Here is a 115,343-nt window from a genome sequence, read left to right as displayed (position 1 = left end):
CTATGGCCGGTCTTCCGGCTTCTGTATCGACCCCATTGAAAAGAAACCCTTAAACCACTACCTGCCTGGCACCCCTGTACTCTCATTCGGCACCGCTGGCTGCAATTTGGCCTGCAAATTCTGTCAGAACTGGGATATGAGCAAATCACGCGAAATGGACACCCTTGCCGATAGCGCCATGCCTGTCGCACTCGCCGCCAAAGCAGCAGCAACCGGCTGCCGTAGCGTCGCTTATACCTATAACGACCCGGTTATCTTCATGGAATATGCCATTGATGTTGCCAAAGAGTGTCGAAAACACGACATCAAAAACATCGCTGTGACGGCCGGATATATCTGCCCGGAACCCCGTAAAGCATTCTTTAACTATATGGATGCCGCCAACATCGACCTGAAAGGGTTTACTGAAGGCTTTTACTACAAGCTTTGTGGCGGCCACCTAAAAGATGTGCTGGACACCCTGCTCTATCTGAAACACGAAACCGACGTTTGGTTTGAAATCACGACTTTGCTCATCCCTGATCAAAACGATGCTTCAGAAGAGATCGAGAAAATGTCGAAGTGGATTGTCGATAATCTGGGGCATGATATTCCATTGCATTTTTCTGCATTTCACCCTGACTGGAAAATGAGAGACATACCGCCTACCCCGCCCCATACCTTGACCCGCGCAAGAGATATCGCCATGAGCAATGGAATGCGGTATGTTTACACAGGCAATGTGCACGATACAGCAGGCAGCAGCACTTACTGCAATTCATGTGGCCAACGGCTGATTGAACGCGACTGGTATCAGTTGGGCGAGTGGAACCTCGACGCACACCAGAGCTGCAACCAATGCGGCACCCGGCTACCCGGTTTATTTGAAGCTAAACCCGGCACATGGGGAGCCAATAGAATGGGGGTGGCGATTGATTCATAGGTTTGATTAGTTAATAGAGCCCGCCGACCTCAATGCCCATTATTTTAGTTTGTTTAGGATAAAGCATGACCGCTTCGTTATTTGATGATGCATTACTTGAAGCACCCGCAGATAAACGCGACCTGCCTATCGAAGAAGGACAGCTCGCACTCTGGTACCCGTTATTTACGTCGAGTGAAGCAGATACGCTTTTTACACGCCTATCTGAAACATTAGCGTGGACACAAGATGAAATGAAAATAGCCGGTAAAGTGATACCCATTCCAAGATTACAAGCCTGGTATGGTGACGATAATAGCCACTATGGCTATTCGGGTATATCACTCCCCCCTATCAACTGGACAGAAGAGCTTCGGTATATCAAACAGAAAATTGAAGCCATCACCCAACAGCCATACAACAGTGTGCTGGCAAACTACTACCGTGACGGAAACGATAGTGTTTCCTGGCACCAGGACAACGAACCCGAGTTAGGTCACAACCCTGTTATCGCATCACTTTCGCTCGGTGCAACACGACAGTTTCAACTTCGGCACATAGCCCGAAAGCACTCAACAATAAAGCTCAACCTGCCCCACAATGCCCTGTTACTCATGTCTGGCGAGACACAGAAAAACTGGCAGCACCAGATTCCAAAAACAAAAAAGGCGGTTGGCCCACGCATTAACCTGACCTTCCGCCTTATCTATTCCTAATCTGTACTATCTATTCCTAATCTATCTTACGACTTTTCTGACCCCTGCTCACCCTCATCCTCTTCTTCCTCTTCTCTCAGTTCATCAAGCAACGTCTGGATTTTTCCGTAAATAGAGTCGCCGGGGAAGTTGCCATCCGCATCCTCTTCTCCACTGGGTAGCCCGGTCAGTAGCAGCAATGCTTCTGCAATGGTTGCCACCGCATAAATACGGAAGTCACCTTTTCTAATCGACTTAAGCACCTCTTTGCCCAGCATCAGATTGTGAACATTGGTAGTTGGAATGATGACCCCTTGGGTGCCGGTAAAGCCATGTATTTGGCACGCTTTATGGAAGCCTTCTATCTTCTCATTTAGCCCACCCACCGGCTGAACAAAACCAAACTGGTTAACCGAACCGGTCATTGCCAAATCCTGACGAATCGGCACCTCAGATAGTGAAGAGATAAGCGCACAGAGTTCAGCCAGTGAGGCACTATCGCCATCGACTTCACCGTATGACTGCTCAAAGGTAATACTGGCCGACAAGTGCATTGGCTCGCGCTTGGCAAACACCGATGCCAGATAAGACGAGAGTATCAACACCCCTTTAGAGTGAATGGTGCCGCCCAGCTTGGCGTCTCGCTCAATATCAATCACATCGCCATCACCATAACGGCAGGTGGCGGTAATGCGGTTTGGCATACCGAACTCATGCCCGCCTGTCGAGAGTACAGACAGGGCATTGATCTGTCCAACCACAGAGCCCGACGTATCCAGCAGCGTAGTACGATTCTCTATCGACTCAAACATACTGTCTTTGATTCGGCTGCTGCGGTGCTCTTCACTGTCCAGCGCCTTTTCGACATGCCCCAGGCGGATCATATTGGCATTGGCCTGACGCGCCCAGTAATTTGACTCTCTGAGGAGGTTAGCGATATCTGCCGCGTGCAACGACAACTTGTTCTGGTCTTCCGCTTGGCGTGAGCTGTATTCGATAATTCGCGCCACCGCTTTCTGGTCGCAGTGCAAAAGGCCTTTATCGTGAACCAGGCTGGAAATAAACTTAGCGTACTGAAGTTCTGTCTCCGCGGTGCGAGGCATTTCATTCTCAAAGTCAGCAGTAACCTTAAACAGCTCCTTAAATTCAGGGTCATAATGCTGGAGCAGCAGCAACGTTTCACGATCTCCAAACAGGATAATTTTTAAATCCATCGGGATCGGCTCTGGCTCAATGGAGATCGTACCCGACAAGGTGACCTCCCGTTCCAACGAACTAATATTCATCGCTTTCGCACGCAGTGCCCGTTTTAAGCCATCCCATACATAGGGCTGCTCAAGCACCTTGTTTGCATCCATCAACAAAAAGCCACCGTTCGCTTTATGCAGGCTACCGGGGCGAATCAGCGAGAAATCGGTAAAGACCGTGCCTTTGTAGGTGACATTTTCAACATAACCAAACAAGGCGTGATAATTGGGGCTCTCTTCCACCACAATGGGGGCAGAGCGGTCCTTATGATGAACCAGCACATTAACCTGATAGCGCCGGGGCATTTTCTTATCCAGCGCGGCATACGCAAAAGCAGCCTGCTCTTCGCTGTCTTCCAGAAAAATATCCAGATTATCAATAATGTCTTTTTGCAGCGCAGACAGATGCCCTACCACAATTTGGTGCACTTCGTATTTCTCTTTCAGCGCGTCAATCAAGTGGCTCGATACGCCCAGCGTCACCTCTTCGTTCAGCTTGGCCTGCTTGTCGGCGTAATCTTGCTCCCAGTTAGACAGTTTACGAAGCGTGCCCCTGAGCTTCAGCTCCATTTTACCGATCACTTCTTCAAAGTAAGCCTGCTCTTCTTTCGACAACTCAGCAAAACTGTCTGATGTGTGAGGGTTCTCACCATTTAACGCAGCCAACCGATACCCACCCGGGGTCGATATAGTTAAACTGACCTTTTTCCGTTTGGCTTGCTTGGCCAGCTTTTGCAGCATCTGCTCCTGCTTCTCGGCCAGCTCATTTTTCAGTTTTTCAGAGCGCTCAAAGTATGAATCGTTATCAAAGGCTACCGGGATCGTTTTAACCAGCCTTTCCATCAACTTTTCAATATCTTTCTTAAGCTGCTGACCAATACCCGCCGGGAGTTTTAACACTCTTGGCACACGGGGTTCATCGAAATTGGCAACATAACACCAGTCAAACGTATGCTGGCCATCACCCGCGTGTCGATTCAGGTACCGCAACATCATGGTTCGCTTACCCAGCCCGTTTCGACCAACCGCATATACGTTATAGCCGCTATCATGCATCGACATGGCAAAACGAACGGCTTCCTGAGCACGCTCCTGCCCGACGATATCGGTTAATGGTTTAAGAGCTTTGGTCGACCTGAACGGCAGATCTTCTGGCTTTGCAACTCGGTACAACGTTTCAATCGCTAGAGGCTTCAAAATGGATTCCGTAAAATGAGAGGTAGATGTAGAAAAGCGTTCATCTGCATTAATATAATGAACTGACCATCAATGCACTAAGTGTAGCGTTTACCAAATACGCCTGACAAACAATTTCAGCCATAAAGCAGCGTTGCATCTGCACAGCGCCGCTAAAGTTTTGGCCATAAACGCCGCTAAACTGCATAGGAAAGCACAAAAATGGAGAACAACGTGTTACAAAGGAGCACCGCAGAGCAATGATATTTTTACCGATTGATCACCGGCCGGACTACAAAAACCGGACAACCACAGCCACATCTAAAGATGTCAGGCACGTAGACCACTCAGAAACGACGCAGCAGATTCGCCGTGAGCGCGCGAGTGAACGTCGCCGCATGCCTGACCGAAGGAAAAAACAAGCCCCGCTAGCAGGCAAAGAAAGACGACGCGTTAATGATCGTCGCAGCCCTCTGCTATTGAATGCCCACTCAGCCAAACCAGAAGCGCTGCACTCACGCAAGGGCGCAACCATTAACACAAAAGCATAAGCAAAGCCAAAGACCTTCGCCTTTGAACCTGTTTGAAAATTCTGCTGATAAAATCAACTATTGAGTAATCACACTAATTAGAGATAGAATATTTGGCACCGAAAAATAAATATAATTCTCGGAAGCTTTAGATATATGAAAGACGGAACTTCAAATAATCAACCGGATAGACGGATAAAAGAGCGGCACTCCGCGCCCTGCCTTCAAGTAACCATTCGCCCTTCCGGCTTTCGTAAGTGGCTAAAAAGTGCGGTTGATGTGAAGTGCATCGACATAAACCGGTATGGCATGGCGGTTGAATCCCCCATTAACTTCAGACCGAAAGAGAAAATCACCCTCGACTTTAAAGGCAAATACATCACTGAATCTAATATCTGTGCGGTAGTCACTGGCAGTGAAAAGCATTCAGGGCAGTACCGTTTAGGTATCACGTTCAGTTATTCAACCTGCAACAGACATTACTCCCGCAAAATTGACAATGCGCTCTCTCGCATAGAGCGGCTCTACAACGAGCGTTACGGAATGGCGAGAAAAGCAGGATAACTAAAAACCTGCCTCTCGTCAGACCAACATGACATCCACCTGCCCCACACTTCCTTTATTAAAACATCCCCGGTAACCCAAAAACTTCTCGATAGCAATGAACAGGTGAAAAATATAGGGCTTGCAGTAAGGCTGGCATACAAAGGCTCATCCCCGTGGGCACGGGGAACACCTAGACCTGCCGATAAGAGCAGAGGATAAGTGCGGTTCATCCCCGTGGGCACGGGGAACACCTCTGCTATTTTGATCACGTCATTCTGAATAGCGGTTCATCCCCGTGGGCACGGGGAACACTCACGAACTGATTCAGAATGGTGCACTCACACCGGTTCATCCCCGTGGGCACGGGGAACACTAGTTAGCGTGTTCCAATTCTAACTTGGTTAGCGGTTCATCCCCGTGGGCACGGGGAACACTAGTTAGCGTGTTCCAATTCTAACTTGGTTAGCGGTTCATCCCCGTGGGCACGGGGAACACCTTAACACCTGTAACTGACATAATTATAATTCCGGTTCATCCCCGTGGGCACGGGGAACACTATATGAGTGATAAACCGATTCTTCATTTGTTCGGTTCATCCCCGTGGGCACGGGGAACACGTCGCAATATCAAGAAGCTGTCCTGATGAGTCCGTTTCATCCCCGTGGGCACGGGGAACACGGGCATTATTCAACACTCCATACTATTTCAGGCGGTTCATCCCCGTGGGCACGGGGAACACCTGGAAGTTAATGAAGAGAATACGGATAGGGCCGGTTCATCCCCGTGGGCACGGGGAACACAGATTATAAGTATTATTTAGATCAGTCCATTCCGGTTCATCCCCGTGGGCACGGGGAACACTCAATCGTTACGCCTAACTCCTCGGCTATGATCGGTTCATCCCCGTGGGCACGGGGAACACTGTCTGGCATGCACCGCAGGTCACGCCGTTCGCGGTTCATCCCCGTGGGCACGGGGAACACATCTGGCATAGCTTCCGTCACTATCCTTGCAGCGGTTCATCCCCGTGGGCACGGGGAACACATAAACCCATCTGAAAAAGGCGCAGAACTGGTCGGTTCATCCCCGTGGGCACGGGGAACACGCAGCTATGGTATCTTGACGAAGCGCAAGTCGCGGTTCATCCCCGTGGGCACGGGGAACACTATTTGCAGTGAATATAACGTTGAAGAGATCGCGGTTCATCCCCGTGGGCACGGGGAACACTGCTTTGTCAGCCCGTTCATTGGCTCTCGTTACGGTTCATCCCCGTGGGCACGGGGAACACAGCTCTGCGCTGCGGTGACATTTCACTAAGCCCGGTTCATCCCCGTGGGCACGGGGAACACGTTCGCTGCTGTTGTTTACCTCCTTTTGTTTGCGGTTCATCCCCGTGGGCACGGGGAACACCCCCATTCACTGGGGCGATATTGCCACTACACCGGTTCATCCCCGTGGGCACGGGGAACACTTTCTTGTAAAAACGTTCCTGCGCATCTCTGCCGGTTCATCCCCGTGGGCACGGGGAACACGTTTTCTATCGTTTGCTTTAGCAGTGCATTTTCGGTTCATCCCCGTGGGCACGGGGAACACATCAGAGAAATTATTTTTAGAATTCGCCAAGGCGGTTCATCCCCGTGGGCACGGGGAACACGACCTGCACACTAGTTAATGCTATCAAATAATCGGTTCATCCCCGTGGGCACGGGGAACACGCAGACAAGCTCATGCAACAGGGTAAAGAGAACGGTTCATCCCCGTGGGCACGGGGAACACCATTTCAACTCTCGCTATATGGTTGATTTACGCGGTTCATCCCCGTGGGCACGGGGAACACGTTATATCAAAATCAACTATAGAGCCGACATTCGGTTCATCCCCGTGGGCACGGGGAACACTAGTGAAGTTTCTTTACTGACATCTCAGTGAGCGGTTCATCCCCGTGGGCACGGGGAACACCCACCAGCAGCAGGGTCAGTGATGTTAAGTGACGGTTCATCCCCGTGGGCACGGGGAACACCATGTTTATGATTGCGGATGGATTGTACAGAGCGGTTCATCCCCGTGGGCACGGGGAACACATCAATAGCTGCGTCACCTCTCCCCTGGATGTCGGTTCATCCCCGTGGGCACGGGGAACACCCTTTCTTATCCCAAGCGGTTACCTGATATTTCGGTTCATCCCCGTGGGCACGGGGAACACAGGTTTGCAATTAATTCTAATATGTTATCACTCGGTTCATCCCCGTGGGCACGGGGAACACCTATCTTCAGAGCTGATTACCGATCAGGTGCACGGTTCATCCCCGTGGGCACGGGGAACACTCATTTTCAGTAGCGCCGTTTTCCATTGCCCACGGTTCATCCCCGTGGGCACGGGGAACACATCCAGATGAATGCGTGAACCAGCGCTCTCGACGGTTCATCCCCGTGGGCACGGGGAACACATTGCCACCAAGCGGCCACCAGGCTTAACAAACGGTTCATCCCCGTGGGCACGGGGAACACATTTGAACGATCTTGCCGCTTTGAGTAGTACGCGGTTCATCCCCGTGGGCACGGGGAACACAGCTTTTCACTAACAGCACTCTTCGCCTTAACCGGTTCATCCCCGTGGGCACGGGGAACACATCGGAATTGCCAACTAAGGCGTTAAGCTCTGCGGTTCATCCCCGTGGGCACGGGGAACACATCTAGGGGCTTACCGCTGTTTAAATACTTATCGGTTCATCCCCGTGGGCACGGGGAACACTATGCAACTTCCGGTGATTGCATCAAACACTACGGTTCATCCCCGTGGGCACGGGGAACACGTCGCCCCCCATTAAAAAAGCTTTGGAAAAAACGGTTCATCCCCGTGGGCACGGGGAACACACGATAAAGCTTTTGAGTTGACTAAAAACCACCGGTTCATCCCCGTGGGCACGGGGAACACGGTTTTTCTGTCTGCATTAAGAACATCGTTCGCGGTTCATCCCCGTGGGCACGGGGAACACCTCTTCAAATGAGGGCTTTTAAGAACCATCTGCGGTTCATCCCCGTGGGCACGGGGAACACGGCATTACGGAATAATGCAGCTAAGATTTGTACGGTTCATCCCCGTGGGCACGGGGAACACTTTGAGGACTATGTTGAACAGCAAAAGGCGCACGGTTCATCCCCGTGGGCACGGGGAACACTCCTTAATGAAATAACCCATTTCTCTTGAACGCGGTTCATCCCCGTGGGCACGGGGAACACTTCAATTACGTGCTTGTGTTGCTTGCTAAATGCGGTTCATCCCCGTGGGCACGGGGAACACTCGTTTAGATCGTGATCTTGGGCAATTGTCAGCGGTTCATCCCCGTGGGCACGGGGAACACCCTTAAATAATAGCTGCTCTTTCGACGCTTTGCGGTTCATCCCCGTGGGCACGGGGAACACTCAAGCGACAAATCCGCAAACTTTACCGCATACGGTTCATCCCCGTGGGCACGGGGAACACTCCTGGTCGCCTTCTTCATTGGCCGCTAACGCCGGTTCATCCCCGTGGGCACGGGGAACACCAATGGATGGTAACCCATCACGATTTAATAGACGGTTCATCCCCGTGGGCACGGGGAACACTCAAGGATGTTGAAGCAGTTTTTACAGAATATCGGTTCATCCCCGTGGGCACGGGGAACACCAAACGACCTTTTAACTCGAATATCAAAAACGCGGTTCATCCCCGTGGGCACGGGGAACACATATTATTCTAAATATGTCCGTATACCACATACGGTTCATCCCCGTGGGCACGGGGAACACTCTTTATGGCATCGTTATATTGTCTCGAAAGGCGGTTCATCCCCGTGGGCACGGGGAACACCAGATTTCTGTCCTGCAAGGCTGTCCTAATCTCGGTTCATCCCCGTGGGCACGGGGAACACGATAAGGCGCGCAGTGTTATTGATTCCCATGCGGGTTCATCCCCGTGGGCACGGGGAACACTACCGACTGAGACTCAGTGAGCATTGTCAAGCCGGTTCATCCCCGTGGGCACGGGGAACACTCAATACAGCTCACCTGTTGTTATTTAACAATCGGTTCATCCCCGTGGGCACGGGGAACACTAAAGCAAGATGCTGAAAAGAATAGAATAGAGCGGTTCATCCCCGTGGGCACGGGGAACACTTACATTCGTCTTTATGTGGCTCGCAAACGTGCGGTTCATCCCCGTGGGCACGGGGAACACTCTGAGCAATGCTATCAAGATCAGGGTTGTAACGGTTCATCCCCGTGGGCACGGGGAACACTTAGCTATAGGTTGTCAGTTTGGCGCGGCAAGCGGTTCATCCCCGTGGGCACGGGGAACACGACGCTCAGACTAAGGGCATTAAAACAGCTTGCGGTTCATCCCCGTGGGCACGGGGAACACACTCGCAATTTCTAAAAGTTTAAGCTGATATTCGGTTCATCCCCGTGGGCACGGGGAACACATCTCTAACCTGCTCCATAATACCGGCCAAGCCGGTTCATCCCCGTGGGCACGGGGAACACTCAAATGATTTGCTTGTCAACGGTAAGACGGCCGGTTCATCCCCGTGGGCACGGGGAACACCCCTCGCTGCCTGAGCCGATTAAGTTTTAGTTCGGTTCATCCCCGTGGGCACGGGGAACACCCCTCGCTGCCTGAGCCGATTAAGTTTTAGTTCGGTTCATCCCCGTGGGCACGGGGAACACATTCATCTAGAGCGACTATTGATGGAGTCTCACGGTTCATCCCCGTGGGCACGGGGAACACACCAGGGCAGACGAATCTTTCAAGGGGTAGAGCGGTTCATCCCCGTGGGCACGGGGAACACATTATCACCGACTTTGATAAACCAGTATGTATCGGTTCATCCCCGTGGGCACGGGGAACACAGCCTCTTGCTGTTTGCGGAGCTCTGCGCGCTCGGTTCATCCCCGTGGGCACGGGGAACACTATGATTCATCTTGCTACTGGGTTACCTGGCTCGGTTCATCCCCGTGGGCACGGGGAACACAGCTATTTAGGATGGGTGGGTGATACAGTAGCTGGTTCATCCCCGTGGGCACGGGGAACACCCAAGTGTCAGAAGAGATTGAATATATATTGACGGTTCATCCCCGTGGGCACGGGGAACACCGGTTCGTATCTTTTCGGCCATGCCGCCAGCACGGTTCATCCCCGTGGGCACGGGGAACACCATCACATCCGTACCCATAGGTGGGGGGTTATCGGTTCATCCCCGTGGGCACGGGGAACACTGGATGTGAACATTGGCGTTGGCCCATCTAGGCGGTTCATCCCCGTGGGCACGGGGAACACACGTCCTTAGCGTTCTCTGGCCGCACAACTTCCTGGTTCATCCCCGTGGGCACGGGGAACACAGCGGGGTGTCAGCATGCCCTAGATCAGAGTTCGGTTCATCCCCGTGGGCACGGGGAACACTCGGCAAATGTAAACCGATTTCTCATTGCTAGCGGTTCATCCCCGTGGGCACGGGGAACACTTTGTTAGTGTTAGTGGCTGACTCAGTATCGTCGGTTCATCCCCGTGGGCACGGGGAACACGGCTTTTCAAGGCGAAGCCTTGTCCTGATTAACGGTTCATCCCCGTGGGCACGGGGAACACTCGACAGAAGCTAAACAGCGAAGGCATAGAGCCGGTTCATCCCCGTGGGCACGGGGAACACCTAGGTTGGCGTTATCAGCGCACTGGTTATGGCGGTTCATCCCCGTGGGCACGGGGAACACGTTCAAATACACGATCAGCCAACACGACAGCACGGTTCATCCCCGTGGGCACGGGGAACACATGGGTAGAAAGCGCCAGTTAAAAACAGCTGGCGGTTCATCCCCGTGGGCACGGGGAACACATATTTAACCTATTGATAGTACAGGTTAAGTGCGGTTCATCCCCGTGGGCACGGGGAACACATTAACTAAAACAAATTTCTCTGGCCGTTGTGCGGTTCATCCCCGTGGGCACGGGGAACACTATTTCGCTTTTATGCTTAGCGTCTAATAGCTCGGTTCATCCCCGTGGGCACGGGGAACACTCAGCAGCGCTAGCCCTAGATAATCCTGAACTCGGTTCATCCCCGTGGGCACGGGGAACACTCGCATCATTACGTGTTAACGACTGTATAGAGCGGTTCATCCCCGTGGGCACGGGGAACACTCGCGACTGTGGATATTTGAACGATTTTTCCGCGGTTCATCCCCGTGGGCACGGGGAACACTCCAGAAGGCGCCTTCTAACACCCCGCGAATATCGGTTCATCCCCGTGGGCACGGGGAACACCAATCGAATCCTCTTAGGTCTTGGTCTCCCAGCGGTTCATCCCCGTGGGCACGGGGAACACCTAATATCACCCGCTTTGAACGTGTTAATAGCCGGTTCATCCCCGTGGGCACGGGGAACACTCAATCCCTCTGTGGCCGTGCTGTGTCACAAACGGTTCATCCCCGTGGGCACGGGGAACACAAGAATTTGGTATCTGCTGCTGTGTTGTTCGTCGGTTCATCCCCGTGGGCACGGGGAACACAAGTAGAGAAAACCGTGCAAGAAGCGAATGAGCGGTTCATCCCCGTGGGCACGGGGAACACTTTCTAATCGTTTTGTGTAGAAGTCCTAGCGCCGGTTCATCCCCGTGGGCACGGGGAACACATTATGAATTTCGAAGTCATCTGTTTTGTGAACGGTTCATCCCCGTGGGCACGGGGAACACCATTTTAAAGTCTTGTGCAACCATTGAGTAACCGGTTCATCCCCGTGGGCACGGGGAACACTGATTTAATAGCTGCCTCGGCTTCAACGATACCGGTTCATCCCCGTGGGCACGGGGAACACATACGTATATTGAGTTAGGCATAAGACATCCACGGTTCATCCCCGTGGGCACGGGGAACACTCAGGAGGCTGTTTCCAACCTCCTGTCAGCCCCGGTTCATCCCCGTGGGCACGGGGAACACAAATACATCCGCCCAGTCCTGACCAAAACAAACGGTTCATCCCCGTGGGCACGGGGAACACATTGGGTTTGAGTTTTTTTGAATTATTTTTTGCGGTTCATCCCCGTGGGCACGGGGAACACTTTATGATTGGATTTGGAACGGTATGGCTAATCGGTTCATCCCCGTGGGCACGGGGAACACTCAGTCAATGTCCCGCTCCAAACTTCCCAAACCGGTTCATCCCCGTGGGCACGGGGAACACTTTATTGTTGATCGGGTTGTGGACGGCTTTTACGGTTCATCCCCGTGGGCACGGGGAACACGAAAAAGAATATTTCAGAGGGCATAAACACGGCGGTTCATCCCCGTGGGCACGGGGAACACCGTCTAACGCTCGACTGATGTACATTTTTAACCGGTTCATCCCCGTGGGCACGGGGAACACTCTAATAGGTATGATCTTGCAACTAAAATAGGCGGTTCATCCCCGTGGGCACGGGGAACACTTAGTCAATGTCCCGCTCCAAACTTCCCAAACCGGTTCATCCCCGTGGGCACGGGGAACACACTTTGATTGATACCCGAAGTGGGGGGTTTTTCGGTTCATCCCCGTGGGCACGGGGAACACTTTTTATAGTGTCTTTATCTAAATTAAACGGACGGTTCATCCCCGTGGGCACGGGGAACACATGTGTGAATTCGAGCAATAAAAAAAGGGACACGGTTCATCCCCGTGGGCACGGGGAACACTAACTGACTATCAAAAAAGAAAATTGAGAGCGCGGTTCATCCCCGTGGGCACGGGGAACACGGTGGAATAGTAATGTTTTTACAACGTCAGCTGCGGTTCATCCCCGTGGGCACGGGGAACACCCAATAGTAAATAAGCGAAAATTTAAAAGGGGCGGTTCATCCCCGTGGGCACGGGGAACACTCATTCTGTTTCGACGTCAACACCTTTTTCCGCGGTTCATCCCCGTGGGCACGGGGAACACATTCTCTGCACAAATTCAACACCCCCATTCAGCGGTTCATCCCCGTGGGCACGGGGAACACTCCACGTTTAATTTTGCCCCACCAAAAACAAACGGTTCATCCCCGTGGGCACGGGGAACACAGCGAAAGTTTCACCCGTAATAAGATTTGTTGCGGTTCATCCCCGTGGGCACGGGGAACACTCTGAAAGTGAGGCTAAGCTAGACATCCCAGGCGGTTCATCCCCGTGGGCACGGGGAACACTCTGCCGCGCTAGCCCTAGATAATCCTGAATTCGGTTCATCCCCGTGGGCACGGGGAACACGATGGTTTTGCAGCGAATTGGTTGCTGCTGCACGGTTCATCCCCGTGGGCACGGGGAACACTAAACAAAGAGGTTGGCGGAATATCTTCAGCGCGGTTCATCCCCGTGGGCACGGGGAACACCGACGAACCCCAGCCAATGAGCGCGGCCCACCCGGTTCATCCCCGTGGGCACGGGGAACACATTTTCTTTTCCGGGATAAGCAACCTGGTTAACGGTTCATCCCCGTGGGCACGGGGAACACTAGCGACGACTAAAAAGGGCGGACGTTCATTGCGGTTCATCCCCGTGGGCACGGGGAACACACCAACTCTTTCGCTGTTTCACCTACCGAATGCGGTTCATCCCCGTGGGCACGGGGAACACCTCTTGGCTCTGGTAATGTTGATACATCACGCCGGTTCATCCCCGTGGGCACGGGGAACACAACTGGAACGCGAGGTTGAGTAGTTGCAGGCACGGTTCATCCCCGTGGGCACGGGGAACACTAACTGACTATCAAAAAAGAAAATTGAGAGCGCGGTTCATCCCCGTGGGCACGGGGAACACGTATTTTTCGGTCTATCATAGTAGTCAGAAATTGCGGTTCATCCCCGTGGGCACGGGGAACACATTTTTCGGTCTATCATAGTAGTCAGAAATTGCGGTTCATCCCCGTGGGCACGGGGAACACCGTGTTTCCAAACCTCGTCTATAAATACCTCACGGTTCATCCCCGTGGGCACGGGGAACACTTGGTCGCCATTTTCGGCGCGTTTTTCACGCTCGGTTCATCCCCGTGGGCACGGGGAACACATTAATCAATTTTTCTTTTTCTGAGTCGCCATCGGTTCATCCCCGTGGGCACGGGGAACACACCTATAACTAAATAACCAGCATTTTCAAAATCGGTTCATCCCCGTGGGCACGGGGAACACGTCAAAAGCAAAGTCGAACCGCATTTGAATAAACGGTTCATCCCCGTGGGCACGGGGAACACACTATGGTGAGGGTGAAATATGGAAGCGTCCACGGTTCATCCCCGTGGGCACGGGGAACACTGATAACCTGAATGATGACGTGCAATCGATCGCGGTTCATCCCCGTGGGCACGGGGAACACGCTCGCATCTGGGTGTGTGGCAGGGGCTACATCGGTTCATCCCCGTGGGCACGGGGAACACTGATTTTGAGAAAAGCATTACCAGTATAAATCCGGTTCATCCCCGTGGGCACGGGGAACACTGCTCGAAGCGATTATAAACGCAGATAACCCGCGGTTCATCCCCGTGGGCACGGGGAACACTGACAACTTCAAAAATGAAGCGGAAAGACTCGCGGTTCATCCCCGTGGGCACGGGGAACACATCAGACTCAAATACTTTATAGTCTATCGCGTCGGTTCATCCCCGTGGGCACGGGGAACACTCCACGTTTAATTTTGCCCCACCAAAAACAAACGGTTCATCCCCGTGGGCACGGGGAACACGGGATAATAGCGAATGAATCGCGTAACATGTGCGGTTCATCCCCGTGGGCACGGGGAACACTCCACGTTTAATTTTGCCCCACCAAAAACAAACGGTTCATCCCCGTGGGCACGGGGAACACGGCTTTCGTTTCCGGTGTTAGTCCTGCGAGTGCGGTTCATCCCCGTGGGCACGGGGAACACAGTCCCAATGGGCGTTGGCGTTTCTTTCATCGCGGTTCATCCCCGTGGGCACGGGGAACACCACGTCAACACCGAATTCGTTTTTTATGTAAACGGTTCATCCCCGTGGGCACGGGGAACACTCGCGCGTGTTGCCGGTGTCGAACCCGATCAACGGTTCATCCCCGTGGGCACGGGGAACACTGACAACTTCAAAAATGAAGCGGAAAGACTCGCGGTTCATCCCCGTGGGCACGGGGAACACAACTATCCGACCGTTGATTATTCGCGGTTGTCCGGTTCATCCCCGTGGGCACGGGGAACACTTTTCTTTTGACACGTTTACGTCTTTTATTTTCGGTTCATCCCCGTGGGCACGGGGAACACTTGGCGATTAAAAAGCTAATGGAATTTCATCCCGGTTCATCCCCGTGGGCACGGGGAACACCCCATTTTATAAGGGTATCGGTCGTGCGTTCGCGGTTCATCCCCGTGGGCACGGGGAACACACGTTCTCATGTTAGTTTACCACGCGGGCTAACGGTTCATCCCCGTGGGCACGGGGAACACGATGAAATTGATCTTGAGTCCATTATGAATATCGGTTCATCCCCGTGGGCACGGGGAACACACCTGCTATATAGTTAGAATGAATTGATTTACCGGTTCATCCCCGTGGGCACGGGGAACACTCAACGGAAAATACTGCCATTGCTGATGCAATGCGGTTCATCCCCGTGGGCACGGGGAACACAGGCTTTGTAATGATGCGAGGTAAGTAATGGACGGTTCATCCCCGTGGGCACGGGGAACACTATCGTGGGTCTGATCAATAATTCCTGTAGGCCGGTTCATCCCCGTGGGCACGGGGAACACACTATGGTGAGGGTGAAATATGGAAGCGCCCACGGTTCATCCCCGTGGGCACGGGGAACACTTAGGAAGTGGCAGTTCACCAATGATCTGAACCGGTTCATCCCCGTGGGCACGGGGAACACAGATAAGCAATCCTCACTCTCGTTCGGAATTACGGTTCATCCCCGTGGGCACGGGGAACACTCGCGCGTGTTGCCGGTGTCGAACCCGATCAACGGTTCATCCCCGTGGGCACGGGGAACACAATGAGTATGCCAATGGGGAAACCATATTTAACGGTTCATCCCCGTGGGCACGGGGAACACTAACGAATCGTCATTATTTTGCTCTATCGCATCGGTTCATCCCCGTGGGCACGGGGAACACTCTAAGCATACATGTTTGTTTTATAAAGAGAAATATCGCTTTATAAAATCTACCAAATTGTTAAAGAACATTTCCCTTATTTATTTCTGATCAGGCAAGAACTTGACTAAACGCAAGCCATCAAAATCGACAGGCATTCGTCGGTTTTCTCCGTAGGTAATAAAGTCGAACCCTGACTCTGTATTCGTCGCCCAAGCCATAACGACGTTTCCTCCCTCCGCTAGCTCATTTATCTGTTCCCACACCATTTCACGAATACGACGTGACACATCTCCTACGTAGACCCCTGCCCTCACTTCTAATAACCAGACAGCTAATCGCCCTCTCAATCTTGGGGGCACCGCTTCCGTAACGACCACTAACATGCTCATACTTATTTACTCCTGTGGCCTTCGTCCCCAATAGATTCTGGCTCTGGAATTGCTGGAGGTTGAGCATCTTTAGGAGGTTTAGGTGGCTCTATTTCACCAGCAGAAAGTACTTCTTCTATCAGTGGAATTAAACGCTTCAACACTTTATTAGTTCGAAACACTTCTCGGCAAGCTACACGAACCTCTCGATCAGGCTGATAGGGCTTTTTTGATGCTACTTTAAACGCAATAGGAACAACCGTTTCAAATTTTATGATATCGGCTATATCGTAAACAAATGATAAAGGCTTTCCTGAATGAATAAACCCAATAGCAGGTGCATAACCGGCTGCAAGGATTGCAGCTTCTGTCACTCCGTATAAGCACGATGTTGCAGCGCTGATGCATTGATTTACAACATCACCTTTTCCCCAGTCTTTAGGGTCGTATCGGCGGCCATGCCAATCCACACCATATTGTTTTGCTAATAACTCATAGGTTTTACGAACCCTTGCTCCTTCAATTCCTCTCAACTGATCAACGCTTCTTCGCTCCGGTGCGGGCTCATCAAATCTTAACTCAAACATTTTTCGAACGACTTTTAAACGCAAGTCAGCATCTAAGGCGAGTTGTGCTTGATAGAGTAACTTATCTGACCTTGCCCCTCCTGGCTGACCAGCAGAATATAAACGAACACCCGCTTCACCCACCCATATCAGTAATGTCCCAGTCAATGAAGCTAGTTTTACCGCTGCATGGCTGACTCTAGTGCCTGGCTCAAGCATCAAACAGGCAATAGACCCAACAGGAATATGCATTCTTTCACCATTAACATCATCAATAACAACAAAGGCACCATCTTTTACATCAATGCGCCCCATTCCAATGAATATCATGGAGTTACGGTCTTTAAGCGGTATTGGCTTTAGGGGAACGAAGGCCATAAATTACTCTTCCACATTTAATTGCTTTACCGTCGCATTTTGAACCAGAACACTCATCTGACGAATAGCAAGATTATTAAGCTGCTCTAATCGCTGGGACTGTGGTATTTTTTGATCTATAAAATGAGCATTGAGGGATTCCATATTGGCGAGACACACTAGCTGGTAAACATTTGCATGATCACGCATATTTCCTTTCAACGCAGGGTTTTCATCTCGCCATTGTTTTGCTGTTATTCCGAATAAAGCCATATTGAGTAAGTCGGCTTCACTGGCATAAACAAAACTGATTTGTTGGCGAGTCAACTTGTCAGGTAGAAGGTTTTCTTTAATTGCATCGGTATGGATATGGTAGTTTACTTTGGCTAGATTTCGCCTGATATCCCAACCTAGCTGCTGAAACTCTGTTTCTTTGAGACGTTGGAATTCTTTGATTAGGTAGAGCTTGAATTCAACTGAGATCCAGCTTGCGAACTCAAAGGCTATATCTTTTTGAGCGTAGGTGCCACCATAACGCCCCTGTTTTGAAATTAGTCCGATGGCATTTGTAGATTCAATCCACTGCTTGGGTGTAAGTGTAAAGCTATTTAGACCTGCCTCTTTTTTAAACCCGTCGAATTCGACGGGTTTAAAATCTGGATTATTCAATTGCTCCCATATTCCAAGGAATTCAATCGTGTTTCGATTACGCAGCCAATTTCTAATAAGATCGTCAGTCCTGTCGGATTTTTTATATCGTGCAATATCGGTAATACAGATATATTCGATACCGTCCTTGGTGATCGTTGAAATACCTTGATCTAACACTTGTAGTTTTGATTTCATTTTTCATCCTTGATTTGATTTTAGTTACACGCGTCGAATTAGCATTAAACCACAGCCCAATGCCTTAGCCCTACCAAACCCATTAGCGTATTGACTCATAAATATACTCGGGTCCTTAACCGTTAAAAGACCTTGAAAATCAACACTAGAAAACTGCAATTGATTTCCTGACTTTTTTTGACTCCGATGTTGGGTATAACGTTCTATTTCAGGGATTGCATCTAACTGTATTCCCCATCGTTGCAATCGCTGCTCATCAGATATCCATGCTTGCGCCGCCTGTTCCATCAGCGCTTGAACTTTTTGTAAATCTTGACCACCTGCTTTTTTGGCCTGATATTTAGCATGCATCAACACGTCGTGACGTTTACTTTTACCATTATCACCTTTCACGCAAATAGTTGGGTTCACCCGTAGCTTATATCCCAAGCGCTGCCCCTCTGCTATCTTCGGTTGAAAGACTTTGGTTTGAACATTAAACAAAGCATGATTGTTTTCAGGTTGCACCTTTGACAGTACAAAAAACTGAGGTAACCCATTCGGACTCATTTCTTCACGAAATAGAAAGTTACGCTGCTCTTCATCCGTAAATAATTGCCATAACAACTGATGTGAGGCATATGCGCCATTAGCCCCAATTTTTATAAGTTCTCTAGCGGCTTGAGTAGATTGCAAAAGCGATATTTTAGATAGAAACATGTGCATCCTCCTCCGCCGATAACTGGTGCATTTCTCGCTGCTTAAATTGCCAACGCCCTCTATGTACAGGCTCGTCCCATGGATGGGTTGTTACCACACTGGAATGTTCCATCGCTGCCTTATCACCTTCCCAAAAGTAAGTAACACGGTCATTAGAACCTAACCACAAAGCATCTTCATTGAGTGAACGTGTTATAGCCGGGAACTCGGTGTCTAATGCATCTTTCAACTTTTCGTACATGACTATTTGTGGTTGCACTGGCAATGCCAATGGGCAAGACTTCCGGCCGAGACTCAGCACGAACACTGGTTTATGTAGCGCACCTTTCAACTGTCCCAGGCTTATTTCGGCCTGCTCAGTTAATGAAACGGCAATGATCCAAAGTCCATCACAGCGATAATCGCGGCTCGACAAAATAGTGTTGAGTTTGTCTTCGCTCAGTTCACTTTTACGGCTGCGGTGCACAATCTTGTTGTTATGTGAAGGCACTTGCGTGGTGTGATAGTCGCGTATTAATGAACTCGGCACACATTGTTTAACTGCAACCAAAATGCTTTGCTGCAAAGCCTGCAATGCCGACTCATCATCTCGTTTAATGCCAAGCGCCGCGCCTAACAAGCCAATTATCGCTGAGCGCGTAGGTTGCATATCTGTGGGGCGATCCCCCCCCACTGCTGCTTGCCCCCAACTGGCCATAGGGCCATATAAACGAAAGACCAAATATTCTTTCATGTTATCCGCCTAAGTTAGTCAAATTAGAAAGCTATTGGGCAACAAATTCTAATAGCTCAGTAAAAGTGCCTTCGCCGGCAATCGCATTTATGGCATAACGTGAGTCAGCACATGCACCGTACACTTTGTCGAAATTATCAACTTGGGTGGTTAATGCATTTATTGCTGCATTTGCATGGTCTTCGTCGTTTACAGGTTTTAAGAAAGCAACTGATAATGAGCGTGGTTGCTGTTCACCTTTTTCGGCCAGGACATAACTGGCGTAAGCACGTGACGCAAAGCTATTTTGCTTGCCTTTAGGCGCTACTTTCACTGCGGCTTCAGTTAATGCTTGTATGGCTTTATTGGCTAAGTTTTCATCGCCATCCAGATTTTCAACAAGTTGAGTTTTATTTATACAGATATTGCTATAAAACAATGCGGCTGCAAATCCAGACTCACCTATATGAGCAGAGCCTGCATCTTCTTTTCCGTCGTTAAGGTCATCTACTGCGGTAAAGTAGTCGTCTTCAACAACAACGCTATGCACACTCAGAGCATGCGCAACTTGGCAGGATGCCTCGACATTAAACGCAGGGCTAGAAGCCAGCATGCGACCGAACAAAGCAATATCTACTGCCGTTTGATCTGCTTTTAATAGGTTTAGCTCTTCTTGCGTTGGCGCACGATCTTCGGCAGCCAGCACGGCTGCCAGTGTCATTGCAGCATCTTGTTCGGCTGGGCTAATATGAGCCAGCTGCTCAATTTCTAGCGCATCTTTTTTGCTTTTCCCGAAAACACCGGCAATGGAGGTCGCCCACTCTTTTGCTGATTTTTCTTTAACGCCAGCTTTAATGAGTGCGTCAAATACTGATACCCCGAAACGCTTGGTTCGAATACCAATATGGCCTGACATGGCTTGTTCAAACAGTTCAGATACACGCCAGTTACGTTTTAAACTTTGTGAACTGACACGAAGGCGATCAAAGCCACCCATTTTTGCTGTTTTAGGACGCCCTAAATCGTCACGATTTAAATTGGATGGAGCGTAAGAGGTTAGTATATGCAGTTGAATAAATTGGCTCATGGTAAATTCCTTAAATTATAATCCGTAAAATTGCGTTATTTTCTTTTTCCAGAGGCGGCACGGTAGTAGTCCATGGCCCACTGTACACTAATGCGTTTATCTGCTTTTCTGGGCCGTAACTGGCCATATTCAGAAAACCACTTCTGAATATCTATCGCTAAATCAACGGCAGAAACATCGCCCTTTACTTGCTGCACAACTCTACGTAGACGACGCAAGAAGTCTTCAGGTGTTTTGGCATTTTGTAGCTGCGAAAATCTCAATTCACTCACTACCGATTTATCGCCCTCCCCCTTTTTCCCTGCTGCGACCGCCAGCTTGTTTTTGCTTTCACTTTTAACATGAACTAAGACGGCAGCAATGGTGGCCCAGCATTCAATATTTCTTGAGTTATCTTGATTGATAATTTCATCACTTAAATTCAGCCAGAGTGCTCTAAAACCATCGGTTAACATGGCGTCATCAGCCGACTCACAACGCTTAAGTTGCGCTTTGTAAGAAGTGGGCGCAGGTTGAATATGCAGGCTACTTAGTTGTGCTGGTGGCGACATCATGCTTTGCCACCAGCGTAATACTACTTTTTTGGAATGGTCATCCATTACACAACCTCCTTCAGTTGTTCAATTTTATGGTTAGCTATAAATGTCTTGATGTCTTTGCCACCGTATAACCAGCCGGTCAACAATTGGCGAGCTTTAATACGTTTCGCCATCGACCGTTCTGAACCTAATTCAGATAATGCATATTCATCAAATAAATCAGTTGCGGTATTACGGAGTGCTTTTAGCCAAGTATTGGCCTGTGTAGCCACGAGATAAGGATCACCTTGAACGGCATTACCTATTAAATGCTGAACGGCGTTATAAAAAGCGGCTTCGCTACGTTGCCAAAAGGCGAGGTCGATAAAAGACATATCGCCTTTTGCGTCGCCAGGCTTGTCAAACCACGCCGTTTTGATTTGAGTTCGACATTGCCACAACGAGTCGGCTGCCAATTTTTGCAGGCTTTTCACTTCATTCAATATTTCTTCTTGCTGCTCTGTCGATACTGAAAACAATGGAAATGATACCGAATACCAACCTCGGGCTTTCATGTTGTCCATATCGTAACCGAACACCCATAGCCTTGGCACTTGGCTTTGTATGTCTGCAAAGCCTTCACACAGTGAATAGTAGTGGTTTACTACTTGAGCACATTGCTGCCCATTTTCATTGCTGGTTAAGGTTAAGGCATCCCATATCTTGTAAGTAATGCCACCTTGCTGACCTTTAGCCGACAAATGTTCTTCTTCGGGCTTTTTCGGATTCCATTTATAAGGAGTTAAAGGATGCTGCCATGAGCCTGAATAATTGCCACCAAAGTTTTGAGTGCGATACTCTGTAACCGTTTGCATTGCTAATTTACCCGTGATCTGACATATCGCTTCACCTTGTTGTACCTCTAAGCAAATACGTCGAGGCATCGCCCAAAACATGTGCAGAGGATGAATATCAGACGCGTATATTTCAGTGCCTTTTTTGTCGCTGCTTTTTGTTTTTGCTAACCATGGAAAAACCAACCCACTGTGTAAATCGGGATCTTCGTAACGCCACTTATCTCTATTAATAACGTTCAGCCAAAGTTTCTGCCATAACGATGAATTTGAATGCTGTGGCAACACCAGAGTCGTCAATGGCCCACCACCACGCAACCCGGTTCGATGACCCTGCCCCCCACTTGGCGCATTGATTTGCAAAGTAAACAGCGCAATATTTGCCATCTCTAATGACATGACTGAACCGATTCCACGTTTGATAAAGTGGTCAGTATTTAATTTGAGGCCATTGGCCCCTGGAGCTTCAATCAGCAAACCCGCCACCGTTGTTGGCTTAGCGGCATCAAGTTCATCAAAATCCTGCATAAACAACGGGCCATCACCTGTGGCACAAAACGCATGAGCGGCTTTATCAAAAGCCTGCTGCAATACCTCAGGTTCTGGTGCTTGCTCGTAAATATCATGCCACAGGTATTTATCATCAGGCGCAAAGACGGTCTGCAACAAGCCAATTGCAAATTGATAGGCGGCTCCTTGAAAATCCGCGCGTGGCAATGCGAAATCTATGACATTTGGGTCGCATATTGCTGTCATTGGCAAAACCCGCTCTGATCCATTTCGCAATCGGAACGGAAGCCAAGGGTCTTGAACTAAATTCATAACATCTCCTGTTTTTGCTGCTCACAAAAACCTGTTGTTGAGTGATAAGTAAAATTAATATCTTGATCCGGTAGCCAGCACTGCAAATATTTTGCTTGTGGATTTTGTTGTTTAAATACTTCTACTGCTTGTTCCAAATGCACAGGTATAACCGCCAACTTATCGGCATATTTGTTTTTAGATAACTTGACGACGCTCAGTTGAACGGCGAATTGTGGCGCATTCACCCAAGGGGTTAATTGCCCTGTATCGGATTGCCTCAATAACAACACGTCCACTGTTTCAATATCGCTGTAACGAGTACTGATGTCAGTGTTGTCATCGTACCAAGCACTAGCGCTGCGATCGCAATAACCGTACTGCTCCCATTTCAGCAGTTGTGATTTTGCTTTCGCCGCTTTACTTCGCTCTTCTCCAATTAATTCATTCTCTTGGTGCTTCAAGGCACCCGGGATTTGCTCATAAGCTTCATCACTATATACGGCTTCAATCAATTGCCTTGCTTCGCCAGGCATTCGTATTGCCTCTAGTTTTATCAACTCGCGCATACCCAGCCATAAGCGACCGGGCGAACGATACACATAGTGCGTATTCCTGAAATTGGCACTTAGCCAGTCCGATTCGGGCTGCTCACTCCATTCTGGTGCATGAACCCATAACTGTGGAGCGGTGCGAGTATCGGTAATGTCGCGTTGGTAAGCTCCATTGATATCTCGCGTATGACGATGTAAGCGGCCCGCTCGCTGAATGAGGTCATCAATGGGGCAAATATCGGAGATCATGACATCTACATCTGCATCTAGACTTTCTTGGAACACTTGGGTGGCAATCAGTACCTTGCCACTACGAATTGCAGCATTACTGGATTTGCCAAAGAGTGTTAGTACACGATCTTCAATCACTTTTCTGTCTTGCAATACAAAGCGACTATGGAATAGCAAGCAGTCTTCGGGGTTTTCCATCTGACTTTGAATAGCCTGGTAGGCCGCCAAGGCATCATCAACAGAGTTTCGCACCCACACTACGCACTGGTCTTGAGCAACCGCTGCTAACACTTTGTCGACACAAGCTTCAATACTATCCAGGAAACTAACCTTCACATTCCGACTAACACCCACTCGACTTGGTAGTGCCTGCTCCAATAATGGCTTTTCATAATTTAGTGAAATTCTAGTGGCTAACGGGAAATCCGTCTTTTGTAGATGTTGCGGTGTTATCCCTCCAGCACTGTGCCAAATCTCGGCTAAGCGCGCTCGCTGTTTTAGTGACAGGGTTGCAGTGAGCAAAATGGCGCAGCCTCCCTGATGAAGGTGCAGCGCCAATAAGCTTTCAAGCAACTCGAACATAAACTCATCAGCAGCATGTACTTCATCAAATATTAGTATTTTTCGATTTAAACCGAGTAACCGAAGCGATTGATGCCGACGCGGTAACACGGCCAATAACGCTTGATCTATTGTGCCAACGCCTACAGGGGCCAGTAGGGCTTTTTTGCGAGAATCGGCCAACCACTGATTGCATTGAGCAGTGGCCGTTGAGTCGGTGGCATGGTAGTCGCTGTCAGGTGCACCAGATGCAAGTATCGCTTCACGAAACAGCTCATTCATTTCTCGAGCACCATGGGCCAACACAATGCTTGGCTGCTTACCACTACCGGATAACATCTGCTGGTAGTGCTTTGCCACTCGGCTAAACATGGCATTGGACGTGGCCATAGTAGGTAAACCAAAATAAAAGCCATCGGCTGAGCCTGCCTCCATAAGGCGGTGGGTCAATGCCAGTGCAGCCTCTGTTTTACCAGCGCCAGTGACGTCTTCTAAAATAAATAGTTGGGGAGAGTCATCCAGTACTACGGTTTCAGCCCATCGCTGCAAGGGGGTTGGTTCAAATCCGTAATGATCTCGAATAGATTTAAACGGACGAACATTTGGGGCTTTATTTAGGTCAGTGGCGGCTAATGCCTTTATTGCTGTTGCCTGTGCATGCGACCAATAATCAGTTAACGGCATAGGTTTAGATTGATACAGAAAATGACTATTATCCGACCCCACCCAATCGGCCAATACTGCGATACCAGCTAGTTGCCAACTCACTTGCTCCAGGCAACGTCGCCAGTCTCTCGATCTAAATTTTTCAATGGGAAATTCTAATTTAAATAACTCAAACAAATGCTCAGTAAATAGTTGAGCGGCAGCTATGTTATGTTGTTCTGTAAAAGGTTTAATCGACCTAGGAGCATTAGAATCTATTGGTTGACCGTGATGGCCCAGCACGCAGTCCATGAACACCATGATGGAGTCATATATGAGTTCTTGGTTACGTCTTGATAAATGCTCAATTTCCAACAAACTTGCCAGGCAATTGTTTTTTATCTCGTTCCAGAAAAACAAACCCATACGGTCATGTCGATATAATCTGCCGTCATATTCTTTACGACACTCTGGATTCAACAGTTTGGCATTACTATTCGGGTAAAGTTTCTGAAATGCGGATGCAAACTTACCTAAGTCATGTAACGATAACGCTAGGGAAACCATATTCTGTAACTGTGAAGGTGTGACTTCTAAAAAGTGTGCCAAGTCCTTTGTTAACGTTTTGTCAGGCGCTAGGAGTAAGCCTCCAACCGCCGCCACATCTAAGCAATGGTAAGGTAACAGGTGATAGTCAGATCCTTCTTGCTCTGAACCTTTTTTGACTTTTCCCCAATATTTGAAATAGATCTCTTCCATATGCCTGCACGATTCCACTAGTTGTTGTAGCAATAGCTCACTTCATTTAGTCTTACGTTAATCTGATTTCCATAAACCCACAACACTGGGCAAATCAACATGTAAAAGAATTAGCCACATCATGTCATTCGATACGGTGCTAACGCTTCCCAGCACCCGCTCTCGACAATAATTTGTTGGCCTTCTGGTTTGTGGTGGTAGGTATCGACCCTCAAGCGCTGCAATAGGTATTTGACTAATGCAGCGCGGCATTTGATCTCTAGCCGCCTGTTCACCATCATATAATCCAGCGCGATGCAGTGTTGCTTAATATCGCTCAGCCTTGGGTCTGGCGTGAGTATTATCGTTAGCCAGGTGTTCCAGTCTGTATCGTGCTCTCGTGTGTATTCTGCTGCCTCTTCAAACACCGGGTCAGCAACGAAGCGTGACAGAACAAAATCCCGATACTGTCGGTTCTTTTCGCAATAAGCTCGAACATGCCAACGAATGCCATCGTTAACCAGGGTGTGAGGGCTGATAATACGACCTTCGATATCACCACTGCTGAGTGACAGGTATTCGATATCGAGTCGCTGACTCTGGTTGCACGCTTGAATAATGCGGCGCACCAGTTTGGGGTTGATGTTTCTGAGCGGTGGAGTCAGTAACTCCAGATGTGTTGAGTTTTTATTCATATCGCTGTCGCCAGCGGTGACCCCTTCACCAAAAAAACTCAAATACTCGTTCAATGTACCTTGAGTCAGCTGGGGGTTAAACATGTCGGTGGGTGTATGCCTTTTGGTTGACTTGTTATAGTCAAAGGCATTGTCTGGGTATTCGGCTTGGTAGCGGGTAATCAACTTTTGTGCTGTCGCACGCGAAAGGGAGAAATAGCGTTGCAGCATATTGGCTGACAGCTCTCCGTCCCATTGCATTACCACTTCTATAAACTGCTTCTTTCGTAGGTCATCCATTTTTTTCTTCATTATTATTCTATCGATAACCCAGTGTATTCAATTGAATTTTAATTAGAAGGGGGATGCTGCATGGCTATAGCACCTTTATTTTTTAAAAGCCGGTTTGCTACATCAGTGCAGCACTTTTCTGTACTTTTTGTGGCTGATATGTTTTGGGATCATTGGAGTTTCTGTTAAATAAGGGTTAATCTGAGCGCCAATTTTTCATACCCGCCTATTGGAGCTGAGCGACCACTATGAGTTATATGATCCTTAAACACATCCACCTCACCTGTATTGGCTTAACCTTTATTCTGTTTTCGGTTCGCGGTTTCTGGATGCTGACAAACTCAGATAAGCTTCAGATGAAATGGGTAAAAATTGCCCCCCATATTATTGATACCTGCCTGCTCTTAAGTGCCATCTCACTTGCCGTTATGCTGCAAATATCGCCATTCGTTCACGGCTGGTTGATGGCGAAAATTATTGGGCTGATTGTTTATATTGTTTTGGGAACGGTGGCATTAAAACGAGGGAAAACAAAAGCCGTTCGAACGACGGCTTTTGTTCTGGCGCTGCTCACGTTTGGCTATATTGTTAACGTGGCACTGACGAAATCAGCGGCACTGTTTTAAACGCATTGAGACGAGCAGCATCGAATCGGGCGCAGGGCACCCTCCAACAACGTCTCCATGTACGCCTGGCCACACGCCTGGTAAGAGGGTGCCCCGCGCCCGATAAAATGGCTTTTAACAGCAGACGAAATTTGCATGCGCAGCGGTCGGGCAAAAATCTACATTAAGTTAAAGCGCCTTAATCGGCGCTTAATACCTGATCCATACCGGGTGACTTAAACCAATACCCGTTGCACTCTGCTTCAGATAAGGCAATAGTTTGGGCGGTGCCAGCCAGTGCTTTTCTAAACTGATCAACTTTCTCAAAGGTGCCCTCACCCTGGGGGCTTATACGAGCGATATCCACACCGATTTTTTGCATGGTGGGCAGCTCACTTTCAAGGTTATAGGTTCTACCGGACATGGTTTGAATACCGTTCAGCGTAAACAGTTCGTCGTCTTCCTGACTGTGAACCGCGATACCTTCGGGGTGATCAATACATTTTAACTGACAGTTGTCTTTTGGCAGGTCGTAGTATCGGGCGGTAAAACAGCGCGCAGAGTACGCCAACGGTAACCGGCCATAGGCGTAGACTTCTGTTTCAAGCCCCTCTTTAATACCCATTGCTTCAGCATCGGCAAGTAGTTCGTGCAGCGTTTCCCGGCCTAGCTCGACAGGCATCACCCACCGCGTTACACCTTGCTTTTTCATCACCTTTAACGCCCTGGCGTTGTAGATATTAATCGCAGGGCCGGAAACAAATGGCACGCCCTGCTCGCTCATTAGCTGAACACCTGCCATATCGTTGGCTTCAACCATAATGTCGCCGTTGTCACACAACTTTCGAAGGGTCTTTAGTTCTGACTCTGCTGCCAGCAGCGTCAGTGTTGATAGTACCACCTGCTTACCGCTTTGCGAGAGTGATTTTGCCAGGTCTATCCAGTCCTGAGCCCTTAGTTCGCGCCGCTTTGAGCAGACGGTTTCACCGAGGTAAATGATATCAACGTCGGCATCGGCTGCCTGCTCATAAAAAGCCAGGGTTTGCTGTTTTGTCCAATAGTAAAGAATCGGCCCCAGAGATAATTTCATACGTTTACCTTTCTCTTGTCAGTTGTCACTCACCACTCGCCAGCAGCAGCTATTGCCACGCTCTTGTGTACGCGCCTAATGTGGTTTGAGCACCTTCAGATACTTTTGCCAGGTCATCTTTCCACTGTTTTTTAACCCTGAAGTGTTCCGGGTTCATCTTGTGCAGGTCGATCGCTCGTCGCCAGGTTCGAACAACATTCTCAACATAGGCGGGGCTGCGCTGCCGACCTTCAATTTTTACTGCTTTAATACCTGCGGCGTACAGGTCGGGTATCAATTCTACGGTGTTGAGACTGGTCGGCTCTTCGATGGCATGGAAGGTTCTCTCCCCGACTTTAAACCGGCCTTTACATAAGGTTGGGTAACCCGCATTTTCCCCCTCTTCGAAGCGGTCAATCAACACGTCATTGAGCCGTGCTTCAAGCCCTGCGTCGGTCTGCTCCCAGCGCACATCTTTGGCTGGCGAGCAGGCGCCACAGGTATTGGGGGATTCGTCAGTCAAATAGGATGAGAGATAGCAGCGCCCTTCTGCCATAATACATAAGCTACCAAACGCAAAAACTTCCAGCTCTACCGGCGAGTACTCTGCAACGGCTTCTACCTGTTTCAGCGAGAGCACTCTCGGCAGAACGGCACGACGAATGCCGAAATTATTTTTATAAAACTTGAGCGTTTCATAGTTGGTGGCCGAACCTTGAACCGACAAGTGCAGCGGAAGGTCGGGGTACCGCTCGGCTGCATAGTCCATCACCGCCATATCCGCACATATCAGCGCGTTTACGCCTAAGTCCTGGGCGGTATCAACCGCTTTCTGCCATCGCGACCAACCGGCTGTTTGCGAGTATGTATTGATAGCAACAAACACTTTCACGCCTTTATCGCGTGCATAGGCAAGTCCATCCTGAGCTTTTTTATCAGCAAAGTTAAGACCTGCAAAATGCCTGGCATTGGTATCATCTTTGAAGCCTATATACACCGCATCAGCACCACTATCGACGGCGACTTTTAGAGCAGAAAGGCTACCTGCTGGACAGACCAATTCCACGTATTTCTCCTTTTATCCAAATAACAAATCATATAGTTAGTTTATGTCCAGAAACGGCCGTCATTCCCGCGAAAGCGGGAATCCATAACTCGGAGCCATATCAAAATACTGGATCCCCGCCTTCGCGAGGATGACAAAGCTACGATATTTCTGGGCGGATATTAATTATCTAATCACCTATTAACTATCTAACCACCTATTAAACACACCATCACTCACGCGCTCTAGTCTCAAGTTCTGTACAGATTTCATTGAGAACAACCCATTTCTTGCTACACCAGGCTGGCGCAAGCAATAACTCTTCTGATGCTGTACCGGTGAACCGGTGAAATACAACCGATTTTGGCGTCCTTCTGATGACTTCAGCAACCAGTGCAACATATTCACTTTGAGACATAGGGTGATACTCGCCTCGTTTCCATTCACGGGCTAGCTGAGTGCCTTTAACGACGTGTAATGGGTGTATCTTTAGCCCGTCGGTGCCAAGCGCGAGAACCTTATCAAGTGAAACCAGGGTGTCTTCGGGCTTTTCACCGGGCAGACCGGCAATTAAGTGAGTGCATATTTGCAGCCCTCTCGCTCGTGCACGCTTTACGGCATCAACATACTCGGCAAAACCATGGCCTCGGTTAACTCGATCAAGCGAGGCATCAAATGACGATTGCAACCCTAGCTCAAGCCATACTTCATGCCCCTGCTGCTGATATGACTGCAGTAGATCGAGCACGGCATCCGGCACACAATCAGGCCGTGTACCTACCGATATGCCAATTACATTCGGGCTGTTGAGTGCGCTTTCATATAACTCTCGAAGGTATTCAATTTCGGCGTAGGTGTTGGTGTAAGACTGAAAATAGGCTAAGTATTTTTTTGCGCCGGTTCGTTTCACAATAACTTGCTGGCCTGCCAGTACCTGATCTTCTACCGGCGTGACGATTTTTCTATCTGAGGGAGAAAAAGATGCGTTGTTGCAGAATGTACACCCGCCAATGCCCTTTGAACCATCTCGGTTGGGACAGGTAAACGCAGCGTTAATTGAAACCTTGTGGACTCGCTCGCCCCATTTTTGTTTTAAATGATGGCCTAACGTAGTGGCATGTTTTGTTAAGTCCATTAGCGCGTCATCTTGAATTGTGAGGGTTTCTTATTATGTATGGCGAGCGCTATATCGAGCATAAAATGTCATTGCCTTTTCAATGGGTTGAGCAAATTTTGAGAGGCTAACAGAGCTTTTTGAAAAGCGAGTTGATGATCATCAAGGCGAGTAACGCAGGCTAAGGCACTATTGTCTGCAAATTGGCCTCGTACAAAAGGAATTTATTTTGTTTCCAAGACCTCCTTCTCCTTCGAAACTATACTCTCAACTCCCCCGCATACTGGCAAAACCGCTGGCTCATGTGCCGTTTCCGGCTCAACGTATTGCGATGACAAAAGTGCTGCAACAAGTATTTAAAGAAGCGCTGGAGTCTGGCGAATGTGAGTTTTTAAGAAACCGATGGTTATTAGTAAAAATAAACGATCTGGGTATTAACTGGTATTTCAGCCTGGGCCAAGACGGGAAAATACTGTTGCAGCCTGCTGGGGCTCATGACGTGAGCATCAGCGGTAACCTGAATGAATTTATTTTGCTGGCAGCAAGAAAAGAAGACCCTGATACGCTATTCTTTCAAAGACGCCTGTTAATTGAGGGCGACACAGAGCTTGGTCTGGAAGTTAAAAACCTGATCGATTCACTGGATACCAATGAGTTATCCAATGAGCTGCGCTTTCTACTCAGCAGCGCGGGTGAATATGTCGGTATTTTTGCATCGTAAGTGGTGTTTTAAATAAACCATTGCTAGCAGTATTGTGCGCCTTCGGAAGCCTTAACCAGGCCAATGGGCGGCGACTACATGGACGTCTAAGCAAAAGGTGGTTGCTCCAGATCAATACTCGACGAACTATGCCCAAAAGTACTCCTAAAGAGGCATGCAAAGTCAGGAAAGGCCAGTGGTAACATAGCCCAAATTTGAATTTAAGCGTGACGTCCATGTTAGATGAATTAAAGTTAGAACAAATTAAAAAGCACTACCTTTTCTCTGGTTTATCAGAAAAAGCGCTGGCAGAAGTCGCCCGTATAACCAAGTTGTCTGAGCTTGAGCCCGACCAACACCTGTTCTTTCAAGGTGAAAAGGCTGATCATTTTTATCTGATTTTATCTGGCCAGATTAAACTCACTCGCCTGACACCCGACGGTAACGAGAAAGTCATTGAGATATTAATGCCAGGGCAAACGTTTGCTGAAGCGGTTATGTTCATGCACAAAGACGACTACCCGGTCACGGCAACCTCGATCTCGGATGCGAAAGTTTTTTCGTTTAATAGCAAACATTTTTTGGGCATTCTGGAAGAGAATCCTAAAACATGTTTGAGTTTGCTGGGAGATCTGGCACTTCGCCTCCGCGGCAGACTCAATGAGATTGAGAATCTCACCATGAAAAACGCAACGTACCGTGTGGTACGCTTCTTCTTGAACGAGCTAGAGAAACAAGGCGAAACCAATAGCCGGGTTGAGCTGTCGATTCAGAAGCAGCTTATCGCTTCTCGCCTGTCGATCAAACCGGAAACATTATCGCGTATTTTTCATACCCTAAAAGACCGTGAAATACTTGAGACTCAGGGTAAAACGATCATCATCAAAGATGTCGACAAACTAAAATCATTTGAATAACCTGCCAAGATAGATATACCAACACTATAGGTATTCAGACGCTAAAGGGCGGTATAATGGTCGTTATTATTTGATCATGCAGGCCGCCCAATCCACTATGAACAGCTTTAGTCCAAGTATCGGTAGCTCATCAGTACTCGCCCTTATCTCTCTCTTGGACGACTACGGCTTTTCCCGGCAACAGGTTTCGGACATATCCGGCATAGACCTTAGTACCCTCGACCTTCAAGATAGCCGCCTGCCGCTAGACCAATACAAAACCCTTTGGGACACCGCACTTAAGATTACCAATAATCCTGCATTGGGGTTGGAGCTTGGCCAGATATTTAATGCATCTAAAATCGGCCTAGTCGGCCATATTATTTTTAATAGTGAAAATCTGGCTAAAGGTTTGAAGGAGTATGTTCGGCTGTTCAGTATCGTTAACGAAGCGATTTCACTGAATTTTGAAACCGACGAGAAATATGCGTATCTGCGCTTTATTCACCTTAACCCCGAGCACTACTGCATCCCGGATATGGAGCGCTCAATGGTACTTTCGCTCTATCGTGGAAAGGCGCTGTTTGATAGCGATATCCAGTGGGAATCTGTTGACTTTCAACATGCTCAACCCGATTACGTTGATAAATACCAAAAGGTTTTTAATTGCCCTCTCAACTTTAACCAAAACCACTGCCAGATAGTGTTTCAGCGTGACTATTTGGAACTAGCCCCAAAGCAGCGCAACCCATACCTTGGAAGTGCGGCACTGGAATACGCCAACAGCATGCTAAAAAAACTGTTCCGACGCTCTTATGCCGATAAAGTAAAGGGGCTGATTGCCCAGTCCATCAGCACAGGTGAAGCGGATGTTGACCATATTGCCGAAAAGCTCAATACCAGCAGGCAAACACTCTACCGCAAACTCAAAGCAGAAGGCGTTTCGTTTCAAAGCTTATTGGAAGATGTTCGGTTCAGCACCGCAAAAGAACAACTCAGGAACTCTGACCGTCAGTTAAGCGAGATTGCATTTTCACTAGGATTTAGTGATTTAAGCGCGTTTAGTCGCGCATTTAAACGATGGAGCGGGGTTACACCAAAAGAATATAGAGACGGGGTGTGAGTTTTGTTTGGGCAAGGAGGAGGGTTCAAAAACTTCTAGTCTGTCACCCCCGCGAAGCGAGGATGACAGGTCGAGTGCTTATGCTTCTACCTTATCTGAAACAAGCGCTATCACGTCATTGACAGTCTTGATCTGCTCAGCCATATCATCAGGTATTTCTACATCAAACTCTTCTTCAAATGCCATCACCAACTCAACAGTGTCCAGTGAGTCTGCGCCTAGGTCATCAATAAAGTGCGCTTCAGCCGTTACCTTATCCTCTTCTACATCCAGCTGGTCACAAATTACTTTAATAATACGTTTTTGAATATCAGACATTGAGTCTTCTCCGTTGGCTTTTCAATCGTGCTATCGGTTTATGTTCTAGATTTTATATTCTAGCGTTCAGGTTTAATGCAAAAGTCAGGCTTCGACTTTTACAGGTTTAATAACAAATAGAAGATCACCTCTGTTCACTTGCTGTCCTGAGACACCTTTAACGTGAGTGATTTTATACTTCTGGTCAGCCGGATAGATCTCTGCACCGGCTTTATTGAAACTTGACAATGTAAGTGGCTGGAACATCTTCATCGCCTCTAACAAACACAGGGTCTGATCAACCGTGACCGTATCACCCTCTTCGATATAGGAGGGCTGATCAGGTGATGCAGAGCGGTACATAATGCTGGTCGAGGGTGCGAGAACTTTCAGCTCTTCTGAGCCGTCTACAACGATTGAGAAGGTCTCGTCCGATGCTGACTCATTAACTCCCGCGCCTCCCTTCAATGTGCTTAATTCAGCAGGGTTTCTTGTAACCAGATCGATTAAGTAGCCGGTATCATAATCACCAGACAGGAAGACCGGGTCTTTCAGTATGACCTGCAACAATGGAATATTGGTATCGACCCCTTCAATAATGACTTGCGAAAGATAGTCTGACATTTTCTCAGTGGCTTCTTCTCGCGAACCGGCGTGAACGATGACTTGAGCAATCAGGTTATCGTAAAACGGTGGAATCGACTTACCGTCATCAACCGTAACGATATGGGTAACGCCCTCCACTTTCGGGAACAGACACTTGCTTACCAAGCCAGGTGTCGGTACGACTTTTAGTTCACCCTGATCAACCGAAACACTCTCAGCGTTGATTCTTACTTCAAGTGCATAACCGGATTCTTTTATCGGCATCTCATCAATAGACTTACCCATTGCAATGCGATACTGCTCTCTAACGATATCCACACCACTGACCAGCTCTGTCACCGGATGCTCTACCTGCAAACGGGTATTCATTTCCATAAAGTAGAGCGTTTCGCGGTCAAGGTCATAAATAAATTCAACCGTACCTGCGCCATGGTAACCACAGGCTTCCGCCAGTTTATAAGCCGAGTCTCTAGCAATTTTCTCTTGATCGGATGGCAGTACAGTAGAGACAGACTCTTCGATGATCTTCTGCTTGTTGCGCTGAACACTACAATCACGCAAACCTAAAATGCGTGTGCAACCAAACCGGTCTCGCAATAACTGCACTTCAATATGCCTGAAGCGCGTCACCAGCCGCTCCAGATAGATATCTCCACTCCCAAAGCTATTGCGAGCTTCGGCTTTGATCATATAAAACAGTTCTTTTAGCTGCTCTGCTTTTTCGACAACGACAATGCCTTTACCACCACCGCCGTGAGCGGCTTTCAAAATAATGGGGAAGCCTATTTCCTGAGCGATCTGCTCTGCGTGATCGATGTTTCTAAGCAGCCCATGACTGCCTGGTACCACTGGAACGCCCAGCTCAATAGAGGTGTGTATCGCTCTGGACTTATCCCCCATCGCTTCCATGCTTTCTGGCGATGGCCCGATAAAGTTCAGCCCCTGCGCTAAACACTGGTGTGCGAACTGGCTATTTTCAGAAAGAAAACCAATTCCCGGATGAAGCGCTTCTGCACCATTCATTTCTGCAATTCGCAGCACACTGTCACCGTTCAGATAGCTTTCATCGGGGGTATATCCGCCCAAACAAACCAGATTATCACCATCTTTCAGCATATCCGCTGCAACCGAATCCATATCCGGATCGGACTGAACAAGCACCACGTTAAGGTTCATTGCATGGGCTTCGCGAATCAGCTTAACAGCGGTGCACCCTCGCGCGTGAACGAGCACTTTCTGATACGGCTCAAACTTCTGTATCGCTGCGGTATTACTAAATTCATCTTTGCGGCTCGGTATGTCTTTATGAGTCAGCCATCTGTTAATCAGTTCAGAAACACTCATTCCCGCAGAACTGATTGCCGGGTCAATCGCTTTAAGTCGCTCATCGAGCCCCTCAACCATAGGGTGTTTGACAAGTCCCTGCATGCTATTGGCTTCTGACACCAGATAGTTAGCCAGTGTAGCGGTTACCGGAAGATATTCAGGTACAACAATACGGCCTGCAAACGGCATATTGGTGCCCGAAAAATAGTAGGTTTCGACTAACGGGTGAGTTACCAGACTTGCTTGTGCTCCACCCGTGCAGTCCCCATAACCAAACATCAAAATAGGGAGCCCCAGATCACTGACAAACCGGTTAATTTGGTCGTTTACCACCGCCATGGAAAACAGCGCTGACGCACCTTCTTTTGTTTGCATTCCGCCCGAGCTGATAAAACCAATAACGGGCATGGAGTATTCAGCACAGTAAGCCAGTAACCGGCATAAACGCTCGGCCGAAGACATATCAAATGCCCCTGCCTGAAATGCGTGATTGGAAACAAAAAGCCCTACAGGTTCCAGGTCTTCACCGACGGAAAACTCGGCTATACCTGTTATCAACCCTGATGCAGATTTTGATTTGGCCTGCTGGCGAATAATGGCTTCGCCAAACCCCGGGAAGTGTTTCGGATTCGCCGTGGTAATGCGGCTATCCAGCTCCATAAAGTCCTGAAATAAAGCGCCTATCAGCTCTTGTGGAGTAAAGCTGGCAGCAGGTTTAATATCATTAAGAATAGACTGAATTCTTAAGTCTTTGATGGCTTGGTTTAACCGGTTCCAGAAGTCTTTTCTTCGGCCGATAAACACTGGGTTAAACTGGCCCGAGAATGTTTTATTCTCTTTCTGACACTCAAACAGTTCAGGATATAGTTTTTCAAAGAAGTAGCTGGCAACCACAAACACGACGTCAGAGGAGCGGGGGTGTTGAACCTTTTTCCACTGTTCTGCGGTTCTTAAAAACTCCCCGAAGTTACTGGTGTTGCGGATACGTATCAGCCATCCACTAAATGACGCGACCTCTTCGTCGCTGCTAATGCCGGACTCGTTCAACATAGACTGTAGCAACGATTCCGATATTTTTTTATTGTCACTAAATTCAGAGACAATTTCTGTCAGGTTAGCCAGAATTTTCTCGTACAGCGTATCGAACCTAATTAACTGTTTGCAGTGTTCGATAGTGACCGGCTTAAAGCGACTGTCCTGAATAAGGTCAATAAAGCTTAACTGCTCATTTGCCAGTACGTTGCAGTCAACTTCGTTTTCAAGCTTCTCAAGACTGTCGATAAGTGCATTCAAGTGATGTGGTGCTTCTTGCTGCCAGCCGTTATAGAGATAAAAAGCGATTTCGGCAGACAGTTCATGCAGTGCTTTTTCAAAGTTCCCTTTTGGATTTCCAAGAAACAGAGAGGCAATATAGCCGCGTTCGTCACCTCGGTGCTGTTCACTTTCCCGATAACGCGACCAGCTTTTGAAAAGCGCATCTTCATAGATTAGCTTGTCACTGCGCTTCAACCACTCACTGAACCTTGAGTCGCTGAGCATTCGCTGCTGCTCATCAGGCGAGATCGGTAGCTCGCAAACATCACTGGTGGTCTCTTCCAGCTGCACGGATTGGGTCTTTAGTCGAGAACGCAGTTTTAGTGACCTTAAAGCGCCATAACCAAAACCAAATAGCGATGGGAACCCTCTCACATCCAGTGGAGCCAAACGCTTGCTGAGTAACTCTTCTTTGCCTGCCGCCAATAGCCTGCTGACATCAATATAGTGCTGACTCAATGGCGTCAGTTTTTTTACTATCGCACGGGACTTCAATTCAATTTGAGCCAGCGACGTGACAATGGCCGCTTTAAGACGCTCACTGTTTTGGCTGCCTTCCAGTGGAGAGTAGTCAATCACTCCGTCGATAATACCTTCCTGAAAAAGCTCCGGTGCAGACACCCCAACCAATCGTGCGCAGGTCTGCCAATCAAGCTTCTGCTTTCGGGCGATAGACGCCAGGCCTTTAGGTTGAATGGTACTGAAAATACCATCTCTCACCGAAAGCAATAGGTTGGTTGCAGCCAGAGGGATAGCTCCACCTGAGTAACCAAAGCCCCATACAATGCCCACCGTAGGAACCTTAAGGTCTGCCATGGTCGCGATTAACTCAGATATGCTATGGGCCTGATTACGCAAGTTGGCTTTGGCCCCCGCATCGGCTCCGGGAGTATCAATAAATGTGACAATAGGTATCTGACGGCGCTCAAGCTCCCGAACCCACTTGCCGGCTTGTTGGTGGTGCTTTGGCTTCCATACACCGTTATTAACCTGGCGGTTTTGAGCGACAACACCTAAACGAATAGTCTGCGAGGCATAACTTAACTCAATCTCCGCAATATACAGCGGGCCTTCTTTTGTTTCAGAAATGACCCGCTCAGAAAGCTCAGAAATGAGTTTGATAATTGAACTTCTATCATTGCTTTCTGCGGGAATAAGTACCTGCTGCTGGTATGCATCTCCAGACGTCTGCCGCAACGCATTGGCACGTCGAATCAGGTCATCCCCTGCAACAAACGTGGCACCTTCCATGACCTCTCGCCCAATGCCATATTGACTCAGGCTTGTTGATTGCTCTTTAGCTTTGGCATCAGCCGCATTTGATGGCTTGTCACTGGCTCTAACCAGATCCGCCAACCTGGAGTACTCTTCGAGACACAGTAGCAGTGCCGCTGCAGACTCTTTTTCCAGGCTTTTGTTACGCTGTACTTCACTCATTATGTTTACTCCGACAGCACAGTCTCTACGCTTGCCTCATAATCAATACGTTGAAAACCAAACCCAAACAACTTCAAGAAATCCCGTCTGTATCCATCAAAATCAGACAGTTGTCGTAGGTTTTCGTTGCTGATCAGTTCCCATCGACGCTTCACTTCAGATTGAACCTCCTCAGTTAGCTCATGTTCGTCGACTCTTAAGCGACCAGCACTATCTTTTTGGCAATTGTCCCCATAGAGACCTGTGGTTAAAATTCTATAAATCTGTTCAATACACCCTTCATGGGTGCCCTTTTCTTTCATCACCTGATAGAGCAACGATATATAGAGCGGCATGACAGGTATCGCCGCACTCGATTGCGTGACCAATGCTTTAAGCACTCCTATATGAGCACTTCCACCGTGGTTTTGCAAAAGAGTATTAATTTTCGTTACTGTTTTATCAAGATCTTTCTTTGCTTGGCCAATGGTAGCGTCACCGTATATTGGCCAGGTAATTTCATCCCCGATATAAGTATAGGCAATAGTTTTGCAGCCATCGGCTAAAACACCTGCATTATTCAAAGCCTCAATCCAATGTTGCCAATCTTCGCCACCCATCACTTTTATCGTGGCATCAATTTCTTCCTGATTAGCGCCCATTAGCTCAACTGACTTAATCTCGCCTTTATCGGTATCTATGGTTTTACCCTTAAATACACTTCCGATAGGCTTTAACACAGAACTATACCATTTATCTTCACTGGCTACATAACGACGGGGGGCCGCAACACTATAAACAACCAGATCAACCTTTTTTACCGTTTCCCTAATCTTTTTGATTGTAGCTAGCTTTGCATCTTCTTGAAATGCATCCATATTCAGGCTTTCTGCAACCAACCCTCGGGCTCGGGCAAGCTGTTCAACACGCATGTTGTTATACCAGCCAGCGGTTGCGGTTTTTCGCTCCGTAGGCTCTCGATCAAAATGGACGCCAATCGTGTCTGCCGCTCCGCCTAATGCCAGCGCAATACGAGAGGCAAGCCCGTACCCGGAAGAAGAGCCAATAATTAATGCCCGTTTAGGTCCATCCAGCGTATGCGCAGTTGCAAACTCTGCTTGCTCGTTAACATATTCAAAGCACCCGTTGGGGTGAGCATTCACACAGATAAAACCTTTAACCTTGGGCTTAATAACCATATCGCTTAACTCTTAGTCCGTATACCAAATCGTTTGTCTGCTTTGTTCAGGCGTGTCGCAGGGCGCGAGCCAGTTCGCAAAATCTCAGCCCCAGTGAACACTGGGTGGAAAAATCATCGAATATTCTGGTCATCATTAGTGTTTCAGGCGGCGTACTTTCCTAATATTAATGAAGCATTGGTTCCGCCGAAACCAAAACTATTACTCATCACCGCGTCGATCTCTGCATTTTCTGCTTGAGACACTATCGGTATCGTCTCGGTTTCATCTTCCGGGTTTTGTAAATTAGCTGTTCCTGCGATGAACCCTTCTTTCATCATGATCAGGCTGTAAATAGCTTCATGAACACCGGCAGCGCCTAGCGAGTGGCCACTTAATGATTTCGTTGCACTCAGCTTTGGCAGATGCGTCCCGAATACTTTTTTAATCGCCTTTAGCTCTGTCAGGTCGCCCATTGGTGTGCTCGTACCGTGCGTATTTATATACTGTATCGGTCGATTACCCGCCTGATGAAGCGCCAATGCCATACACCGCTCTGCCCCCTCACCGGATGGCTGAACCATATCCTGCCCATCAGAAGTGGCGGCATAACCAATCACTTCGCCATAAATTTTTGCACCTCGTGCCAGCGCATGTTCCAGCTCTTCAACCACAACCACTCCGGCCCCATTTGCAATCACAAATCCGTCTCTGCCTTTATCATACGGCCTGGATGCCTGCTCGGGGGTATCGTTATATTTAGTCGACAGCGCACCCATTGCGTCAAACTGCAGTGCCAGCGTCCAGTGGGCACTATCAGCCCCGCCTGCAAACACTATTTTTTGTTTACCTAACTGAATTTGTTCTACTGCGGTACCAATACAATGAGCGCTGGTTGCACAGGCGGACGTTACAGAGTAGTTGACACCTCGAATCCCAAAGGCGGTAGACAGCACCGATGAGAGCGCGCTATTCATTCCCCGTGTAACTCGATATGGCCCTACTTTTCTCACGCCACCTTTGTGGAATGTGTCGACCGAATCTACTACGTCCTCTGTTGAGGTTCCTCCTGTGCCCATGACCAAACCAGTAAAGTCACTTTTTACCTGATCTTCTTCGAGCTTTGCATCCTCAATCGCTTGCTTCATGGCAAGATACCCATAACCCGAAGCGTCCGTCATGAAACGATACAGTTTACGATCAATATGTTCCTTTGGCTTCAATGAAATTTGCCCACTTATTTGAGAACGAAGCCCTTTTTCGACAAACGTCTCATCAAGTTTAATACCGCTTTTTCCCTTTTTAAGCGACTCGGTAACGTCTTCAACACTGTTTCCCAAGCTTGATATAATCCCTATACCGGTAATCACTGCGCGCTTCATTTACTCTTCCTCAAACGTTCATAACGAACATGACTTAATCTTTAGCCGTTAACCTTTAGCGCCGCTTATGCACAGAACAAAAACCATGCACAGGCGCCACAAGGCGCATAACGTATTAGCTTACGGCACTCATGCCAGAAACAGGAATTAACCCCGTTCTAATATTTTCTGCGCTGTAAATATTGGTGCCGTCAACATAGACTTCTCCGTCGGCAATCCCCATCACGATATCTTTTCTGAAGACCCGCTTTATATGTATGTGATAGCGAACCGTCGATGCCTCAGGTAACACTTCGCCAAAAAATCGTACGCCACCAACTCCTAATGCTCTGCCCTTTCCTTCATAACCTGCCCAAGCCAGGTAAAACCCAAGACCTTGCCAAAGCGCATCAACCCCTAAACAACCAGGCATTACAGGGTCTCCTGGAAAGTGGCATTTAAAAAACCACAGGTCTGGTAATACATCAAACTCCGCAATTAGCTCTCCCTTATTGTACTTTCCTCCTTTAGAAGAAACATGGATGATCCGGTCAATCATCCGCATCTGTCCTTGGGGGAGCTGCATGGCAGGCGGATTAGCAACGTTAAACATGGCGTCTAATTCTAGTTGAGAATAACTGGCTTGTTGCTGCATAACTTATCTTCCTTAAACGACCTATTGCGGTTCTGGTGAGTGAGACTATTAACTCTTATAAGTGTTACGTTTTTATGGCACTCACTATAGAGCGCTAAACAGCAATTCTCTTGACCCATTGTCCCAATCATTTGACATCTCGTATCAGCTAACACCAAAGTCTTACAAAGCAAATAGACGCACGAACCACTTTCCTATTACTATTAGCATTAACAATTACTTAATAAGATCAGGTATAGCCGCATTTATGAGTAAGAAAGTTAACGGTATAGCAGAGGGAGCTACGTTGTTACAGCCGTGGCAAGATGAGTTCGACCAGATTAGAGAGTTCTTTGACGAAGAAGTTCATGCTTCAGTTCAACGTTTATGCGCAGATAACAGCTTCGTAAGTCTGTTGTCAGCGTTTTTTTCCCAAGCTCAAACAGAGATTAGCGAAGCACAGTTGACCGCCTCACTTCAGCAAACAATTGGCAACCTTAATAGCGCAAACAGCATTAAGGAACTTCAGTTGCTGGTAAACGAAATTGCAACACCTATCATTGATAGCTCTGTCGCTAAGCTCAGCTTTAGCGGCTTAGACCAGTTGCCTACTGATCAGCATTATCTATTTATCTCAAACCATCGCGATATATTGATGGACCCATTGCTTCTAAATTTCTTGTTGTATCACCACCAATATGAAACCGCGCACTGCGCAATAGGCGATAACTTATTACAAAATAGCATTGCCCTTGAGTTTGCACGTTTAAATAAGTGCTTTAAAATTTTGCGTTCAATTACGTCCCCAAGAGAGATATTAAAAGCGATGAAGGTTCAGTCGGCTTACATCCGACACCTCAGTTTCAACAACGCCGCGAATATCTGGATAGCACAAAAAGAAGGCCGCTCCAAAGACAACCTGGATAAGACCAACCCGGCGCTAATAAAAATGCTAGGGCTGGCCAAACCGAAGGAGTTAGCATTCGGAGACTATATTAGCCAGCTGAATATCGTGCCCGTTAGCTTCTCTTATGAATGGGATCCTTGCGATATTGACAAGGCTACTGAGTTGGAAATAACAGAACAGCAAGGGCATTATAAAAAAGAAGCGATAGAGGACTTAACCGCCGTTAAAAAAGGGTTGTTTGAACCGAAAGGGTCAGTGCATGTTCATTTTGATAATCAGCTGCTAGACGGCCAATTGAAAGACCTGAACCACATAGATATTGCAGAAAAAATTGACCACTCAATTATTAAAAACAGAGTTATATTTCCAGTTAATGACGCGGCTAAGCAAGCATTGTCGCCAACCAAGGTTATAACCAGTCAACGATTTAAAAAAGAAGAGACCGAAAAGGCACTTATTGAATTAGAGCGCAGGCTAAGCGGCTGCACTCCACAGGTTCGTAAGCGAGTTTTATTAAATTATGCGGCTCACTCGACAGATTGACTCTCTGCCGAAGGGAACTCATTAAAGATCATTACTTTGATTATCTTTGTGAACACTGGTGTTCTCGTCGGGTGGGCTAACATAATATCTCTGCTGATCAATCTCTTTAACCTCTGGGTCAGTAATGTCGTGCCCTTTTTTGCCCCGTTTCAGCCAAAAGACAAACCCTGCCCCGACGACTAATAACAATAACCACTTAAGCATACAGCCTCCTGAATAAACTTGAGCTTGCCTCTTTGTAGAACCTTTAATCAAACGTCTAGCAAGACAATCAAAATAGAAGATTAGCGCAAAAACCGCCTCAGACGAAAAACATCCCTAAGTTAATAGTAAACCTAAAACAAAAAATGCGCTTAAGTCTTTTCCACTTAAACGCATTTTAGGTGCTATATCAATCATTCGATATAAGTACAAATATGTATTTTTAAGCTGCCTAGCGGCAGTGAACGAATATACGCATTGGCACTGCCCGGTCAACGCGTTTCCCGAAGGCCAGGCTGCATATCCCGCTTTCCAATAAGCTCGCAGCCTATTAGAGGCAGCGCTTAAAAAGTACGAGCCTTAGATTTCAATTTGCTCCATGGTGTCTTCTTTTTCAGATGTTTCCTGTGGTTGAGGCATCAGCTTTTCTCGAATCTTCCCTTCAATTTCAGCGGCAACCTCTGGGTGTTCTTCGAGATAAACAGCAGAGTTAGCCTTTCCTTGACCAATCTTCTCACCATTATATGAATACCAGGCGCCGGCTTTATCAACAAAACCGTTCTTCACGCCCATATCGATGACCTCTCCCATATGGTAAATACCTTTGCCATACATGATTTGGAACTCGGCCTGCTTAAACGGAGGAGAAACCTTGTTTTTTACAACCTTAACACGTGTTTCGTTACCTACGATCTCATCACCGACTTTAACTGCACCGGTTCGGCGAATGTCCAAACGAACCGACGAGTAGAATTTAAGCGCATTACCACCGGTTGTCGTTTCAGGGTTACCAAACATAACCCCAATTTTCATACGTATTTGGTTGATGAAAATACATAGGCAGTTCGCATTTTTTATATTACCGGTGATTTTGCGAAGTGCCTGGGACATCAAGCGGGCTTGTAAGCCTACGTGATGATCACCCATTTCACCTTCAATTTCAGCTTTTGGAGTCAATGCCGCAACAGAGTCCACAACAATAACCTCTACTGCCCCTGAGCGAACCAGCATATCTGCAATTTCAAGTGCCTGCTCACCAGTATCTGGCTGAGAAACGAGCAGTTCATCAACATTAACGCCTAGTTTTTCAGCGTAAACAGGGTCTAGCGCATGCTCTGCATCGACAAACGCACAGGTCTTGCCCTGTTTTTGAGCTTCTGCAATAACTTGCAAGGTCAAGGTCGTTTTACCTGAACTTTCTGGGCCATATATTTCTACGATACGCCCATATGGCAAGCCACCAATACCCAACGCTACATCCAGGCCCAAAGACCCTGTAGAAACAGAAGGAATCGCTTCACGGGGTTTATCCCCCATTTTCATAACAGCACCTTTACCAAACTGTCTTTCAATTTGTGATAATGCTGCCGTAAGCGCTTTCTTTTTGTTATCGTCCATCGATGACCTCTAAATGCTGTTTATTAAATACTGTTCATATCAAAAAAATACTGTATATTTGGTCAGTATTATTCCACACTTTTTTTTATCTGCAAAGTGTTTTAACCGAAGTTTAGTTTATCCCCCCTTCTTCTCTTTATATCTCTATGATTTCACGTAAAATTGCGGTTCGTTTTTTTACACAGGGTAGATCGCTTACATCATGGCAAACTCGAAAAACTCCACTCCACAGCACACACCAATGATGCAACAGTACCACCGGCTTAAGGCAGACCATCCAAACGAGTTGGTGTTTTACCGTATGGGGGATTTTTACGAGCTATTTTATGATGACGCCAAAAAAGCATCAGAGCTATTAGATATTACGCTGACTGCAAGGGGGCAATCTGCGGGTCAACCCATCCCGATGGCCGGTATTCCTTATCACGCCGCGGAGGGATATATCGCCCGTATTGTAAAAGCCGGAATATCAGTAGCGATCTGCGAGCAGGTTGGCGACCCAGCCACCAGCAAAGGCCCTGTGGAACGTAAAGTCGTTCGTGTTGTTACTCCCGGAACGCTTACAGATGAGGCATTTCTTGAAGAAAAGAAAGACAACCTTCTGACAGCGGTTCATTTTTTAGAAGAGTCATTTGGTATTGCCACGCTAGACATAAGTTGTGGCCGATTTAATGTACTTGAGGTTGATAGTCTGGAAGCGCTGCAAGGTGAGCTTCAACGGCTACAGCCCGCAGAGCTTTTGGTGAGCGAAGAGTTCCCCTACACTGAAGCCATTTCTCATATCAAAGGTGTTCGCCGTCAACCACCATGGAATTTTGAAATGGAGACGGCAGAGCGGGTTTTAACCAAGCAGCTGCAAACCAAAGACCTGACAGGCTTCGGTTGTGATGATTTAACACTCGCGATACAGGCTGCCGGGTGCTTGTTACAATATGCCCGTGAGACACAGCGGAATAGCCTGCCCCATATCAGACAGTTGAATCGCGAGCGACGGGAAGAAAGCGTCATACTTGATGCAACCAGTCATCGAAACCTTGAAATTGATACCAATATAATGGGGGGCCACCTCCATACATTGGCCTGGGTAATGGACAAAACATCCACAGCCATGGGAAGTCGCTTACTTCGACGCTGGCTAAACCGTCCATTGCGAGATCAACAATTAATCAATGATCGTCAGGATGCCGTTAAAGCTCTGCTCAATGAATACTTTTACGAGAATGTTCAAGAGCAGCTTAAAAAAATCGGAGACATTGAACGAATACTTTCTCGTGTTGCCCTGGGGTCAGCGAGGCCACGGGATTTCGCCCGTTTAAGAGACACATTCTGCATCCTGCCAGATCTGCAAAACGTGCTTAAAGATATAGACTCATTACAAGTTAAACAGCTGTCAAAGGAAATTCGGGAATATCCCGAGTTAGCAGACTTGCTGCAACGGGCCATCATAGAAAACCCGCCTGTGATAATAAGGGACGGTGGTGTTATTAAAGATGGCTATGATGAAGAGCTGGATGAGCTTCGATCTCTCAGTGAAAACGCTGGGCAGTTTTTGGTTGATCTTGAAAACAGAGAGAAAGAGCGTACCGGCATCACGACCTTAAAAGTGGGCTACAACCGCGTTCATGGATATTTTATTGAGATAAGTAAAGCTCAATCCGACCAGGCTCCCACTGAATATATAAGACGACAAACACTTAAAAATGCTGAGCGTTTTATAACGCCGGAACTTAAAGAGTTTGAAGATAAGGCGCTAAGTAGTAAGAGCCGTGCATTAAGCAGAGAAAAAGCGCTCTATGAGGCATTAATCTCACAGCTGGCTGAACAACTTATGCCACTACAGATTACCGCTCAGGCGATTTCTGAGCTGGATGTGCTTGCCAATTTCGCTGAGCGCGCACAAACCCTCAATTTAACACCACCTGAAATCAGCGCAACACCTGGCATACTGATTGAAGATGGTAGACACCCGGTTGTAGAACAGTTGCTCGACGCCCCTTTTGTACCGAACGACCTTCATCTGGACAACAAGCGTCGCATGCTTATTATTACCGGCCCTAACATGGGGGGTAAATCGACTTACATGCGTCAGGTTGCCCTGATCACGCTTCTTTCCGGTACGGGGAGTTTTGTTCCCGCCGGTCGAGCTGTGATTGGCCCAATAGACCGCATATTTACCAGAATGGGTTCCTCTGATGATATTGCGGGTGGGCGCTCCACCTTCATGGTCGAGATGACTGAAACGGCAAATATTCTTCACAATGCAACTGAACAGAGCTTGGTATTAATGGACGAAGTCGGGCGCGGAACCAGCACATTTGATGGCCTTTCACTGGCATGGGCCAGCGCAGAGCATTTAGCAAAAAACACCAAAGCCTACACTCTTTTTGCAACCCACTACTTTGAGTTGACCGCTCTCCCCGAGCAACTGGACAACGCCACTAATGTTCACTTAACGGCGACCGAGCACGAAGACTCTATTGTTTTCTTGCACACTGTTCATGAAGGCCCGGCAAGTCAAAGTTATGGGTTGCAAGTAGCTAAACTGGCGGGTGTCCCTCACTCGGTAATCCAAAACGCAGGCCAACAGCTGAAAAAACTTGAAGAGTCAGAAAACAGTGCTGCTCATGTATCCGCCTCGATGCAAGCTGCCAAAGTGACCGAAAGCGCTTCTATACAGGCAGATATGTTCGCAGTAATGGAGCCAAGTGCTGTCGATAGCGCAGTTAAGGATCTGGATCCCGACAACCTGTCGCCAAGACAGGCATTGGATGAGCTTTATCGTTTAAAAGCACTAGCCGATTAATATTCATCATGCTGAAAAGTGGGAGATTTTAGCAGGCAACGCCATATAGACTTGCCTGCTTATCAGTCTACCCATACAATATGCCCCTAATTTTTTGAAACCGACAAAGGTTTACCAATTAAGCTCAAGAACTGACCAAGCTGGGGAGCAAATAATGACATTTATTGTTACCGATAACTGTGTGAAATGTAAGTACACTGATTGCGTTGAAGTATGCCCAGTCGACTGTTTTTATGAAGGCCCAAACTTTCTCGTTATTGATCCAGACGAGTGCATAGACTGCGCACTGTGTGAGCCTGAATGCCCAGCGAACGCTATTTTCTCAGAAGATGAGCTACCGGCAGATCAAGTACAGTATGTTGAAATAAATGCTGAGCTTTGCCAAACATGGCCAAATATTACAGAACAGAAAGACCCGCTACCGGATGCAGCTGAGTGGGATGGTGTTGAGAACAAACTTCAGTACCTAGAGCGATAAGTTATCTGCTCAAAGCATTTTAAGGGGTGCTGCCTGCGCCCTTTTAATGCCATATAGAAAAACGCTCGTCAGGTGTACTGCTTTATCTTAATCTTAATCTTCAAATACAGAATTACAATTCAGTATTGAGCTACAAGTCAGCACAGTGCTCCTGCCACTTTTGTTCAAACTTCCCTTTTTGACGCTCTATTTCTTGATCTGTCAGATATTCATGCTCTCCCTTGTCATTATACCTAACAATGGCGTACCCTTTTTCGTAAATTGTTATCTCTTTTTTCAGGCGAGAGCAGTATGAAGCCATCTTTTTTTTCTGCTTATTCCGCTTTGCTTGCTTCTCTCGCTCAACCGCCTTTTCTTCTTCCAACGCTCTTAAAAAACGATGTGTATTTTCCAAAGAGTTTTGACTAGAAGGAGATTCTTGTTTGCTCCCCTCCTCTTGCTTTAATTCCACTACCTCTGCTGTCTTCCCTGGAGATTTATCACTGAAATGAACCCTGCCACTATCATCTGTCCATTTATAGATTTCAGCCACAGCAGGTGCTGAAGCACAGACAAATATGATAATGAGACCTACGAATTTGTTCATTTTAATCTCGATAAAGGCTTATTAAATAAGGTCTTTAAGCCCCATATTGCGGTTTAAAGCAATACACTCTCGAACAGGACGAAAACTTTTCCGATGGATGATTGTTACACCTTTTTCTTTAAGCGCATTCAGGTGAGCTGGCGTAGGGTAGCCTTTATGCCCTGAAAGCCCATAACCAGGGTATTGTTGATCGAGCAAAATCATCTCTCTATCACGAGTCACCTTGGCAAGTATTGAGGCCGCGCTGATTGCCGCAACCCGGCTATCCCCTTTAACCACAGACTCGCAGCGAACATTGATATCAGGGCAACGGTTACCATCAATCAGTGCGTACTCGGGAGTAATTGGAAGATCTTCCACCGCACGTTTCATGGCAAGCATTGAGGCATGCAAGATATTCAGCTCATCAATTTCGGCAACGGTGGCTCGTCCTATAGCCCAAGACAAGGCCTTCTCTTTTATTTCCTCAAACAGGCGCTCGCGCTTTTTTTCGGTTAGTTTTTTCGAGTCATTTAATCCATCGACAGGTACTGATGGATCAAGAATCACTGCTGCGGCCACGACATCGCCAGCTAATGGGCCACGCCCGACTTCATCGACCCCGGCCAATAAGTGTCCTTTATAGCAGCATTCAAACGCGTCACTTTTCATTATTAATCAACTTTGAGATAGCCACGGCGGCCTTGTCATTTGCATCTTGTTTTAGCGACTGATGAATTTGAATAAATTCCCGATTTAATTTTTCATTCGCGTTGTCCTTGGCTAACCGTTGAAGAATGGATTTGCCAAGGTTCAACGGCGAAGCCTGCGCCTGAATAAGCTCAGGCACCAACGCTTTATTCGCCAATAAATTGGGAAGGGCAATATAGGGCGCCTTCATCAACCGCTTCATAATAAAAAACGTAATTGCACTCATTCGATACGCTACAACCATCGGACGCTTGAGCAGCATGGCTTCCAGTGTTGCCGTACCTGATGCAAGGAGAATGACATTGCTCGCAGCCATCACGTCCCTCGACTGCCCTTTAATAAGGGTGATCGGGAGATCAGGGCCTAGCCGCTGGATAATCTCCTCGATTTGCTGCTTTCTGTCATCATTCACATAGGGCAGAAGAAACTGGGCATTAGGATTTTGAGATATGACATACTTAGCAGTCTCAATAAATATCTCGCCCAAATAATGGATTTCGCCAGAACGACTGCCCGGTAATAACGCGACTACATTTTGGCTTTCAGCCAAGGGAGATGAGGCTAACCCTAACCGCTCCCGGGCAATAAGCTGTGATGACTCAAGGGGGATCATGTCCGCAAGAGGGTGACCGACAAATGCGACGGGAACTTTATGGTCTTTATAAAAACGAGCCTCAAAGGGAAAAAGTGTTAACATCAAGTCAACCGCTCGGGCAATTTTAAACACTCTTTTTTGACGCCAGGCCCAAACGGATGGGCTGACATAATGAACTGTTTTTATACCAGACTTACGCAATGACTCTTCAAGCCCCAAGGTAAAGTCGGGAGCATCGATGCCAATAAAAACATCAGGGCGATTATCAAGAAAATAGTTACGAATGTTCCTGCGAATCCAAATCAACTCAAACAAGCGGCCCAGCACTTCAACCAGCCCCATGACCGAAAGGCGATCCATAGGGACATGTGTTTTGAACCCTTGTTGAACCATCAATGGCCCACCAATTCCTTCAAATATCGCGTTGGGGTAACGGCGTTTTAGCTCCTTTATAAGACCCGCGCCCAGGATATCCCCCGATATTTCACCGGCCACCATCCCAATTCTAACAGGCTTTTCACTTAAAACGTCTGACCCGCTAACGGAAGTAGTGCCTTTATTACCGTTTTCCCCCTCCTGACTCACATTCATTCCTTAACGCAAAATACCGCGATCTGAATTCTTAAGCGAGTCAAGCAAAATGCTAACTTCAGGTACTCGTGATGCGGCGTCTTCCAATGCCTCAATCGCCTGTTTAAGCGTTAACCCCTGCCTGAATATTATTTTATACGCTCGCTTGAGCTCAAGCATCGCTTCCTTTGAGAACCCACGCCGCTTAAGGCCTTCTGAATTTAACCCAAATGCAGATGCAGATTGACCACTCGCCATAATAAAGGCAGGAATGTCCTTTAGGACAATGCTGCCCCCAGCGCTCATGCTGTGACAACCTATCTTACAGAACTGGTGAACCATCGTCCCTCCCCCAAGAATAGCCCAGTCCCCAACATGTACATGGCCAGCAAGTGTCGCATTATTTGCCAAAATAATATTGTCACCCAGCACGCAGTCATGGGCGACATGCACATACGCCATCACCAGGTTATTGCTACCTATTTTGGTAAGCCCCTGATCCTGAATGGTTCCACGATGGATGGTGCAGTTCTCGCGAAAAATATTATTATCACCAATCTCCAGTCTCGTGGGTTCGCCTGCATATTTCTTATCCTGGCACTCCTCACCAACACTTGAGAACTGGAAAATCCGGTTGTTTTTCCCTATTACGGTGGGGCCTTTAACCACCACATGAGACATAATTTCCGTTCCAGACCCAATTTCAACGTTTGGCCCTATATAACTCCATGGGCCTACGGTTACATCATCTGCCAGAATAGCTGACGGATCGACAATTGCCTGGGGATGAATACTCATTAACTTTCTCTCTCAGCCGTCATAACTTCACCAACACAAGCCACTTCACCATTTACCAAGGCTCGGCAGTCAAATTTCCAGATACCATGTTTATTTGCCACAAGGCTAGATTCAAGCACTAACTGATCCCCCGGTAGAACAGGCCGTTTAAAACGAACCCTGTTTGAGCCTGCAAAATACTGAATCCGGCCATCGGTAGGCTTTGTCCCATCAGTAATAAACCCTAGAATGCCCGACACTTGAGCCATAGCTTCCAAAATTAAAACACCCGGCATGATAGGCTTACCAGGAAAGTGCCCAGTAAAAAATGGTTCATTAATAGTGACATTCTTATAGCCTACGATACTCGTACCTGGATTTATTTCCGTCACCCTATCTACCAACAAAAACGGGTACCGGTGAGGTAGGTACTCAAGTATCTGATCAATGTCCATCATTTAGATATTGCCTCAATAATCTTAGTTAATCCGCTTAGCAATCGGCTATTGATACAGCAGTGCTAGTCAGAATCCTTTTCCAATTTTTTTACGCGGTTCGCTAACTCATCCAACTGCCGGAAGCGGACAACATTCTTTCTCCACTTTGCATTGGGTTCAACAGCCGTTCCAGATGAGTACACCCCTGCTTTTTTTATACTCTTTGTGACCATCGTCATGCCGGTTAAGTGCACATTATCCGCAATATCCAGGTGGCCAGCCACGCCACACCCGCCACCTAAAATACAATTTTTGCCGATACGCGTACTACCGGCAATACCCACGCATGCAGCAATAGCAGTACCCTGCCCTACCACAACGTTATGTGCAATTTGAATCTGGTTATCCAGCTTTACGCCGTTTTCTATGACGGTATTATCAAGCGCCCCTCGGTCAATAGTTGTATTGGCACCCACTTCAACGTCATCACCGACAACAACCCCGCCGATTTGTGCAATTTTATTCCAGCCGTCAGGCCCGGGCGCAATACCAAAGCCATCTGCCCCAATAACCGCCCCACTGTGTATGATGCAGCGCCTGCCAAGTGAAACACCATGGTATACAGTCGCGTTAGCATAAAGCCGCGTGCCTTCAGCGATTGTAGAGTTCTCGCCGACAAAACAACCTGCTCCAATTACAACATTGGCCGCGATAGTGGCACCTTTCTCAACAACAGCATTCGCTGCAATCACTGCTGTAGCGTCTATATCAGCACTATCATGAACCACCGCACTAGCGTGGACGCCTTTTGGTTCCGACAACGAGTGAGAAAAATAGTGACTTAACTTTGCATATGCAAGATAGGGGTTTCTTACAACTAGAGCATTGGTGGGGTTGTTGCTGACGGAGCCCTCAGAGAGTATGACCGCCGTTGCATTTGTTCCATTTAGGAATTTTTCATAGGCGGGGTTAGCCAGGAAGGATATATCTCCATCTTTGGCCGCTTGCAATGTAGCAATCCCGGTAATTATACACTGCTCATCACCTACGATGGTACCGTCAACAATTTCAGCCAATTGAGCGAGCGTATAATGTTGTTTAGGCGCTGTGGGCACTACTTTTTCCTCTTAACATAGACTCTGGTTTTACGAATATTGCTGTCACAATTCACAATACTTGTATTGAGAGTTTTGCACGACTACTGCGCTTACAAATACAGCGTTAAAAAATGACTCAAAATGGTGCGCTCTCCTGGGTCGACCGGGACTTATAAACCATAAACTGCGCTTTTTTCGTCATGTTTTGCCTTGTCTTTGATTCGCTCATAACGTCGTGCAAAGCTCTCATATTGTAACAGCGCCCTAAACGAGCCGCGCCCCCTGAGAATAAATATCAGGGGGCGCTACTAATCTCTACTCACTAACGGCAACAAATAACCCCGTCAGGACTTACTTAAGGGCGTTGAGCTTTTCTATAACCTTAGCAGTTATATCAAGTGATTGCCCACTATAAACAACAGCCTCTCTTGGCATGATCAAATCAAACTTTTCAGACTCAACCAGATCTTTCAGAACCTCGTCTACTTTAGGTTTAGACTCCTGAAGAAATGCCTGCTTTTTAGCCGAAACCGCACTATCCAGTTTTCCTTTTAAGTATTTAAATTCTTTCGCCTTTTCTTCGAGTTCCATGGCTAGCTTTGTACGTTCAGTATCACTCATTATTGCAGCATCTTTCTTGATACGCTCTTGTAGTTTGTGACCAGACTCCTGAACAGCCCTAACCTCCATCTCCTGAGTCTTAAACTCTCCCGCTATTTTCTTACTGAATGCTTTCGCAGCATCAGAGGAGAACAGTGCCGCCCGGATATCTACAACACCAATTTTAGTTTCTGCTACGGCCGAAAATGAAGCCACAACACAACTGACCAATAACAAGTTTCTTAGCAATTTCATAAAATGTATCTCCTGATATTATTCTGTATTAAGTAACCATCAGCTTTAAAATTCGTCATTATTTTAAGCGCTGTACGCCACACATCTCACAACAGTTTGCTTAAAATCTGTTAGAAATTCTGCCCTAAGGTAAACTGGAATACCTGGGTTTCATCGCCCTCTTGCTTGTTTAGCGCTTTCGCCAACGCAAACCCAATTGGCCCAATGGCCGTAACCCACTGAAAACTTAGCCCTGTCGACATTCTCAGCTCAGACAACTCGGGATCATAGTCTCTACTTGTATCAAAAACGTTACCGGCATCAAAAAACAGCGCCGTTCTCATAGAGCTTTGATCATCAACAAAAGGAATCGGAAAAATTAATTCAGCAGATCCCTCAATTAACACATTGCCCCCAAACGCTCTAGGCGAGGATGAATCCGTCGGATTTTGAGTTCCCTTCAAGCCCAGTGTATTTGACTCGTAACCTCTCACAGACCCCATACCGCCCGCAAAGTAGTTTTCGTAAAAGGGTAACTCACTGGTGTCAGAATAGCCGTCACCATAACCCAAATCTGATCTCAAACGAATAACCCAGTTATGGAAGCGATCAATAGGCTGATAGAAGTTAGTTCTGTAATTAACTTTGTAAAACTGCAGATCACTACTTTCCGGGGTTGTAACATCAAATGATAAGCTTTGAGAAAGCCCTTTGGTAGCAAACATTCCTCTATTGAGGGTATTGCGAGTCCAACTGGCATTCAACGTAAAATTATCGAAGTCATCGCCATGCTCATCAATAAAGTCTGTAACCTCTGTCGCAACTTCATCCCCTTCGTCTAATTTATCGTTACTTACTGTCAAACCAAAATTAAGCCTGGAGAAGTTATTGATAGGATAACCAAACGTTACAGAACCTCCGATGGTATCGAGGACGTAAGCCGATGTATTTAAGTCGTCAAAGTCAGTTTCCTTGGCAAATACACTGAAACCACGACTGACACCATCAACGGTGTAATAAGGGTTTAGGTAAGAGAACCGGGCGCTTTTAACCGAGTTACTGGTATTGATTCCCATCGACACCCTGCGCCCGGTGCCAAAAAAGTTATTCTCAGCTACATTCAACCCTAAAATGAATCCACTATCCTGGGAAAAACCAAGGCTGGCAGACAAGCTTCCAGAGGCTTGCTCTTCAACACTATAGTTAACATCCACCTGGTCTGGGTGACCGGGAACTGCCGGTGTTTCTACATTAACGGTTTTAAAGTACCCTAGCCGCTCCAGGCGACTCTTAGAGGTTTCGATAAGGTTGGTTGACGCAGAGCCACCTTCCATTTGACGCATTTCCTGACGCAGAACCTCATCAGCGGTGTTTACATTCCCTCTAAAATTGATTCGTCTAACATAGGTTCTGCGACCTGGGTCGACAAAGAACGTCACAGTCGCGGTGTTGTCATCGTGAGGTTCAGGAATTGCGTTGACGTTAGCGAAGGTATAACCCTCTGTTCCCAGCCGTCTGGATATGACGTCAGAGGTGGTTGTCAGCAACCGCCTGGAGAAAGTGTCGCCTTCTTTGACCAATACAAGCCGGCGAATCTCTTCTTCATCAACGATCAACTCACCTTTTAACTGTATGTCGCTAATCGTATACAAAGGCCCTTCTGTGATATTTAGCGTTATAAAGACATCTTCTTTGCTAGGCGATATTGCGACCTGCGTCGATTCAATATTGAACTTGATATAGCCTCTGTCGAGGTAGAAAGAGCGAATTCTCTCTAAGTCTCCGCTCAATTTTTCTTTAGCGTATTTGTCATCACTGGTAAACACTGAAAACAGGCCAGGAGTTTTCAGCTCCATCAGATCAAGAAGCTGCTCATCGGAAAACGCCTTATTTCCTACTACATTAATGTGTTGAATAGAGGCAACATCCCCTTCATTAATATTAAGCTTAATTGCAACCCGGTTTCTTGGTTGCTCTTCAATCTCCGCTTCTACCGAAGCATTGTAGCGGCCCTGAGCCACATAAGAGCGAAGTATCTCCAACTCAAGCCTTTCCATTGTTACACGTTGGAATACTTGACCTTCATTCATGCCAGCAGACTTGAGCCCATCCATTAAATCTTCTGTTGAAATATCCTTGTTTCCATCGATTTCGATCTTGCTGATGGAAGGTCGCTCAACCACGGTAATAATTAAGTCATCATCCTCACGACCGAGCTGAATGTCTGTAAACAGGCCGCTTTTAAATAAATTCTTTGACGCTTCAACCAGCCTAACTGAATCGACTTCATCCCCAACATTAACGGGAAAAGCACTGAACACCGTGCCAGCAGACACTCGCTGCAACCCCTCTACACGAATATCTTTTACTGAGAACTCTTCTGCCTGAACCCCCAGAGCCGTCAGACCGAATATTAAATATGTGAAAAATGACAAGGCACTGAAAAGAAACTTACTGCGTTTTATCATGAAGTAATAGCTACCAACAAGACCTTCAAACGAGGCTATGCGTAAAATTTAAAGTTTCGTACAATATGATTCGTACAGTTTGGTTTGATGCGTGATTTAACTAAGTTCGCGGTGATGCTAAAACCTTTTTATGCCCTTAAAGCCTCAGCAGATCGTTATAGAACGCAACGAACATTAACATGACCACTAACGTAATACCTATTTTTAACCCAGCCAACTGGGCTTTTTCGGAAAGGGGCTTCCCCCTGACAAACTCGACAAAATAATACAGTAAATGCCCACCATCTAATACCGGAATTGGCAATAGATTTAACACCCCCAGACTAACGCTTAACAATGCCAGAAAACTGAGAAAGGTTTCAAGTCCAGATTGGATGGTTGAGTTAGCAATTCTTGCAATTGTAATAGGGCCACTTAAATTCTTTACAGAAATAAGTCCCTCGATCATTTTTTTAATTGAAACCAGCGTCATTGCAGTGTCATCCCAGGTCTTAGCCAAGGCTGCGCCTACCGCCTCCACTGGGCCATAATGAACTTCTCGAATCATGTGAGGGGGCCACTCAGGCTGCTGCACGCCTGCGCCAATAAAGCCTACAACATGCCCTTCCGCCACGCTCTTTTCATTTGGCGTAAGATCAACTTTTATTACATTCCCTTCACGCAAAAGCTCCACTAACAGAGGCTTATTCGCAGAGTTTCTTACAACGTCAACAAAATCCATCCAATCATCGACGGAATTGCCATTTACGGTAAGCACTCTATCTCCGGGTTTCATGCCTGCAACAGACGCGCTTCCGCCCTCCGAAACCAAGCCAATCAAAGGAGGAATTTGTGGCCTATAGGGGTGAATGCCTATAGCACCGATAGGGTTTGGCATTTCCTGATCTGAAAGCCATTGGTCAACATTGATAACGGCTCTTTTGGGAGAGTCATCCCCCATATCTTTCAGCGTGAGCTCAATTTGCCCTGTGTCGCCCAACCGGTTCAGTAAGCTTAAATTAACACGCTGCCAACTGTTGGTTGCTTCGCCATCGACGGCTACAATCTCTTGCTCTGCGACAACGCCTGCTTCAGCGGCAACTGACTGCTCATCAACACTCCCAATAACTGGCGCAACAACAGTAAAACCAAGAATAAACATTAACCAGTAAGCAAATATTGCGAAGATAAAGTTTGCAATGGGGCCAGCCGCAACGATAGCGACTCGTTTAGATAATTTCTGACGATTAAATGCTAGGTGAAGTTGATCAGCAGGAACCTCTCCCTCCCGCTCATCAAGCATTTTAACGTAGCCGCCCAAAGGAATTGCTGCCACGGCAAATTCTGTTCCCTTACGATCATGCCAACTGAATATAGGGTTGCCAAAACCTACAGAGAAACGGAGAACTTTAACACCACAGCGGCGAGCCACCCAAAAATGGCCATACTCATGAATTGTGACTAAAATGCCAAGCGTCACAATTAAAGAGAGGATAGACTGCAAAACTTCCATCTAGTTATAGCCCTTGGTCAATCAATTCTTCTGCCTTGGCACGAGCCGCCAAGTCATCTTCGAATATCATATCAAAACTTGGCTGCTGGCGAGGAACAATTAGCGCCATCACGCTTTCAATTAGTGTTGCAATCTGGTCAAACCGAATGCGGTTGTTAAGAAATGCATCTACCGCAACTTCGTTTGCTGCGTTAAGAATAGCGCACGCCGTCCCCCCCTTACGATAAGCTTCAGCCGCCAACCTCAAACAAGGAAAACGCTGCTCATCCGGCTTTTCGAAATTAAGCTGTGCAACCTTAAACAGGTCTAGTGAAGAGACACCTGACTCTATGCGTTCCGGCCACCCAAGACCATACGCAATCGGCGTTCGCATGTCAGGGCAACCCATTTGGGCGAGCACTGAACCATCATCATATTCAACCATGGAGTGAATAATGCTTTCCGGATGAACATGAACTTCCACATTTTCAGGATTGGTATCAAAAAGCCAACACGCTTCAATGAGTTCCAACCCCTTATTCATCATGGTGGCAGAGTCAACGGAAATCTTCCGCCCCATCGACCAATTAGGATGTTTACAGGCTTGATCGGGTGTCACATTAGCCAGCTCGGCTAAAGGCATATCCCGAAACGGGCCACCCGAAGCAGTTAACAGAATTCTCCGAATATGCTTAAGCGGCATGCCGCTCCGGTAACCTGTAGGCAAGCATTGATAAATGGCATTATGCTCACTATCAATCGGCAATATTTCTGCTCCTGCTTCTTTCGCCGCCGCCATAAACAAGCTACCGGCCATCACCAAGGCCTCTTTGTTTGCCAGTAATATCCTTTTTCCCGCGTTAACTGCTGCCAATGTTGGCCTTAAGCCCGCAGCACCGACGATAGCCGCCATAACAACATCAACACCAGAGTGCTCAGACACCGTTTCCAGCCCTTTCTTGCCGGATAAAATCTCAGTATCGAGTTGTGTTTTTTCGACAAGCTTGCGCAACTGATTCGCAGACTCATCGCAACTCATTACTGCGTACCGGGGGCTAAATTCGCAACACTGTCGAAACATTTCTTCAACATTAGTATTTGCAGTTAACGCGAATACTGAAAATTTGTCCCGATGACTTGAAATAACATCCAGCGTACTTAAGCCAATAGAACCTGTCGCACCAAGAACGGTAATCTGCTTCATGATTTACAATACTGAATATGTTCAAAGCCCACTGAAACTAAAACCAGCCAGCAAGGATTAAAAGGAAGGTTAATACGGGAACAGCAGCAGTGAGGCTATCAATTCGATCTAGCACACCACCATGCCCAGGCAACAGCTGGCTGCTATCTTTTATCCCCCGATGCCGCTTTAGCATGCTTTCCAATAAGTCACCAACTACAGAAAAAATACCGGTAATTAATGTAATGACCATTAAAATAAACATATCGAAAAGTGACATACCCAGCATATAAGATGCAATTAATGCAAACAATGCCGTGGTGGCAAGGCCTCCATATACGCCCGCCCACGACTTGCCAGGAGAAACATTAGGTGCCAGTTTTTTGTTACCCCACGCTTTACCGGAGAAATACGCACCAACATCTGCCCCCCATACGATAAACATGATATACAGGATCAAATAGCGCACATCGACCAACTGCCCTTCATAGGACAAAACGCCCGCTTTTCTAATGGCAACAAGCCCACTCCACGCTGGAATAAGCACAAAAAAGCCTATTAGCAGTCGCCTCAAACGAGAGGCCCACAGCGAATTCTTATTTGGGTACTGAGAGATAAGGTAAAGCGAGACAAACCAGCCAACAACACTACCCCCAAGTACATAGGTAGAGTTAACAAACGTCGAAAGATATAGAAGAAGTGCAATGAGGCCCGCATAACCAAGTCGCTCTACCTGCCGACTATAGCCCGCCAGGTTAGCCCACTCCCAGCCACCAATGGCAATAATGATTCCAATAAACCAAGAGAATTCGACAGGGGGTAAAAAGAAGATCCCACCAACAGCAATAGGCGCGAGAATTAATCCGGTAATAATCCGTTGTTTAAGCACAGTTCATATCACTTTATTATCAATAGCGACGCTATTGGGGTAAATTTTAAAGTTCTTGAGACCTTTGCACGACGTTACGAGCGAAGCAAAGACAAGGCAAAAAATGAAGAAAAAGCGCAGTTTATGAGTAATAAGTCCCGGTCGACCCAGGAGAGCGCACAATTTTGAGTCATTTTTTAACGCTGTATTTGTAAGCGCAGTAGTCGTGCAAAGGTCTCTTCTTATATTTTGCATAAGCAGAGACATACTAGCCCCAAACCAATTAAGCTTTTTTGATCTGGTCATCCGTTTGACCAAATCTGCGCTGTCGTGTTGAATAAGCCGCAAGAGCCTTGCGCATTTCCTCATGCTGAAAATCCGGCCAGTAGACCTCTGAGAAATAAAGCTCAGTGTAGGCAAACTGCCATAACATAAAGTTACTAATACGTTGTTCGCCAGCGGTTCTTATACATAAGTCAGGCATGGGAAGGTCACCTAAAGACAGATGGCTCTGAATCAGGTCATCATTGACATCTGCCGCGCTCAATTCGCCGCCCTCAACCATTCCCGCAATTTTCTGTGTGGCTTGCGTAATATCCCAGTGACCACCGTAATTGGCTGCAATCACCAGTGTTAACCGCGTATTGTTAGCCGTTAACGTTTCAGCTTTTTCCATATGCTCCTGGAGAATAGGACTAAATTTACTCCTGTCACCAATTATTCGCAGACGGATATTGTTTTTATGTAGTTTCTTAACTTCTCTCTGAAGCGCCAGTAAAAACAGCTTCATCAATGCAGAGACTTCGTCGGCTGGCCGGCGCCAATTCTCGCTGCTAAATGCAAATAGCGTTAACGCTTCAATGCCTTCTTCCACACAGGTTTCAACAACAGCCCGCACCGCATCAACGCCTGCTTTATGCCCAGAGACACCTAATAACTTTTTCTTTTTCGCCCAGCGGTTATTGCCATCCATGATAATAGCCACATGACGGGGCTTATCTGCAGCTGAAGTGGGTATATCGGCGGTTACGCTTTCTGTCATATATCTCTCTTAAAAATCAGCTGCAATCTTCAATGTATAGTCTTTTGCATACATTTTTAATTACAGCCTATTACTTAGAATCCTTCCTGAATAACCGGTATCACTAACCAAACTCCGGTTACCCCATTCGACCTATCATATCAGTGCTGTTTAGCGCGCCAGTATTTTCCATTTGGAATAGTGGGTACCGGCGCAATAAGTAACAGCGCTTGAACCTACACTTCCATTAAGTCAGACTCTTTTGCCTGAAGCATTTTCTCAACTTCAGCTACATACTTATCAGTAAGTTTCTGAATGTCATCAGAAAAACGTCGATCTTCATCTTCCGTGATCTCTTTTTCTTTCAAAAGCTCTTTTGAGTCAGATAGTGCATCGCGACGAGCATTACGGATAGAGACTCTTCCGCTCTCGGCATCACCACGAGCCAGCTTAACCATATTTTTACGCGTTTCTTCTGTCAATGCAGGCATCGGCAAACGGATAATATCGCCAGTAGTCGCAGGGTTTAGCCCCAAATCAGCTTTCATAATCGCTTTTTCGATTACAGGTATTAAAGGCTTTTCCCAAGCAGTAACAGCAAGCGTTCGCCCGTCTTCTACCGAAATATTGGCAACTTGTTTTAGCGGAGTATCGCTTCCGTAGTATGGCACCATAACACCGTCAAGGATGCTCGGGTGCGCTCGCCCTGTTCTTATTTTGTTGAAAGCAGTATGTAGAGCTTCCAAGCTTTTCTTCATACGCTCTTCGGTTTCACTCTTTATTTCGTTAAGCACGTTTATCCCCTCGTTTCTTCTACTGCCTTCTGAGACGGCCTCATACTTTAAGCGCGAAGCTCCGCCTTTTCTGTACAGCTACACTCTTTTCTGTACAGCTATACTTAGCCCGCTCAGATTGCCTATTTCAAATAAAATAATAGTAAAGCTTACCTAACTGAGCTTACTCGCTCTCTTGCTCAATGACAGTGCCTTCGTTTTCACCAACAAGAATATTGGCAACCGCACTCGGCTTATTCATATTAAAAACCCGCACGGGCATATTATGATCTCGGCAGAGGCAAATCGCAGTTAAGTCCATCACGCCTAACTTTCTATCCAGTACTTCATCGTAGGTTAAGCGGTCATACTTAACAGCACTGGAGTCTTTCATTGGGTCGGCATTATACACACCATCAACCTTGGTTGCTTTCAATACAACATCAGCCTCTATCTCGATACCTCTAAGACATGCAGCTGAGTCAGTTGTAAAGAAAGGGTTTCCGGTTCCGGCACTGAAAATCACTACATCACCATCTTTCAGGTGCCGAATTGCCCTACGACGGTCATAGTGCTCAACAACACCACTCATAGGAATCGCAGACATCACCCTTGTGGATATGTTGGAGCGCTCCAATGCATCGCGCATTGCCAAAGCATTCATCACCGTTGCCAGCATACCCATGTGATCACCGGTCACACGATCCATACCCGCTTCTTGCAACGCAGCACCTCGGAAAAGGTTCCCGCCACCGACAACTAAACCAACCTGAACACCAATCCCAATCAGCTGCCCGATTTCGAGCGCCATTCTGTCAAGAACCTGTGGGTCGATACCAAAATCCCCATCCCCCATGAGTGCTTCTCCACTCAGTTTGAGTAGCACGCGCTTATATCTTGGCTTGGCTTTAGTTGGTGTAGGCATATGTTAACTCTCTTTTAAAATCGGCAATGGGCTTTTAAAAAATCAACAATCAGACGTCAGAGATTCGCATTCAACCTCTGAACAGCATCAGCAAAAATCAGCCGATACCTGTCGGGACTATATATTAGCCCCTAGTGAAGCAGTAAGAGAAATTGCAAACTGCATTCTTTCCCCTTATAAAAATCAACCGCACTCAGCTGTCGCCGATATGCGGTTGTACAAGCATGCCAACGCAAGATTTACATTGGCATGCTAAAGAAAAAATTAAGACTTTTTAGCCGCTGCAGCTTGCTGAGCTACCTCAGTAGCAAAGTCAACTTCTTCTTTCTCGATACCTTCACCCACTTCGTAGCGAACCATGAACTCAACCTCAGCACCTGCTTTCTTAGCAAGCGCGCCAATTTTAACTTCAGGGTCTTTAACGAAAGGCTGGTCAACCAAGCTGATTTCAGCAAGGAACTTATTAATTCGCCCACCAATCATCTTTTCGATAATTTCGGCTGGCTTTCCACTCTGTTCTGCTTGAGCAGTGAAAATAGACTTCTCTTTTTCAACCACTTCAGCTGGAACATCAGACTGCTTAATAAACTGAGGGTTAACAGCAGCAGTGTGCATTGCGATATCTTTTGCCAGCTCACTATCACCCGCAGACAAACCAATCAAAACACCGATACGGTTAGTTCCGTGTACGTATTGACCAACCACGGCATTCTCAGTTGTCACAACACGGCGAACACCAATGTTTTCACCGATTTTCTGAACCAATGCTTCACGAGCTACTTCCAGCTCGCCTTCCATTAATTTTGCAACATCTGTTTCGCGTGTTTCAAATGCCTTATCCACAACAGCATTAACAAACGCCAAGAAGCCTTCGTCTCGCGCCGCGAAGTCAGTTTCACTGTTAACTTCTACCAGTACACCAAATGAAGCATCATCTGCAACTTTTGCTTTTACAACACCATCAGCAGCAGTACGACCTGCTTTTTTAGCAGCCTTCATACCACTGTTTTTACGCATCTCTTCAATTGCAGCATCAATATCGCCACCGGACTCTTTGAGTGCTTTTTTACACTCCATCATGCCCAGACCTGTGCGATCACGAAGCTCTTTCACCAAAGAGGCAGAAATAGCAGCCATGTTAATTCCTCTTGATTTTAATGCCTACAGGCATTCAAATTAAATTAGTTTATAAAAAAAGGGGCATCGCCCCTTTTAACTGCCTAACAGCCACACATCATACAATTCGAATAAACTACATAATACGTGCATGATGCAACGCTGCCAGGCAATGCAAACAAGGGCAGCACCCAACAGATTATTCTGCTGCTGGTTGCTCGCTTTCCTCTTCGCTTACCTCAACGAACTCGTCTGCACTTGCGCCACCAGCAGTCCCTTCAAGGCATGCATCCGCAACGGCTTTTGCATAAACCTGGATAGCGCGAATCGCATCATCATTACCTGGGATGATATAGTCAACGCCATCTGGATCACTGTTAGTATCAACAATACCGATGACTGGAATACCCAGCTTGTTTGCTTCTTTTATAGCGATGCGCTCATGGTCAACGTCGATTACGAACAACGCATCCGGCAGACCACCCATATCTTTAATACCACCAATACTACGCTCAAGCTTATCCATCTCACGAGTCAGCATTAAAGCTTCTTTCTTGGTGATTTTCTCAAATGTGCCATCTTGGCTTTGAGTTGCAAGATCTCTATAACGACGAATTGACTGACGAATAGTCTTGTAGTTTGTCAGCATACCACCTAACCAGCGGTGGTTTACGTAAGGCATGCCAGCACGAATAGCTTCATCTTTAACTATTTTGCTTGCAGCACGCTTGGTGCCAACAATAAGAACCTTGTTTTTGTTCTCAGCCAGACTCTTAATAACATTAAGAGACTGGTTAAAAGCAGGAACAGTGTGCTCAAGGTTAATTATATGAATTTTGTTACGTGCACCAAATATGTACTTACCCATTTTAGGGTTCCAGTAACGGGTTTGGTGTCCGAAGTGTACACCTGCTTTAAGCAGGTCGCGCATAGAAACTGCAGCCATTATAAAAATTCCTTAACTATTAATTGGGTTAGACCTCCACATGCCCCATCATTCAACTCTCTTAAGGATCAAACACCCCATCAATGGTAGCGCTTCAATCACCACGAGCACCCAGAACAACGTGTCGGCATATGTGCGAATTTTGCTCTAACAATATTATTTAAGGTAAACCTGAGAACCGTTTTACTTATTCTCAAATACATCTTTAAACAGTTATTGAATAGAGCGGCGCTTTATACCATATAAAGCGCCTAAACAGAAGCCAAATATTAAATATCCAACTAATAAATGAGATCATTTCTCATATCACACACAACAGGGTAAAATACCCTGCGTGATGATAGGGAACGCCATTTTAATTAGTCGACAACCTTCAATTTAGCACTGATAATCTTGAAAACCCAATGGGGGTCAACTACCTAGTTTGGCATACCAATGACTTTGATATTTAGAGACAAAAATGAAAGTAACAATTAAGACGCCTGAAGAAATCGAAAAAATGCGTGTGGTCGGCCGACTGGCGGCAGAAGTACTGGAAATGATCGAGCCTCATGTCAAAGCAGGCGTCTCGACAGGAGAGCTGAACGACATCTGCCATAAATATATCACTGAAAAGCAAAATGCGATTCCGGCTCCGCTTAATTATAAAGGGTTTCCTAAATCAATCTGCACCTCCGTCAATCAAGTTATTTGCCATGGCATCCCAAGCGATAAAAAAATATTGAAGAACGGTGATATTATCAATATCGACATTACTGTCATCAAAGATCAGTATCATGGCGACACCAGTAAAATGTTTTTTGTTGGCAAGCCAACAAGCGCAGCAGAGCGCCTGGTAAAAATCACACAGGAATGTATGTACAAGGGGATAGAACTGGTGCGCCCCGGAGCCCGACTGGGTGATATCGGGCACGTCATTCAACAACATGCTGAATCAAACTATTACTCTGTAGTAAGAGAGTACTGCGGCCACGGAATTGGCAAAGTTTTCCATGAAGAGCCCCAGGTTATGCATTACGGGACGAAAGGGACAGGACTAACGCTTAAAGAGGGGATGATTTTCACCATTGAGCCGATGATTAACCAAGGGAAGCGCCATTGCAAGCTACTTCCAGACGAGTGGACGGTAGTCACCAAAGACAGAAAACTATCAGCGCAATGGGAACACACCGTTTTAGTCACCTCAGACGGTTTTGAAATTCTAACTCTGAGAGAAGAAGAGCGCGAACTTTTCGCCTGAAGCCATTCGCCGAAAACAATTGGCCCCCTTGGGCTTCACGACCAAAGCTATCGCCACAGGAACTGCAGTAACCCAGATTGCAGTAACCGAGATTAATGGAGCAACACCAAAACATGATCGCTAACAGCCCAATTATTGAGGCTTTCAGAGAGAGTGATGAGCTGTCACTTGAACGTTTAAAATTAACGATCAAGTCAGCTACCGCTCCTGCAATTGCAGCTCGCAATGCACTAAAAAAAGCATCAGAACAGCTTGATAGCTTTTTTATGAGCGACCACGATATTAAGCAGATAGTTGAGGCCCGAGCATGGTTTGTCGATCAGATATTGAGATTTCTTTGGGAGCAGTTTGACTGGAAAGGGAAAGACAATATTAGTCTAATAGCAGTAGGCGGATATGGTCGTGGAGAGCTACACCCTCATTCTGATATTGATATATTGATTCTGGCCCAAGCTGAAATCGGCCCCCAATACGCCGAAGCAATAACAGACTTCGTTACGCTCTTGTGGGACTTGAAACTGGATATCGGGCACAGCGTAAGAACCATTGATGAATGCATCGAGTCAGCATCTCAAGACATTACGATAGCCACCAACCTTCTGGAAAGCCGGACAATCGCCGGCAACGATATCTTACGAGAACTGCTTAGCACCAGAGCTTATTCAGATGAAGTATGTTCAGACCGAGCGTATTTTATAGCCAAAAAAGAAGAACAACGGCTACGGCACGAAAAATATAGCGATACTGAGTACAACCTGGAGCCCAATTTAAAATCTTCTCCTGGCACCTTGCGCGACATTCAAACAATCGGCTGGATAACTAAGCGCCACTTCGGCTTAAGCTGCACATCCGAGCTAACGAGATATGAGTTTCTTACCAATGAAGAGTATCAGATGCTGGTCGATGGGGAACGTTTCTTATGGAAAATGCGCTACGGGCTTCAAATCATAGCCAACAGAAATGAGAACCGACTGTTATTTGATCATCAACGCAAGCTAACCAGCATGCTAGGGTTCGAAGACTCCGAGAAGAAACTTGGTGTCGAAATAATGATGCAGCAATACTACCGGGTCGTACTCGGGCTGGCGGAGTTAACAGACGTTATACTGCAACACTTTGACGAAGCTATTCTTCGTAGCAACGAACAAGAAGTTGTACACCCATTAAACAAACGCTTTCAGCTAAAGAATCAATATATCGAAGCGGTCAACAATCAAATATTTGCATATGCGCCCTACGCTATTATGGAAATATTTTTACTCATTGCACAAAACCCCCACATCAAAGGAATCAGGGCAACCACAATTCGAGCATTGCGAGCTCATAGGCACCTTATCGACAAGTCATTTAGACGCGATATTGCCGTCACCTCTTTATTCATGGAACTGATGCGAACACCGCATGATTTTCATCGAACGCTGTCATTCATGAAACGCTACAACGTGCTGGGCCGATACCTTCCAGAGTTTGGCAAAATTATTGGCCAAATGCAGCACGATTTATTTCACGCGTACACCGTTGATGCTCACACCATACGCGTGATCAAGAACATGGTAAATCTCAGAGAGACCTCTGCCAGAGCCAAGTACCCGCTGGCCTCAAGACTAATACACCGCCTACCTAAACTTGAGTTACTTTATATCGCCGGGCTATACCACGATATCGCAAAAGGCCGGGGCGGCAACCACTCTGACCTGGGTTCAATTGACGCTCAAAAATTCTGTCAGCGCCATCACCTAAGTACTCGTGATACTCAGCTGGTCTGCTGGCTAGTCGAGAATCACCTTTTAATGTCAATGACAGCTCAAAAGAAAGACATCCAAGACCCGGATATTATTCATAGCTTCGCAGTCGAAGTGCCGAGTCAGGTTCACCTCGACTACCTCTACGTTCTAACGGTCGCTGACATTGATGCCACCAACCCGATATTGTGGAATACATGGCGAGCATCACTTTTAAGACAGCTCTACCTGGAAGCCCGCAGAGCACTTAGGCGAGGCATTGAAAACCCGCTCGACAAAGATAAGTGGATATCTGCCACACAGGCCGAAGTTCAGGATATTCTTCATGATCAAGGCATTAGCAGTCGTCAAATTGACGCGATATGGAACACCCTGGAAGATGACTACTTCTTACAGGACTCAACCATGGAGATCGCCTGGCAAACATCCTCAATCATTAACCATGGTGAAAGCGAAGAGCCACTAATACTGATAAAAGATATAGAGGATCATCAAGGCGAAGGCTATACCCAGATCATGATCTATCTCCGAAATGGTACGGGGCTATTTGCAGCAACTACAGCCGTTCTTGAGCAGCTAAACCTAAACATCGTAAGCGCAAGAATCAATTCAGGAAAAGGCCCCTGCAGCCTAAGTACTTTTGTGGTACTCGATGAACTAAATCAGTCACTAGCCCGTGACCCCGAACGCAAGGCAAAAGTTCATCATCGCCTACTGGATGAACTGGACGATGCTGACGACTACCCGGAAATTATTCAGCGCCGAACGCCGCGACAGCTGAAGCATTTTTCGTTCCCTACTGAAGTAACATTCAGCAATGATATGATTAACCAGCGCACGGTAATGGAAGTCATTACCCCAGACCGGCCCGGCCTGCTCGCCAGAATTGGCTGCATACTGGTTGAGAATAACGTTGCATTGGTTAACGCCAAAATCGCAACCCTGGGCGAACGCGTAGAAGATGTTTTCTTTATTACCGATGACGGCGGCCAACCGATTAGTGACCCTATGCTATGCGAAAAATTACAAAAGGATATTTGTGAACAGTTGGATGAACACGTCCAGGCAAGCTAGCACAACGATCATTTCACTTTTTAAAATCAGAGTATAATACGACAGGACGAGCACGTTAGGATGAATTCAGATTTAAACAAGTTACAACCCTACCCATTTGAGAAGCTTAACCGACTTAAAAGTGAAGTGACTCCAAGCTCTGACTATTCACATATTGCGCTCTCAATTGGCGAGCCCAAACACGCATCCCCTGACTTTGTTTTAAAAGAGTTAACCCGACAACTGGACAAATTATCGGTATACCCTTCGACCAAAGGCATCCCGGAACTGCGTCAAAGCATCGCAAACTGGTTGACCAAACGATTTAATCTGCAGCCGGACGCCCTCGATGCCGAGCAGCACATATTGCCCGTTAACGGCACAAGAGAGGCAATTTTTTCGTTAACGCAAGCCGTCATTGATCGTAGCCAAAACAGGACGAGCAACCCTATTGACCATCAAAAAGATACACCTCTGGTGGTTTGTCCTAATCCGTTTTATCAGATTTATGAAGGCGCTGCATTTTTGGCCGGTGCTGAGCCTCATTTCTTACCTTGCCAGGAGGAAAACCGGTTCATACCCGATTTTGACGCAGTCACCCCAGACGTATGGCAACGCTGCCAACTGCTATTTCTATGTAGCCCCGGCAACCCCACTGGGGCCGTCATTCCTGCAGAAGTACTTCAAAAACTCATTCGTTTAGCAGATGAACACAACTTTATCATTGCGTCAGACGAGTGTTATTCGGAAGTCTACTGCGAGGAGTCTCGCCCTCCGGTAGGTCTATTACAAGCTTGTGCAGAAATGAACCGCAATGGTTACGAGCGCTGTGTAGTATTTCATAGCTTATCGAAACGCTCCAATCTCCCTGGCTTGCGTTCGGGGTTCGTTGCGGGAGATGCAGCCATCATTGAACAGTTTTTAAAGTACCGAACCTACCACGGTTGCGCGATGCCTATTCAACACCAGCATGCCAGCATCGCAGCCTGGGATGACGAAACTCATGTAAAAGAGAATAGGACATTTTATCGCGAGAAATTCGCAGCCGTTCTACCAATTTTGAGAGAAGCTCTGGCCGTAGAGCAAACGGACGCAAGTTTCTACCTTTGGCTCAAAACACCTATAGCCGATGACCTGTTTGCCCAGCAGTTATTTCAACAGAAGCATGTGACCGTTTTACCAGGCAGCTACTTATCACGAACGGTAGATGGCATAAACCCAGGTGAAAATCGGGTTAGGCTTGCTTTAGTTGCGCCTTTAAACGAATGCATAGATGCCGCAGAAAGAATTCGCGACTTTGTCAACAGCATAATCGCCAACTAATCGTATATAAGGATAACAACTGTGACGACCATGTACGGAATCAAAAATTGCGATACCATTAAAAAAGCACGTAAGTGGCTTGACGAAAAGGGTATCGGCTACACTTTTCATGATTACAAAAAAGACGGAACTAACGAAGCGCTCTTTCAGGACTGGTTGTCCTCTCTGGGGTGGGAAGCCGTCATTAATCGCCGAGGCACGACTTGGCGCAAGCTATCAGAAGAACAGAAAAGCAGTATGGATAACAGTTCTGCATTAGCCGTTATGATGGAGAACCCTTCTATTATTAAGCGCCCCCTGCTTGAGCACGAAGGCAAACGGATTTTGGGATTTAAAGCAGAAGAGTATGAGAGCGCATTTAAGTAACTTTTTGCCATCATAATGAACTGAAGATTTACAAAGCATAACGATTAATTAGATATCAAACAGGAAATTAACATGAGTTTAGCGTTTGCAATTGGTGTTGGTACCAAAAATCAGAAAAATGAATGGTTGGAAGTATTCTACGCCAAGCCCGTTTATCAACCATCAGAAACGCTTCTTGCGGCAGCTAAAGAGGCGTTGGGTTACGAAGGTGGAAATCAGGCTATTGAAGCAAGCAGCGATAAATTAAATACGTTAGCAGCCGTACTTGGTAGCCAGGGTGAGACAGAACAAGCGGCGATCGCTCAATCTGCAAAGGACAGCAAGAGCCCTGTTGTCATCACTATTCTGGAAGAAGACAGCCAGTCCTCGACAACGCCAGAAGTCTATCTCAAGCTTCACCTGCTCTCGCACAGACTCGTTAAGCCTCATGGCGTTAACCTGAATGGCATGTTTGGTTTGCTACCTAATGTGGCATGGACAAACAAAGGCGCTGTTGACCTGAGTGAGCTGACTCAAAAGCAACTTGAGGCACGCATCAACGGTGAACTTCTTGCCGTTAAGTCCGTCGATAAGTTCCCTCCTATGGCTGACTACGTTGTCCCTGCTGGTGTACGTATTGCCGCAACTTCACGGGTACGTCTTGGAGCCTACATAGGCGAAGGAACAACGATCATGCACGAAGGTTTCGTAAACTTTAACGCCGGGACAGAAGGTACTTCAATGGTAGAAGGACGGATTTCCGCTGGCGTTATGATAGGAGAAGGCTCAGACTTGGGCGGCGGCTGCTCAACAATGGGAACACTATCTGGTGGAGGCAACATGGTCATATCAGTGGGCGAGAATTGCCTGCTTGGTGCCAATGCGGGTATCGGCATCCCATTGGGTGATCGTTGCACCGTTGAAGCCGGGTTATACATCACTGCTGGCACAAAGGTAATGATGCTTGATGACCAGAACAACTCCGTCGAAACAATAAAAGCCCGAGACTTGGCCGGTAAGTCAGACTTACTATTCCGCAGAAACTCTGTTAATGGCCAGGTAGAGTGCAAGACTAACAAGACCGCCATCGAGCTTAACGAAGAGCTACATGCGAATAACTAGTATTCGTTAACAGGCGCGCAGGCAGGGCTCCATAGCGTTTGGAAGTTCGGCAAGAATGGATTCCCGCCTGCGCGGGAATGACTAGTGCTTTCAGGAAGGATGCTAGCAGCACTACTCAGAAACAACTGCTATTCCCTTCAAAAGAGAATAGCTCTCCACTTTTATAAAAGAAGCCAACACATGCCCCAAAACACGCCCACAATAGAACTAGCAAAAGAACTCATCAGCAAACATTCGGTTACCCCTGAGGATGCTGGGTGTCAGGCCCTCATTTGTGAGCGACTGGAGCAGCTTGGCTTTGTGATCGAAACACTTCAATTTGAAGAAGTAGTCAACTTCTGGGCAAGGCGAGGCTCTGAAGGCCCCGTTCTGGCATTTGCCGGGCACACTGACGTAGTCCCGACTGGTCCCGTTGAAAACTGGGATTACCCACCATTCGAACCGACTATTGTCGGAGACATGCTATATGGTCGCGGCGCAGCAGATATGAAAGGGAGTATCGCCGCCTTTGTGACCGCATGTGAGCGTTTTATTTACGAAAACCCAAATCATACTGGCTCGATAGCATTTCTCATTACCAGTGATGAAGAAGGGCCAGCAAAGAATGGAACCGTTAAAGTAATCGAAACACTTGAAAGCCGGGGCGAGAAAATTGATTGGTGCCTTATTGGCGAACCGTCCAGCACCAATAAACTGGGCGATGTTGTCAAAAATGGTCGTCGTGGCTCTCTACACGGTGACTTGACAGTAAAAGGGACACAAGGCCATGTTGCGTACCCACACCTTGCAGAAAACCCTGTACATACTGCCATCCCTGCATTACTCGATCTTTCAACCGAAGTCTGGGATAACGGCAATGAGTTTTTCCCTGCTACCTCTTTTCAGATTACCAACCTGAAGGCGGGAACCGGTGCAACCAACGTTATTCCGGGAGAAAAGGAAATTATTTTTAATTTTCGTTTTTCAACAGAGCTTACGGTAGAGATGATCAAGCAACGCGTTCATGACATTCTGGACAAGCATAACTTCAATTATGATCTTGAATGGAACCTTAGCGGCCTCCCTTTTCTAACACCAGAAGGCCCACTGGTCGACGCAGCCGTAGCATCAATTCGTGAAATCACAGGCATCGACACAGAACTATCAACATCTGGCGGAACCTCTGACGGCCGGTTTATTGCACCCACTGGTGCTCAGGTATTAGAGCTAGGCCCTCTTAATGCAACAATCCACAAAGTAAACGAGTGTGTCAGCGTCAGTGATTTAAACGAGCTATCCACAATCTACGAAGGCATTCTGGTCAGGCTATTGGGACATCGCGAGTGATATCAGATAACCCCAGCAAGACAAATAGCATAGCGCGCGATATGAATAATGCCGAAGCTGAAAGCGGCTCACTCATATGCCCCGTTTGTCAGCAGCCTCTCAAACGAAAGGAAAAGCAATTCTGCTGCAACAATAATCACCAGTATGACGTAGCAAAACAAGGCTACGTCAACTTACTGCTACCACAACACAAAAAGAGTAAACAGCCAGGTGATAGTTTGGAAATGGTTGAGGCACGCTACCGGTTTCTCGACGCGGGGTATTACAAACCAATATCTGACAAGTTAAACGAGTTTATTCTAAACGACTACCTTAGCAAAAGTAGAGAGGCAGCAAGCTACCACATTGCCGATGCAGGTAGCGGCGAAGGGTATTATACGGAGAAGCTACAACAACACTTAAACACTGCATTTGACTCGAATCCCCCCTCTCAGCAACAGGGCGCACTAAAAAGAGCCGGCATCATTGGTTTTGATATCTCTCAACGAGCCGTCAAAGCATCCTGCAGACGAACTAAGTCGATACAATGGGTCACTGCAACATCTAGCCATATCCCCATTAAGAGCGACTCTCAGAGTGCTGTGCTCTGTTTGTTTTCTCGAATTGTCCCTGAAGAGTTCAGGCGTATCCTTAAGCAGGATGGTTTATTGTATGTTGCATCAACCGGGCCCGAGCACCTGATAGAACTACGGGAAAAGCTGTATCAAGACGTAAAACAACAAGCATATAACCCCACGAGCACACTCGAAAACGAGTTTGTAACCCTAGAGCCGTCTCTCTGCTCAAATATAAAATACAAAATCGAGCTTACTACTTCCCAGGCAATCAGCGACTTACTTTTAATGACCCCCCATTATTGGCGAGCAACTGAGTCTGCAAAGTCAATAATAAAGAACCTGGATTCAATCGAAGTGACGATCGATGTTTTCCTCACAGGCTACAGACCATGTCAGGAATAAAGCAAACGTTTTTGAGAAAGCCCAAACACGAATTAACGCCTCAGCAGCGTAACTTCAAGCTGTTTGCGATAGGCGCACTTCTTTTGCTTGGGGGACTCAGTGTGGTTGTTGCTGCCCATTTTTACATCCCCCCTTCGCTTAAGCAGGAGCTAGTGACACTATTTTCGTTGGTCATTGCCTTTTTAGGCGCAATAATGGCTATTATTGGGTACGTAAAGCTTTTACTAAGCAGAATTAATCATTTTATTAACCGTTCATAGACTGAGTAATATTCATGGCCAAGCAGACTGAACAACACGATGAATATCAGCGTCAACCGGATATAGAAGTCTATATAAAAAATTGTACAGTCCAAGAAATAATCACATGGCTCAATGACATTTTTGATGACGTTGATGCTCAGGACGATCTGGAAAAAACATCAATCAACCTAACCTGTATGTTAGCAGAGCAAACTATTCCTCTTACTATTTATATCGGTGCAGCAGGAAAACTATTTACCAGCCTCTGGTTTCAGTCAGATCAAACGCCATGGGCAAGTGATATCGATTGTGCAAGCCAAATTGCTGTGACCCTGGACAAGGAAGTCAGATGTGCAACAAATAGCTGGGAAGAATCAGAAGACTCAGATAATCAGTGGTGGAAAGTCACAAAAGAAGGTAAAGAAGTGGTGAACTGGTAAACAAAAATGCCACCGAAAAAGAGTTTGCGGTGGCATTTAACGTTGTTATAGCATTAAGAATAAATGCTACCTAACGACCGATACGTTCTCAGCCTGAAGACCTTTGTCTCCCTGCGTTACATTAAAGCGAACCTGCTGGCCCTGACGTAATGAACGACGGCCATGACCACGAATTGACCGAAAGTGAACAAATACATCGTCTCCTGCGTCGCGGGTGATAAAACCAAATCCTTTGTTGACGTTAAACCATTTTACTGTGCCTTGCTCGTCACCTTCTGGGGAATCATCATCGTCATCTCCATAGTACGCACTTGACCCACCCGTTGATGTAAGAGTGCCCAAAGCCGCAACTAACCCGATTACCACAGCAGAGGTAATATACGCAGAGACCCCAGCTCCCGTTCCTAAAAAGCCCATTAATTTTGACACAGCCGTTGCCGCTTCAGCGCTAACACCTTCAAAACTAATGGCATCACCTGTTACAGCAAGAATAAGATAACCCAGTACAAACGGGGTTGGTATCGCGAAAATAAGTCCGGTTACAATCGCCTTTACAGTTTGGTTATTCATGTAATGTATCTCAATAACTATTAAAAATATTAAATCATCCTGACTCTCACCATAGTGCGCGTCACGTCTAAATTACGCAGCAAAGCTCGAACAAATCAGGTACCATTAAAATTGCCCTATCAATTACTCTTCACACACTTCATTCAAACAGCCTCACAATACCCAACATAAACCACACCAATATGAATAACTTCATAGTGATAAGTCCATAGCAATGAGAGCTGCAATACAGAGCGAACTGTGCGAAATTGCGGACGGTAGGCCTCAAAAGATTAGTGTTTGGAATTATGATTCCTTATAATTATGTCGGCCCACACTGCAATGATAGCAAAAAAATAAATGTGATGTATAAAATTCAAACAAAGTAATAATTTTCTATTTCGTATGATGTTTTGGGCAGTATCAATGCCACTTTTTACAAACGTTTTGCTAAGGGTTACATATGAACATCGAAGATCGACTGATCGAATTAGAAACAAAGATGGCCTTTCAGGAAGATCTCTTACAGGATTTGAATGATGTCATCGCCAGGCAGGAACAACAGCTGGATAAGCTGTGGCAAGCTAACCGAATGCTAAAAAGCCAACTGGATACAGTTCATAATGCCGTTGGAGAGGCAGGAAATGAAGCCCCGCCCCCTCACTACTAAGCTGCTGCCGTTCAAGTTTGTTAGCACCAATTAGCTATGTTATTGAAGCCGCTCCTGTGTAAACACGCTTAGAGTTGACCCAACAGATCTGCATTAGCCTCTGAGCTCTCATTGACGGGCAACCTGGATACGACGAACTCATTCTCCTGATAACTCACATATACATCTGCCAGTGATTCTTGCTGTTCCACTGACAGCAAGATGATTTTAGATAGTTTAGCTGCAATATGCTGGTTAATCAGTTTATCAATATGCCTTGCTCCGGCCTCAACCAATACACACCTGCTGGATAGCGCACTCAACACTGAATCAGCAACGTGTAAGCAAATCCCCTGTGCCGATAACCGCAGAGATAGTTTTTCCAGTTTACTGCCAACCAACAACCGTAGCGTCGACTTTTCAAGGGGGCGATAAGTGAGTACCTCCATTCGCGCCAGTAGTGCGGGCTTAAAGTAGTGGTTTAAGGTAGGTCGTATCTTTTCCAGAAGTACTGCGTCATCAATAGCATCTTCATCACTCTCATTTTCATCAAGGGAAGATGCACAAAGTGTTTCTATTTGATCTGATGCCAAATTGCTCGTCAGTACGATGACAGTATTCCGAAAATCTATCAACCGACCTTCTCCATCGTTCATTGTGCCTTTATCAAAGACCTGGTAGAAAATATTCAGCACATCCGGGTCAGCCTTTTCAACTTCATCTAACAATACAACCGAAAAAGGTTTTTGTCTCACCGCTTCAGTCAGAACACCTCCTTCTCCATATCCAACATACCCAGGAGGCGACCCAATTAAGCGTGATACGGTGTGCTTCTCCTGAAACTCTGACATATTTATTGTTGTTAAGTACTTCTCTCCACCAAACAGAGTATCAGCGATGGTCAATGCCGTTTCCGTTTTCCCAACGCCGCTCGGGCCTACCAACAGAAATACCGCCAATGGTTTTTCCGGGTCATTTAAGCCTGCTCTCGCTTGACACAAACGTTCACTAATTTGCTGTGTTGCATTCGACTGCCCTTTGACCCTCATCTCCAGCTGTGTTGATAAAGCGCCCAGTTTCTGAGCCTCTCCCATCAGCATTTTGCCGGCAGGAATGCCTGTCCAACTCGATAAAATCTCACCAATTTGCAGCGCGGTAACTTCGTAGTGAACCAAAGGTGATTCACCCTGCATCTCACTTATTTCATTTCTTAACCGCTGGAGCTTTTTGCTGCCATCATATTCATCATCAAGGTTGTCTCGGTGCGTTACGACCTCTCTGACCAGCGCTCGCTCTTGATGCCATGTAGCCTCCACTGCAGCCAATTGCAATGTAAGCTGGTCAATTCGTTGATATAGTTCATCAAGTTCATTCGGATTATCCGTTGCTGGGCGAGCCTCCTTAATGCTATAGCCATCATTGACTAAGTCACGAGTTAGCGCATCGATTTCTCGTTGCACCGTTTCTACTTGAAGCTCCAAAAATTCAACCGAGGTAGGCTTTCCTACCAGTCCTGCTTTAACTCTTGCGCATGCAGTATCAATCAAATCAATCGCTTTATCTGGCAGTTGCCTCCCCATAAGATAGCGTGAGGACATTGAAGCAGCCGCAACAAGGGCATCATCACGAATATAGACGCCATGCTGTTGTTCATAGCGATCTCTGAGTCCCCGTAGCAGGGTGACCGTTTGATCAATTGTAGGCTCCCCAACCTTTACCGACTGGAAACGTCTCACCAACGCTGGGTCTTTTTCAATATATCGTTTATATTCAACCAAAGTGGTTGCAGCAACTGTACGTAATTCCCCTCTCGCAAGCGCAGGTTTTAACAAGTTAGCAACATCCCCTCCTCCCTCATTTGAGCCTGCCCCTACCATTAGATGAGCTTCATCAATAAACAAAATTACAGGCTTATTCGATACCTGAATGGCATCAATCAGCAACGAAACCCTACGCTCAAATTCTCCTTTAACACTTGCACCCGCTTGTAATGCGGCTAAATCCAGTAACCTGAGATCTACATCGACAAGGTCTACAGGTACATTCCCTTCAGCTATTTTTTGTGCCAGACCTTCTACGATAGCCGTTTTTCCGACGCCAGCTTCTCCTAACAGGATAGGGTTATTTTTTCTACGCCGACATAGAATATCAATAGTTTGCCGTATTTCTTCGTCACGCCCGACAACCGGGTCAAGCTGCTGGTTCTGCGCAAGTTCTGTAAGGCTAGTCGTTACCTTTTGAAGTATTTCTTCATGCTCTGTGCTCTTTCCTGCCTCAATATTTGACCTGTTTGTTAGTCCGGCATTCGTGGCTGCTTCTGCACTATGGAGACCTTGAATCAGCACTACCAGATGATCATATGACACGCCATCGCTTAACACGTCGATATAGCGACGATGACCATACCGAAGCTGATTTTTTAGCAACACCATAATGATCGTTCCAGAGCTGAGCGAAGGCAGTGACAACTCAAGCGAAGCAATCAGCCAGGCTTCCTGAAGAGTGTTTATGAGCAGCTCAGAAAAAACGGGTTTAGCGCACATCATTGATCGAGTATCTTGCTCAAACTGCACGGCTGAACGAAAGCTGGCGATATCAATATCAAACTGCAGCAATACCTTGGAAAACTCTGTCTGACCGTCGATTAATGTAAGCAGTAAGTCCTCAAGTGTGATCTCAATACCTTTACGTTCAATGCAGGCCAATGCAGCCTGCTCAACAGCGAGTCTGGTTTCTGAATGTAGCTTATCGATTAGTTTTTCCAGTTCCATTGGGTTATTCCTTACATCCTGAGTTATTAGTCCAAAACAAGGTGGCGAGCTGGCTTATACGGTAATCAGCGCCCCGTTTGAAATACCAAGCGCATCACCTCTCCCCACCCCACTACCAAATACACCGAGCCCTTCCTCGCTAGGCACCCCTCCAGGGGCATCAATGATCAATTGATACTCATATGGCGTATTTAGCAGCAGTGAGATCAGCTCCCTTGCCGCTTCATTCTGCTCCCCGCCAGGAAGCCACTTTACTATGCAGTCTGATGACGCAAGCGTTACAACGACGGCAATACCATTGTAGTCATTCACCCTCTCCCCTATTACCAAAGACTCACCCAGGGTAGCATTGTCTAGCCCTAAACTGTTCAGTTGGTCGGCAGGTATGCCAATTGATCGATGAACGAAGTCCCGAACAACAATATCCTCCCCTGGAAAGAGTTCACTAAGTGCCTGGTTTAATGAAGATCTTGAGGCGCACCTGCTAGCAAGCACGCCAGCCAACGGCATCAAACGTGAAAGCGTCAAATGCTTAAATGATGCCATTCGGTGTTTTTCAATCCCCCACAGCGCCAACAAAGCAGTAGAGAAAGGGTTGTCAGGTACTAAATGCTCTGTTACACCAGCGTCAGAGCATGTACCTTTGGTAAAGCAATTTGATAGACGGTACTTTTTCCAAGCATCATAGAACAGTGAAATGGCTTGATGATTAAAAAGGTCATAAAACTGTTTTAAAGCAACGCCATCCTCTGTTTCAGCCTTAGCAACCGGGTTGCCCCCGGTCGATCCCCGGTTCAATGCAGATTCACTATCAATCCCCAATATTCGCTCGGTGTAAAAAGCAGGCAACGGTGATGTGGTGCCGTATAACCCCATGATACTGACGTCAATCGTTACGCGAGCTTCAGCATTTGAGTCATTCAGCCAGGCTCCCGAGACTTCACTGGCTGGGTGGGCCAGACCAGCCGTACCACGAAAACGTATAGACGCCGAGTCAATACCTTGGTTGCATAGAAATGACCGGTATGCAAGGAAGCTAAAACTTCGGGCCGAACTCAACAGGCAGGTATTCAATTCAGCAGGCAATCTCCAACCCTCGCTTCCCACTGCATTACATCGCCTTCCGGCAGCGCTTTAATCGTTAACCGATGATAGTGATTAACTGAAGCGCTGGCGGCAAAGAACTCATTTAATATTTCTCCAAATAGAAAAATATCGCCTATGCCAGAAAAGTTCTGGCTAGCCAGATTTATTTCAACTTCGTTACCTGTAACCGGAACCCCTTTGAACAGCCTTGTTGAAGGCTTAGTCGTTAAACTCATTAAGCCCTCTATTTTTAGTTTTGTTGCTGCGTGCTGTTGCTTGTCAAATAAACCTCGAACGTCAAATTGGCTAATCAGCGCCTTAAGCGAATCCAAATCACGCAGCTTATTGATATTGAGTGCAGAGTGGGAAATCAGTCGCCAAATCCAATTCATTTTTGTCGCGGGCGAGTAAGAAGGGGTAACGGAGGAGATATTGCTACAGTCAAGATACTCAGGAACCGAAGAGCTTTCAACACACACATCGCCAACTCTTAACATGCTTGGCAGTCCCCTATTGCTGCAGGTGACCTGACCGCTTATTGTTTCAGATTTAAGTGAGTTTATACTTTTCTGGATGGACTCCCTCTTCTCTGGGCTGGCCTTGCTCTGCGATACAGACATAAACGAAAGGTAAGTCTCTTGCCCTTTACCCGTTATTGAAGGCTTTTGTTGGCTCCAATATGTTTTAAACTCTGGGCTGGATTTGAACCCCTTCGTTTGGCCAGGGCAAAAAGACTCCAGTGACGAATAGCATACAACCTCTCTGGTTTCTGGACTCCACCCTTCGATTTTATCGACCGTCATAATTTCATAATGATCAGGAGTAGGTGCCTCTACACTTAAACGATGCTCAATTTTTGTTGGATCCAGCAAAAAAGGCCGGGTTGATGCCTTAAACTGATTAACAGCAGGCGAGCAAAACAAACGAATATTGTCCGTCGATAAATGATCAGAAACAGGGAGAACATGATCCAGATTGAACTCAACCAAAACGTTCCTGACCGCCAAGTTGTTATCTTGATCTCGCTCTTCGAACGTTCGAATGAGGCGCCCTATCCCCTTCATATCAAGATATAGAAACTTTTCCGGAAAGCAAAAATACTCCAGTAACAAGCGGTGCCCCAGAAACTGTTGGTTCGATGAAGCAAACAAACTGTTTTCTGCCTCTATTCCTCCAGGCTTTATTGAGGACGCCTCCAACGTCCCTAGTTTTACTTTCTCACCTTCACATACACCCCAAATATCAACATTGACAACCCTTTGCCTAAGTAAGTAGTACCATAAGCTGGTTTTAGGGAGCGCGCCATGCAAATGAAACTTCAAATCATCAAACGCGATATCCTTTAAACTTACATGCTGAAAAAGCTCCAGATTAAGTGATATTGTCGACACGCCCCCACGTTCAGTCACCCCTACTGACTTTACGCTCATGGGTTGTATGTCTACCTCATTTGCAGTCTGGAAAATACATGAAGTTCCATCGACAGGAATTGATTTAACCTCCGCACCTTTTGCCAGTTTCTGCCGCTCAGATACGATCTGCTTCGGCCTGAATTCAACCGTGGTAATCGAGGGGACTGTCTGCAGAAAGTGTGGCCAAATCAGTTTGATAAGCGACCATGCAAACTCAGGAATGTCATCATCCAGCTTTTGCCTGATTCGGCCGGTTAGAAATGCAAACCCTTCGAGCAAGCGCTCTACATCCGGGTCTTGCCCCTCTACTGACAGAAAAGGAGCGAGCCGAGGGTTTAGCTCGGAGAACTCTCGCCCCAACTCCCTTAGCGCTGAAAGTTCTTGTTGAAAATAACGACTATACTGCATTGGCATCCTGCCATATTAGTGTTTCTATTCGTGTTCACGTGCAATGACGGCTAAGCTAAGCCGCACGCACAAATGCCTGACCTGAACCAGTTATGACCGTTTCAAACTGAAAGGTGCCCGATGCCTCTGAGGCAGATTTCAAACTGACTTCCACCTGATATTTGAGCTGTAAAGGCTGCGTGCTATCAGGAATATAACTAACCAACACTTCATCGATACGAGGCTCATACCTCAACAGAAACTGCCGTATTGCGACCTGAAGCTGGTATATGGCATCAGGAAATTCGTAAACCAAGTCATTAAAGTCAGGCATTCCATAATCAGGTAGTGGAGATACACTACCCTCTCTTACGTTGAGCATCTGCTGTAAATTCGATTTTACTGACCCAATCAACGATTGATGATCAATCCCCGTCGAATATGCACGTGAACTATCGGCTTCCAGCCGCTCAAACAATGAAAGCTCTTTTAACATTGTGCGTGCCTGCCGGTTATGACTTTTCTAACTTCCCTACCAGTGACAACTCAAAGTCTGCCCCCATATATTTAAAGTGAGGTCTTACGCTCAAGCCCACTTTATAAATACCCGGTTGCCCTTCAACTTCGTTAACAGTCACTTGAGCTGCTCGCAGGGGCCGCTGACTTCTCACCTCAGCACTTGGATTTTCCTGGTCTGCTATATAGCCACTAATCCAGACATTGAGCTCATTTTCGATATCCGTTCGTTCTTTCCAGCTGCCTATATTTTCGCGCTGAAGAACTTTCAGGTAATGTGCCAGACGATTAATAATGAACATATAGGGAAGCTGAGTACTCAAACGATGGTTAAGCTCACTTCGCTTTGCTTCTTCGCTATTGCCAAAATATTTCACTTTCATCGTGGAGTTCGCCGAGAAAAAAGCGGCATTATCACTACCTTTTCTCATTGTTAGCGGAATAAAACCTTCCTCGGCTAACTCAAACTCTCGCCGGTCAGAAATAAGCACTTCTGTCGGTATTTTAGACTCAATTTCCCCCAGTGATTCAAAATGATGGACAGGAAGATCCTCCACCGCGCCACCGCTTCGGGGGCCAACAATATTTGGACACCAGCGGTACTTGGCAAAACTGTCGGTTAACCGGGTCGCAAACGAAAAAGCCGTATTGCCCCATAAGTAGTTTGAGTGCTTACCCTCGATGTTCTCATTGTACTCAAACGACTTCACCGGGTTATTTTCGGCATCATATGGCGCTCGGAGCAAAAATCGAGGGGCAGTAAGGCCTACGTATTTTGCATCTTCGGACTCCCTGAAACTCTGCCATTTTGCATACTGAGGGCCTTCAAATATCGAGTGTAGCTCCTTTAAGTTTGGTAACTCTTCATAGCTATCGATACCAAAAAACTTAGGCGCTGCTGCAGCAATAAAAGGCGCATGAGACATAGACGCTACAGCCGCACAGCTTTGCATCACTTTCATATCCAGTGCGCCAGGGCCAAGGTCATAGTTTGCAATGATGCCACCAACAGGCTCGCCACCAAACTGACCATATTCACTGCTATAGACCAGTTTATATAGCCCGGAGCGAGTTACGTCTGGCGCATCTTCAAAGTCATCATATAGGTCTTCTTTTGACACATTTAACAGTGATATTTTTATGTTTTGAGTAAAGTCTGTACGATCAACCAACAACTTTAGCCCACGCCAAGCGGATTCAAGTTTCTGAAAATCCTGGTGGTGCAGAATCTCATCTACCTGTTGACTTAATTTGCAGTCCAGCTCGGCAATCATTCTGTCAATCAGGTTCTTGTTTACTCTTTCATCCTGGTTTTCATCACTCAGGAGCTCAGCGATGAATGCACCAACGCCTCGCTTGGCAATATCATAACCATCATCTGATGGTTGCATTTTTGTTTGCTGAACAATCTGGTCAAGCAAGGAACTCTCTTCTAGTTCAACCGCTCGATTACCCGTGGCTAACATCCTTTCGTAGTTAGACATGTTAATTCCTTTTATTTGTTGTGGTTGAGTTATTAAGCGCTTAATTCAGCTAATATCTGCTGCTTAAGTTCTTCATCCTGAAGGCTGCTTTCAATCATCTTGCGAAATGCAGGCATGTTGCCCAAGGGCCCCTTCAGCGCCACTAACGCCTCTCTAAGTTTAAGTAGCTCATTAAGCTCAGGAACTTGCCTGGCTATATTTTCGGGTGAGAAATCCTTTATTGAGTTTAGCTTTATGGCGACGGATGCCTCTGCATCCTCTTCATCAACAAGACGGTTCGGAACGTCCAACTGCAGCTCAATATTCTGATTCTTAAGCACATCATTGAAATTATCTTTATCAATGTTGATGGGCTTTCTATCTTCAACCGGACGTTCGTCCGTTCGGGATGTAAAGTCACCCGCGACAAGCATTTTCAAAGGTAGCTCTACATTCTCCTGTGCTGCACCTTTTTCTGATTTATACTGTATATTTATTCGTTCGCGCGGCGCGACTGAACCTTCCTTGGACATCATATTCTCCTGAATTATAAATTTGCGTTACAGCTTATTTGCATCAGCTAGCAAATGATTTCATCTCATGACCTTGCATTACATTAATTCGCACAAGGCGCTGATAGTAACCATCTAGCTGGTTTTTTCGTTTTAGTTTGCTCTTACATACGAGCATCTTCGACAACATCTCGCTGACCATATCAGGCAACCATTGATCTAAGCTATGGTCGACACAGGTTTCATCCAGTTCGATCAGTATTTGCTCGGCGAGAGCGAAGTCTTTTGCAGAAAAGCAGTAATCAACCATTAGTAAACGGGCATTAAACCACTCTTTTTTATTAGTTTGCCGCCTACAGTGTTGATCAATAATTGATAGGCCATCAGAAAACCCGCCATTTTTACAGGCCTTGTTAGACTCTTCAATTATTTTAGCTTCTGCATTCCCTTCTTCACTGAAGTCGGTAGCATCATGTCTATCAGAAGCAAGACTCAGGTGAGTAGAGTTATTAACAAAATTCGGTGCACTGCCTGCTGCAAACTCTTCAACACTTGAGAGCCAGGATCGTGTTTCATCATTTGCAAAAGGAGATTCGTCAGAGAATTTAAGGGTCTCTATACCCTCTAGCCGGGTCACAAACGATTTAACTAGCCGCGATACCGTTTCAATAGGCCTTTGATAATCCCTTCTATTGCGACTATTTTCACTCAATGCTTCCATCGCCTTTAGTGAATCAACCACCATTCGGTGGCCATCAAGCCAAAAAGGGGAACTAGATAGGCTGCTCTCCAGCTCAACAATTAGTACTTCATATTGCGTTTGCTCAAAAAGCGTGTGAAACAGATGCCTTTTCTCAGCGGGTATTGAACGCAACGGTGTCAAGCCATCCTGGTTAATCGGCAGCTCAGAAACCGGTAGCCACATACCAAACCTATTTATCTCATAGGCCCGGGCGTCAGCAATGTTTTTGGATAAACGATACCTGGCCAACTGTTTCAACGACGACTGAATAGTGCGAACACTCTGAGCATAAGACTTTTCGTCTGCTATTTCAGCTTGAGCCAGGGGCGCTATAATGGCCTTAGCATCAGACAGATTCGGGCTGCCAGCTGATACGTTGGTGTGGGTAGTAGAGGATTCTGAAGCTGTTTGAGGTGGTACAATGGGTACAACATCAGCTTGATGCGGTGTTGGCGCTGCGTTACTTTTGCTATCAAGCACTGAGTCAGCGGCAAGCCCCTCCTGAACGCCAGCAATTAAACCTTCTTGCTCTTCTGGTAACTCAGCAAGGTAAGCGTTTAACTTACGCTTCATTATAAAAAGATCAAGCGACCATTCACCCTCAAGCTCTGACAAACATTGATCGACCACCTTTGTTGCACTCAGCACCTCTTCCAAAGCACTTCTTTCTTTCTGGTCAGGCTTATTACTGTCTACCCACACTTCGAGCTGCTGTGCAAGCCACTCCAATGCAGAAACCCGAGCACGTTTTCGTTTTAAAGGCGGAAAACTTTCCACCCAATACAACTGAATATAGTCTTTTAATAGGGTTAGGGATTCTGAGAGACCTTCATATCGATAGCTATCAACAAGTGCTCGAATGCTATAGACAAGCACCAGTAGATCTTTCGATTGCGATGATAAAATTTCATGAGATAAATTCAGTACCGCGCCCCAGTCCGTCGGATCACTATCCAATGCTAACTCGTTGCTTACTTCCAGCTGGAGCTTGTCAAACTCATCACTCAACCGTGCGCTGTTGCCAACGGGGCATTTTTTATCAACCGGGCTGAGCGCTCCATCACGCCACTGTGTCAGACTAAGCATCTCGCATCCCTAAAAACAGGTAGCGCTGCCAAAACGGTAATTGATTGAGAGATAAAATAATGACTGATGCGATGCTACGGTATTGCATAACACGCAAAAAAGATAATGACATTGTCACTCCTTGACATCGTCTGCTTGAACGTAATCCAAATCCTTTGGACTTAATACGGTGGGATTATATAGCGTCGCAGGCTAATTGTTAACCCAATTTTGAAAATTTGGTTAGTTAATGTACTTAACCGCCAGAAATCACTGTTGAATCACCCTCCATAATCACACCTCCATGAGCGGTTTTATCCCCGACTCTAGCGGCGGGAAGCCCTTCAACAAATACTGACCCAGATCCCTCAACTATTACATCCATAGGCCCATTGCAAGCTGCTTGATCGCCAACTCTGGCAATAGGTCGACCATTAACGAAAACAGTTGAGGCCCCTTTAACAATAGGCCCGCCAACGTGTGGAACCGGCCCGCAATAGGCCGGACATTGATGATAATTCCCTACTAGTGCGATAGGTTTCATAGTTCTTCCTTGAACGTGAGTTAATCAATTAAGGGTTAGTCACTCTATTTTCACTTTCTGCACCGTTCCAGGGAACCCAGTGCTGCTGAATATGTGAGCGAAACTCCTTCCCTATTCTATTCCAGTCGACAAAGTCGACTCTAAACGGTAAATCCGACTCCGAAAAAGCGTCAGACACTAATGCCAGTGTGCTCAAATCAATCGGCTCTGCTGATTGAATCACGATATCCAGATCAGAGTGAGCGTGATTGGTCAGTTTGGCTCGGGAACCAAAGACAAATACCCTATAGTCCCCTGAAATATAGGTATTTATAATATCAGACACAACCTGACGCTCTGCATCCGACAGGTCAAACATTTAGCTCTTCCAGCCGAAATAATAAAGCTTTTGCATCATCACAAAACTTACTAGCAATAGAGTACGTCTCTTCTGCCTTGTTTTCATCGTAGGTATGAGATGTTTCGTTTCTTGCTTTATGGTAAGTAAACCAGCAGACAGGATCAGTTATAATCTGTTTCTCCGCAGCGACACGAAACAGATCTTTTCTCGGCAGTCTATTTACCTCTTCCACCCCAATATCTGATATAAGGTAACGGCGTAACATTTTCCAGCAAAGCTCATAAGTGTACTCAAATCGCTGAATAACCGCATCACGAATAAACTCATTCTTGGGCTGAGCCAAGGCCAGCTCAAGTGAGCAGACAGCCTTTGACAACGCAGTTAGGATTAGCATCTCAGTCATTACACCCTGCCGTAAGTATCTTCCAGGCGAACGATATCATCTTCGCCTAAGTAACTACCGGTTTGAACCTCAATTATTTCAAGCGGTATCACGCCAGGATTTTCCAAGCGATGTACCGTTCCCAAGGGTATATAAGTTGACTGATCCTCAGTCAATAACAGTTGTTCCTCACCTCTGGTAATCAGCGCTGTCCCCTGCACAACCACCCAGTGTTCTGCTCTATGGTGATGCTTTTGCAACGACAGTTTAGAACCGGGCTTAACCATTATTCGCTTCACCTGAAAGCGGTTGCTATTCGCAACCCCCTCATAGGTTCCCCAAGGGCGGTGAACCTTTTTATGGAACTGATGCTCATATCGGTCTTGCTTTTTCACTTGCGCAACTAATTTCTTTACATCCTGAACACGTGACTTGTCGGCCACAAGAATAACGTCATCGGTTTCAACAATGACATGATCCTCCACTCCAATAGCGGCCACTAAACGGGACTCGGAGTGAATATAAGAATTGTTAACGTCTTCAGTTATCACATCCCCTTTGCAAACATTTCCTTGTTCATCCTGCTGATGGATTTCCCATAGTGCAGACCATGACCCTACATCACTCCACCCTGCGTCCAATGGAACTACCACCGCGGCATCAGTCTTTTCCATTACCGCATAATCAATGGAATCATCAGGGCTAGAGGCAAAGGTTTCGGCATCGACACGGATAAAGTCCAAATCCGGTGTACTTTTTTCCAGGGAACGTTTACAAGTCGAGACCATTTCGGGGTTGAACTTTTCAAGCTCCTCCAGATAACGATCGGCGCGGAACATAAACATGCCGCTATTCCAGTAATAGTCGCCTGAGCTAATGTATTTCTTTGCAGTCGCTTCATCCGGCTTTTCAACAAAATGGTCAACCTTAGACCAGTCACCCTGATGTTCGCCCGATTGAATATAACCATAGCCTGTATGCGGCGAATCAGGAACAATGCCAAAGGTCGCCAATTTTCCATCCAAGGCCGCTTTCTTCCCCTTTAGCACCGCTTCCGCAAATTTGGGGCTGTCTTTAATCACATGATCGGCAGGCATAATCAGTAAAACAGCATCAGCATCGACTTCAAGCGCTTTAAAAGCCGCCAATGCAATTGCAGGCGCGGTATTCCTGCCAACAGGCTCTAAAATAATCGAACTATTGTTTAAGTGATCGTGTGTTTGCAGACACCCGGCCACCATAAACCGATGCTCTTCATTTGAAACGACAATTAAGTGTTGAACATCATCCAGCGCTTCAACGCGCTCAACGGTATCCCCCAGTAAACTATTATTGTTGACGAGACTAATAAACTGTTTGGGGTATGCCTCACGCGAAAGAGGCCAAAGACGCGTTCCAGAACCGCCAGAAAGAATAACAGGGGTAATCAAATCCATTTCTCCGAATACAATATGTTTCGGTTATTGTAGAGTGTAACGACGACTTAGCCAAGGAGATAACCTATCTCCCAGCTCAACTATTTAAGACGCGCCTCTTTCCAATTCAACAACTTCAATCCTACTAACATTTTCAGACAAAGAGATATCACACTGATCCTGCTTCCATACCAAATCTTCTATTGCATTGTTGGGTGAAAAACCAAGCGGTGTTGACTCGAGAATATCCCTAACTTTATCACAATCAAAAACATGGCAAGCGCGGTCTAGGCGCTCCAGTATTTCTTCAACCTCTGACCAGGTTAACGATAGTTCACGCGCTTTCATTATACGAGGGTGGTCAGTTCCCTGCGGGTCATCGCCAATTAATAGCTCTTCATAGAGCTTTTCACCTGGGCGCAAACCTGTATAGGATATCTCTATATCTCCATCAGGGTTCTTTTCGTCTTTGACTTCAAGCCCCATCAGGTGAACCATTTTTTTAGCCAGATCTGCTATTTTAACCTGCTCCCCCATATCCAAAACAAAGACATCACCACCATGGCCCATATTCCCTGCTTGTAAAACCAGCTGTGCAGCTTCGGGGATGGTCATAAAATAACGGATAATATCGGGGTGGGTGACCGTAACCGGCCCGCCCTTTCTTATTTGCTCTCTAAATAGAGGGACAACAGAGCCGGATGAGCCCAAAACATTGCCAAACCGAACCATACAAAAGCGCGTATTTGTTTGCCGCTCCGCAAGCCCTTGAAGCACCAGCTCGGCCATTCGCTTACTTGCCCCCATGACATTGGTAGGCCTCACTGCCTTATCAGTTGAAATAAGAACAAACGTCTCTACTTTAGCCTTTATCGCTGCTTCTGCGGTATACCACGTACCGAATACATTATTTCTTACACCTTCCACCACGTTATGCTCAACCAACGGCACATGCTTGTATGCCGCCGCATGGTAAACCGTTTGAACACCAAACGACTTCATAATGACTTCGAGGCGATGCTCTCTTTGAACGGAGCCCATTACGGGTTTAATATCTACGTCCAGATCAAATTCACTTACTAAAGTAATTAGCTCTTGGTGGATAGCGTATAGATTGAACTCAGACAGTTCAAACAATACCAATGTCTTTGGTTTATATTGAACAATTTGACGACAAAGCTCCGAACCAATTGAGCCACCGGCCCCTGTCACCATGACAACCCTATCCTTTATAAACTCATCCAGCAGCTTGTCATCTGGCGCAATCGGGTCTCGCCCCAGTAGATCTTCGATCTCAATATCTTTAATTTCTTCAATTTTTGCTCGGCCACTGATGACGTCAGCCATATCAGGGATTGTTTGAACTTGAATAGGAAGGGGCTCAAGATAACGCAATATTAAAGAACGTTGAGAGTGAGGTGCGCTTCCTATGGCTAACAAAAGTTTGTTAACCCCATACTTTTCAATAATTCTAGAAAGTTCCGCAGGGCTATGAACTCTAAGGCCTTGAAATACACTCCCCTGCCTACTTTTATTATCATCTACATAGGCAATAGGCTGGAATTCCTGCCCCTGAAATAAGGCGTTTGCCAACTGAATCCCTGACGTACCAGCTCCATATATGACCACTTTTTCTTTAAGTTTTCGCTGAGTCTGGTGAACATAGGAGCGAACCAACATTCGGGAACCGCCTACAAATAGCAAAGCGAGCCCCCAATAGATGAATGGGGCTGAACGGGGTACGGGGGCTTTTAATAGAAAACTGGAGGCAGAAAAGACTAATGCTGAAACAGACACTCCCGATACGACTGCAATTAAGGCGTGGTTTGATAAGTAGCGAATGACGGCTCGGTAGAGGCCTAGACGAACAAATACAGCGATAGTAATTGTTAAAGTGATACCAAACGAGAGTAAAACAAGGTTATTTTCAGGAACATGAAACTCTTCTAAACGGACACATATTGATAGCCAAAGGGCTAAGAGGATAAAAATAGTGTCTGTAATTACCGAAAATATTCTTTTTTGATAACGGGGTAAATTAAGAAGATAATCGAACACGAAGACCCCTAAGTTGACCAGACATTCTATGGTGATGTATATGAATTGTTTTTATACCGACAAATAGCATTGGCATTCTAATCATTCTCTCCGCTTAAAGCAAAAGGCAAGGTACAGACCGCCACCTAAACCGGGATACGCAGCATACAACCGCTATCCAGGGCCAACGGCATCACCCCTTCCACGTCCAGTCACAGTCATAATCATATACTTAAAATAACCTTTTAGGTTTAACGTTTCGATCATTTTTTTATCTGTCTTCGCTAGTAGTTTCGGGGTCGACATATCAATGTTATTTACCTGTGCAAGCCCTGTGATACCTGGTAATACATCATAAACCCCTAATTCATCCCGTTCTTTAATTAGCGCGTCTTGATTGAACAAATTAGGTCGCGGCCCAACCAAGCTCATTTCCCCTTTTAATACATTAATCAACTGCGGCAGTTCATCAATTTTTGTTTTACGAAGAAACGCACCCATTTTTGTTATCGACGTAGTACTCGCTAAATGACTAGCGACAGATTGAGTATCAACACTCATGGTACGGAATTTAATTAAGGTAAAGGGTTTCTTGTTTTTACCTACACGCTGCTGCATAAATATAGGTGAACCTGTGTCAAAGTAGCCTGCAATGATAACAACCAGCAACACAGGTGCAGTCAGAAGCAAACCGAAAAATGCAGCACTAAAATCTAGTAATCTAAAAAATAACGAGCTCATAATAACTACTTTATGTTGTGTAACGTCAAACTATGTTGGCAAATTCAGCCTTTATTGTAATTTTAAAAAAGACTGTGATGTTTTTTTCAGACTTTCATCAACTGTATATGGAGGGGCCCACTCTAAAAGCGATTTAGTTTTAGAAATATCTACTTGTAGCGAGCCTAATAAGCGCTGTGCGATATCTTTTTTGCCTAACAAAAGGGCACAAACATTCAGCATGACTACAGGAACGGGCAGTAGCCTATTCGGAGCGCCCAAGCCCCCTGCAAGCTTTGATAACAACCGTGTCGTTGATATATCGTTATCATCTGAAACCAGAAATGTTTCATTCGCCGCCTTTGGGTGCGCAATACAAACCTTTATAAGATCAACCAGGTTATCCAGTGAAACTAAACTTCGCTGGTTACTTATCGCTCCAAGCGGAAGCGGAATACCTTTTTTCAACCACCGCATCATGCTTACAAAGTTCCCTTTTACCCCATTACCATAAACTAAGGGCGGCCTTATGATAACTACTTCCATGCCTGTTTCTTGTGATAATTTGCGCAAGCCGACTTCAGCCTCATACTTGCTCAAACCGTAAGGGTCGGCAGGAACATGGACATCATCCGGTTTAAACGGCGCCCCCGCTATAGTGTACTCGCCATTTACTTTAATCGAGCTAACAAAAATAAAGCGCTTAACGCCTGCTTCCGCAGCTTGTTTAGCAAGATTTAAAGTACCATCGGTATTTACGGTGCGAAACTCAGTTAAAGGATCAACTGCAGAATCATCCATCACATGAACTCGAGCAGCGCAGTGAATGACCACCTCACAACCGGCAACCGCTTCAGACCAAACCGTTGAGCCATCAATTTCTTCTACTGGTACATGCTTAATGCCTTCAGCTATCTCTTGCTCTTTCCTAACCGTAGCGACCAAGTTACATTGATTGTTCGATGAAAGTGACCGAGCAACCGCCCCGCCAAGAAACCCTGTACCACCCGTAATAAGAATATTCAAGACACAACCTTTAAACTAAGACTTATATGCTAAATTTTCAACTATGACACCTGCTGCGGAATCAACAGAGAAAGAGTGGTTAAGCAGGTCATTAGCGCCCGCCCCTAGCTTTCGCCTTAGATTTTCGTCCGTCGCCAGCGCTATTGCAGCATTACGTAATTTATCATCTTCTCCATTGATAAAAACGTAACCCGCCCCCGCATTTGAAACAACCTCTAACAAATCATTTCCGGGGTTAACACTCCCTAAAATGGGAACTGACTCCACCATATAGCCCAGCAATTTTCCTGGGAAATTATGCGTTTGATGTGAATAAGCCAAAGAAAACAAACCAATATCGACCTGCCTGAGAATATGCTTAAACTCATCTTGAGAAACAGAGGGTAAAAATGTAGTGTTACCCAAGGATTCTCGTTTTATAGTACTTTTAACTAAGTCAACTTCATCCCCCTGGCCAATAAACAGAAAATGAATATCATGATAGCCTTGCAGGGATATGGCTAGTTTCATTAAATTAGCCATATCCTGTGCATGACCAATATTTCCACCGTAGAAAAAAATTATTTTCCTTTCAAGGCCTAGCCTATCACGTAAATTCAGTTTTTCTGGCTGTAGCTCAGGTCGCGCAGTGTCGGCCCAATTAAAAAGCACGTGAGTATCGAATCTATTTTTATGCGTTTTATCAAATAACTCCAGATTTTTAGGTGACATTAAGCCAATTTTGTCGGCAGAGGTATAATTCAACATTTCAAAAAAACGGAAGTATTTCTCTATCAAAGAGCCCTGTTTTATCAGGTTTTCGTCAATTGCCCACTGAGGAAATAGATCACGCAAAATAAGATAAGACAAGCATCGACTTTGAGATTTTATCTTCTTTGCCAGTAACCCAAAGAAAATCGACGGAGAATAATAGATAACACCGTCAAAAGAAGCGCCCTCAACCTGCCTTCTTATTGCACGCCATGCATTAAAAGATAACAGCGTTTCATTTAATGCGCGCCTTATTTTACTAACACCTCTGGTTCTACCATTTCTAAATCGCCAAACAGAAATACCTTCAACGGTATCAATAACCAATCGCTTACCTTGAGTGGGTGAACCTGGTGTTATGATGATAGGGTCATGCCCACTTCGAACAAGTGTCAACGCTAATTCATGAAGCATCTTCGCATGCACCAATGTACTATGCGGGAGGTAATCATCGGTTATTATGGCCAAGCGCATTAGTACTTTTTCCACACAACTCTGTTAACGTAATCTGTGTAACTAATGATGGTGCGAACCACTTTTTCGGACACATTAGGTGCAATATAGTTTTGGACGACATTAATTAAGCGATTTTCACCCGTTGACTGAGCTTTTAGAATCTCAACAGCTTGTAAAATTCGCTCAACATTCATACCAGTAAACATAACGGCGCCTTCTTCAAAACCCTCAGGCCTTTCTTGTGCATCGCGAATATTAACAGCAGCGAAATTCAAAATTGAAGACTCTTCTGTAATCGTCCCACTATCACTTAAAACCAGTTTGGAATCCATTTGCAATTTTACATAGTCACTGAAGCCTAGCGGCTTCATTAAGCGTACTAAGGGGTGGAATTTCAAATTCAGCGATTCAATTTTCTTACGTGTACGAGGGTGAGTAGACACTATAATGGGCAGGCCAAACTTATCAGCTAACGCTGCCAACACATCAACATAACTGTGAATATTTTTATCAGAATCCACATTCTCTTCACGATGCACACTGACAACAAAGTATTGACCTCTATTAAGATCAAGTGTTTCTAAGACAGCTGATGAGTCTATTTTATCTTTATAGAAAGACAATACCTCATCCATAGGGCTACCTGTTTTCACAATGAGATCAGGCTTAACTCCCTCGCTTAATAGATATTCTCTGGCAATATCACTGTAAGGCATATTTACATCTGATATATGGTCCACGATTTTGCGATTTATTTCCTCGGGAACACGTAAATCAAAACAGCGATTCCCCGCCTCCATATGAAAAATGGGAATTTTCCTTCGCTTTGCCGAGATAGCCGAAAGAGCGCTATTGGTATCACCTAAAATAAGTAATGCTTCAGGTGATATTTCAGTAAACATTTTATCTGACTTGCTAATAACTTGCGCCATCGTATCTGCAGCCGTTTCGCCTGCGCACTCTAAAAATACGTCTGGCGCACGAATCCCCATATCTTCAAAAAATATCTGATTTAACTCATAGTCATAATTTTGACCGGTATGAACTAAAACGTGTTCACAGTACTGATCTAGCTTGGCAATAGTTCTAGATAGGCGAATAATCTCTGGCCTAGTACCCACGACAGTAACGACCTTTAACTTTTTCACTGCGGGTACCTTTTCAAGAAATCTTTATGCATAAAATCAATTAACTCAGGCCATGATGGTAAGGTTAGCGCTAGCTTCTCCTTCAAGCGTTGAGAATTCAATGAACGATCAATCTCCAGATCTGAAAATTCATTAATAACAATACGCTTACCGTAGATTTCACCCACCAGCGTTAACAAAGCATATTTATCAATAGGCGCTACAGACAAATGGTACAACCCCGTAAGCTCCGTTTTTTTTAGAATTTCCTCAGCCAGCAACTTGGCGATATAGCAGGTTGGCAAGCCAGAAAATATGGCCTTTGAGAACCCTTTTACCTCCCCGGTCTGCGACAAAAACCAGTCCACCAAGCTTACCGAAGAGTTCAACTCATGCCCTATGATAGAGGTTCTCAACGTTAAGTGTGGCGAGTAGTCTACCTCCCCCAGACACTTAGATCGACCATATAAGTCAATAGCATCAGGCAAACTATCCTCAGTGTAGCCACCTGTTTTACCAGAAAATACGCAATCTGTTGAAAAGTGAATTAACTTTGCGCCGTTTTGAACACATAATCGAGCGATTTGATGTGGCAGAAGTGCATTAATTTCAATTGCATTAATGTGCTGCTTTGATACATCATGCTGTTTAATCAGTCCAATGCAATTAATTACAACCGTTGGATTTGTGGACTGAATGGCGTGCTCTAACTGAGCAACATCCATCACATCAACATCAAACACCAAAGAGGACGAACAGTCTTCAAAAAAAGCCTCTTTACCTTTAACGCTTCTAACCGTACCAAATACCTCTAACCCGGCATATTCACGTAAATTTGAAAACAGGCTATAACCTAGCATGCCAGTGGCGCCTAATATTAAAATACGCATTTAAACACCCTCTGGCACAAATACATTTCCACTTTCTATTTCACGAATAAAATCCAACTTTCTCAACAACGTCTTCATCCCTTCAATATCAAGGCGCTCAGTATTGTGAGAGTTATAATCTTCCACCGCAGATAAGTCTGACTCCCCATCTTCAAAAAATTTAGAGTAATTTAAATCACGGTTATCAGCAGGAATACGATAATATTCCCCTTGCTCTTCGGCTACGAACATTTCCTCCCGACTACATAAGGCTTCAAATAGCTTTTCGCCATGGCGCGTACCAATGACATTAACGGTATGATCCACCGCATCTAATATCTCAAGTAACGACTTTACGAGCACATCAATTGTGGCAGCTGGTGCCTTTTGTACAAAAATATCGCCGTTCTCGCCATGTTCAAATGCATGCAACACCAAGTCTACCGCATCATCCAAGGTCATCATAAACCGAGTCATCAACGGGTCGGTAATCGTAATGGGGTCACCATTTACAACTTGCCTAATGAACAACGGGATGACCGACCCCCTTGATGCCATTACATTACCGTATCGAGTACAGCAAATAGTGGTATTAGTGCTCTGTAAATTACGGCTTTTTGCGACAATCACTTTCTCCATCATCGCTTTCGAAATACCCATTGCATTAATTGGGTAAACTGCCTTATCAGTGCTTAAGCAAACAACACGTTCTACGCCATGAAAAATTGACGCTTCAAGAACGTTTTCTGTACCGATAACATTGGTTTTCACCGCCTCTAAGGGGTAAAACTCACACGAAGGAACCTGTTTCAATGCCGCTGCGTGATAAACATAGTCAACGCCACGCATTGCATTTGAAACACCCTGATAGTCTCGAACATCACCAATATAAAACCTGAGCTTTGGATGATTATACTGCTTACGCATATCATCTTGTTTCTTCTCGTCTCGGCTGAAAATACGAATTTCAGCAATATCGGTATCTAAAAAGCGTTTTAAAACCGCATTACCGAATGACCCTGTCCCACCTGTAATCAATAAAACCTTGTTTTCAAACATTTAGTAAGGTGCCTGCTATATCGCCCAGTGTTCATTAAAAATTTGGATAAGCAAAATGGATGTCATATCAGTGCTTATCATGCCGGAAATCCTTAGCGAAAAGAATTTTGTTCTGTTGAATGGCTTTTTGAGTTTTCAACTTTTTTGAAATGTATTGAATAGCTCCTGACCTGTGCTTCTCCCATTCTTTCTGCGGCATATTAACAAACGTCTGCAGAAGATGAGTTGCATGATTGATATCATTTAATGAAAATTCATATCCCGCCTTAAATTCAGACAACGCATCCCATTGAGTTTGGTCACTAATTAATACAGGACATCCATTGCTGAGCGCCTCAAGAATGACATGGCCATAATTTTCACCTTTTGTTGGAAGTAAAAATACATGGTAGCTCTGCATTATACCGGAAATTTGTGTTGGCTTTACAGCACCTTTGTATTGTATAGAAATATTCTGTTGCAATGATTCAATAAGCGAGGAACAGTGCCCCCAATAAGCTTCATCTTCAATCGGCCCGTATATATCAAATTCCACATCCCCCGAAACACCTCTAAAAGCCTTGATGGCGTGATCTAACCCTTTCATGGGGGACACCCTCGATAAGAACAGCACCTTTAACTGACCGGTATTTTTTAGCAATGACTGACTAACAACGCCATTATTTGAATGCAACACCGGAGGGAGATCAGGTGCGATAAATACCTCACTACCTTTAAACACCTGAAGAATATCAAAACGCTCCAACTCACTGGAAGACTGCCATAAAACAGACCTATGAAGTCCTACAATTTTTGAAAAACGCACAAATAATTTTTTTCTTGTACTTTTCAAAGATAGAGCCCCCACAGAAAACTCCCCTCGAGGAGCCAATACCAGTTTCTGCGAATCAACAAGCCCCAGCCATCTCATGAGCACAGGTAAAAACGAAAAGTAAACCGAGAAAAAGCTATTAATATAGAGAACTTCATGCTTCGTGCCTTTCAATATCTGCCTAAGATGCATGAAGTTAAGCTTATTTCGGCTGATATAAAATACTTCCCCTCCTTTGATCTTAACCCATTTATCGGATTCTACACCTCCATACTCCTGCTGATCCCCGAGATCCCAGTTTCGGGTTACAATTTTAAAATCCACCTCCTCATTCAGCGCCATCAATAGGTTCTTGACGGTGGTAATGGGGCCCCCCGCCTTATAGCCCGGAAGGTAGTAATCTAACAGTAACAGTACTGTTGTTTTTTTCTGTTCTCGCATATTATTTGTGCACCTCAAGCCCATCTTTTTCAGCTCACCGTGTGAACTCTATTTATAATAAAGCTTTCAGCTGTCTCGCCACGTTTTTTTGAGAAAACGCTTCCTCCAGAGCACAGGTATCATACGTCGCCTCTTCACCAACTGAAGCCAACGACTGCATTTTTATGACCATTTCACTTACATCATTAACTAAATATCCACTATCAGGAAAGCTACTATTAATCGCGCTAAAATAACCATTGTGTAGAGAAATGTATTTTTTATTTCTTGATGCCATCTCAGCAAAAACACCTGAAGCCGTTAATTGATATTCCCCACTGGGATAAAGCACCAAAAAGCAGTCAATTTTATCTAATTGACTGGAATACTTATCACTCGGAATAAACTCTTTTGAAATACCTTCGCCATTCACAATTGAGGATTCTGGCAAACCTTCAAAAAGCGACTCGATTAAAGGCGTTCCTCTCCCCATAAAAATACACTCAAAATGATCCCTTTCCCCCAGTGCAGATAACTGAGTGACCAATTCCGCTATATTCGCCTGAATGCCTGGCTTAGCCAACTCACCAACCACTCCAAATGTAATCAACGTCTTATGCCCGCTTTTCTGTTGCCGTTCAGTCGGGATAAAATCAATCGGATGTTCAATAACAGATACCCTCTCATCGCATCCTGGGTAACGCCGGTTTAATTCTGATTTAATATGGCGACCCAGCACAATTCTATGAACGGGCGCCTTAGAAGCACACTTTAAAGACCTATCAACCCAAAACCCGGGTGACAGCATGCCAGTCCTACCTGGGCTCACGAACTCTAACTCTCCATGGTGAACTAAGATATATTTAATAGTGCTGAATAGCTTAGCCACACAAGTTATTAAATAGGTCGATACCGGCGAAAGAGAAAGAAACAGAATAGTTCTCTCTTGTTTATTTCTTTCAAATAAAAGCACAATTGAAGCACACACAACAAAAAGCATTTCAAGAAGTGGCTTAAACAAATTACGCACACCACCCGGATCAAGCACAAGAATATGATTTATTGCAGCGACCTTACTGGAGAACTGGTTCATCGAGCTGGAGGAGTGGCACCATAAATTCACTTTTTTCCCGCTGTCTATAGCTGACCTGAGAAAAAGCTCATTAATAATTTTGTGCTGCTCTTTCTTCATATTTCCTTCAAAAACGATCAAACAACCTCCTAAAACACACTCTTGTGAGCCATTTCGAAAATACTTTCATAAGGTACATACAACTCCCAATAGTTCATCAAACCTGAGAAAAATCTCAGCAGGTATATGCAGCAAAAAAGGGTGCACCAGATGACAACATCAGGCATATAACCTTTTAACACCCTCTCCTTTATACAAAAATAAAAAACAGAAGGTACAGCCACTAATTCAAAGATAACAAAATAGAATGAGAACCGATTAAAAATAGAAGAGTGCGCCTCAACTAAAATGCCAAACACCAAACCGAAAAGAAAGAGCTTTACTGCGTTTATTTCGTATTGGGTTAATTGCGCTCGAACCGAGTTAAAAACATATAACAACCCAGTAAAGATAATCCCTTTATAGGCGATTGAGTTAATGCTAACACGCCCCGGATACTCGACTTGATATGATTCAATTTGGCTAACAATGTACTCCAACCCCAGAAACGATGCGACTTGGTGAGCAAGTGGAAAAAAGGTCAAGCCAAAGATTATTCCAGATAAAACTGCGAAGACAACGACTGTCGTTAACGTTAGCCTCAGTATGATAGGTGCTATTAACAATACCAACACCGTTTTATGAATTAAAGCGGCGAGCAATAAAAGAACTAAACACCATACAGGGCCACGTCTGGAATATAAGTAGATAGCTAACAAAGACAAAGCACCCGCAAGGAATTGGCGAGTTGGAAAAAAATCAGCTAACCCAAATGCCAAGTTAACCATAAAAAATAATAAAACATAGGGTCGAGTTTTTATGGTGTATAGTTTAATTAGCAGGGTCGTCGAGGTAAATATCAGCAACCAAATCGAGTAGCTTCCTACCAAAGAATTTGCCGCCCAGTTCAACCAGCCGAACCCTATTTCAAAATGAGGATGACTTAAGTAGCGACTTAACCCTCCACCCATCACAAAATAGTCATGATAGGCGTTCCAATCCGTACCGGTTTTCCACCTTAATCCAGCAATAAAAACTGTCAAGAGAATGATAAACCAAAAAAATAATTTCCTGGCTATTAAGTCTAGTTTTGTAAATGAGACCACCATGCCCAAACTGCATATAAACGTGTAAATAGCATAAATCACTCTACTTACCTCGTTGCAAAATAGAAAACAGAATCTGACGAGAAGCAGGTGTACCAACCATGCCTATAAACATGAGTACAATAAACGAAAAATTCAGATAAGCTATTTGACTAACAGTACTGGCACGATCAATCTCGAATTGATAAAACAAATCGACCAATATCATGCCTATTATCAAAACCCCGAAGGTAGGTAGCAATAAGCTCTGGATATACCAGCGTTTTATCTCTCCAATCAATAAGCGGCGGTGCATAATACTGGTATTAAATACGACAAACCCGACATTCATTAACAACCAGCAATAACAAGCCGCTATGGCTCCGTATTCAGGGATGTACTTCATCATAAGCGGTATCATGAGCATCACAGCAATAAGATTTGCTCTGAAAGTCAACTTCGTCCACCCATGTGCAATTTGTAGGGAATATGGGATGTGCATGACACCTGCCAGTGTGGTGCCTAAGCAAAGAATGGTGATTAATGGACTAATTTGCGAAGACATAAATTGATCACGAATCCAAATTAATGAAATCGGCTCAGCAAAAAGCGCGATCATCCCCCCAAGCGGAATAATAAAAGCCGCAATCAATTGAGCGCCCTGATGATAACATTCCACCAGTTTTTCTTGATTGCCAACACTTACAAACTGACTCAATTTTGGGTAATACACATTATAAAACGGGCCTGCAACTAGTAGAGGCACACTGGCAATCAGAACAGCCATACTATAATAACCAAACTCAGTTAGACTCAGAACACCTGACACAACGACTTTATCCACTTGCATCATAGCTACAGTCGTCATAGCAATGCCCGCCATGCCCGCCGAGAATCGCCAGATTTTCTTCAACTGGTCAATATCAAAATGCTTAACTTCAGCTTTCCGTGGGTAGTTTCTCCATAAAAGAAACTTTGATATAGCAGACTGGAAAAGGCTAACAAGTAATTGCCATGCAAAGTAAGCCGTTATACTTGACTCCACAGACATAAGAATAATCAGCGCCCCCAGATAGCGCAGCAAAGCCACCACAATAAGTAATACGTTTAATTGGAGGTGCTTATGCAAGCCCAATAAACCTGCCTGATAGATAAGAAATGGAAACTGTGCTCCAATCACAACCCCCATCAACTGTATAGCTCGTTCAACATGCTCGTGAGGCAAACCATCACTACTTACCCAGTTCTCTGCAATTAACCCACTTACGTAATAAACCAATATTGAAACAACAAAACCTAATATCAAAAAAAGCGTATTAAGTGTTGAGGCTAATTTTTTTAACTCGCCCCCCCTCTCCCGAGAGGACTCAGAAGCCATTGCCGTTTGCCTTACAAAAGCTCCGACCACCCCCATTTCCAGTAAGAAAAATATTGCTTGAAAGGTTGTAAAAAAACCGATTAACCCGTAAGCCTCAACGCCTAATAACTCGGTATAGAACGGAACAACCAGAAACGATAGGACAGCAGCAACCAACCTTGCGGTAAGATTGATTGCTAATTCAAGTTTAGGGAGTTTCAATTAACTAAGCCTTATAGCCAACGCAGGGTTAGGAGGGGTATTTTGTTTTGTAGTCTAAGTATATTTTCGATGCTATGGCGTAAAAGAGAGATGCGAAAAAGCCTATTATAATGCTCAACATTGCAAACTTAAATAACAATTTAATGCCGAGGAGCAGCTCATTCTGCACTTCAGGCTCTATCACCTCTAATTTCGCAACGCGCGTTATACCTATCACAGAATATGCTTTATTCTTGTTTTGTTTTGCGGCCTGCTCTTTCCCGTGAGCATGGGCAACTATCGCTTCAGTCGCACTCTTAACTAGAGACTCTGCGTCGGCACTAACTTCATTCTCTGCCGAAACCCAAAGACCATTCGGGGGGTTATCCTTCTCACCTGCATCAAACACTGATAATTCAAGTTCATCCGTGCTATAAATTTCCACCAGTAAATCAGGGCTCACAATAGGCCTTGCATCCCCTCCATGCGTAAGCACCTGCCCGAGTTCAACTAGCGCACTTGCGCGATAAGCTTGTGCAGAAACACCCTTTGCTATATCCGGTTCATTGACGAAAGATCCATGAACAATAAATTGTTTGCCTGTAAGTGATAAAAAAACCAGGATAGACACTATTAACAGAACGCTCAGCAATCGCCCCCACCTTTCAACAAGAAAACGAATAAGGTCTGTTAATTCAATTTCTTGAAGATGTTCTTTTTGAGACATCGTAGGCTCCTTTAATAATTACCTGGCGATAATATGTAACTTCTAACCCAAATACAAAGCAGGAACTCAATGGGTTTATAATGATTGATGTTGAGGGATAAACTAACCATGAGCAATTAATCCCCTCCTCCATACCTGTTTCCCCGAATCATTTTACCTCCCCCAATTTCTGCCTCATACGGGTCAGCAGATTTGAAGTTAACATTAAAGAAAGGGTGGACCGAGAGGATATTGACATCCATAAACCTTAATAGATGCCTGGGCCGCTACAACCATTAAGGTGTTTACTTCTCGACACATCATCAGAAATTTAAAAGTTTCGAATACAGTATTGTGATATTATTTGCAATTAAGCGGGTTGTAGAAGCTATGTCCTGTCTAAAAAACCTATATTGGACTTTAAAATTTTCACCGCATGTCGTTAGAGTTTACCCGCGTTCCCTCCAAAGGAATCAATCGCTAGCGCAGTAATTTTATCAACACAAAGAAGTAATTGTATATACAAAGGCCCCCTCTAAATGAAAAATATGCTCTTCGCAATCAACGTAGACTGGTATTTTAATCTACACTGGAAAGATCGTATCTTTTCTCGAATGACCAAAGGGCTAAAAACACAGGTGTGTTACTCAAAAACAGAAGAGTACACCGTAACAAACGACGATATTGAAACAATCACCTACAGCTTACACAGGTCAAGTATCAATCCGGTCAGCAACTTAAAAACTTTTTTAAGCTGCATAAAAATAGTCAATAATAGCCAACCCTCTATTATTCATTCAGTAACCGTCAAGCCTAATCTCTTTTTTGGACTAATTGCACGCTCCAGGAAAATTCCAATACTAATAACAATTCCTGGTTTAGGTAGTGTTTTTTCAACTGGCAGCTTAAAGTTTAGCGTTTATCGAAAAATTATTCTTTTTCTGTACAAAGTTATAGCCAAGAACAACTGTTATTTTGTTTTTGAGAACCCAAGCGATAAACGATTGTTTACCAAGCTTTCAATTTGCGCCCCTCAAAATAGTGCACTATCGCCAGGCGCAGGTATTGATCTAAGTAAATTTAAATTCAATGCAGACATAGCATCGCCTGATAATAAAATAAGGGTTTTATTTGCCGCACGACTAATTTATGGCAAGGGGTTAGAAGATTTAATAAAGGCAATTGACCTGCTCAACCAAAAAAGAAAAATTTTTCAACTTGATGTTGCTGGTATTATCGACGCAGAGTCCCCTGAAAGTATCCCACAGTCACAAATTTCCTACTGGCAACAAGCAGGGAAGATTAATTGGCTGGGGCAAGTTGAAGATATTCCTGGCTTGTTAAAGGAGGTCAACATTGTCGCACTACCAACCCGTTATGCAGAAGGGTTACCAAGAATTCTTCTGGAGGCAGCTTCTGCCGGGCGCGCAATAGTAACAACAGACAACCCGGGCTGTAATAGCTTAATAAAACACAATTATAATGGTCAGCTTGTGGCCCCCAGAAATATAGAACAGCTTGCGTCTGCTCTTCAAGTCTACCAGGATCGGGATTTAAGATTGTTACATGGCCATCGGGCTAGACAGTCAATTGAAGAGAAGTTCACTATAGACTTTGTTATTGACTGCTATAAAGAAGCCTATGACTTTTTATTAAAAAACGAACGGAAATCAAAGCAAAAACAGCTCTAAATTTAACTGACTCACTCTCTAAATAGACATCTTAAACGTTCTATGCCGTGCTCGCCTCATAATTTACCCAGCCTATTTGTTAAGCCGTGATACACTCCCTTAACTATCATCAAAAAGTGTTCTTTCCGCTGCTTTGTGAGTGTTGAAAATATAATGAGCTGCAGGATGGACTTAAACAATACATGAGCTTTCCACGAACCTGGAAGATAGCCCCGCTTACACAATACCATTAAGTTCCTGTAAAAATAGTAGTGCCTTAGCGGACTATGCATCGTTATTTGCCTAGCCCCCCCAAACAATAAGAGAGGTTTATCACCTATGGCATGTATCATTTTTGCATCAAAAGCCCCAAAACACTGATAACCTTTTGATGCGGCACGAAACCCCCACTCAATATCGACACAATCGATAAACAGCGGCTCTTCCATCATTCCAATATCATTAAAAACGTTAATGTCTATTAATGACCCCGATGAAATAATAAAATCAGCCTTACACCATCGTGCATTAGCATCAGGTGAAGAAACTTTGCCCACACTAATGTTTTTAGATGAAATAAAAGGGGAAGGTTTGTTTGTACGTGCATCTCTGTGCTCAGGTCCGATAGCTGCAACCTTATGGCCAAACGTTTTAATTTCTTCTTCGGCTTTTAGCAACTGATAAACCATATCGGGCGCAGGTTCGCTGTCTTGGTCCATTAGTAAAACATGACTGCTGCGGAGACTAATGGCTTCAATGATACCCATATTATGAGCCGCAGCTATGCCTATATTTTCATGCAAAAGTATAGTAGTACAAGAATAAGCTTTAGCCAAATCTGACAGCTGATCATTCTGATTAGAAGCATTATCGACCAAAATCATGCGCTCGCATTGGCCGGAAAGCGTTTTAAGCAACGAGCTTAACGATTCCAGGTTTGGCATATAAGTAACAATAACAGCCGTAACACATTGTTTAATGTGATCATGCACTGCTGCCGGCGCATCATTCACATGTTTTTCTTTCTCACTTGCCACTAGTTTCCATTACCGTTTAGGCCAACTATAACGAGTACACTCAATGCCCCCACTTCAGGGTGATTGGGTATAATCTAAGGGAGCTGTATTTTTATTACCCGTACTTGCCCAGGTATCAAAATTATTAATCTCAGAAAACACTGTCCAGTTGTGCAAATCCTGCCGTGTGCAAAAATCTATAACAGGCCATGCCAAGTCTTTAGCATCGTCATTCATGTTGATGTTAGAGATTAGTTCAAAATACGCGTTAGCGAATATTTCTCCTCCACGGGTAATGTCTGATATCTTATCAGATGTCCCTTCTGTGTTCCCTCTTCCTGCATCTTCTAACGCCACTGTGCGGCCGTTATGCCACTCCAAGCCAATAACAGTATCGTGAGGAGCTGAGAAAAATGTTTCAATGGCAACTCTATTCCTATAAATGTTATCAATGACATCCCGGGGCTCTGTTTTTGTTGAGAACAATGCCGACATTTTTTGCTTACTCTCCCGTTGGCGTTTTTCAGCGGTGTCCGCTAAGCAAAAATAATAACCGTGCACATTAACATCCATCATGCTATCTACCGCAAGCTCAAACGCTTCTTGAGTAGACCCACTCCAACCGACATCCACTAATGCCAGGTTATGCCCCGACTTTATGCCGAGCTGGGTTAGACTACCCAATAATCCTTGTCGATTTCTTCTGCAAACCTTCAGGATTTGCCAACGGTATGCATACAAAAATTGCTGCAAAGACGCTGTGTCCTGCAAGTCAATCAATTGTGAGTCAGCTAAACCTAACGTTCGCATCACCTCACTGTCTGGCGCAGGCACCCCAATCCGTTCTAGTAACTCAAAAGGAGAAAGCCCTTCAGCACCTGATAGAAAGTAAGGCATAAAACTAACAAAATTATGTTCATTAATAGCCGCTAGCATAAACGCCGTTCTAGACCCCAGGAAATAATCAGACTTAGCCGTCAGGTTGCATTGATGACATTCTGTTAGTTTACTGAGTAAATAGCCATCTCTCGATAAAAACAGAACATAATCAATTTGGTCTCGGGTAGACTGTTGTTCAATCCACTTCAAAAAACCAACCGAGGCAGGTCCCCCATAATAAAACCCCGCCTCCAAGCAGGATTTTTCAGGTATTTTATCAGCATATAAATTGATTAGGCCCCGCGCTAACGATGCCGATACCGCGTACCGGTCAAGCTTTTGAGGTACTCTTTCACGACGATAAAAGAATGTCCGTAAGCCCTTTGAGGCTGCCTGCTTAACATCCGCGAGTTCATTATCGCCAATATGTAGTATATTCGCGGGCGCTACATCCAGGTCTTTAGCCAATACTTTAAAAAGCTCTCCGGAATCTCTTTTGGTCGCATTAAGGTCAGATGATATGTATAACGGAACATTCTCAATGTTATGCTTAGCTAACGATTCGACAAAAAAATCACCTGATAAATACATATCTGACGTAATGACAACGGTTTTTCCTTTGGTGATGGCGTGCCGGTATAAATGGATCATTTCGGGGTTAGGGTGCACCAATGCTTGCTCTAACTGATATTCGGCAAGCGCCAGATCTTCCTGGCTATAAGCACATGCAGGAAAGCAACTATAGATGCCCTTTAATGTGATTTCTTTAAGGCCTGCACACTGCATCTCTGCGAAAGCATCGACCTGAGCTTTTTTCCGCAATACTCGAAAGTTATCTATACCTAATACATTACCTAAAATATCAAACGCATCTTCAGGGTTACAAAGCGGCCTGATAAATAGAGTATCGAAAAAATCAAACGATACCACTTCAACATTCTCAATCTTTCGCTCTAAATCTATTAAGCACGGAGAACGTTTTGCAATTGAGTTTATGTCTGAATTATTCATTGTGGCACCTCAAAATTAATGCCATTAGGGTGTAAATTGACACTATAAAATGGATCATATTGGAAATACTGAGGATGAGCCTCATTTAAAGCCTGCAGCTCTCGTTTAAGCCTGGCAACTTTTTCAGGATCTATATTATCTATTCCTCTGCTTACAGACTCATAATGGGTCAAACGCACAGACTGACAGACAACATTAAATAAACCTTGATCACATAGACGCATACAAAGGTCAACATCATTATAGGCAACGGGGAATGCTTCATTAAAGGTGCCAACGGAATGAAACTTCTTTGCTTCCATCATTAAACAAGCGCCTGTTACCGCTAACCAATTATATTCCAGTAAATTCCGCATATAATATCCCGGTGTATCGCAATCTTGCCTTATAAAAGCGTGCCCTGGCCCGTCTTGTAAATTTAGCACTCCAGCATGCTGTATTTTATTGCCCTCAGGGTAAAGTAATTTTGCACCAACAGCACCAATATGCGAAAGCTGAGCATATCCTCCCATTCGTTCCAGCCAGTCTGCACTAATAACTTCTGTGTCATCATTTAAGAAAAGAAGTAACTCTCCCTTTGCCTCTTGTGCACCAATATTATTAAGTTCAGAAAAATTAAACGGAGCATCATGCCTTATAACCGACACATCTTCTTGTTGACTTACTTCTTCAAAGTAGTCTAAACATTCTTTTTCAATAGAACCGTTATCAAGAATGATAATTTCGAAGCTTCGATAACTACTTTTCTTAAATATGGATTCAATACAACGGCGCAATACCTTCACATTATCTCTTGTTGGAATAATGATGGAGATAAGCGGTTCGTTTTGAAGGTCATAAACCACATTAAAATAACCATCAACCTGAGAGACGGCTTCCAACTCTCCAATAAGCCCTCGGCGTTTCAACGCATCAAGCCGAACGTTCTTTGAAGCTTCTAATGCATAAGGCTTAGCCGAAAGATCAGCTGCTATTGAGGCAGGAATTATTCTCCAATGATACAAAACCTTGGGAATATGACTTATTCGGTTCGTCGCTTCGGTAATGCGTAATACTAAATCCCAGTCTTGACAACCATCATATTGCGAACGTAATCCCCCAACTTCATTTAATAAGCTTTTGCGTATGCATGCCACATGGCAAGTATACATTGTGCTCATCATCGTATCGGGTGACCAACCTGGTTTAAAGTGCGGTTGAGTAAAACTCCCATCAGGGTCTATTTTATCTTCATCGCTGTAAATAAAATCAGGATTATCTCGTTTTATACACTTCGCTAACTCAAATAAGCAGTCATCCGTCAGTTCATCATCATGATCAAGTAACACTATATAATCACCACGCGCCTGATCTATAGCAGCGTTAGTTGCACCGGCAATCCCCTGATTTTCTTCAAGATACAGTAGTTCTATTGATGGGTGGGTGATATTTTTTAAGTAATCTTTAACACTAGCTGAAGGACTGGCATCGTCTGCTAAAATTAACTGCCAATGCGGATACCACTGGGACTCTACTGACCCTATCATTTTTTCTAATAAATCTAATGGCGTATTGTAAAGCGGTACCACGATTGAAAACAACGGTGCGGCTGATTTATCGCCAATTATTTCCATCATATTGGCTGGTTTTCTGGGAGGGATATAGGTATACCCAGCCGAAGAAGTCGCCAATGAATAGCCTTCATCTGACTTTACAATGGCGGCAGATCCGGTAAAAGCAGGTTGAAAAGTGCCGAAGCCCGTTGCAGAAGCGGCCACGACAGGCACCGACGATGAACGGGTTTGTGCCGGGCCGAACTTAAGCCTGTACTTTATACCCAGAACCCCTTCCTGACGCCAAATTCTCATGACATTAGCAAAGAGCTGAGCCAAACCATAATACCTAACAAAGCTGAAGGCACTCCGTACAGCCAGTTTTATATTTCTTGCGTTTACAGTCAAAGCCCTCAATGGTTCGGTGACTCGCCAGGAAGTTGATTCATGATATATCTTCAGCTGCTGTTGTAGCGCCTGATTAGTCTGTTGCTGATCAGCAATGGTTTGAGTTAAACGGCCGAGTTCAGCCACTTTTTCATCGATCTCTTTTTGGTGTTGTTGAGCATCAGCCTGATGTTGTTGCTGGTTCTCATGAATAGTTGATTGCAGAACTTTTTGCTGATTTTGCAGACTTAGATTCAGCGCCTTGAGTGAATCGTTAGCCTCTCTAAGTCCGGCATTTGCTTCAGCGGTCTGGTTACGAATATCTATCGCTGAGAAGATTTTCGCTTCTGCGTCCTGCAACTCATCACAATAATGTTTTATCGCCTCCCCTTTTTCGTTCAGCTCGTCATGAAGCAAATAAAGCTCATTTTGCAGCTGCCGATCACCCTCAAATTTAGCCGAGGCGTGTAAAACAGCCTTGATTTGTTCGGCTTTAAGTTTTGGAACCGAATCATATTTTTTCAACGCCTCATAGAAGGCAGTAAGATAAGCCGGTGCGTTTGCAAAGCGTTCGCTAATATCGTCATCAGCACGACATAAATCACTATCAATAAATTCCCTACAGTAAGCGTTTACTTCTTTACTGGTTTCAGCGCTCCACTCATCTGGGTCGAGCGCTAGAAACGCCCCTATCCTCTTTAGTTCAGACTCAGGATTTTTGAGTAAATTTTCATAACTAACCACTAATACATCATCGACTGCTTGCTCTAATAGCGCCAAGTTATAGTGGTACCACAAATGGTAAGATTTTAAGTCGCTAAAATGATCTCGGGTATTGAGTGAGTTAGCAACCGCTTGCGGGTGGCGTAAACATAAAATCGTTTTAGTTGAAAACCCGGCATCTTTTAAGCATTCACGCCAAATAGGCGAAAGTAGTGAAATTCGGGGGTCTTTAATGGCAATTCGATTTTTTTTGGGGAAGCTTTTAGAGATAAGCGCACGAATCTCATCTTTGTGTCCAGCTATTTGGGCAGATATTAGCGCCGAGCCCCGTAACACACCAGGCCTATCCCACGCGGCATGACATTTAGAAAGAAGCGCTTCATTCAGGGTTACAATCCCCATATCTTCCCAGTAACCTTTTTGATTATCCTCACTCGCCGGCATGAGATTATTACCGACACTATAGCCTAATGTTTTTACCGCCCGACTAAATGCGCTCGTGCCAGATCGGTGCATACCCAGCACTAACACAGCTTGTTTTTTGTTTTTTGTACCGCTATTTTTTGTACTGTCAATCTTTGTACTTTTTTCTGTTGACACTCTTTTGTCCTTTTACCAAATACAACTTGAATTCACTACTAGAGAGCTTTGCACGACGTTATGAGCAAATCAAAGACAAGGCAAAACATGACGAAAAAGCGCAGTTTATGGCCTATAAGTCCCGCCCGACCCAGGAGAGCGCATCATTTTGAGTCATTTTTTAACGCTGTATTTGTAAGCGCAGTCGTCGTGCAAAACTCTCTACTAACAGGTTTTAATACCGTATAGTGGCAGAGCCTAGCGATTTATTTCAAAAGATCTGAACAGCTTTCGTTCATGCTTTAGTTTAAATGATGCATACCATCGAGCAATCTTAACAGCCAATTTATCTGTGTTATATCGCCCTTCAAAAACGTCTTTCTCAGGCACCTGTATGCTATTAACCCCTAGAAATGAAAACACACGCGCTAGCGCTTGCTGTTGCTGATGGCGAAGCTCACGATTCGTCATTATCAAGATATTTTCAGTGGCTAAACTACGCTTTAGGTTTTCAATCTGTGCGTTATACCTACCCCTGTCTAGATAAGAGTGATGTCGCCATGATGACTCCCACCCCTTATCTCCCCGGCTATTAAGAAGCCGTTTCCTTTCAGATAAAAAGGCGCGCAGAATACTTAATGTTTCATCACCTCTGTTTTTTTCCATGAAGTAATGAGAAACCGCTCGGTCAACAGGGTCTCTAGTCAGGAAAATAACTTTAATGTTTGGATTATACGCGACTAATCTAGCTGGGATATCTTGCCAATACGCATAGATTGGCGTGGCATCACACACCCACCTTTCACCCTTATAACCCCCCATTATTAGTTTATACCTCGCCTGAATATCTGCGAGCGAAAGTGAGTCAATGTCGGGCGCATCAAATATATGGCCTTCCTTACCGTTCACGACAAAAATATCAGGGTGCTGAGCAATAAAGTTGGCCAACGCTGTTGTACCACACTTCTGCCCGCCTACAATTGCCAAATTCATCTGAGGGTTTTGATTGCTAACGTCATCCATTATTGGGTCGCTCAAGCCACTCATACGTCAATGGAACTGGAAACAAACCTGTAAAGAGGTGCCGCACATCTTCAATTACTTCCAAAGACAGCAGGTCGTCCTGACGGCTAATTAGCCTTGTTCGATCTAAACCAGGTGCATCAACTAGCCTCATGCGGAATCGATATATCCCTTTTTGAAATGCACACTTGATCGTTACTTTCAAATCTGAGCTTTTTTCCCCTGGTGGAATAGGGATCCGCTTACCTGTCAACTGTAGCCCCTTAGCATCAACCAAATCCAGAATGAGATACGGAGAATCAATTAAGTGACCTAACGTCACAGTAAGGCAAACCGTTACAGCTTCATCATATTGCAAGCTTGCATGATGGCCATGCCCTTCCAAATGCGCTTGAGTTATACCCCAGCCATCAATAGCAAACCCCTTACCGTTTTCAATTGAAGGCATTTTTTCTCTTTGCTTTTCTATACCTTCCCTCTGCACGTTCTGTAAATAAGTCATGGTAACATCATCAGGAAACCCATATTGAACAACACGACCTTTGTCGAGCAACATAGCTTGCTTGCAGAATGCTCGAACGGTATTCAAGTCATGCCCAACGAACAGCAGCGTTGTTCCCTTACCCAAAATTTCTTCAATTTTGGTTAGTGCCTTTGCCTGAAAACGGGCATCACCGACAGCCAGGGCCTCATCAACAATCAATACCTCTGGATCAACATGTACCTGAACAGCAAAGGCTAGTCGCACCATCATGCCAGAACTGTAGGTTTTAACCGGACGATGAATAAAGTCACCAATGTCTGCAAATGCCACAATATCTTCATAACGGGTATCGATATCTGCCCTGGACAGGCCCAGAATTGACGCATTTAAATAAACATTTTCATGGCCGGTGAACTCAAGGTCGAACCCGCTACCGAGTTCAAGCAGAGCTGCCACTCTTCCTGTTACATCAACCGAGCCAGAGGTTGCTGGCAAAGTACCGGCAATGATTTGTAGCAGCGTACTTTTACCACTGCCGTTAAGCCCTATAATACCAAGACTTCCTCCACGCTCTATTTCAAAGCTAACATTTTCCAGTGCGTTAACTTGCTGGCATCGATTATTCTCAAATCGCTGATACCAATCTGGAAAAATGGCGCTTAAGAAACGCTTGGCGAGAGGCACTAACAGCCGGCTTAAAGGGGTTTTCCAAACAAAATAGACTTTAGATATATTATTAACGCGTATCACAATACTTATTCAACTTTTTACATTCAAATTTTTACCAGAGCGAATACCCGCACAAGGGTTTATGCAGAACTAAAGTACATCAGCAAACCCCTTTCTAGACTTTTGGAACATCCAAAAACCAAGTACTACAACTAACAAGGCAACACATGAATAAATAGCCAACGCTTTGAAGTCTGGCGCTTCATTATAAAACAGCACTGTGCGGCACTCCTCTACAATTAAAGCGATAGGGTTCAATAATATCCACGACTGAAATGTTTCTGGCAAATTATCTATTGAGTAAAAAACAGGACTCATAAAAAGCAGAAGTGTCGCTAATGTACCCGATATATGCTGAATATCTCTCACATACACGCCTAGTGCCGCCAATATCCATGACAACCCAAGTACCAACACAAAATAAGGAAGCAGTATTAAAGGCAGATATAAGGCAGCAACAGGAATCGAGTGCAGCTCAATCAAAATAAAGCAAAACAGTAATAAAAAGCCAATTGCAAAGTTAAACAGTGCGCTTAAAAAAGCCACCCATGGTAATATTTCCAGCGGGAACACTACCTTTTTAACAAAGTTTACATTTGAAAGAATTAACCCGGGGGAACGACTTATTATATCTGACAAAATAGCATGTATTGTCAACCCTAAAAACAATACCATGGCAAAATTAAGTTGCACCTCACCTGCTACCCCCCACCGGGCCTTAAACACATATTTAAAAACAAAGGTATAAATAAACAACATCAATAATGGTGTTACGAAGGACCAAATCAGCCCCATTAAAGAGCCTCGATAGCGGGAGTGAATATCCCTAACCAATAACTGCCAGACCAATGTACGATGAGTCCAAAAAGAGCTTACCATAGCTAACAACCAAATAATGAGCGCTTATATTTGTAATGAATTTAAACGAAACATAACACCCTGTTGAAATTGGCGGCCATTCTAACAGATTTAACCCTGCTACTAAGAAAAAATTTAGTTCATTACCGCCAAGCGAAACACTAACCCGCACTCGCTTCATCAAGCACTGCGGCAATTTCATGTTTGCTATAAAATTGCCAACAGCCATGACACTCACTCACAATGAGTCGTTCGAATACACTTTTCATAAAATCAGTATCATACAAGCTATTTGAGTTTTTGCTGACCAAACTCTCTTTTAGCTCAAGTGCCGCTGGAGCAATGGGGTAAAGGGCTCGGCCCTGTGATGAAACAATATCTTCATAACGAATAATATTATTCGCATTTAAGTACCTGGCATACTGCTGGTAATACCAGTTTAGGAGCATTAACTGGCGCTCAAGATTATCCACTTCTTCATTCAGTTTTTGATGCAATTCATCATCAAACGCCTCAGCCATAGGCGCATGACCTTTAGCCAAAGGGTGATCTAGAGAGTTCCATGAGGACAGTACTGATAGCGGGTTTCTGATAATGGCAAAACATGAAAATGTCGCTATCAACTCAGGTAAAAGCGCAGAAAATGCGTTAGGGTGCTTTATAATTAATCTGAAATCGTTGCTAAAGTTTGCCCCAACCTTTACAGCACCCGGTTTAATTAACGAGGGTTGCCGCTTACCCGATTCATTCTGGTTAAACGTATTGGTATCACCTTCAACAAGATTCCCGACTATAACCCCTTTATTATGTACATCTTCTCTTACCGATGAAAAAAACCGGTTTATGTAACCCGCTCTGGCTTCACGATCTGGCTGCGCGAGCAGACCCCCTATATCCATAGGTTCTACCATGGCAAGTACATTTTGCAACTGATTAAGGAGGTGACAGCTTAATGTTGTACCTGAGCGAGGTATTCCAGTCAGTATAATATTTTGATTTACCATAGCTGATCCAAATTTTTCAAAACCGAATAAAATGCCTCTCTTTCCCTATCCAATGAGTATCGACTTACCATTTCTAACGCCCCACTCAGCAGCTCATTCCGCTGAGATGTGTTTAACGATAGGGCCGTTAAAACTGATTTTAGCATTTCAGGTATGGTGTAAGATGGCATAAAACACGTTTCACCATGCACGCAAAAACCTCGATTCCCAACACAATCAGGCACAATTAAAACAGCCCCCGCTGCCATCACCTCTATCGCTGGCAAATAGAAACCTTCTGTAAAATTTGGGCAACACACCACTATACTATACTCACTTAACGCTGCTAGAAATAGATTTCTGTCTAACAGTGTGTTTACCAACCGGCACTCAATACCCAGTTGGCCCAACTCATCGGCCAAACCCTGCGCAACTGACGGCATTTTATAACCAACTATCAGTACTTTTTGGTTCTTATACACAGCTTCGCAACGGGAATCTAACGCTGCTGCTGTTATTTGGGGCACATCAACACCATTGGGTATCGCAATTACAGGACCATTCACCCTTTTGGTAGCAATGATTGCGTCCGCCACCTCTTGGCTAACACATATCCTGACTGCTTTCTGTGTTAAAAAGCTATACAGATCAGTTCGAGCATCAGCATGACGCACATGCTGTATCAGGTTGATTTTCGGCAATCCTAAGGCTGGCCCTCCCTCCGATAAAAGAAACTTCCAATCCAGGCCTGCGAGAAATAAAAGATCACCTTGAGAAGCCCTCCAGTTGTCACTACCAACCTCTGACTGAGGCCAAAGCTCTGCCCTTTCTTCAGCCTCCCTCTCGGAACGCGCTTCATGAGAAAAGACAATCCTGGCCTGATAACCGTCCAATGCCTGAACATTCCGGTAATAGTGGGCATGCTTCAAATGCCCTCCAGTAAATCCCGTATAATCGCGGTAAAACCAAACCCTGCGTTCAACCCCGGAAAAAAAAGAAGCACTCCACCGAGATAGCCGCTTCAACATATTAAGACAACTCCTTATTTATCTCTTGGCTTTTCGGCAAGATAAGACAACAATTCAAATAGTTGATCCACACTGGTAATAGACTCTATATCTACCACATATCTTCCCTGAACAACAAAAGCAGGGGTTTTAAATACTTTCGCCTGTCTGGTTAGCGCCAAAGAACCAGCCATACGCTTATTAACAGCATCACTTTCCCAGACTTGCCAGAAGCGTTCTTTATCCACATTATGTCGCGACAAATAATCATCTATACGCTCAGCACCCTGAAGTGTTGACTCTTCAGTTTGAAATATTACATACCCTAATTCATACATCGTCGCTAACACTCCCATTTCAGCGAATGTATGATGCAAGCGCGCCGCCTTAACCAAAGTACTCTCACTGTGAGCAGGAACCAAAGAAACACCAATGCCCGTTTTGTGACTCCACTCGGCAATAGCCGGAACCAACTGATAGCAGGTTCGGCAACCGTAGTAGAAAAATTCCATCACAGGCGCGGCGCCTGTGCTAATAGGTGTATCTAACACTTCGTAATGCCTTCCCTGCTCAAAACTATTGCTTGCCATTAGTTCATTAGCTGACACACCACCACTTAGCGCCACTATCATCAGTAACGCAAACATCATTTTTTTTAACATAAAATTTTCGACCATTTTAATCGGCCGATCACTGTCACGACCAACCCTAAAATAAAGAATTCTATCAATAAAAAAGGCTCCCGAAGGAGCCTTTCTTGAACCCGATACTATATCGTACCGGTATAGTATTTCTTACACTTAGTTAGACGTGTTAGAAGTACCATTGTTTTGAGCACCTAAACGGCTAGAATCACCAGAGTATGTAGTGCTAGTCATGTTAGTCAGTACGTTTGCAGGCGTACGAACCAGACCAAGCGCTTCACAAGCTGGGAATGCACCCTGAATAACCAGACGGTTACGACCAGAAGTCTGAG

The 115,343-nt window shown here is 45.6% G+C and carries 91 protein-coding genes, 2 pseudogenes and 1 CRISPR repeat array (2 of these 94 only partly in view); of the genes and pseudogenes, 22 read left to right on the top strand and 71 right to left on the bottom strand.

Features of this window, described 5'->3' with window-relative positions; translation table 11 throughout:
• Together amrS and MY523_RS03785 are read left to right on the top strand one after the other, a co-directional pair.
• Positions 1–922, top strand: partial view of an AmmeMemoRadiSam system radical SAM enzyme gene (amrS, locus tag MY523_RS03790; RefSeq protein WP_250657477.1) — the 3' portion only. Its footprint begins 170 nt before the window's first position; 922 of the gene's 1,092 nt are visible here — the last part of the coding sequence; its start codon lies beyond the left edge, outside the window; its stop codon occupies positions 920–922.
• 65 nt (positions 923–987) lie between these two features.
• Entirely contained in the window at positions 988–1,617 is a 630-nt protein-coding gene (locus MY523_RS03785; protein ID WP_250657476.1) for an alpha-ketoglutarate-dependent dioxygenase AlkB family protein, read from the top strand.
• Positions 1,618–1,643: 26 nt separating this feature from the next.
• On the opposite strand, the gene MY523_RS03780 is transcribed toward MY523_RS03785, so the two are convergent.
• Positions 1,644–4,040: a Lon protease family protein gene (locus tag MY523_RS03780; RefSeq protein ID WP_250657475.1), complete on the bottom strand. Its 2,397-nt coding sequence runs from the start codon at positions 4,038–4,040 to the stop codon at positions 1,644–1,646.
• A 239-nt stretch (positions 4,041–4,279) separates the two neighbouring features.
• Between MY523_RS03780 and MY523_RS03775 the strand changes: the two genes are divergently transcribed.
• Both MY523_RS03775 and MY523_RS03770 read left to right on the top strand, forming a co-directional pair.
• Positions 4,280–4,570, top strand: a complete 291-nt coding sequence (locus MY523_RS03775; RefSeq protein ID WP_250657474.1) for a hypothetical protein — start codon at positions 4,280–4,282, stop codon at positions 4,568–4,570.
• Between the two features lie 135 nt (positions 4,571–4,705).
• The gene (locus tag MY523_RS03770; protein WP_250657473.1) at positions 4,706–5,113 is read left to right on the top strand and encodes a hypothetical protein; all 408 of its coding nucleotides are present in this window, start codon (positions 4,706–4,708) and stop codon (positions 5,111–5,113) included.
• A gap of 143 nt (positions 5,114–5,256) precedes the next feature.
• Positions 5,257–16,211: a CRISPR direct-repeat array (repeat unit 29 nt; unit sequence CGGTTCATCCCCGTGGGCACGGGGAACAC).
• An 80-nt stretch (positions 16,212–16,291) separates the two neighbouring features.
• On the opposite strand, the gene cas2e is transcribed toward MY523_RS03770, so the two are convergent.
• The 10 genes from cas2e to MY523_RS03720 form a co-directional block, all read right to left on the bottom strand.
• Positions 16,292–16,582 (bottom strand): type I-E CRISPR-associated endoribonuclease Cas2e, encoded by a 291-nt coding sequence (gene cas2e / locus MY523_RS03765; protein ID WP_250657472.1) that lies wholly within the window; start codon positions 16,580–16,582, stop codon positions 16,292–16,294.
• Positions 16,583–16,584: 2 nt separating this feature from the next.
• On the bottom strand, positions 16,585–17,505 hold the full coding sequence (gene cas1e / locus MY523_RS03760; protein ID WP_250657471.1) for a type I-E CRISPR-associated endonuclease Cas1e: 921 nt from the start codon (positions 17,503–17,505) through the stop codon (positions 16,585–16,587).
• 3 nt (positions 17,506–17,508) lie between these two features.
• Entirely contained in the window at positions 17,509–18,330 is an 822-nt protein-coding gene (locus MY523_RS03755; protein ID WP_250657470.1) for a KilA-N domain-containing protein, read from the bottom strand.
• A 24-nt stretch (positions 18,331–18,354) separates the two neighbouring features.
• Positions 18,355–19,029, bottom strand: coding sequence for a type I-E CRISPR-associated protein Cas6/Cse3/CasE (gene cas6e, locus MY523_RS03750; RefSeq protein ID WP_250657469.1), 675 nt, complete (start codon positions 19,027–19,029; stop codon positions 18,355–18,357).
• Positions 19,016–19,762 (bottom strand): type I-E CRISPR-associated protein Cas5/CasD, encoded by a 747-nt coding sequence (gene cas5e / locus MY523_RS03745; RefSeq protein ID WP_250657468.1) that lies wholly within the window; start codon positions 19,760–19,762, stop codon positions 19,016–19,018. Before cas5e ends, cas6e begins: the two co-directional genes overlap by 14 nt.
• 31 nt (positions 19,763–19,793) lie before the next feature.
• Positions 19,794–20,828: a type I-E CRISPR-associated protein Cas7/Cse4/CasC gene (gene cas7e / locus MY523_RS03740; RefSeq protein WP_250657467.1), complete on the bottom strand. Its 1,035-nt coding sequence runs from the start codon at positions 20,826–20,828 to the stop codon at positions 19,794–19,796.
• Positions 20,829–20,863: 35 nt separating this feature from the next.
• Positions 20,864–21,427 (bottom strand): type I-E CRISPR-associated protein Cse2/CasB, encoded by a 564-nt coding sequence (casB, locus tag MY523_RS03735; RefSeq protein WP_250657466.1) that lies wholly within the window; start codon positions 21,425–21,427, stop codon positions 20,864–20,866.
• The gene (gene casA / locus MY523_RS03730; protein ID WP_250657465.1) at positions 21,427–23,022 is read right to left on the bottom strand and encodes a type I-E CRISPR-associated protein Cse1/CasA; all 1,596 of its coding nucleotides are present in this window, start codon (positions 23,020–23,022) and stop codon (positions 21,427–21,429) included. The genes casB and casA overlap by 1 nt, the downstream gene beginning before the upstream one ends.
• On the bottom strand, positions 23,019–25,751 hold the full coding sequence (gene cas3, locus MY523_RS03725) for a CRISPR-associated helicase Cas3' (RefSeq protein ID WP_250657464.1): 2,733 nt from the start codon (positions 25,749–25,751) through the stop codon (positions 23,019–23,021). The genes casA and cas3 overlap by 4 nt, the downstream gene beginning before the upstream one ends.
• Before the next feature lie 119 nt (positions 25,752–25,870).
• Positions 25,871–26,716 (bottom strand): helix-turn-helix transcriptional regulator, encoded by an 846-nt coding sequence (locus tag MY523_RS03720; RefSeq protein ID WP_250657463.1) that lies wholly within the window; start codon positions 26,714–26,716, stop codon positions 25,871–25,873.
• 227 nt (positions 26,717–26,943) lie between these two features.
• Here MY523_RS03720 and MY523_RS03715 point away from each other — a divergent pair, with 227 nt between their 5' ends.
• Positions 26,944–27,321, top strand: a complete 378-nt coding sequence (locus MY523_RS03715) for a SirB2 family protein (RefSeq protein WP_250657462.1) — start codon at positions 26,944–26,946, stop codon at positions 27,319–27,321.
• 178 nt (positions 27,322–27,499) lie between these two features.
• Here MY523_RS03715 and MY523_RS03710 read toward each other — a convergent pair whose 3' ends face one another.
• The 3 genes from MY523_RS03710 to mnmL all read right to left on the bottom strand — a co-directional run bounded on the left by MY523_RS03710 (position 27,500) and on the right by mnmL (position 30,549).
• Positions 27,500–28,390, bottom strand: a complete 891-nt coding sequence (locus tag MY523_RS03710; protein ID WP_250657461.1) for a U32 family peptidase — start codon at positions 28,388–28,390, stop codon at positions 27,500–27,502.
• A 49-nt stretch (positions 28,391–28,439) separates the two neighbouring features.
• Positions 28,440–29,435, bottom strand: coding sequence for a ubiquinone anaerobic biosynthesis protein UbiU (gene ubiU / locus MY523_RS03705; RefSeq protein ID WP_250657460.1), 996 nt, complete (start codon positions 29,433–29,435; stop codon positions 28,440–28,442).
• 211 nt (positions 29,436–29,646) lie between these two features.
• The gene (gene mnmL / locus MY523_RS03700; protein ID WP_250657459.1) at positions 29,647–30,549 is read right to left on the bottom strand and encodes a tRNA modification radical SAM protein MnmL/YtqA; all 903 of its coding nucleotides are present in this window, start codon (positions 30,547–30,549) and stop codon (positions 29,647–29,649) included.
• Positions 30,550–30,757: 208 nt separating this feature from the next.
• Here mnmL and ubiT point away from each other — a divergent pair, with 208 nt between their 5' ends.
• The 3 genes from ubiT (at position 30,758) to MY523_RS03685 (ending at position 33,247) form a co-directional block, all read left to right on the top strand.
• A complete protein-coding gene (gene ubiT / locus MY523_RS03695) occupies positions 30,758–31,249 on the top strand; it encodes a ubiquinone anaerobic biosynthesis accessory factor UbiT (protein WP_250657458.1) in 492 nt (163 codons plus the stop codon).
• 215 nt (positions 31,250–31,464) lie between these two features.
• Positions 31,465–32,145 (top strand): Crp/Fnr family transcriptional regulator, encoded by a 681-nt coding sequence (locus tag MY523_RS03690; RefSeq protein ID WP_250657457.1) that lies wholly within the window; start codon positions 31,465–31,467, stop codon positions 32,143–32,145.
• A gap of 97 nt (positions 32,146–32,242) precedes the next feature.
• Positions 32,243–33,247, top strand: coding sequence for an AraC family transcriptional regulator (locus MY523_RS03685; protein ID WP_250657456.1), 1,005 nt, complete (start codon positions 32,243–32,245; stop codon positions 33,245–33,247).
• Between the two features lie 78 nt (positions 33,248–33,325).
• Here MY523_RS03685 and MY523_RS03680 read toward each other — a convergent pair.
• The 5 genes and pseudogenes from MY523_RS03680 to fabA all read right to left on the bottom strand — a co-directional run.
• A pseudogene (locus MY523_RS03680) lies at positions 33,326–33,568 on the bottom strand (acyl carrier protein); the annotation flags it as partial.
• 81 nt (positions 33,569–33,649) lie between these two features.
• Positions 33,650–38,227: an ATP-binding protein gene (locus tag MY523_RS03675; RefSeq protein ID WP_250657454.1), complete on the bottom strand. Its 4,578-nt coding sequence runs from the start codon at positions 38,225–38,227 to the stop codon at positions 33,650–33,652.
• Between the two features lie 5 nt (positions 38,228–38,232).
• The gene (gene fabV, locus MY523_RS03670) at positions 38,233–39,405 is read right to left on the bottom strand and encodes an enoyl-ACP reductase FabV (RefSeq protein ID WP_250657453.1); all 1,173 of its coding nucleotides are present in this window, start codon (positions 39,403–39,405) and stop codon (positions 38,233–38,235) included.
• Positions 39,406–39,548: 143 nt separating this feature from the next.
• A complete protein-coding gene (locus MY523_RS03665) occupies positions 39,549–40,766 on the bottom strand; it encodes a beta-ketoacyl-ACP synthase II (RefSeq protein WP_250657452.1) in 1,218 nt (405 codons plus the stop codon).
• A 115-nt stretch (positions 40,767–40,881) separates the two neighbouring features.
• Positions 40,882–41,400 (bottom strand): bifunctional 3-hydroxydecanoyl-ACP dehydratase/trans-2-decenoyl-ACP isomerase, encoded by a 519-nt coding sequence (gene fabA, locus MY523_RS03660; protein ID WP_250657451.1) that lies wholly within the window; start codon positions 41,398–41,400, stop codon positions 40,882–40,884.
• Between the two features lie 247 nt (positions 41,401–41,647).
• On the opposite strand from fabA, the gene MY523_RS03655 reads away from it, so the two are divergent.
• Positions 41,648–42,829, top strand: a complete 1,182-nt coding sequence (locus MY523_RS03655; protein ID WP_250657450.1) for a 1-acyl-sn-glycerol-3-phosphate acyltransferase — start codon at positions 41,648–41,650, stop codon at positions 42,827–42,829.
• Positions 42,830–42,850: 21 nt separating this feature from the next.
• Here MY523_RS03655 and MY523_RS03650 read toward each other — a convergent pair whose 3' ends face one another.
• Together MY523_RS03650 and recA are read right to left on the bottom strand one after the other, a co-directional pair.
• Entirely contained in the window at positions 42,851–43,033 is a 183-nt protein-coding gene (locus tag MY523_RS03650) for a hypothetical protein (protein ID WP_250657449.1), read from the bottom strand.
• Positions 43,034–43,390: 357 nt separating this feature from the next.
• The gene (gene recA / locus MY523_RS03645) at positions 43,391–44,428 is read right to left on the bottom strand and encodes a recombinase RecA (RefSeq protein WP_250657448.1); all 1,038 of its coding nucleotides are present in this window, start codon (positions 44,426–44,428) and stop codon (positions 43,391–43,393) included.
• Between the two features lie 202 nt (positions 44,429–44,630).
• Here recA and mutS point away from each other — a divergent pair, with 202 nt between their 5' ends.
• Positions 44,631–47,231: a DNA mismatch repair protein MutS gene (mutS, locus tag MY523_RS03640; RefSeq protein ID WP_250657447.1), complete on the top strand. Its 2,601-nt coding sequence runs from the start codon at positions 44,631–44,633 to the stop codon at positions 47,229–47,231.
• Between the two features lie 154 nt (positions 47,232–47,385).
• Positions 47,386–47,709 carry a ferredoxin FdxA gene (fdxA, locus tag MY523_RS03635; protein ID WP_250657446.1) on the top strand — a complete coding sequence of 108 codons (324 nt, stop codon included), beginning with the start codon at positions 47,386–47,388 and terminating at the stop codon, positions 47,707–47,709.
• Positions 47,710–47,839: 130 nt separating this feature from the next.
• Here the strand turns inward: fdxA and MY523_RS03630 are convergent, their stop codons facing one another.
• From MY523_RS03630 to rpsB, 16 genes are all read right to left on the bottom strand, one after another.
• On the bottom strand, positions 47,840–48,295 hold the full coding sequence (locus MY523_RS03630; protein WP_250657445.1) for a DUF4124 domain-containing protein: 456 nt from the start codon (positions 48,293–48,295) through the stop codon (positions 47,840–47,842).
• A 21-nt stretch (positions 48,296–48,316) separates the two neighbouring features.
• On the bottom strand, positions 48,317–48,946 hold the full coding sequence (gene rnhB / locus MY523_RS03625; protein ID WP_250657444.1) for a ribonuclease HII: 630 nt from the start codon (positions 48,944–48,946) through the stop codon (positions 48,317–48,319).
• Positions 48,936–50,165: a lipid-A-disaccharide synthase gene (gene lpxB, locus MY523_RS03620; RefSeq protein WP_256470517.1), complete on the bottom strand. Its 1,230-nt coding sequence runs from the start codon at positions 50,163–50,165 to the stop codon at positions 48,936–48,938. The genes rnhB and lpxB overlap by 11 nt, the downstream gene beginning before the upstream one ends.
• Positions 50,166–50,174: 9 nt before the next feature.
• Positions 50,175–50,948, bottom strand: coding sequence for an acyl-ACP--UDP-N-acetylglucosamine O-acyltransferase (gene lpxA, locus MY523_RS03615; protein WP_250657443.1), 774 nt, complete (start codon positions 50,946–50,948; stop codon positions 50,175–50,177).
• On the bottom strand, positions 50,948–51,385 hold the full coding sequence (gene fabZ / locus MY523_RS03610) for a 3-hydroxyacyl-ACP dehydratase FabZ (RefSeq protein ID WP_250657442.1): 438 nt from the start codon (positions 51,383–51,385) through the stop codon (positions 50,948–50,950). Before fabZ ends, lpxA begins: the two co-directional genes overlap by 1 nt.
• 62 nt (positions 51,386–51,447) lie before the next feature.
• Complete coding sequence (gene lpxD, locus MY523_RS03605) at positions 51,448–52,479, bottom strand: UDP-3-O-(3-hydroxymyristoyl)glucosamine N-acyltransferase (RefSeq protein WP_250657441.1); 1,032 nt, start codon at positions 52,477–52,479, stop codon at positions 51,448–51,450.
• Positions 52,480–52,812: 333 nt separating this feature from the next.
• Positions 52,813–53,316 carry an OmpH/Skp family outer membrane protein gene (locus MY523_RS03600; RefSeq protein WP_250657440.1) on the bottom strand — a complete coding sequence of 168 codons (504 nt, stop codon included), beginning with the start codon at positions 53,314–53,316 and terminating at the stop codon, positions 52,813–52,815.
• 110 nt (positions 53,317–53,426) lie between these two features.
• Positions 53,427–55,763: an outer membrane protein assembly factor BamA gene (gene bamA / locus MY523_RS03595; RefSeq protein WP_250657439.1), complete on the bottom strand. Its 2,337-nt coding sequence runs from the start codon at positions 55,761–55,763 to the stop codon at positions 53,427–53,429.
• A gap of 136 nt (positions 55,764–55,899) precedes the next feature.
• Complete coding sequence (gene rseP, locus MY523_RS03590) at positions 55,900–57,255, bottom strand: RIP metalloprotease RseP (protein WP_250657438.1); 1,356 nt, start codon at positions 57,253–57,255, stop codon at positions 55,900–55,902.
• 4 nt (positions 57,256–57,259) lie between these two features.
• A complete protein-coding gene (ispC, locus tag MY523_RS03585; protein ID WP_250657437.1) occupies positions 57,260–58,438 on the bottom strand; it encodes a 1-deoxy-D-xylulose-5-phosphate reductoisomerase in 1,179 nt (392 codons plus the stop codon).
• A gap of 37 nt (positions 58,439–58,475) precedes the next feature.
• The gene (locus tag MY523_RS03580) at positions 58,476–59,306 is read right to left on the bottom strand and encodes a phosphatidate cytidylyltransferase (RefSeq protein WP_250657436.1); all 831 of its coding nucleotides are present in this window, start codon (positions 59,304–59,306) and stop codon (positions 58,476–58,478) included.
• Positions 59,307–59,568: 262 nt separating this feature from the next.
• Entirely contained in the window at positions 59,569–60,327 is a 759-nt protein-coding gene (uppS, locus tag MY523_RS03575; protein WP_250657435.1) for a polyprenyl diphosphate synthase, read from the bottom strand.
• Positions 60,328–60,542: 215 nt separating this feature from the next.
• Positions 60,543–61,100, bottom strand: coding sequence for a ribosome recycling factor (gene frr, locus MY523_RS03570; RefSeq protein ID WP_338021720.1), 558 nt, complete (start codon positions 61,098–61,100; stop codon positions 60,543–60,545).
• 163 nt (positions 61,101–61,263) lie between these two features.
• Positions 61,264–62,004, bottom strand: coding sequence for a UMP kinase (gene pyrH, locus MY523_RS03565; RefSeq protein WP_250657434.1), 741 nt, complete (start codon positions 62,002–62,004; stop codon positions 61,264–61,266).
• Positions 62,005–62,268: 264 nt separating this feature from the next.
• Complete coding sequence (gene tsf / locus MY523_RS03560; RefSeq protein WP_250657433.1) at positions 62,269–63,141, bottom strand: translation elongation factor Ts; 873 nt, start codon at positions 63,139–63,141, stop codon at positions 62,269–62,271.
• Between the two features lie 178 nt (positions 63,142–63,319).
• Positions 63,320–64,066 carry a 30S ribosomal protein S2 gene (rpsB, locus tag MY523_RS03555; protein ID WP_250657432.1) on the bottom strand — a complete coding sequence of 249 codons (747 nt, stop codon included), beginning with the start codon at positions 64,064–64,066 and terminating at the stop codon, positions 63,320–63,322.
• Between the two features lie 460 nt (positions 64,067–64,526).
• Here rpsB and map point away from each other — a divergent pair, with 460 nt between their 5' ends.
• The 9 genes from map to MY523_RS03510 all read left to right on the top strand — a co-directional run bounded on the left by map (position 64,527) and on the right by MY523_RS03510 (position 73,858).
• A complete protein-coding gene (gene map / locus MY523_RS03550) occupies positions 64,527–65,306 on the top strand; it encodes a type I methionyl aminopeptidase (RefSeq protein WP_250657431.1) in 780 nt (259 codons plus the stop codon).
• A gap of 113 nt (positions 65,307–65,419) precedes the next feature.
• Positions 65,420–68,122 (top strand): [protein-PII] uridylyltransferase, encoded by a 2,703-nt coding sequence (locus MY523_RS03545; RefSeq protein ID WP_250657430.1) that lies wholly within the window; start codon positions 65,420–65,422, stop codon positions 68,120–68,122.
• Positions 68,123–68,182: 60 nt separating this feature from the next.
• On the top strand, positions 68,183–69,424 hold the full coding sequence (dapC, locus tag MY523_RS03540; RefSeq protein WP_250657429.1) for a succinyldiaminopimelate transaminase: 1,242 nt from the start codon (positions 68,183–68,185) through the stop codon (positions 69,422–69,424).
• A 30-nt stretch (positions 69,425–69,454) separates the two neighbouring features.
• Complete coding sequence (locus MY523_RS03535; protein WP_370301514.1) at positions 69,455–69,790, top strand: ArsC family reductase; 336 nt, start codon at positions 69,455–69,457, stop codon at positions 69,788–69,790.
• Between the two features lie 72 nt (positions 69,791–69,862).
• On the top strand, positions 69,863–70,891 hold the full coding sequence (gene dapD / locus MY523_RS03530; protein WP_250657427.1) for a 2,3,4,5-tetrahydropyridine-2,6-dicarboxylate N-succinyltransferase: 1,029 nt from the start codon (positions 69,863–69,865) through the stop codon (positions 70,889–70,891).
• A 180-nt stretch (positions 70,892–71,071) separates the two neighbouring features.
• Positions 71,072–72,217, top strand: a complete 1,146-nt coding sequence (gene dapE / locus MY523_RS03525; RefSeq protein ID WP_250657426.1) for a succinyl-diaminopimelate desuccinylase — start codon at positions 71,072–71,074, stop codon at positions 72,215–72,217.
• 41 nt (positions 72,218–72,258) lie between these two features.
• Positions 72,259–73,176: a putative RNA methyltransferase gene (locus tag MY523_RS03520; RefSeq protein WP_250657425.1), complete on the top strand. Its 918-nt coding sequence runs from the start codon at positions 72,259–72,261 to the stop codon at positions 73,174–73,176.
• A complete protein-coding gene (locus MY523_RS03515; RefSeq protein WP_250657424.1) occupies positions 73,164–73,436 on the top strand; it encodes a hypothetical protein in 273 nt (90 codons plus the stop codon). The genes MY523_RS03520 and MY523_RS03515 overlap by 13 nt, the downstream gene beginning before the upstream one ends.
• A 14-nt stretch (positions 73,437–73,450) precedes the next feature.
• Positions 73,451–73,858: a hypothetical protein gene (locus MY523_RS03510; RefSeq protein ID WP_250657423.1), complete on the top strand. Its 408-nt coding sequence runs from the start codon at positions 73,451–73,453 to the stop codon at positions 73,856–73,858.
• Between the two features lie 66 nt (positions 73,859–73,924).
• Here MY523_RS03510 and MY523_RS03505 read toward each other — a convergent pair.
• Positions 73,925–74,119, bottom strand: a pseudogene (locus MY523_RS03505) (cold-shock protein); the annotation flags it as partial.
• A gap of 751 nt (positions 74,120–74,870) precedes the next feature.
• On the opposite strand from MY523_RS03505, the gene MY523_RS03500 reads away from it, so the two are divergent.
• A complete protein-coding gene (locus MY523_RS03500; protein ID WP_250657422.1) occupies positions 74,871–75,077 on the top strand; it encodes a SlyX family protein in 207 nt (68 codons plus the stop codon).
• 68 nt (positions 75,078–75,145) lie between these two features.
• Here the strand turns inward: MY523_RS03500 and tssH are convergent, their stop codons facing one another.
• From tssH to MY523_RS03385, 23 genes are all read right to left on the bottom strand, one after another.
• On the bottom strand, positions 75,146–77,827 hold the full coding sequence (gene tssH / locus MY523_RS03495; RefSeq protein ID WP_250657421.1) for a type VI secretion system ATPase TssH: 2,682 nt from the start codon (positions 77,825–77,827) through the stop codon (positions 75,146–75,148).
• Between the two features lie 54 nt (positions 77,828–77,881).
• Complete coding sequence (tssG, locus tag MY523_RS03490) at positions 77,882–78,913, bottom strand: type VI secretion system baseplate subunit TssG (protein WP_250657420.1); 1,032 nt, start codon at positions 78,911–78,913, stop codon at positions 77,882–77,884.
• Complete coding sequence (tssF, locus tag MY523_RS03485) at positions 78,898–80,733, bottom strand: type VI secretion system baseplate subunit TssF (RefSeq protein WP_250657419.1); 1,836 nt, start codon at positions 80,731–80,733, stop codon at positions 78,898–78,900. Before tssF ends, tssG begins: the two co-directional genes overlap by 16 nt.
• A 55-nt stretch (positions 80,734–80,788) precedes the next feature.
• Complete coding sequence (gene tssE / locus MY523_RS03480; protein WP_250657418.1) at positions 80,789–81,208, bottom strand: type VI secretion system baseplate subunit TssE; 420 nt, start codon at positions 81,206–81,208, stop codon at positions 80,789–80,791.
• Positions 81,209–81,224: 16 nt separating this feature from the next.
• A complete protein-coding gene (tssC, locus tag MY523_RS03475) occupies positions 81,225–82,712 on the bottom strand; it encodes a type VI secretion system contractile sheath large subunit (RefSeq protein WP_250657417.1) in 1,488 nt (495 codons plus the stop codon).
• A 32-nt stretch (positions 82,713–82,744) separates the two neighbouring features.
• Positions 82,745–83,227 carry a type VI secretion system contractile sheath small subunit gene (gene tssB / locus MY523_RS03470; protein WP_250657416.1) on the bottom strand — a complete coding sequence of 161 codons (483 nt, stop codon included), beginning with the start codon at positions 83,225–83,227 and terminating at the stop codon, positions 82,745–82,747.
• A gap of 40 nt (positions 83,228–83,267) precedes the next feature.
• A complete protein-coding gene (gene tssA, locus MY523_RS03465) occupies positions 83,268–85,031 on the bottom strand; it encodes a type VI secretion system protein TssA (protein ID WP_250657415.1) in 1,764 nt (587 codons plus the stop codon).
• Between the two features lie 235 nt (positions 85,032–85,266).
• Entirely contained in the window at positions 85,267–85,554 is a 288-nt protein-coding gene (locus MY523_RS03460) for a PAAR domain-containing protein (protein WP_250657414.1), read from the bottom strand.
• Positions 85,555–85,582: 28 nt separating this feature from the next.
• Entirely contained in the window at positions 85,583–85,912 is a 330-nt protein-coding gene (locus MY523_RS03455; RefSeq protein ID WP_250657413.1) for a nucleotidyltransferase family protein, read from the bottom strand.
• Positions 85,905–86,297 (bottom strand): nucleotidyltransferase substrate binding protein, encoded by a 393-nt coding sequence (locus tag MY523_RS03450; protein WP_250657412.1) that lies wholly within the window; start codon positions 86,295–86,297, stop codon positions 85,905–85,907. The genes MY523_RS03455 and MY523_RS03450 overlap by 8 nt, the downstream gene beginning before the upstream one ends.
• Positions 86,297–87,703 carry a mannose-1-phosphate guanylyltransferase/mannose-6-phosphate isomerase gene (locus MY523_RS03445; protein ID WP_275975307.1) on the bottom strand — a complete coding sequence of 469 codons (1,407 nt, stop codon included), beginning with the start codon at positions 87,701–87,703 and terminating at the stop codon, positions 86,297–86,299. The genes MY523_RS03450 and MY523_RS03445 overlap by 1 nt, the downstream gene beginning before the upstream one ends.
• 93 nt (positions 87,704–87,796) lie before the next feature.
• On the bottom strand, positions 87,797–89,749 hold the full coding sequence (locus tag MY523_RS03440; RefSeq protein ID WP_250657410.1) for a polysaccharide biosynthesis protein: 1,953 nt from the start codon (positions 89,747–89,749) through the stop codon (positions 87,797–87,799).
• A gap of 153 nt (positions 89,750–89,902) precedes the next feature.
• Positions 89,903–90,469, bottom strand: a complete 567-nt coding sequence (locus MY523_RS03435) for a sugar transferase (RefSeq protein WP_250657409.1) — start codon at positions 90,467–90,469, stop codon at positions 89,903–89,905.
• A 51-nt stretch (positions 90,470–90,520) separates the two neighbouring features.
• Positions 90,521–91,474, bottom strand: coding sequence for a UDP-glucose 4-epimerase family protein (locus MY523_RS03430; protein WP_250657408.1), 954 nt, complete (start codon positions 91,472–91,474; stop codon positions 90,521–90,523).
• A gap of 15 nt (positions 91,475–91,489) precedes the next feature.
• The gene (locus MY523_RS03425) at positions 91,490–92,713 is read right to left on the bottom strand and encodes a glycosyltransferase family 4 protein (protein ID WP_250657407.1); all 1,224 of its coding nucleotides are present in this window, start codon (positions 92,711–92,713) and stop codon (positions 91,490–91,492) included.
• Complete coding sequence (gene wecB, locus MY523_RS03420) at positions 92,698–93,828, bottom strand: non-hydrolyzing UDP-N-acetylglucosamine 2-epimerase (protein WP_250657406.1); 1,131 nt, start codon at positions 93,826–93,828, stop codon at positions 92,698–92,700. The genes MY523_RS03425 and wecB overlap by 16 nt, the downstream gene beginning before the upstream one ends.
• Positions 93,825–94,697, bottom strand: a complete 873-nt coding sequence (locus MY523_RS03415) for a dTDP-4-dehydrorhamnose reductase family protein (RefSeq protein ID WP_250657405.1) — start codon at positions 94,695–94,697, stop codon at positions 93,825–93,827. Before MY523_RS03415 ends, wecB begins: the two co-directional genes overlap by 4 nt.
• A complete protein-coding gene (locus MY523_RS03410; protein ID WP_250657404.1) occupies positions 94,698–95,735 on the bottom strand; it encodes a polysaccharide biosynthesis protein in 1,038 nt (345 codons plus the stop codon).
• Between the two features lie 67 nt (positions 95,736–95,802).
• Entirely contained in the window at positions 95,803–96,888 is a 1,086-nt protein-coding gene (locus MY523_RS03405) for a glycosyltransferase family 4 protein (RefSeq protein WP_250657403.1), read from the bottom strand.
• 151 nt (positions 96,889–97,039) lie between these two features.
• Positions 97,040–98,179 (bottom strand): glycosyltransferase family protein, encoded by a 1,140-nt coding sequence (locus MY523_RS03400; protein ID WP_250657402.1) that lies wholly within the window; start codon positions 98,177–98,179, stop codon positions 97,040–97,042.
• A gap of 8 nt (positions 98,180–98,187) precedes the next feature.
• Positions 98,188–99,246, bottom strand: a complete 1,059-nt coding sequence (locus tag MY523_RS03395; protein WP_256470552.1) for an EpsG family protein — start codon at positions 99,244–99,246, stop codon at positions 98,188–98,190.
• A 40-nt stretch (positions 99,247–99,286) separates the two neighbouring features.
• Entirely contained in the window at positions 99,287–100,801 is a 1,515-nt protein-coding gene (locus MY523_RS03390) for a lipopolysaccharide biosynthesis protein (protein ID WP_250657400.1), read from the bottom strand.
• A 28-nt stretch (positions 100,802–100,829) separates the two neighbouring features.
• Positions 100,830–101,507: a hypothetical protein gene (locus MY523_RS03385; RefSeq protein ID WP_250657399.1), complete on the bottom strand. Its 678-nt coding sequence runs from the start codon at positions 101,505–101,507 to the stop codon at positions 100,830–100,832.
• A gap of 518 nt (positions 101,508–102,025) precedes the next feature.
• Between MY523_RS03385 and MY523_RS03380 the strand changes: the two genes are divergently transcribed.
• Positions 102,026–103,177, top strand: coding sequence for a glycosyltransferase family 4 protein (locus MY523_RS03380; protein WP_250657398.1), 1,152 nt, complete (start codon positions 102,026–102,028; stop codon positions 103,175–103,177).
• A 56-nt stretch (positions 103,178–103,233) separates the two neighbouring features.
• Here MY523_RS03380 and MY523_RS03375 read toward each other — a convergent pair whose 3' ends face one another.
• From MY523_RS03375 to MY523_RS03330, 10 genes are all read right to left on the bottom strand, one after another.
• A complete protein-coding gene (locus tag MY523_RS03375) occupies positions 103,234–104,193 on the bottom strand; it encodes a glycosyltransferase family 2 protein (RefSeq protein ID WP_250657397.1) in 960 nt (319 codons plus the stop codon).
• A 54-nt stretch (positions 104,194–104,247) separates the two neighbouring features.
• Positions 104,248–106,062, bottom strand: a complete 1,815-nt coding sequence (locus MY523_RS03370; RefSeq protein WP_250657396.1) for an HAD family hydrolase — start codon at positions 106,060–106,062, stop codon at positions 104,248–104,250.
• Positions 106,059–109,304, bottom strand: a complete 3,246-nt coding sequence (locus tag MY523_RS03365; protein WP_250657395.1) for a glycosyltransferase — start codon at positions 109,302–109,304, stop codon at positions 106,059–106,061. Before MY523_RS03365 ends, MY523_RS03370 begins: the two co-directional genes overlap by 4 nt.
• A 237-nt stretch (positions 109,305–109,541) precedes the next feature.
• Positions 109,542–110,321, bottom strand: a complete 780-nt coding sequence (locus tag MY523_RS03360) for a sulfotransferase domain-containing protein (RefSeq protein WP_250657394.1) — start codon at positions 110,319–110,321, stop codon at positions 109,542–109,544.
• A complete protein-coding gene (locus MY523_RS03355; RefSeq protein ID WP_250657393.1) occupies positions 110,299–111,540 on the bottom strand; it encodes an ABC transporter ATP-binding protein in 1,242 nt (413 codons plus the stop codon). Before MY523_RS03355 ends, MY523_RS03360 begins: the two co-directional genes overlap by 23 nt.
• Before the next feature lie 69 nt (positions 111,541–111,609).
• Positions 111,610–112,398 carry an ABC transporter permease gene (locus tag MY523_RS03350; protein ID WP_250657392.1) on the bottom strand — a complete coding sequence of 263 codons (789 nt, stop codon included), beginning with the start codon at positions 112,396–112,398 and terminating at the stop codon, positions 111,610–111,612.
• 140 nt (positions 112,399–112,538) lie between these two features.
• Entirely contained in the window at positions 112,539–113,381 is an 843-nt protein-coding gene (locus MY523_RS03345) for a hypothetical protein (protein ID WP_250657391.1), read from the bottom strand.
• Complete coding sequence (locus tag MY523_RS03340; protein ID WP_250657390.1) at positions 113,375–114,388, bottom strand: glycosyltransferase family protein; 1,014 nt, start codon at positions 114,386–114,388, stop codon at positions 113,375–113,377. The genes MY523_RS03345 and MY523_RS03340 overlap by 7 nt, the downstream gene beginning before the upstream one ends.
• 14 nt (positions 114,389–114,402) lie before the next feature.
• Positions 114,403–115,029 carry a DsbA family protein gene (locus MY523_RS03335; protein ID WP_250657389.1) on the bottom strand — a complete coding sequence of 209 codons (627 nt, stop codon included), beginning with the start codon at positions 115,027–115,029 and terminating at the stop codon, positions 114,403–114,405.
• Positions 115,030–115,167: 138 nt separating this feature from the next.
• Positions 115,168–115,343, bottom strand: the 3' end of a protein-coding gene (locus tag MY523_RS03330) for a hypothetical protein (RefSeq protein WP_250657388.1). The gene runs 1,489 nt beyond the window's last position; 176 of the gene's 1,665 nt are visible here — the last part of the coding sequence; the start codon falls outside the window, past its right edge — the gene reads right to left on this strand; its stop codon occupies positions 115,168–115,170.

The sequence above is a fragment of the Alkalimarinus coralli genome (genome assembly GCF_023650515.1).
Lineage (GTDB): Bacteria > Pseudomonadota > Gammaproteobacteria > Pseudomonadales > Oleiphilaceae > Alkalimarinus > Alkalimarinus coralli.
Note: the sequence above shows the minus strand (reverse complement) of the source record. Positions and strands in the feature narration are given on the sequence as shown.

What these genes read in the sequence shown, in the direction of transcription:
- MY523_RS03785 (WP_250657476.1), top strand. Translation starts at nt 988, where the DNA reads ATGACCGCTTCGTTATTTGATGATGCATTACTTGAAGCACCCGCAGAT.
- MY523_RS03775 (WP_250657474.1), top strand. Translation starts at nt 4,280, where the DNA reads ATGATATTTTTACCGATTGATCACCGGCCGGACTACAAAAACCGGACA.
- MY523_RS03770 (WP_250657473.1), top strand. Translation starts at nt 4,706, where the DNA reads ATGAAAGACGGAACTTCAAATAATCAACCGGATAGACGGATAAAAGAG.
- cas2e (WP_250657472.1), bottom strand. Translation starts at nt 16,582, where the DNA reads ATGAGCATGTTAGTGGTCGTTACGGAAGCGGTGCCCCCAAGATTGAGA.
- cas1e (WP_250657471.1), bottom strand. Translation starts at nt 17,505, where the DNA reads ATGGCCTTCGTTCCCCTAAAGCCAATACCGCTTAAAGACCGTAACTCC.
- MY523_RS03755 (WP_250657470.1), bottom strand. Translation starts at nt 18,330, where the DNA reads ATGAAATCAAAACTACAAGTGTTAGATCAAGGTATTTCAACGATCACC.
- cas6e (WP_250657469.1), bottom strand. Translation starts at nt 19,029, where the DNA reads ATGTTTCTATCTAAAATATCGCTTTTGCAATCTACTCAAGCCGCTAGA.
- cas5e (WP_250657468.1), bottom strand. Translation starts at nt 19,762, where the DNA reads ATGAAAGAATATTTGGTCTTTCGTTTATATGGCCCTATGGCCAGTTGG.
- cas7e (WP_250657467.1), bottom strand. Translation starts at nt 20,828, where the DNA reads ATGAGCCAATTTATTCAACTGCATATACTAACCTCTTACGCTCCATCC.
- casB (WP_250657466.1), bottom strand. Translation starts at nt 21,427, where the DNA reads ATGGATGACCATTCCAAAAAAGTAGTATTACGCTGGTGGCAAAGCATG.
- casA (WP_250657465.1), bottom strand. Translation starts at nt 23,022, where the DNA reads ATGAATTTAGTTCAAGACCCTTGGCTTCCGTTCCGATTGCGAAATGGA.
- cas3 (WP_250657464.1), bottom strand. Translation starts at nt 25,751, where the DNA reads ATGGAAGAGATCTATTTCAAATATTGGGGAAAAGTCAAAAAAGGTTCA.
- MY523_RS03720 (WP_250657463.1), bottom strand. Translation starts at nt 26,716, where the DNA reads ATGAAGAAAAAAATGGATGACCTACGAAAGAAGCAGTTTATAGAAGTG.
- MY523_RS03715 (WP_250657462.1), top strand. Translation starts at nt 26,944, where the DNA reads ATGAGTTATATGATCCTTAAACACATCCACCTCACCTGTATTGGCTTA.
- MY523_RS03710 (WP_250657461.1), bottom strand. Translation starts at nt 28,390, where the DNA reads ATGAAATTATCTCTGGGGCCGATTCTTTACTATTGGACAAAACAGCAA.
- mnmL (WP_250657459.1), bottom strand. Translation starts at nt 30,549, where the DNA reads ATGGACTTAACAAAACATGCCACTACGTTAGGCCATCATTTAAAACAA.
- MY523_RS03690 (WP_250657457.1), top strand. Translation starts at nt 31,465, where the DNA reads ATGTTAGATGAATTAAAGTTAGAACAAATTAAAAAGCACTACCTTTTC.
- MY523_RS03685 (WP_250657456.1), top strand. Translation starts at nt 32,243, where the DNA reads ATGAACAGCTTTAGTCCAAGTATCGGTAGCTCATCAGTACTCGCCCTT.
- MY523_RS03675 (WP_250657454.1), bottom strand. Translation starts at nt 38,227, where the DNA reads ATGAGTGAAGTACAGCGTAACAAAAGCCTGGAAAAAGAGTCTGCAGCG.
- fabV (WP_250657453.1), bottom strand. Translation starts at nt 39,405, where the DNA reads ATGGTTATTAAGCCCAAGGTTAAAGGTTTTATCTGTGTGAATGCTCAC.
- MY523_RS03665 (WP_250657452.1), bottom strand. Translation starts at nt 40,766, where the DNA reads ATGAAGCGCGCAGTGATTACCGGTATAGGGATTATATCAAGCTTGGGA.
- fabA (WP_250657451.1), bottom strand. Translation starts at nt 41,400, where the DNA reads ATGCAGCAACAAGCCAGTTATTCTCAACTAGAATTAGACGCCATGTTT.
- MY523_RS03655 (WP_250657450.1), top strand. Translation starts at nt 41,648, where the DNA reads ATGAGTAAGAAAGTTAACGGTATAGCAGAGGGAGCTACGTTGTTACAG.
- MY523_RS03650 (WP_250657449.1), bottom strand. Translation starts at nt 43,033, where the DNA reads ATGCTTAAGTGGTTATTGTTATTAGTCGTCGGGGCAGGGTTTGTCTTT.
- recA (WP_250657448.1), bottom strand. Translation starts at nt 44,428, where the DNA reads ATGGACGATAACAAAAAGAAAGCGCTTACGGCAGCATTATCACAAATT.
- mutS (WP_250657447.1), top strand. Translation starts at nt 44,631, where the DNA reads ATGGCAAACTCGAAAAACTCCACTCCACAGCACACACCAATGATGCAA.
- fdxA (WP_250657446.1), top strand. Translation starts at nt 47,386, where the DNA reads ATGACATTTATTGTTACCGATAACTGTGTGAAATGTAAGTACACTGAT.
- MY523_RS03630 (WP_250657445.1), bottom strand. Translation starts at nt 48,295, where the DNA reads ATGAACAAATTCGTAGGTCTCATTATCATATTTGTCTGTGCTTCAGCA.
- rnhB (WP_250657444.1), bottom strand. Translation starts at nt 48,946, where the DNA reads ATGAAAAGTGACGCGTTTGAATGCTGCTATAAAGGACACTTATTGGCC.
- lpxA (WP_250657443.1), bottom strand. Translation starts at nt 50,948, where the DNA reads ATGAGTATTCATCCCCAGGCAATTGTCGATCCGTCAGCTATTCTGGCA.
- fabZ (WP_250657442.1), bottom strand. Translation starts at nt 51,385, where the DNA reads ATGATGGACATTGATCAGATACTTGAGTACCTACCTCACCGGTACCCG.
- MY523_RS03600 (WP_250657440.1), bottom strand. Translation starts at nt 53,316, where the DNA reads ATGAAATTGCTAAGAAACTTGTTATTGGTCAGTTGTGTTGTGGCTTCA.
- bamA (WP_250657439.1), bottom strand. Translation starts at nt 55,763, where the DNA reads ATGATAAAACGCAGTAAGTTTCTTTTCAGTGCCTTGTCATTTTTCACA.
- rseP (WP_250657438.1), bottom strand. Translation starts at nt 57,255, where the DNA reads ATGGAAGTTTTGCAGTCTATCCTCTCTTTAATTGTGACGCTTGGCATT.
- ispC (WP_250657437.1), bottom strand. Translation starts at nt 58,438, where the DNA reads ATGAAGCAGATTACCGTTCTTGGTGCGACAGGTTCTATTGGCTTAAGT.
- uppS (WP_250657435.1), bottom strand. Translation starts at nt 60,327, where the DNA reads ATGACAGAAAGCGTAACCGCCGATATACCCACTTCAGCTGCAGATAAG.
- pyrH (WP_250657434.1), bottom strand. Translation starts at nt 62,004, where the DNA reads ATGCCTACACCAACTAAAGCCAAGCCAAGATATAAGCGCGTGCTACTC.
- tsf (WP_250657433.1), bottom strand. Translation starts at nt 63,141, where the DNA reads ATGGCTGCTATTTCTGCCTCTTTGGTGAAAGAGCTTCGTGATCGCACA.
- rpsB (WP_250657432.1), bottom strand. Translation starts at nt 64,066, where the DNA reads ATGGCTGCAGTTTCTATGCGCGACCTGCTTAAAGCAGGTGTACACTTC.
- map (WP_250657431.1), top strand. Translation starts at nt 64,527, where the DNA reads ATGAAAGTAACAATTAAGACGCCTGAAGAAATCGAAAAAATGCGTGTG.
- MY523_RS03545 (WP_250657430.1), top strand. Translation starts at nt 65,420, where the DNA reads ATGATCGCTAACAGCCCAATTATTGAGGCTTTCAGAGAGAGTGATGAG.
- dapC (WP_250657429.1), top strand. Translation starts at nt 68,183, where the DNA reads ATGAATTCAGATTTAAACAAGTTACAACCCTACCCATTTGAGAAGCTT.
- MY523_RS03535 (WP_370301514.1), top strand. Translation starts at nt 69,455, where the DNA reads ATGTACGGAATCAAAAATTGCGATACCATTAAAAAAGCACGTAAGTGG.
- dapD (WP_250657427.1), top strand. Translation starts at nt 69,863, where the DNA reads ATGAGTTTAGCGTTTGCAATTGGTGTTGGTACCAAAAATCAGAAAAAT.
- dapE (WP_250657426.1), top strand. Translation starts at nt 71,072, where the DNA reads ATGCCCCAAAACACGCCCACAATAGAACTAGCAAAAGAACTCATCAGC.
- MY523_RS03520 (WP_250657425.1), top strand. Translation starts at nt 72,259, where the DNA reads ATGAATAATGCCGAAGCTGAAAGCGGCTCACTCATATGCCCCGTTTGT.
- MY523_RS03515 (WP_250657424.1), top strand. Translation starts at nt 73,164, where the DNA reads ATGTCAGGAATAAAGCAAACGTTTTTGAGAAAGCCCAAACACGAATTA.
- MY523_RS03510 (WP_250657423.1), top strand. Translation starts at nt 73,451, where the DNA reads ATGGCCAAGCAGACTGAACAACACGATGAATATCAGCGTCAACCGGAT.
- MY523_RS03500 (WP_250657422.1), top strand. Translation starts at nt 74,871, where the DNA reads ATGAACATCGAAGATCGACTGATCGAATTAGAAACAAAGATGGCCTTT.
- tssH (WP_250657421.1), bottom strand. Translation starts at nt 77,827, where the DNA reads ATGGAACTGGAAAAACTAATCGATAAGCTACATTCAGAAACCAGACTC.
- tssF (WP_250657419.1), bottom strand. Translation starts at nt 80,733, where the DNA reads ATGCAGTATAGTCGTTATTTTCAACAAGAACTTTCAGCGCTAAGGGAG.
- tssE (WP_250657418.1), bottom strand. Translation starts at nt 81,208, where the DNA reads ATGTTAAAAGAGCTTTCATTGTTTGAGCGGCTGGAAGCCGATAGTTCA.
- tssC (WP_250657417.1), bottom strand. Translation starts at nt 82,712, where the DNA reads ATGTCTAACTACGAAAGGATGTTAGCCACGGGTAATCGAGCGGTTGAA.
- tssB (WP_250657416.1), bottom strand. Translation starts at nt 83,227, where the DNA reads ATGATGTCCAAGGAAGGTTCAGTCGCGCCGCGCGAACGAATAAATATA.
- tssA (WP_250657415.1), bottom strand. Translation starts at nt 85,031, where the DNA reads ATGCTTAGTCTGACACAGTGGCGTGATGGAGCGCTCAGCCCGGTTGAT.
- MY523_RS03460 (WP_250657414.1), bottom strand. Translation starts at nt 85,554, where the DNA reads ATGAAACCTATCGCACTAGTAGGGAATTATCATCAATGTCCGGCCTAT.
- MY523_RS03455 (WP_250657413.1), bottom strand. Translation starts at nt 85,912, where the DNA reads ATGTTTGACCTGTCGGATGCAGAGCGTCAGGTTGTGTCTGATATTATA.
- MY523_RS03450 (WP_250657412.1), bottom strand. Translation starts at nt 86,297, where the DNA reads ATGACTGAGATGCTAATCCTAACTGCGTTGTCAAAGGCTGTCTGCTCA.
- MY523_RS03435 (WP_250657409.1), bottom strand. Translation starts at nt 90,469, where the DNA reads ATGAGCTCGTTATTTTTTAGATTACTAGATTTTAGTGCTGCATTTTTC.
- MY523_RS03415 (WP_250657405.1), bottom strand. Translation starts at nt 94,697, where the DNA reads ATGCGTATTTTAATATTAGGCGCCACTGGCATGCTAGGTTATAGCCTG.
- MY523_RS03410 (WP_250657404.1), bottom strand. Translation starts at nt 95,735, where the DNA reads ATGTTTGAAAACAAGGTTTTATTGATTACAGGTGGGACAGGGTCATTC.
- MY523_RS03405 (WP_250657403.1), bottom strand. Translation starts at nt 96,888, where the DNA reads ATGGCGCTGAATGAGGAGGTGGATTTTAAAATTGTAACCCGAAACTGG.
- MY523_RS03395 (WP_256470552.1), bottom strand. Translation starts at nt 99,246, where the DNA reads ATGGTGGTCTCATTTACAAAACTAGACTTAATAGCCAGGAAATTATTT.
- MY523_RS03385 (WP_250657399.1), bottom strand. Translation starts at nt 101,507, where the DNA reads ATGTCTCAAAAAGAACATCTTCAAGAAATTGAATTAACAGACCTTATT.
- MY523_RS03380 (WP_250657398.1), top strand. Translation starts at nt 102,026, where the DNA reads ATGAAAAATATGCTCTTCGCAATCAACGTAGACTGGTATTTTAATCTA.
- MY523_RS03370 (WP_250657396.1), bottom strand. Translation starts at nt 106,062, where the DNA reads ATGAATAATTCAGACATAAACTCAATTGCAAAACGTTCTCCGTGCTTA.
- MY523_RS03350 (WP_250657392.1), bottom strand. Translation starts at nt 112,398, where the DNA reads ATGGTAAGCTCTTTTTGGACTCATCGTACATTGGTCTGGCAGTTATTG.
- MY523_RS03345 (WP_250657391.1), bottom strand. Translation starts at nt 113,381, where the DNA reads ATGGTAAATCAAAATATTATACTGACTGGAATACCTCGCTCAGGTACA.
- MY523_RS03340 (WP_250657390.1), bottom strand. Translation starts at nt 114,388, where the DNA reads ATGTTGAAGCGGCTATCTCGGTGGAGTGCTTCTTTTTTTTCCGGGGTT.
- MY523_RS03335 (WP_250657389.1), bottom strand. Translation starts at nt 115,029, where the DNA reads ATGTTAAAAAAAATGATGTTTGCGTTACTGATGATAGTGGCGCTAAGT.